General features: G+C 36.5%; 121 protein-coding genes and 1 tRNA gene (1 of these 122 only partly in view). 65 read left to right on the forward strand and 57 right to left on the reverse strand.

The genetic code is table 11. The annotated features are described in order from the left end of the window. Positions 1-451, reverse strand: partial view of an NAD(+) kinase gene (nadK, locus tag ACGH6R_RS07110; protein ID WP_411599268.1) — the 5' portion only. It extends 428 nt beyond the left edge of the window; 451 of the gene's 879 nt are visible here — the first part of the coding sequence; it begins with the start codon at positions 449-451; its stop codon lies off the left edge, out of view. Between the two features lie 157 nt (positions 452-608). Here nadK and grpE point away from each other — a divergent pair, with 157 nt between their 5' ends. Next, the gene (gene grpE / locus ACGH6R_RS07115; RefSeq protein ID WP_267350211.1) at positions 609-1,193 is read left to right on the forward strand and encodes a nucleotide exchange factor GrpE; all 585 of its coding nucleotides are present in this window, start codon (positions 609-611) and stop codon (positions 1,191-1,193) included. A 93-nt stretch (positions 1,194-1,286) separates the two neighbouring features. Here grpE and mobB read toward each other — a convergent pair whose 3' ends face one another. Further along, entirely contained in the window at positions 1,287-1,793 is a 507-nt protein-coding gene (mobB, locus tag ACGH6R_RS07120) for a molybdopterin-guanine dinucleotide biosynthesis protein B (protein WP_411599269.1), read from the reverse strand. A gap of 85 nt (positions 1,794-1,878) precedes the next feature. Between mobB and ACGH6R_RS07125 the strand changes: the two genes are divergently transcribed. Then, complete coding sequence (locus ACGH6R_RS07125) at positions 1,879-2,907, forward strand: threonine aldolase family protein (RefSeq protein WP_411599270.1); 1,029 nt, start codon at positions 1,879-1,881, stop codon at positions 2,905-2,907. A 24-nt stretch (positions 2,908-2,931) separates the two neighbouring features. Here ACGH6R_RS07125 and mobA read toward each other — a convergent pair whose 3' ends face one another. Further along, complete coding sequence (mobA, locus tag ACGH6R_RS07130; RefSeq protein ID WP_411599271.1) at positions 2,932-3,516, reverse strand: molybdenum cofactor guanylyltransferase MobA; 585 nt, start codon at positions 3,514-3,516, stop codon at positions 2,932-2,934. A 286-nt stretch (positions 3,517-3,802) separates the two neighbouring features. On the opposite strand from mobA, the gene ACGH6R_RS07135 reads away from it, so the two are divergent. Further along, positions 3,803-4,069, forward strand: a complete 267-nt coding sequence (locus ACGH6R_RS07135) for a YihD family protein (protein ID WP_065558498.1) — start codon at positions 3,803-3,805, stop codon at positions 4,067-4,069. Between the two features lie 16 nt (positions 4,070-4,085). After that, positions 4,086-4,787 (forward strand): DsbA family protein, encoded by a 702-nt coding sequence (locus tag ACGH6R_RS07140; RefSeq protein ID WP_267358981.1) that lies wholly within the window; start codon positions 4,086-4,088, stop codon positions 4,785-4,787. Positions 4,788-4,943: 156 nt separating this feature from the next. On the opposite strand, the gene ACGH6R_RS07145 is transcribed toward ACGH6R_RS07140, so the two are convergent. Both ACGH6R_RS07145 and ACGH6R_RS07150 read right to left on the reverse strand, forming a co-directional pair. After that, positions 4,944-6,914, reverse strand: a complete 1,971-nt coding sequence (locus tag ACGH6R_RS07145) for a MacB family efflux pump subunit (protein ID WP_411599272.1) — start codon at positions 6,912-6,914, stop codon at positions 4,944-4,946. A gap of 1 nt (position 6,915) precedes the next feature. Then, the gene (locus ACGH6R_RS07150; RefSeq protein ID WP_220216263.1) at positions 6,916-8,112 is read right to left on the reverse strand and encodes an efflux RND transporter periplasmic adaptor subunit; all 1,197 of its coding nucleotides are present in this window, start codon (positions 8,110-8,112) and stop codon (positions 6,916-6,918) included. Positions 8,113-8,377: 265 nt separating this feature from the next. Between ACGH6R_RS07150 and ACGH6R_RS07155 the strand changes: the two genes are divergently transcribed. Continuing rightward, positions 8,378-8,632, forward strand: a complete 255-nt coding sequence (locus ACGH6R_RS07155) for a YfhL family 4Fe-4S dicluster ferredoxin (protein WP_220216264.1) — start codon at positions 8,378-8,380, stop codon at positions 8,630-8,632. 4 nt (positions 8,633-8,636) lie between these two features. On the opposite strand, the gene ispH is transcribed toward ACGH6R_RS07155, so the two are convergent. The 6 genes from ispH to folE form a co-directional block, all read right to left on the reverse strand. After that, a complete protein-coding gene (gene ispH, locus ACGH6R_RS07160; protein ID WP_065558502.1) occupies positions 8,637-9,584 on the reverse strand; it encodes a 4-hydroxy-3-methylbut-2-enyl diphosphate reductase in 948 nt (315 codons plus the stop codon). Position 9,585: 1 nt separating this feature from the next. Next, on the reverse strand, positions 9,586-10,056 hold the full coding sequence (lspA, locus tag ACGH6R_RS07165; protein ID WP_411599273.1) for a signal peptidase II: 471 nt from the start codon (positions 10,054-10,056) through the stop codon (positions 9,586-9,588). A 105-nt stretch (positions 10,057-10,161) separates the two neighbouring features. Continuing rightward, the gene (gene ileS, locus ACGH6R_RS07170) at positions 10,162-12,969 is read right to left on the reverse strand and encodes an isoleucine--tRNA ligase (protein ID WP_411599274.1); all 2,808 of its coding nucleotides are present in this window, start codon (positions 12,967-12,969) and stop codon (positions 10,162-10,164) included. A 38-nt stretch (positions 12,970-13,007) separates the two neighbouring features. Beyond that, the gene (gene ribF / locus ACGH6R_RS07175; protein ID WP_267358970.1) at positions 13,008-13,946 is read right to left on the reverse strand and encodes a bifunctional riboflavin kinase/FAD synthetase; all 939 of its coding nucleotides are present in this window, start codon (positions 13,944-13,946) and stop codon (positions 13,008-13,010) included. Between the two features lie 199 nt (positions 13,947-14,145). Further along, the gene (locus tag ACGH6R_RS07180) at positions 14,146-14,658 is read right to left on the reverse strand and encodes a hypothetical protein (RefSeq protein WP_267350228.1); all 513 of its coding nucleotides are present in this window, start codon (positions 14,656-14,658) and stop codon (positions 14,146-14,148) included. 14 nt (positions 14,659-14,672) lie between these two features. Continuing rightward, positions 14,673-15,332, reverse strand: a complete 660-nt coding sequence (gene folE / locus ACGH6R_RS07185) for a GTP cyclohydrolase I FolE (RefSeq protein ID WP_220216270.1) — start codon at positions 15,330-15,332, stop codon at positions 14,673-14,675. A gap of 203 nt (positions 15,333-15,535) precedes the next feature. On the opposite strand from folE, the gene polA reads away from it, so the two are divergent. From polA to asnB, 6 genes are all read left to right on the forward strand, one after another. Beyond that, entirely contained in the window at positions 15,536-18,310 is a 2,775-nt protein-coding gene (polA, locus tag ACGH6R_RS07190) for a DNA polymerase I (protein ID WP_411599275.1), read from the forward strand. Between the two features lie 269 nt (positions 18,311-18,579). Continuing rightward, positions 18,580-20,010 (forward strand): glutamate--tRNA ligase, encoded by a 1,431-nt coding sequence (gltX, locus tag ACGH6R_RS07195; RefSeq protein WP_065558509.1) that lies wholly within the window; start codon positions 18,580-18,582, stop codon positions 20,008-20,010. 59 nt (positions 20,011-20,069) lie between these two features. Next, a complete protein-coding gene (locus ACGH6R_RS07200) occupies positions 20,070-21,680 on the forward strand; it encodes a YdbH domain-containing protein (RefSeq protein ID WP_411599276.1) in 1,611 nt (536 codons plus the stop codon). A gap of 14 nt (positions 21,681-21,694) precedes the next feature. After that, positions 21,695-21,880: a YnbE family lipoprotein gene (locus tag ACGH6R_RS07205; protein WP_065558684.1), complete on the forward strand. Its 186-nt coding sequence runs from the start codon at positions 21,695-21,697 to the stop codon at positions 21,878-21,880. Between the two features lie 112 nt (positions 21,881-21,992). After that, positions 21,993-22,337, forward strand: a complete 345-nt coding sequence (locus ACGH6R_RS07210) for a YdbL family protein (protein WP_411599277.1) — start codon at positions 21,993-21,995, stop codon at positions 22,335-22,337. Between the two features lie 232 nt (positions 22,338-22,569). Then, positions 22,570-24,243 carry an asparagine synthase B gene (gene asnB, locus ACGH6R_RS07215; RefSeq protein ID WP_411599278.1) on the forward strand — a complete coding sequence of 558 codons (1,674 nt, stop codon included), beginning with the start codon at positions 22,570-22,572 and terminating at the stop codon, positions 24,241-24,243. Between the two features lie 91 nt (positions 24,244-24,334). Here the strand turns inward: asnB and satP are convergent, their stop codons facing one another. Next, a complete protein-coding gene (satP, locus tag ACGH6R_RS07220) occupies positions 24,335-24,913 on the reverse strand; it encodes an acetate uptake transporter (protein ID WP_065558513.1) in 579 nt (192 codons plus the stop codon). A gap of 233 nt (positions 24,914-25,146) precedes the next feature. Here satP and dnaK point away from each other — a divergent pair, with 233 nt between their 5' ends. Both dnaK and dnaJ read left to right on the forward strand, forming a co-directional pair. Beyond that, positions 25,147-27,066, forward strand: coding sequence for a molecular chaperone DnaK (dnaK, locus tag ACGH6R_RS07225; RefSeq protein WP_065558514.1), 1,920 nt, complete (start codon positions 25,147-25,149; stop codon positions 27,064-27,066). 123 nt (positions 27,067-27,189) lie between these two features. Next, positions 27,190-28,326 (forward strand): molecular chaperone DnaJ, encoded by a 1,137-nt coding sequence (gene dnaJ, locus ACGH6R_RS07230; protein WP_220216276.1) that lies wholly within the window; start codon positions 27,190-27,192, stop codon positions 28,324-28,326. 512 nt (positions 28,327-28,838) lie between these two features. Here the strand turns inward: dnaJ and grcA are convergent. Next, entirely contained in the window at positions 28,839-29,222 is a 384-nt protein-coding gene (gene grcA / locus ACGH6R_RS07235; RefSeq protein WP_220216278.1) for an autonomous glycyl radical cofactor GrcA, read from the reverse strand. Between the two features lie 203 nt (positions 29,223-29,425). Here grcA and ung point away from each other — a divergent pair, with 203 nt between their 5' ends. After that, positions 29,426-30,103 (forward strand): uracil-DNA glycosylase, encoded by a 678-nt coding sequence (gene ung, locus ACGH6R_RS07240; protein WP_411599279.1) that lies wholly within the window; start codon positions 29,426-29,428, stop codon positions 30,101-30,103. A gap of 130 nt (positions 30,104-30,233) precedes the next feature. Here ung and ACGH6R_RS07245 read toward each other — a convergent pair whose 3' ends face one another. After that, positions 30,234-30,581, reverse strand: coding sequence for a DUF805 domain-containing protein (locus ACGH6R_RS07245; protein ID WP_411599280.1), 348 nt, complete (start codon positions 30,579-30,581; stop codon positions 30,234-30,236). A 260-nt stretch (positions 30,582-30,841) separates the two neighbouring features. Here ACGH6R_RS07245 and upp point away from each other — a divergent pair, with 260 nt between their 5' ends. After that, complete coding sequence (gene upp, locus ACGH6R_RS07250) at positions 30,842-31,468, forward strand: uracil phosphoribosyltransferase (RefSeq protein ID WP_065558519.1); 627 nt, start codon at positions 30,842-30,844, stop codon at positions 31,466-31,468. An 86-nt stretch (positions 31,469-31,554) separates the two neighbouring features. Beyond that, on the forward strand, positions 31,555-32,823 hold the full coding sequence (locus ACGH6R_RS07255) for a uracil-xanthine permease family protein (RefSeq protein ID WP_411599281.1): 1,269 nt from the start codon (positions 31,555-31,557) through the stop codon (positions 32,821-32,823). Between the two features lie 621 nt (positions 32,824-33,444). On the opposite strand, the gene lysS is transcribed toward ACGH6R_RS07255, so the two are convergent. The 21 genes from lysS to tyrA all read right to left on the reverse strand — a co-directional run bounded on the left by lysS (position 33,445) and on the right by tyrA (position 55,695). Next, positions 33,445-34,959 (reverse strand): lysine--tRNA ligase, encoded by a 1,515-nt coding sequence (lysS, locus tag ACGH6R_RS07260; RefSeq protein WP_411599282.1) that lies wholly within the window; start codon positions 34,957-34,959, stop codon positions 33,445-33,447. A 30-nt stretch (positions 34,960-34,989) separates the two neighbouring features. Next, positions 34,990-36,088 (reverse strand): peptide chain release factor 2 gene (gene prfB, locus ACGH6R_RS07265; RefSeq protein WP_324101002.1). Its coding sequence is split into 2 segments (ribosomal slippage): positions 34,990-36,012 and positions 36,014-36,088, totalling 1,098 coding nucleotides; the frame shifts between segments, so codons are not numbered across the junction. Positions 36,089-36,256: 168 nt separating this feature from the next. Continuing rightward, the gene (locus ACGH6R_RS07270) at positions 36,257-36,883 is read right to left on the reverse strand and encodes a Fe-Mn family superoxide dismutase (RefSeq protein WP_220216282.1); all 627 of its coding nucleotides are present in this window, start codon (positions 36,881-36,883) and stop codon (positions 36,257-36,259) included. A 354-nt stretch (positions 36,884-37,237) separates the two neighbouring features. Further along, positions 37,238-37,966 carry a type 1 glutamine amidotransferase gene (locus ACGH6R_RS07275; RefSeq protein ID WP_411599283.1) on the reverse strand — a complete coding sequence of 243 codons (729 nt, stop codon included), beginning with the start codon at positions 37,964-37,966 and terminating at the stop codon, positions 37,238-37,240. 209 nt (positions 37,967-38,175) lie between these two features. After that, positions 38,176-38,251 (reverse strand) — tRNA-Asn (locus ACGH6R_RS07280). Positions 38,252-38,346: 95 nt separating this feature from the next. Beyond that, on the reverse strand, positions 38,347-38,922 hold the full coding sequence (locus ACGH6R_RS07285) for a YiiX/YebB-like N1pC/P60 family cysteine hydrolase (protein WP_267379586.1): 576 nt from the start codon (positions 38,920-38,922) through the stop codon (positions 38,347-38,349). Further along, positions 38,906-39,493, reverse strand: a complete 588-nt coding sequence (locus tag ACGH6R_RS07290; RefSeq protein WP_267350247.1) for a biotin transporter BioY — start codon at positions 39,491-39,493, stop codon at positions 38,906-38,908. Before ACGH6R_RS07290 ends, ACGH6R_RS07285 begins: the two co-directional genes overlap by 17 nt. A 151-nt stretch (positions 39,494-39,644) precedes the next feature. Further along, positions 39,645-40,277 (reverse strand): MBL fold metallo-hydrolase, encoded by a 633-nt coding sequence (locus ACGH6R_RS07295; protein WP_411599284.1) that lies wholly within the window; start codon positions 40,275-40,277, stop codon positions 39,645-39,647. Positions 40,278-40,281: 4 nt separating this feature from the next. Next, a complete protein-coding gene (locus tag ACGH6R_RS07300) occupies positions 40,282-41,685 on the reverse strand; it encodes an MFS transporter (protein WP_065558527.1) in 1,404 nt (467 codons plus the stop codon). Between the two features lie 371 nt (positions 41,686-42,056). Then, a complete protein-coding gene (locus ACGH6R_RS07305) occupies positions 42,057-42,842 on the reverse strand; it encodes a TatD family hydrolase (RefSeq protein ID WP_267350252.1) in 786 nt (261 codons plus the stop codon). A gap of 8 nt (positions 42,843-42,850) precedes the next feature. Then, positions 42,851-46,075, reverse strand: a complete 3,225-nt coding sequence (recC, locus tag ACGH6R_RS07310) for an exodeoxyribonuclease V subunit gamma (protein ID WP_411599285.1) — start codon at positions 46,073-46,075, stop codon at positions 42,851-42,853. A 382-nt stretch (positions 46,076-46,457) separates the two neighbouring features. Next, complete coding sequence (locus tag ACGH6R_RS07315; RefSeq protein WP_220216301.1) at positions 46,458-46,883, reverse strand: F0F1 ATP synthase subunit epsilon; 426 nt, start codon at positions 46,881-46,883, stop codon at positions 46,458-46,460. A 26-nt stretch (positions 46,884-46,909) separates the two neighbouring features. Next, positions 46,910-48,292: a F0F1 ATP synthase subunit beta gene (gene atpD, locus ACGH6R_RS07320; RefSeq protein ID WP_065558531.1), complete on the reverse strand. Its 1,383-nt coding sequence runs from the start codon at positions 48,290-48,292 to the stop codon at positions 46,910-46,912. Between the two features lie 49 nt (positions 48,293-48,341). Continuing rightward, on the reverse strand, positions 48,342-49,211 hold the full coding sequence (gene atpG, locus ACGH6R_RS07325; RefSeq protein ID WP_065558532.1) for a F0F1 ATP synthase subunit gamma: 870 nt from the start codon (positions 49,209-49,211) through the stop codon (positions 48,342-48,344). A 14-nt stretch (positions 49,212-49,225) separates the two neighbouring features. Continuing rightward, positions 49,226-50,767 carry a F0F1 ATP synthase subunit alpha gene (gene atpA, locus ACGH6R_RS07330; RefSeq protein WP_220216303.1) on the reverse strand — a complete coding sequence of 514 codons (1,542 nt, stop codon included), beginning with the start codon at positions 50,765-50,767 and terminating at the stop codon, positions 49,226-49,228. A gap of 11 nt (positions 50,768-50,778) precedes the next feature. Next, positions 50,779-51,312: a F0F1 ATP synthase subunit delta gene (gene atpH, locus ACGH6R_RS07335; protein WP_267350255.1), complete on the reverse strand. Its 534-nt coding sequence runs from the start codon at positions 51,310-51,312 to the stop codon at positions 50,779-50,781. 13 nt (positions 51,313-51,325) lie between these two features. Further along, entirely contained in the window at positions 51,326-51,796 is a 471-nt protein-coding gene (gene atpF, locus ACGH6R_RS07340) for a F0F1 ATP synthase subunit B (RefSeq protein ID WP_065558535.1), read from the reverse strand. 24 nt (positions 51,797-51,820) lie between these two features. Then, on the reverse strand, positions 51,821-52,048 hold the full coding sequence (atpE, locus tag ACGH6R_RS07345; protein ID WP_370632135.1) for a F0F1 ATP synthase subunit C: 228 nt from the start codon (positions 52,046-52,048) through the stop codon (positions 51,821-51,823). 34 nt (positions 52,049-52,082) lie between these two features. Then, positions 52,083-52,865, reverse strand: coding sequence for a F0F1 ATP synthase subunit A (atpB, locus tag ACGH6R_RS07350; RefSeq protein WP_065558537.1), 783 nt, complete (start codon positions 52,863-52,865; stop codon positions 52,083-52,085). 258 nt (positions 52,866-53,123) lie between these two features. Beyond that, positions 53,124-54,455 (reverse strand): phosphoglucosamine mutase, encoded by a 1,332-nt coding sequence (glmM, locus tag ACGH6R_RS07355; protein WP_267358943.1) that lies wholly within the window; start codon positions 54,453-54,455, stop codon positions 53,124-53,126. Between the two features lie 118 nt (positions 54,456-54,573). Beyond that, positions 54,574-55,695 carry a bifunctional chorismate mutase/prephenate dehydrogenase gene (tyrA, locus tag ACGH6R_RS07360; protein WP_411599286.1) on the reverse strand — a complete coding sequence of 374 codons (1,122 nt, stop codon included), beginning with the start codon at positions 55,693-55,695 and terminating at the stop codon, positions 54,574-54,576. Between the two features lie 115 nt (positions 55,696-55,810). Between tyrA and xthA the strand changes: the two genes are divergently transcribed. From xthA to ACGH6R_RS07375, 3 genes are all read left to right on the forward strand, one after another. Then, positions 55,811-56,617 (forward strand): exodeoxyribonuclease III, encoded by an 807-nt coding sequence (xthA, locus tag ACGH6R_RS07365; protein WP_411599287.1) that lies wholly within the window; start codon positions 55,811-55,813, stop codon positions 56,615-56,617. Between the two features lie 30 nt (positions 56,618-56,647). After that, positions 56,648-57,979: an exodeoxyribonuclease VII large subunit gene (xseA, locus tag ACGH6R_RS07370; protein WP_411599288.1), complete on the forward strand. Its 1,332-nt coding sequence runs from the start codon at positions 56,648-56,650 to the stop codon at positions 57,977-57,979. A 176-nt stretch (positions 57,980-58,155) separates the two neighbouring features. After that, positions 58,156-59,826, forward strand: coding sequence for an Hsp70 family protein (locus tag ACGH6R_RS07375; RefSeq protein ID WP_411599289.1), 1,671 nt, complete (start codon positions 58,156-58,158; stop codon positions 59,824-59,826). A gap of 75 nt (positions 59,827-59,901) precedes the next feature. Here the strand turns inward: ACGH6R_RS07375 and ACGH6R_RS07380 are convergent, their stop codons facing one another. Both ACGH6R_RS07380 and ACGH6R_RS07385 read right to left on the reverse strand, forming a co-directional pair. Then, the gene (locus tag ACGH6R_RS07380; protein ID WP_411599290.1) at positions 59,902-62,577 is read right to left on the reverse strand and encodes a hypothetical protein; all 2,676 of its coding nucleotides are present in this window, start codon (positions 62,575-62,577) and stop codon (positions 59,902-59,904) included. Then, positions 62,574-63,272, reverse strand: coding sequence for a DUF1266 domain-containing protein (locus ACGH6R_RS07385; protein ID WP_411599291.1), 699 nt, complete (start codon positions 63,270-63,272; stop codon positions 62,574-62,576). The genes ACGH6R_RS07380 and ACGH6R_RS07385 overlap by 4 nt, the downstream gene beginning before the upstream one ends. Positions 63,273-63,501: 229 nt before the next feature. On the opposite strand from ACGH6R_RS07385, the gene dolP reads away from it, so the two are divergent. Next, positions 63,502-64,080: a division/outer membrane stress-associated lipid-binding lipoprotein gene (gene dolP, locus ACGH6R_RS07390; RefSeq protein WP_267358932.1), complete on the forward strand. Its 579-nt coding sequence runs from the start codon at positions 63,502-63,504 to the stop codon at positions 64,078-64,080. Positions 64,081-64,129: 49 nt separating this feature from the next. Here dolP and ACGH6R_RS07395 read toward each other — a convergent pair whose 3' ends face one another. The 5 genes from ACGH6R_RS07395 to ACGH6R_RS07415 all read right to left on the reverse strand — a co-directional run bounded on the left by ACGH6R_RS07395 (position 64,130) and on the right by ACGH6R_RS07415 (position 69,064). After that, positions 64,130-64,525, reverse strand: a complete 396-nt coding sequence (locus tag ACGH6R_RS07395) for a SufE family protein (protein WP_267350271.1) — start codon at positions 64,523-64,525, stop codon at positions 64,130-64,132. 69 nt (positions 64,526-64,594) lie between these two features. After that, positions 64,595-65,806, reverse strand: coding sequence for a cysteine desulfurase CsdA (csdA, locus tag ACGH6R_RS07400; protein WP_411599292.1), 1,212 nt, complete (start codon positions 65,804-65,806; stop codon positions 64,595-64,597). After that, positions 65,775-66,653: a U32 family peptidase gene (locus ACGH6R_RS07405; RefSeq protein WP_411596746.1), complete on the reverse strand. Its 879-nt coding sequence runs from the start codon at positions 66,651-66,653 to the stop codon at positions 65,775-65,777. Before ACGH6R_RS07405 ends, csdA begins: the two co-directional genes overlap by 32 nt. 158 nt (positions 66,654-66,811) lie before the next feature. Further along, positions 66,812-67,807 carry a peptidase U32 family protein gene (locus tag ACGH6R_RS07410; protein WP_255556881.1) on the reverse strand — a complete coding sequence of 332 codons (996 nt, stop codon included), beginning with the start codon at positions 67,805-67,807 and terminating at the stop codon, positions 66,812-66,814. A 306-nt stretch (positions 67,808-68,113) separates the two neighbouring features. Continuing rightward, positions 68,114-69,064, reverse strand: coding sequence for a tetratricopeptide repeat protein (locus ACGH6R_RS07415; RefSeq protein WP_411596745.1), 951 nt, complete (start codon positions 69,062-69,064; stop codon positions 68,114-68,116). A 425-nt stretch (positions 69,065-69,489) separates the two neighbouring features. Here ACGH6R_RS07415 and suhB point away from each other — a divergent pair, with 425 nt between their 5' ends. Then, positions 69,490-70,293: an inositol-1-monophosphatase gene (gene suhB, locus ACGH6R_RS07420; RefSeq protein ID WP_411599293.1), complete on the forward strand. Its 804-nt coding sequence runs from the start codon at positions 69,490-69,492 to the stop codon at positions 70,291-70,293. Positions 70,294-70,401: 108 nt separating this feature from the next. Here the strand turns inward: suhB and ACGH6R_RS07425 are convergent, their stop codons facing one another. Continuing rightward, positions 70,402-70,728 carry a winged helix-turn-helix transcriptional regulator gene (locus ACGH6R_RS07425; protein WP_081299091.1) on the reverse strand — a complete coding sequence of 109 codons (327 nt, stop codon included), beginning with the start codon at positions 70,726-70,728 and terminating at the stop codon, positions 70,402-70,404. Positions 70,729-70,968: 240 nt separating this feature from the next. Between ACGH6R_RS07425 and ACGH6R_RS07430 the strand changes: the two genes are divergently transcribed. After that, entirely contained in the window at positions 70,969-73,158 is a 2,190-nt protein-coding gene (locus tag ACGH6R_RS07430; RefSeq protein ID WP_411599294.1) for a heavy metal translocating P-type ATPase, read from the forward strand. Between the two features lie 91 nt (positions 73,159-73,249). Here the strand turns inward: ACGH6R_RS07430 and tilS are convergent, their stop codons facing one another. Then, positions 73,250-74,530, reverse strand: coding sequence for a tRNA lysidine(34) synthetase TilS (gene tilS / locus ACGH6R_RS07435; RefSeq protein ID WP_411599382.1), 1,281 nt, complete (start codon positions 74,528-74,530; stop codon positions 73,250-73,252). A 32-nt stretch (positions 74,531-74,562) separates the two neighbouring features. Further along, positions 74,563-75,780, reverse strand: coding sequence for a cystathionine beta-lyase (gene metC, locus ACGH6R_RS07440; protein WP_411599295.1), 1,218 nt, complete (start codon positions 75,778-75,780; stop codon positions 74,563-74,565). Between the two features lie 77 nt (positions 75,781-75,857). On the opposite strand from metC, the gene ACGH6R_RS07445 reads away from it, so the two are divergent. Continuing rightward, positions 75,858-76,496 (forward strand): 4'-phosphopantetheinyl transferase family protein, encoded by a 639-nt coding sequence (locus ACGH6R_RS07445; RefSeq protein ID WP_411599296.1) that lies wholly within the window; start codon positions 75,858-75,860, stop codon positions 76,494-76,496. A gap of 52 nt (positions 76,497-76,548) precedes the next feature. On the opposite strand, the gene ftnA is transcribed toward ACGH6R_RS07445, so the two are convergent. Further along, positions 76,549-77,067 (reverse strand): non-heme ferritin, encoded by a 519-nt coding sequence (gene ftnA / locus ACGH6R_RS07450; protein ID WP_267358913.1) that lies wholly within the window; start codon positions 77,065-77,067, stop codon positions 76,549-76,551. A gap of 107 nt (positions 77,068-77,174) precedes the next feature. Next, positions 77,175-77,948 carry a tyrosine-protein phosphatase gene (locus ACGH6R_RS07455; protein ID WP_411599297.1) on the reverse strand — a complete coding sequence of 258 codons (774 nt, stop codon included), beginning with the start codon at positions 77,946-77,948 and terminating at the stop codon, positions 77,175-77,177. A 94-nt stretch (positions 77,949-78,042) separates the two neighbouring features. Here ACGH6R_RS07455 and pepB point away from each other — a divergent pair, with 94 nt between their 5' ends. Next, on the forward strand, positions 78,043-79,335 hold the full coding sequence (pepB, locus tag ACGH6R_RS07460) for an aminopeptidase PepB (protein ID WP_411596787.1): 1,293 nt from the start codon (positions 78,043-78,045) through the stop codon (positions 79,333-79,335). Positions 79,336-79,488: 153 nt separating this feature from the next. Beyond that, a complete protein-coding gene (locus tag ACGH6R_RS07465) occupies positions 79,489-80,091 on the forward strand; it encodes a tetratricopeptide repeat protein (protein WP_411599298.1) in 603 nt (200 codons plus the stop codon). 100 nt (positions 80,092-80,191) lie between these two features. Here the strand turns inward: ACGH6R_RS07465 and ACGH6R_RS07470 are convergent, their stop codons facing one another. Further along, positions 80,192-80,755 carry a peptidylprolyl isomerase gene (locus ACGH6R_RS07470; protein ID WP_267379647.1) on the reverse strand — a complete coding sequence of 188 codons (564 nt, stop codon included), beginning with the start codon at positions 80,753-80,755 and terminating at the stop codon, positions 80,192-80,194. Between the two features lie 310 nt (positions 80,756-81,065). Between ACGH6R_RS07470 and ACGH6R_RS07475 the strand changes: the two genes are divergently transcribed. The 3 genes from ACGH6R_RS07475 to robA all read left to right on the forward strand — a co-directional run bounded on the left by ACGH6R_RS07475 (position 81,066) and on the right by robA (position 83,427). Further along, entirely contained in the window at positions 81,066-81,737 is a 672-nt protein-coding gene (locus tag ACGH6R_RS07475; protein WP_411599299.1) for a phosphoribosyltransferase family protein, read from the forward strand. A 105-nt stretch (positions 81,738-81,842) separates the two neighbouring features. Beyond that, positions 81,843-82,418, forward strand: a complete 576-nt coding sequence (gene nfuA, locus ACGH6R_RS07480) for a Fe-S biogenesis protein NfuA (RefSeq protein ID WP_065558691.1) — start codon at positions 81,843-81,845, stop codon at positions 82,416-82,418. A gap of 94 nt (positions 82,419-82,512) precedes the next feature. Then, a complete protein-coding gene (gene robA, locus ACGH6R_RS07485; RefSeq protein WP_267350297.1) occupies positions 82,513-83,427 on the forward strand; it encodes an MDR efflux pump AcrAB transcriptional activator RobA in 915 nt (304 codons plus the stop codon). A 61-nt stretch (positions 83,428-83,488) separates the two neighbouring features. Here robA and trpR read toward each other — a convergent pair whose 3' ends face one another. Beyond that, entirely contained in the window at positions 83,489-83,770 is a 282-nt protein-coding gene (gene trpR / locus ACGH6R_RS07490) for a trp operon repressor (RefSeq protein WP_218837341.1), read from the reverse strand. Positions 83,771-83,781: 11 nt separating this feature from the next. Next, entirely contained in the window at positions 83,782-85,719 is a 1,938-nt protein-coding gene (gene sltY / locus ACGH6R_RS07495; protein ID WP_411599300.1) for a murein transglycosylase, read from the reverse strand. A gap of 163 nt (positions 85,720-85,882) precedes the next feature. Here sltY and iscR point away from each other — a divergent pair, with 163 nt between their 5' ends. From iscR to rplQ, 35 genes are all read left to right on the forward strand, one after another. Continuing rightward, the gene (gene iscR, locus ACGH6R_RS07500; protein ID WP_065558570.1) at positions 85,883-86,332 is read left to right on the forward strand and encodes a Fe-S cluster assembly transcriptional regulator IscR; all 450 of its coding nucleotides are present in this window, start codon (positions 85,883-85,885) and stop codon (positions 86,330-86,332) included. Positions 86,333-86,374: 42 nt separating this feature from the next. Then, positions 86,375-87,589, forward strand: coding sequence for an IscS subfamily cysteine desulfurase (locus tag ACGH6R_RS07505; protein ID WP_065558571.1), 1,215 nt, complete (start codon positions 86,375-86,377; stop codon positions 87,587-87,589). 15 nt (positions 87,590-87,604) lie between these two features. Next, positions 87,605-87,991, forward strand: coding sequence for a Fe-S cluster assembly scaffold IscU (gene iscU / locus ACGH6R_RS07510; protein WP_065558572.1), 387 nt, complete (start codon positions 87,605-87,607; stop codon positions 87,989-87,991). Beyond that, positions 87,991-88,314, forward strand: coding sequence for an iron-sulfur cluster assembly protein IscA (iscA, locus tag ACGH6R_RS07515; RefSeq protein ID WP_267350302.1), 324 nt, complete (start codon positions 87,991-87,993; stop codon positions 88,312-88,314). Before iscU ends, iscA begins: the two co-directional genes overlap by 1 nt. Positions 88,315-88,328: 14 nt before the next feature. Further along, positions 88,329-88,847 carry a Fe-S protein assembly co-chaperone HscB gene (gene hscB / locus ACGH6R_RS07520; RefSeq protein ID WP_267350304.1) on the forward strand — a complete coding sequence of 173 codons (519 nt, stop codon included), beginning with the start codon at positions 88,329-88,331 and terminating at the stop codon, positions 88,845-88,847. 37 nt (positions 88,848-88,884) lie between these two features. Continuing rightward, positions 88,885-90,744: a Fe-S protein assembly chaperone HscA gene (gene hscA, locus ACGH6R_RS07525; RefSeq protein ID WP_267350306.1), complete on the forward strand. Its 1,860-nt coding sequence runs from the start codon at positions 88,885-88,887 to the stop codon at positions 90,742-90,744. Positions 90,745-90,758: 14 nt separating this feature from the next. Further along, positions 90,759-91,097: an ISC system 2Fe-2S type ferredoxin gene (gene fdx, locus ACGH6R_RS07530; RefSeq protein ID WP_065558576.1), complete on the forward strand. Its 339-nt coding sequence runs from the start codon at positions 90,759-90,761 to the stop codon at positions 91,095-91,097. Positions 91,098-91,480: 383 nt separating this feature from the next. Beyond that, a complete protein-coding gene (rpsJ, locus tag ACGH6R_RS07535) occupies positions 91,481-91,792 on the forward strand; it encodes a 30S ribosomal protein S10 (RefSeq protein WP_006120582.1) in 312 nt (103 codons plus the stop codon). A 31-nt stretch (positions 91,793-91,823) separates the two neighbouring features. Next, positions 91,824-92,450, forward strand: coding sequence for a 50S ribosomal protein L3 (gene rplC, locus ACGH6R_RS07540; RefSeq protein WP_065558577.1), 627 nt, complete (start codon positions 91,824-91,826; stop codon positions 92,448-92,450). A gap of 16 nt (positions 92,451-92,466) precedes the next feature. Further along, positions 92,467-93,069 (forward strand): 50S ribosomal protein L4, encoded by a 603-nt coding sequence (gene rplD / locus ACGH6R_RS07545; RefSeq protein WP_065558578.1) that lies wholly within the window; start codon positions 92,467-92,469, stop codon positions 93,067-93,069. Beyond that, positions 93,066-93,368, forward strand: a complete 303-nt coding sequence (gene rplW, locus ACGH6R_RS07550; RefSeq protein ID WP_065558579.1) for a 50S ribosomal protein L23 — start codon at positions 93,066-93,068, stop codon at positions 93,366-93,368. Before rplD ends, rplW begins: the two co-directional genes overlap by 4 nt. An 18-nt stretch (positions 93,369-93,386) precedes the next feature. Next, positions 93,387-94,211, forward strand: a complete 825-nt coding sequence (gene rplB / locus ACGH6R_RS07555) for a 50S ribosomal protein L2 (protein ID WP_065558580.1) — start codon at positions 93,387-93,389, stop codon at positions 94,209-94,211. A 19-nt stretch (positions 94,212-94,230) separates the two neighbouring features. Continuing rightward, positions 94,231-94,509 carry a 30S ribosomal protein S19 gene (gene rpsS / locus ACGH6R_RS07560; protein ID WP_065558581.1) on the forward strand — a complete coding sequence of 93 codons (279 nt, stop codon included), beginning with the start codon at positions 94,231-94,233 and terminating at the stop codon, positions 94,507-94,509. A 13-nt stretch (positions 94,510-94,522) separates the two neighbouring features. After that, the gene (gene rplV, locus ACGH6R_RS07565; protein WP_034884235.1) at positions 94,523-94,855 is read left to right on the forward strand and encodes a 50S ribosomal protein L22; all 333 of its coding nucleotides are present in this window, start codon (positions 94,523-94,525) and stop codon (positions 94,853-94,855) included. 14 nt (positions 94,856-94,869) lie between these two features. Further along, the gene (gene rpsC / locus ACGH6R_RS07570; RefSeq protein ID WP_411599301.1) at positions 94,870-95,607 is read left to right on the forward strand and encodes a 30S ribosomal protein S3; all 738 of its coding nucleotides are present in this window, start codon (positions 94,870-94,872) and stop codon (positions 95,605-95,607) included. A gap of 12 nt (positions 95,608-95,619) precedes the next feature. After that, the gene (rplP, locus tag ACGH6R_RS07575) at positions 95,620-96,030 is read left to right on the forward strand and encodes a 50S ribosomal protein L16 (protein ID WP_025314389.1); all 411 of its coding nucleotides are present in this window, start codon (positions 95,620-95,622) and stop codon (positions 96,028-96,030) included. Further along, positions 96,031-96,222, forward strand: coding sequence for a 50S ribosomal protein L29 (gene rpmC / locus ACGH6R_RS07580; RefSeq protein WP_411599302.1), 192 nt, complete (start codon positions 96,031-96,033; stop codon positions 96,220-96,222). It begins immediately after the preceding gene. A 1-nt stretch (position 96,223) separates the two neighbouring features. Continuing rightward, complete coding sequence (gene rpsQ / locus ACGH6R_RS07585) at positions 96,224-96,484, forward strand: 30S ribosomal protein S17 (protein WP_025314391.1); 261 nt, start codon at positions 96,224-96,226, stop codon at positions 96,482-96,484. A 196-nt stretch (positions 96,485-96,680) separates the two neighbouring features. Further along, positions 96,681-97,052: a 50S ribosomal protein L14 gene (rplN, locus tag ACGH6R_RS07590; RefSeq protein ID WP_025314392.1), complete on the forward strand. Its 372-nt coding sequence runs from the start codon at positions 96,681-96,683 to the stop codon at positions 97,050-97,052. 10 nt (positions 97,053-97,062) lie between these two features. After that, positions 97,063-97,377, forward strand: a complete 315-nt coding sequence (gene rplX, locus ACGH6R_RS07595) for a 50S ribosomal protein L24 (protein ID WP_411599303.1) — start codon at positions 97,063-97,065, stop codon at positions 97,375-97,377. A 13-nt stretch (positions 97,378-97,390) separates the two neighbouring features. Continuing rightward, positions 97,391-97,930, forward strand: a complete 540-nt coding sequence (rplE, locus tag ACGH6R_RS07600; RefSeq protein WP_065558584.1) for a 50S ribosomal protein L5 — start codon at positions 97,391-97,393, stop codon at positions 97,928-97,930. A gap of 11 nt (positions 97,931-97,941) precedes the next feature. After that, a complete protein-coding gene (gene rpsN / locus ACGH6R_RS07605; protein ID WP_025314395.1) occupies positions 97,942-98,247 on the forward strand; it encodes a 30S ribosomal protein S14 in 306 nt (101 codons plus the stop codon). 17 nt (positions 98,248-98,264) lie between these two features. Beyond that, positions 98,265-98,657: a 30S ribosomal protein S8 gene (gene rpsH, locus ACGH6R_RS07610; protein WP_065558585.1), complete on the forward strand. Its 393-nt coding sequence runs from the start codon at positions 98,265-98,267 to the stop codon at positions 98,655-98,657. An 11-nt stretch (positions 98,658-98,668) separates the two neighbouring features. Next, entirely contained in the window at positions 98,669-99,202 is a 534-nt protein-coding gene (gene rplF, locus ACGH6R_RS07615) for a 50S ribosomal protein L6 (RefSeq protein ID WP_065558586.1), read from the forward strand. 9 nt (positions 99,203-99,211) lie between these two features. Further along, positions 99,212-99,565 carry a 50S ribosomal protein L18 gene (rplR, locus tag ACGH6R_RS07620; RefSeq protein WP_025314398.1) on the forward strand — a complete coding sequence of 118 codons (354 nt, stop codon included), beginning with the start codon at positions 99,212-99,214 and terminating at the stop codon, positions 99,563-99,565. 14 nt (positions 99,566-99,579) lie between these two features. After that, complete coding sequence (gene rpsE, locus ACGH6R_RS07625; RefSeq protein WP_025314399.1) at positions 99,580-100,080, forward strand: 30S ribosomal protein S5; 501 nt, start codon at positions 99,580-99,582, stop codon at positions 100,078-100,080. Positions 100,081-100,086: 6 nt separating this feature from the next. Then, on the forward strand, positions 100,087-100,266 hold the full coding sequence (rpmD, locus tag ACGH6R_RS07630; protein WP_267350311.1) for a 50S ribosomal protein L30: 180 nt from the start codon (positions 100,087-100,089) through the stop codon (positions 100,264-100,266). Positions 100,267-100,271: 5 nt separating this feature from the next. Next, positions 100,272-100,706 carry a 50S ribosomal protein L15 gene (gene rplO / locus ACGH6R_RS07635; RefSeq protein ID WP_065558588.1) on the forward strand — a complete coding sequence of 145 codons (435 nt, stop codon included), beginning with the start codon at positions 100,272-100,274 and terminating at the stop codon, positions 100,704-100,706. Positions 100,707-100,714: 8 nt separating this feature from the next. Further along, on the forward strand, positions 100,715-102,055 hold the full coding sequence (gene secY / locus ACGH6R_RS07640) for a preprotein translocase subunit SecY (RefSeq protein ID WP_065558589.1): 1,341 nt from the start codon (positions 100,715-100,717) through the stop codon (positions 102,053-102,055). Positions 102,056-102,081: 26 nt separating this feature from the next. Further along, entirely contained in the window at positions 102,082-102,195 is a 114-nt protein-coding gene (rpmJ, locus tag ACGH6R_RS07645; protein ID WP_025314403.1) for a 50S ribosomal protein L36, read from the forward strand. Positions 102,196-102,365: 170 nt separating this feature from the next. Further along, positions 102,366-102,722, forward strand: coding sequence for a 30S ribosomal protein S13 (gene rpsM, locus ACGH6R_RS07650; protein ID WP_065558590.1), 357 nt, complete (start codon positions 102,366-102,368; stop codon positions 102,720-102,722). Positions 102,723-102,737: 15 nt separating this feature from the next. Beyond that, on the forward strand, positions 102,738-103,127 hold the full coding sequence (gene rpsK / locus ACGH6R_RS07655) for a 30S ribosomal protein S11 (RefSeq protein WP_034948028.1): 390 nt from the start codon (positions 102,738-102,740) through the stop codon (positions 103,125-103,127). Positions 103,128-103,170: 43 nt separating this feature from the next. Beyond that, the gene (rpsD, locus tag ACGH6R_RS07660; protein ID WP_065558591.1) at positions 103,171-103,791 is read left to right on the forward strand and encodes a 30S ribosomal protein S4; all 621 of its coding nucleotides are present in this window, start codon (positions 103,171-103,173) and stop codon (positions 103,789-103,791) included. Positions 103,792-103,816: 25 nt separating this feature from the next. Further along, the gene (locus ACGH6R_RS07665) at positions 103,817-104,806 is read left to right on the forward strand and encodes a DNA-directed RNA polymerase subunit alpha (RefSeq protein ID WP_065558592.1); all 990 of its coding nucleotides are present in this window, start codon (positions 103,817-103,819) and stop codon (positions 104,804-104,806) included. A gap of 29 nt (positions 104,807-104,835) precedes the next feature. Further along, positions 104,836-105,222 (forward strand): 50S ribosomal protein L17, encoded by a 387-nt coding sequence (rplQ, locus tag ACGH6R_RS07670; protein WP_065558593.1) that lies wholly within the window; start codon positions 104,836-104,838, stop codon positions 105,220-105,222. Between the two features lie 383 nt (positions 105,223-105,605). Here rplQ and ACGH6R_RS07675 read toward each other — a convergent pair whose 3' ends face one another. From ACGH6R_RS07675 to fabI, 4 genes are all read right to left on the reverse strand, one after another. Then, positions 105,606-105,809: a SlyX family protein gene (locus tag ACGH6R_RS07675; protein WP_267350314.1), complete on the reverse strand. Its 204-nt coding sequence runs from the start codon at positions 105,807-105,809 to the stop codon at positions 105,606-105,608. Positions 105,810-105,867: 58 nt separating this feature from the next. Next, on the reverse strand, positions 105,868-106,536 hold the full coding sequence (gene radC, locus ACGH6R_RS07680) for a RadC family protein (RefSeq protein WP_411599304.1): 669 nt from the start codon (positions 106,534-106,536) through the stop codon (positions 105,868-105,870). 165 nt (positions 106,537-106,701) lie between these two features. Next, complete coding sequence (gene slyD / locus ACGH6R_RS07685) at positions 106,702-107,271, reverse strand: peptidylprolyl isomerase (RefSeq protein WP_411589609.1); 570 nt, start codon at positions 107,269-107,271, stop codon at positions 106,702-106,704. Positions 107,272-107,621: 350 nt separating this feature from the next. Next, entirely contained in the window at positions 107,622-108,410 is a 789-nt protein-coding gene (gene fabI, locus ACGH6R_RS07690; RefSeq protein ID WP_065558597.1) for an enoyl-ACP reductase FabI, read from the reverse strand. A 194-nt stretch (positions 108,411-108,604) separates the two neighbouring features. Between fabI and tehB the strand changes: the two genes are divergently transcribed. Then, complete coding sequence (gene tehB, locus ACGH6R_RS07695) at positions 108,605-109,465, forward strand: SAM-dependent methyltransferase TehB (RefSeq protein WP_411599305.1); 861 nt, start codon at positions 108,605-108,607, stop codon at positions 109,463-109,465. Between the two features lie 43 nt (positions 109,466-109,508). On the opposite strand, the gene fmt is transcribed toward tehB, so the two are convergent. Next, positions 109,509-110,471, reverse strand: coding sequence for a methionyl-tRNA formyltransferase (fmt, locus tag ACGH6R_RS07700; RefSeq protein ID WP_411599306.1), 963 nt, complete (start codon positions 110,469-110,471; stop codon positions 109,509-109,511). Positions 110,472-110,586: 115 nt separating this feature from the next. Further along, a complete protein-coding gene (locus tag ACGH6R_RS07705; RefSeq protein ID WP_363317349.1) occupies positions 110,587-112,428 on the reverse strand; it encodes an SLC13 family permease in 1,842 nt (613 codons plus the stop codon). A 287-nt stretch (positions 112,429-112,715) separates the two neighbouring features. Between ACGH6R_RS07705 and ACGH6R_RS07710 the strand changes: the two genes are divergently transcribed. Then, positions 112,716-114,437, forward strand: coding sequence for a thiamine pyrophosphate-dependent enzyme (locus ACGH6R_RS07710; RefSeq protein ID WP_411599307.1), 1,722 nt, complete (start codon positions 112,716-112,718; stop codon positions 114,435-114,437). 94 nt (positions 114,438-114,531) lie between these two features. Here the strand turns inward: ACGH6R_RS07710 and ACGH6R_RS07715 are convergent, their stop codons facing one another. Then, on the reverse strand, positions 114,532-115,026 hold the full coding sequence (locus ACGH6R_RS07715) for a gluconokinase, GntK/IdnK-type (RefSeq protein WP_411599383.1): 495 nt from the start codon (positions 115,024-115,026) through the stop codon (positions 114,532-114,534). Between the last annotated feature and the right edge of the window lie 317 nt (positions 115,027-115,343).

The following is a 115,343-nucleotide window of genomic DNA, read 5'->3' on the forward strand; positions in this document are numbered from 1 at the left end:
CGACAATTTCATTAACAGCAAAACCGGAATTGATGAGATTGCCATTATTATAAATTGAAACTTCGAGTAAAAAGCGAGGGTCATCGTCATATTCTCCGGCAATGACTGGACTTAACTGTTCCACGACTTGCTCATGCGAAATGTCGGTTAAAAAGCCCAAATTACCCCGATTCACGCCGATTACTCTAATTTTATAGTGTGATAAATAGCGAGCCGAACGCAACATATTGCCATCGCCACCAACAACAATGGCCAGATCAGCTTGTTCTCCAATCGTATCCAAATTGGCATAGACATTGGCTGGAAATTTAATAAATTCCGCTAATCGGTCTTCAACTAAAACACGAATACCTAATTTGATTAACCAATCATAAAGCACTCTGTGGGTTTCGATAGCGTCTAATTTGCGTGGAATGCCAACTAAACCAATACATTTAAATGGTGCACCCATAAAATATCCTTGTCATTTTTTTATTTAAGTATCATTGATTTTTTTAATTAAAAATAAAAAAATATATATTAACCTATAGAGATAACCTTGCAATAACAAAAATCGTCCCCATAATAACCTTAATTCACTAAGTTTTCGACTATATTTGGAGTACCTTATGACAGAGCAAGACAAGAACATGTCAGAAAATGAACCTAACATTGATGTAGCGGTAGAAGAACCAAAAGAATCAGAAGCGCCAGCTGAACCGAATTACGAGGAGCAATTAAAAGCGAAAAATGCACGTATTGCTGAATTAGAACAGGCATTACAAATTGCGAAAAAAAATGAGAGTGAGGCGATGATTCGTGCCCGTGCTGAGATTGATAACGTTCGTAAACGTGTTGAACAAGACGTTGATAAAGCACGAAAATTTGCGTTAGAAAAATTTTCGAATGAACTGTTGCCAGTTATCGATAATTTAGAGCGAGCTCTAGAATCTACCGATAAAAATAATCCTGAACATCAAGCAACTGTTGAAGGATTAGAGCTTACCTTAAAATCATTTTTAGATACCGTCAAAAAGTTTGGGATTGAAGTGATTAACACAGTAGATTCACAATTAAATCCTGATGTTCACCAAGCGATTAGCATGGTTGAATCGCCAGATCATCAATCAGGTCAAATCGTCAATACCATTCAAAAAGGTTATACCTTAAATGGTCGTTTAATTCGTCCGGCAATGGTGATTGTTGCGAAATAAATAAGCGATTATGCTGAAATAAAAGGGAAATGAAGTATTTCCCTTTTTTGTTTCGGTTTGCTTAAAAAGATAGGTTAATACACCCTTTATTTTTTATTTATGCTGTTTTGGCAATGATAAATATCCTTTTATAAACTCAACGATTGGATCGGCTTGATTGATATCAAATACAGGTAGCTGACTCTCTAATGGCTCATCACTGGCGATGGCTAAGGTATATTCGTCAATATACAGCTGAGGTTGATTTGTATGCCGATGACAAATAATTTTAGGTATTTTCTCTTCTTTAAATCCTTCAACCAAAACGATATCGACATGGCTAAATTGGTTAATCAGTGTCGATAAATCGACAGGATTGTTTGGGGTCTCTTCAATAAATGCATAGCGGTTATCACAAGCAATAATGGTTTGTAAAGAACCGGCTTTTCGCAGTTCATAACTATCTTTTCCGGGAATATCTAGTTCAATATTATGATGCGCATGCTTTAACGAGCCAATGCGAAAACCCTGTTCGACCAATAAAGGAATTATTTTCTTGAGAAGGGTCGTTTTACCACTGCCACTATAGCCACTAATTCCAATCATTTTTGTATTGTTCATAGACTCTCTGCTTTATCGTGTTATATTGAAGATGCGATTAATATAACATCATATTAAAAAATGAAGGCGGAATAAAGGTAATGATATGTATGATTTTTTGAATGATTATAACCAAACAGTGCATCCAAGCTTGTTAAAAAGCTTTGTTGAAACGACCAATAAAAAGTTAAGTGGCTATGGTTTAGATGAGTGCTGTCATCAAGCTAAAGAAAATATCAAAAAGCGTCTAAAATCGCCGAATGCAGATATACATTTTATGCCAGGTGGAACTATCACGAATTTAACAGTTATTTCACATATTTTAAAACCTTATCAAGCGGTTATTGCGACCGAAAGTGGACATATTAATGTGCATGAAACAGGGGCGATTGAAGCAACAGGACATAAAGTATTAACGGTGAAAAGCCAAGATGGAAAATTGACGCCTGAATTGCTAAAACCCGTTTTGGCACATCATCATGATGAACATATGGTACAACCTAAATTAGTGTATATTTCAAACACCACCGAACTTGGTACTATTTATAGTAAGCAAGAGCTTAAAAAGCTATATCAATTTTGTCAAAATAATCAACTTTATCTGTATTTAGATGGTGCACGTCTGGCAATGGCATTAGCCGCAAAAGATAATGATCTAACCTTTCCGGATTTAGCTAAATATACCGATGTTTTTTATATAGGTGGCACGAAAGTGGGGGCATTTGCGGGTGAAGCGTTGGTGTTTAATAACCTGACGATTAACCAAGATTTTCGATTTAGTATGAAGCAAAAAGGCGCAATTTTAGCTAAAAGTTGGATTGTTGCCGTACAGATGAATGCGTTGATGCAAAACAACTTGTATATCAAACTGGGTAAGCATAGTAATTATATGGCAGATAAACTGCAAACACTGTTTGAAAATGCTGGATTTTCATTCTTAAGTAAACCACAAAGCAATCAATTATTTGTTAGTGTGCCAAAACGATTAGCCAAGAAAATCCTTGCACATTATTCGGTCGATAATCTTGGGGCAATTGATGAGGCGCATATCGGGTTACGTTTTTGTACTTCTTGGGCAACACAGGATGTTGAAATAGACGATTTTGCTAAATACTTAACAAAATGGAATAAATAGCAGTTTAATCTAAAAATAAGAGATTTATTTTTTAGATTGAGTGAGTTGCTCAAGTATCTCAGGGGTATTAATATTGGTAAAACATGATGGTTTATCACTAAAATCGACAGCATAAGCATTGATTTGTTGTAAAAATAACATCAATTTACGTTCACCTTGTGCCAAATAAGCTTTAAGTGGGGTAATTATGGTTTTATGAATCAATAAAATGGTTGGATGATGATACCGCCCGTCAAAGGGATAAATAGCGTAATGTGTCGTGGTGTGTTGGGTTAAACGAAAGATTAAATCGTCAGGTAAAAAAGGCGTATCACAACTGACAAATAAGTTCCAGTCGGTAGTGCTACGTAATAACCCACTGTAAATGCCGGAAAGGGGGCCATGATAACCCGCTAAATCATCAATAAAGGTAGGATAGCCTGCCTTTTGATATTGATTTAGATTGCGATTAGAGTTAATCATGATGAAATCTGTTTGTGATTCAATACGATCAATGACATGTTGATAAAGCGGTTTACCATTTAGCTGTAATAATCCTTTATCGTTACCATTCATTCGGGTACTTTTTCCGCCAGCTAAGATAATTGTTGTAATAGGTAGTTTGCCCATAAAATGTCTCTGTTTCACATTGCGAAAAATCTAAATAGCATTACTATATAGCAAAATTAATTTAAGTTATAAGGGAAAATAGACTTATCACAATTATTTCATAGACATTAAATGGTATTGAAAGATAAGTCGATACCTATGACTTTTAACGTGTCGTTTGTATTTAATAAAAAGAATCGCTACTATTGTTTATGTTTCTGTGACAGAATTTATAGCGTTAAATATTTAATATTAATTTTATCTCATCATCTTCAATTAATTTGAAGTATACAAAAAGGTATGAATTATGAAATGTCATCGTATTGATGAATTAATGGAGTTATTACAGGCAGCCTGGGAAAAAGACTCAGATCTGAATCTGTTACAATTTCTTGCACAATTAGGGCAAGAAGCAGGTTTTGAAGGCGACTTAAAAGAGTTAAGTGATGAGGTTCTGATTTATCATTTAAAAATGCGTGACGCTGATAAAAATGAAGCTATCCCCGGTCTGAAAAAAGATTATGAAGATGATTTTAAAAGTGCCTTGTTAAAAGCGCGTGGCATTATTAAATAATAAGGAGAATTGACTAATGAAAAAGACGTTTATTGCTTTGGGAGTATTACTTTTTTCGGTAAATAGTTTTGCAGAGCAAGCCCCCGCAAGTATTGACTCTAAAGAAGATCAAACACCGACTATTACGGCACCATTAGCACCGATTGAAAAAGGTGTTCAGTATGTTGTACTACCGACTAATCCATCACCAGACAAAGAAGTGATTGAGTTTTTTTCATTTAATTGTCCTAGTTGCTACCGATTTGAAACAAAATATCATGGTGCACAACTTATCAGCAAGGATTTACCAGAAGGGGTAAAATTTAAACGTTATCATTTAGAGGATTTTGGGCCACTTGCCAAGGAACTTGCTCAAGCATGGGCGATAGCTAATGTACTTGGTATTCAAGATAAAGCTTCAGACGCTTTTTATCAGGCAATACAAGAAGAGCGTAGCATAAAAACTGCTGACGACATCAAAGCGGTATTTTTAACGTTAGGTGTGGATAGTAAAACGTTTGATGAAACGAAAGACAATTTTTTAGTTAAAGCTTTTATGGCACAACAAACCGATGCCATTAAAGAATTGAAACCAAACTCAATACCTTCTGTTATCGTTAATCGCAAGTTTTATGTCAATTCCAAAGGACTTAATATATCTGATGAACAAGCATTTATTAATGATTATTTAAGAGTGACTTCGTTCTTAGTCGGCTTAGATCCTAAAACCAAAAATTAAGCGAGTGTCATTGATTAAAACATCTGTTTTGAGTGCGATAAATTGTCATAGTATTTGAATGTAACATGATGACAATTTTTAAGGTTGTTATTTTAAATCCCTTTGCAATATCATGATTGCAGAGGGATTTTAATTTTAGGTGAGGTTTTAAAAACATTATTCTCGTTCTAAAGCATAAATCGGATCAAGTTTGGCGGCTCGTTTAGCTGGAAAATAACCAAAAATTATGCCAATGACACTTGAACAACTAAAGGCAGCGATAATTGAAATGATGGAAAAACGCATCGCAAAGGATGTGACAACATAATTGAAAATCCCACCAACCACAAATGATAATAAGATGCCTAATGTACCACCGATAAGACATACTAATACCGCTTCGATTAAAAACTGTTGCAGTATATCACTTGAACGTGCACCCACTGCCATGCGTACGCCAATCTCTCGGGTTCTTTCTGTGACGGATACTAGCATGATATTCATAACACCAATCCCCCCCACTAACAGTGAGATAAATGCAATGGTTGAAATTAATAATGTTAATACCCAAGCTGAGGAGTTAACGGTGTCACGAATGCTATCTGAATTAAAAATAAAAAAGTCTTTAACACCATGACGTTGTATCATGATTTTATTAATCGCTTGTTCTGCAATCGATAAATCAACATTATCATTGACCCGAACCGTAATACTTCTTAACGAGGTTTGTCCCACCATGCGATTAATGACTGTGGTGTAAGGAAGCCAGATGTTAAGGCTTTCATTATTACCAAAACCTTGTTGTTGTTTTGTGGCAACGCCAATTATTCGTACCGGTAATTGACCCACCATCAGAATTTTGCCGATTGGATTTTCATTCTTAAATAGCTGTTTAACGGTATTTTCATCGATAACGGCATCTTGTGCTGACGAAGCAACACTGGCCTGATCAAACGCAATACCTTGGGTAATGTTATAGCCACGAACGGCAAAAAATTGCTCTCCCACACCATTTACAGTCCCCGTTACAGCCAAATTTTTAACCCGAAAATAGACTGATGTTGCCAGATTTGGGGTCGTGCTATGTACAAAACTTTGTTTTGCTAAAAAGTCGGCGTCGGATGAGCGTAAGGTGGTAATTTTATCTGCGTTGCGATCCCCAAATCCGCTTCCGGGATAAATTTCGAGTGTGCTTGTCCCTAACGAATTTATATTCGATAATATTTTTTGTTTTGTGCCTTCGCCTAAGGCAACCATTGAAACCACCGAGGCAATACCAATGATAATACCAAGCATGGTAAGAAAAGTTCGTAATCGTTGAGAAAGCATCGACAATATTGCCATATTAAAGGCATCTCGAAATCGATTATACTTAGCTTGAAAGTTGTCTTGGGTTTTAGTCGTTTCGATCTGTTTGACTTGGCGATGATCCTCTTCTTCTGCGTGATAGTTAGGATTGATTGAGTCAGAGATAATATTTCCGTCACTGATTTCAATAATCCGTTCTGCACTTTGGGCAATATTGCTATCATGTGTCACAATAATGACGGTATGCCCTTGTTTATGAAGTTCTCGCAAGATAGCCATGACTTCTAATCCGCTTTTACGGTCAAGTGCGCCCGTCGGTTCATCTGCTAAAATAACTTGTCCGCCGTTTATTAAGGCTCGAGCAATACTGACACGCTGTTGTTGACCGCCAGATAATTGACTGGGTTTATTATTAATCTTATCTTCAAGCCCTAAACGGGTTAATATTTCAATAGCTCGTTTTTTCCGTTGTTCATTGGTGATTCCGGCATAAATAGCAGGGATTTCAACATTACCTTGTGCCGTTAAGGCGTTTAGCAAATGATAACGTTGAAAGATAAAACCAAAGTGTTCACGACGTAATTCAGCTAATTCATCAGGTGATAATTGATTGGTGGTTCGTCCTCCAATGGTATAGACACCAGAGCTTGGTTTATCTAAACAACCTAAAATATTCATTAATGTTGATTTGCCCGAACCAGACGCACCAATAATGGCAACCATTTCGCCAGCATTAATCGTTAGATTGATGCTTTTAAGCACTTGTATGGTTGAATCGCCAGCTGGAAATTCACGAACAATGTTTTCAAGTTTGATCAGCGGATTATTAGTGTTTGTCATATCAGAATCTTATCCTCGGCGTGCGTCCATTAGGATTGAATAATGCGCCATTGTCACTACCAATAATGACGACTTCCCCTTCTTTAAGTCCGGATTTGATTTCCACATTAATATTATTATTGATACCTAAACTGACTTCTCGTTCTTCAGCATTATTTTGTTGATTAAGTACATAGACAATTGCTTTATTATCTGCCAAATTTTTTTGGATTGCTTGAGATGGGATTGCCAATACATCTTTTGCTTCAGATAAAACAATATAAACTTGGGCTGTCATCGAAATTCGTAAAATATGATCAGGATTATCAACATCGAATAATCCATTATAGTAAATTGCTGTTTTGGTGGTGGATGACGAAGAACTTAAACTTGATGAACTTTCCGTATTAATCGAATCTGGCGCAGGTTCAATGGCGCGTAATGTTAAACCGTCAAAACGTCTATTGGGCTCACCTAATATGGTGAAATAGACGGGCATTCCTTTTTTTACATTAATGACATCCGCTTCTGAAATTTGTGCTTCAACGGTCATCTTATCCAATTGTGCAACTTTCACAATGGTCGGTGCACTTTGCACAGAGTTAACGGTTTGACCTTGATCAACGGGTATAGCGACAATTACGCCATCAATAGGTGATCGTATTTTGGTATAACCAAGATTCACTTTGGCTGTATCAACAGCGACTTGTGCACTGATGATATTTGCATCTAAGGCAGCGATATCGGCTTTGATTGCATCGAGATCGGCTTTGGCTGAATCTAAATCGGATTGAACGCCGACCCCTTTATTGACGAGTTTTAATTGGCGATTATAAGTCAGTTGGTAATTAATTAAGTTGGCTTGTTTTGATTTACGTTGTGCTTCAAGGCTACTAAGCGAAGCTTCGGCTTGTTTCAAATCATTGCTTTGTTTTAAATCATCAATTTCAGCAATCATGTCTCCTTGTTTAACTTGATCACCTAATTCAACATATAACTTTTTGATCTGACCCGAAACCTGCGCCCCCACGCTGACTTGCTTGAAGGCGCTAATTGTTCCATCAGCCAGTACCGTTTTTTCAATATTAACTTTAGTCACAGGTGAGGTAATATAATTCACTGGCGATTGTGACGGAAAAACGATCAGCTTGATAATATAGAGAAGCACAAACAGAAAAATAGCAATCACTATATTTTTGAATTTAATTAACTTTAACAATATCTTTTCATCCTTTTATTCTATTCTTTAATCGTTTTAGCATTGTAGCGTAATAATATAAATGTTATTGATAACTATTCTTAATAAATTGTAATTATTATGAAAATAATACAGGCTAAATTATCTAATTTATATTGAAATATTTCAATAAATTCAAACTTATTTGGTCTATCACGAACATGATAGCTGTATTCTTTTTTAGAAATTAGGAAGGATTGCGCTATAATGGCGCAAATTTTTTGGAGATGATAAAGTTAATTGAGCAATGGCATTAAAAATAACCAGTAAATGTATTAATTGTGATATGTGTGAGCCTGAATGTCCTAACGAGGCTATCTCTATGGGGTTTGATACTTATGAAATCGATCCCAACAAATGTACTGAATGTGTCGGTTATTATGATCATTCAACTTGTCAGCGTGTTTGCCCCATTCAAAATGCTATTATTGCTGATCCTGAGCATATCGAGACCCATGATCAGCTATTGGCAAAATTTGAGCAACTAAAACACACAAATTAACCCGTTAGTTTGCTTTTACTTCAATACGCAATTCTTTAGGAATTTCAAAGGTAATATTTTCTAAAATTCCGTCTGTTTCGATCAGTGATGTGCAACCCAAACTTTTCAAATGTTCAATAACCTGTTGCACTAAAATATCGGGCGCAGATGCGCCTGCCGTTACGCCCACCGTGCGAGCATTAGTTAACCATTCTTGTTCAATATCGGTGGCATAATCGATCAAATAAGCATTTTTACTGTTGCGTCTGGCAAGTTCAGCTAATCGGTTGGAATTGGATGAATTTTTTGAACCGACGACAAGTATCACATCTGCTTGTGATGAAAGTTGTTTTACGGCTTGTTGTCGATTGGTTGTGGCATAACAAATATCATTTTTACGCGGGCTACGGATTTTAGGAAATCGTACTTTTAAGGCAGCAATGATTTCCGCCGTATCTTCCACTGATAAGGTTGTTTGGGTTGTAAAGCATAGGTGATCTTCGTTTTTGACTTGTAATGTTTGAACATCGTTTATCGATTCAATCAAATAAATACCACCATTAGGATTATTGTATTGACCTAATGTACCATCCACTTCAATATGCCCGGCATGACCGATTAAGACCACTTCTTCACCACGATAACTGGATCTTGCCACTTCCATATGAACTTTAGTCACTAATGGGCAAGTTGCATCAAAGATACGAAGTTTTCGTTTTTTTGCTTCTTCACGCACCGCTTTAGATACACCATGCGCAGAAAAGATAAGAATACTATCGTCAGGGACTTCGTCAATTTGTTCAATAAAAATTGCGCCTAGCTCTTTCAAGTTGTTAACCACATAGCGGTTATGCACCACTTCATGGCGAACATAAACGGGTGCACCAAAGAGTTCAAGTGCGCGTTCAACGATCGTGATAGCTCGATCAACACCAGCACAAAAACCTCGAGGGTTAGCTAAAATAATTTGCATGTTATTCGGTCTTTTGGGGTTTTTTATAACTACTTAGAATAAATAATCCAATACCGATACAAATCGCACAATCAGCAATATTAAAGGTTGGGTAGTGCCAGCTACCGAAATTTACATCTAGAAAATCAACCACAAATCCATGATAAAGGCGGTCAAATAGGTTGCCTAAAGCACCACCTAATATAAGTGATAGTGAAAAATTTTCTAATTTTTGCTGTCGTTTGTTACGATAAAGCATATACACAATGGCACCACTAATGAGTAAAGCAACGGCTGCAAGCATCCAACGTTGACCTTCAAAAATACTAAATGCAGCACCAATATTTTGTACATAAGTAATCGAGAAGAAAGGTAACACGTTGATTGATTCATAAAGGTTGAATTTAGTTAGGATCCAAAATTTACTAGCAATATCAACAAAGAACACAATTGTGCTAATAAGTAACCAGTAAAGTCCATTCTCTTTTTTCATAAAGTTCATGCTCATGATGATATTTCGCCGACTGTTGTCGGCGCTTAATGTAATAAGTGGCTATAAGCTATTGTCTTATAGCCGTGTTTATCTGTCATTCTATTGCTAGGCGAAATGTCTAACTTCACCCTTACCATGAATGTTTTCTTCACAGCGTTTACATAAATGTGTTGTTGGTTCATTATCAATGGTGTAATGCCAACAGCGAGGACACTTATCACCTTTCGCTTTAGTGAGCTCGATTTTAAGACCGGCTATATCACTTTGTACTGCCTGTTGTGTCGCACTGTCTAGTGGTTTCACGCTGGCTTGTGACGTGAGTAGTACAAAGCGTAATTCGTTCTCTAATTTAGCGAGTGCTGTGGCAATCTGATCGTCTGCATAAAGGGTAACAGCGGCTTCAAGAGAACCGCCAATCACTTTATCGTTACGACCTTGTTCTAGCACTTTGTTTACTTCGCTACGAATTGCTAGAATTTGCGCCCAATACTCACTATTTAATGTTTCATTATCGGATAAACTAAATAGTTCGTTATACCATTCATCTTCAAATACAAATTCTGATTTTTCGGCTGAAGGTAAATATTGCCAAATTTCATCAGCGGTAAAAGATAGTACCGGCGCTATCCAACGTACCATTGCTTGAGCAATATGATATAAGGCAGTTTGGCAACTATGACGAGCAACGCTATCACTTTTTGCAGTGTACTGACGATCTTTAATAATATCTAAATAGAATGATCCCATTTCAATTGAACAGAATTGCATAATACGTTGTACGACTTTATGGAAATCATAACTTTCGTAAGCTTGGATAATTTGATCTTGTGCCTCTTTTGCCATGCTGACCGCCCAGCGATCCAGTACCACCATATCTTCAGGTTTGACCATGTCTTTAGCTGGATCAAAGCCGTTTAAGTTAGCCAGTAAAAAGCGAGCTGTATTACGAATACGACGGTAACTATCCGCTGCACGTTTGATAATTTCGTCAGAATAGCTCATTTCACCCGAATAATCGGTCGAAGCAATCCATAGACGTAGAATATCTGCTCCGAGTTTACCCATAACTTCTTGTGGGGTAACGATATTGCCTAACGATTTAGACATTTTTCGACCTTGACCGTCAACCACAAAACCATGCGTTAACACTTGCTTATAAGGGGCTTTGTTATCAATCGCTGTTGATAGCATTAATGATGACATAAACCAACCACGATGTTGATCTGAACCTTCTAAATACATGTCAGCTTCGTGCCCTTCAAACTCAGGGCGTACACCGACTACCGAAAAGAAAGTTGATCCTGAATCAAACCAGACATCAAGGGTATCTGGCACTTTGCGATAATCGTCTGCATCGGGGCCAAGCAAATCTTTGATATCTGCATCCCACCAAGCTTGGATACCGTGTTGTTCAACTAATTTAGCGACTTTTTCAACCAGTGCTAGGGTATCGGGGTGTAGCTCTTCGGTCTCTTTGTGGACAAATAACGTCATCGGTACGCCCCATGTGCGTTGACGAGAGATACACCAGTCAGGGCGATTAGCAACCATTGTCTCAATTCGTGCTTGTCCCCAATCCGGAATCCAGCGAACTTGTTTAATTTCTTGTAATGATTGGGCACGTAAACCTTGTTTATCCATGCTAATAAACCATTGCGGTGTTGCACGATAAATAACCGGTGTTTTGTGACGCCAACAACATGGATAGCTATGTTCAATATTTTCAAAATGAAGTAGCGCATTGTGGTCTTTTAATATGTCGATCACAACTTTATTCGCTTTAAATACAAATAAGCCATCTAAACCTGCACCTGTGCCCGGTAAATAGCACCCATTGCCACCAACAGGGTTAGCAACTTCAAGCCCATATTTTTGACCAACTAAAAAGTCTTCCGCACCATGGCCGGGCGCAGTGTGCACCGCACCGGTACCAGCATCAACCGTAACGTGTTCACCAAGTACAATGGGTTCATCAAAATCAAGGAAAGGATGCTTAAAGCGTAATAGCTCAAGCGCATTACCTTTACAGCTGCCAAGAATTTTCCATTCTGAAATTTCGGCACGTTTCATGACGGATTCGACCAGATCAGTGGCTAAAATTAAGCATTCTTTATCGTTTATTTGTACCAGTTGATACTCAAACTCAGCATTTAAGGCAATACCTCGGCTAGCGGGTAATGTCCAAGGTGTTGTCGTCCAAATCACGGCATAAATAGTTAAATCGGTATGAACGCCAAATTTACTCGCAACAGCTTGGTTATCCACCGCTTTAAATTTTACATCTATAGCGGGTGAAGATTTATCATAATATTCTACTTCTGCTTCTGCTAACGAAGACATACAATCTGTACACCAGTAAACAGGTTTTGCCCCTTTGACTAAATGCCCGTTTTTGATGACTTTACCTAACGCTCGAATAATGTTCGCTTCCGTATCGTAATTCATTGTGCGGTAGGGATTTTGCCAATCACCCAATACACCCATACGTATAAAATCAGCTTTTTGTAGTTCAACTTGAGAAGCAGCATAGTCACGACAAATTTGACGAAACTCAGCCGGTGTCACTTTTACGCCTGGTTTGCCAACTTGTTCTTCAACTTTTTGTTCGATTGGCAGACCATGACAGTCCCACCCTGGAATATATGGGGAATCATAACCGCTTAAACCTTTTGATTTAATGATAATATCTTTGATAATTTTATTAACTGCATGACCAATATGAAGTTTGCCGTTTGCATAAGGAGGGCCATCATGCAAAATAAAGGCTTTTTTCCCTTTTTTTACTTGGCGGATTTTGCGATAAAGTTCTTTATCGTACCAGTTTTGCAACATCGCCGGTTCACGTTTGGCAAGATCACCTCGCATTGGGAAACCGGTTTCCGGTAAATTCAATGTATTTTTATAATCTGTCATGCTGATTTATTCCAGTTAATTTTGTTGATACTACTTTCTTAATTGGTTAATTGTGCACTGATCTTTTTCGCAGTGCAAACATCTTGTGTAATTTGTTCTTTCAACGCTGTTATAGAGTCAAATTTTTTCTCGTCTCGTAATTTTTCGAGGAAGGTTACGTCTAAATATTGTCCATAAATATCACCCGAAAAGTCAAATAGATTCACTTCTAAAATGGCTTTTTTTCCTTGAATAGTTGGTCTTATACCAATATTAGCAATGCCATAATAAGATTGTTGGCTACAACAATTTTTGACGTTAACTAAATAGACACCGTGTAAGGCTGGTTTTTTGCGGTGTAGTTGAATATTTGCCGTAGGAAAACCTAATTGCCTTGCTAATGCATTGCCATGAATAACACGTCCTTGAATGCTATACGGACGCCCTAATAGGCAACGTGCTAATTCAAAATCATTGTTGAGTAAAGCTTTACGCACCGCGGTACTACTAATTCGTAACTGATTCCAAACGTAGGTTGGCATGCTTTCGACAGTAAAATCATTTTTTTGTGCATAATGTTCAAGAAGATGAATATCCCCTTTACGTTCAAACCCAAACCGAAAATCATCACCAATAATAATATATTTGGCCCGTAACTGATTTATCAACCAAGCTTGAATAAAGTCATCAGCAGACATTTTGGCAAAGGTTTGAGTAAACGGAACAGCAATAATATAGTCGATACCGAGTTTTTCAATAAAAATCACTTTTTCTTGAAATGAGGTTAATCGGGAAGGGGCATTTTCCGAACAAAAAAACTCTAACGGTTGCGGTTCAAATAGCATAACCACGGTTGGTAGATTTAATTTTTTACCTTGGGTGATTAAATGGTTAATTAATTGCTGATGTCCTAAATGTATGCCATCAAAATTGCCCAATGTCAGTACGCACTGGGAAAATTGATTTTTTAAATTAGCAATACCGCGAATGATCTTCATGAAAATGTGTTATTTAACTGTGTAATTTAACTCAAGTAGCCGAGAATTATACCAATCTTTCTTGAAGATGCACGTAATATAAAGCTGATTTTCGGTTGTTTTGTATTTGAGTTTTAGGTTTTGATTATTGTTAAATATTCAATTCCCATACGATTGTTACAAAAATCCGCTGAATTTAGGTTTACGTCAATTTTGATTGTTACCAAAAAATCCGACAATAAGCCAGCTCATTTGCCCGTTTTTTATATTCAGCTTGTTGCGCTTTAGGAATAAAAAAACGGTTTTTTTCTATCTCTTCGCACTCTTTTACATCACGTTTAATTTGTTCTGCTTCTTCTTTTGAAATTCGAAAGAAAACTGTATTAAATATACCGATTTTTGAATAGTTATCACCATGAAAAGTCACTCTGTTTTCTAAACCAAAATTTCTTTCTGATGGATAAGCGAGTCCATCGAAATTGTCTTGGGGTTTTGTGACTTTTCGCATCGCAATGGTTTGATCATTACCATAAACATAGTTTTCATTGATAAAGTAATTATCCCCTTGTTTACTTATTTCAACAAGATTGGCATAGGTTGCAGTATATTTAAAATCGGGACCACCTTCTACCCAAAAACCAATAAATTTATCGTTATTATTAGAATTATTAGACTCCTGTTCAGAGCATGCTGTTATCAATAATACCATAAAAATGAGTGATAAAAATTTCATTGAATATCCTTATATTAATAGTGATGTAATGCTCTTAAAAATTCTTGTCTGGTACTTGGATTGGTTTTAAATCCGCCACCCAGTGCGGTCGTGGTTGTCATACTGCTTGAATCTTTAATGCCTCTGGCTTTCACACAATAGTGAGTCGCATCGATTGAGACCGCCACATTTACCGTGCCAAGTAAGGTTTGAAGGGCAACGAGTATTTGTTGAGTTAATCTTTCTTGTACTTGTGGTCGCTGTGAAAAAAATTCAACAATTCGATTAATTTTGGATAAGCCAATAACTTTATCTTTAGGGATATAAGAGACGGTGGCTTTGCCGTCAATGGTGACAAAATGATGTTCGCAGACACTGGTTAAGGTAATATCACGAACGGTGATCATCTCGTCGACTTGCATTTTATTTTCAATGAGCGTGATTTTGGGAAAATTTTCATAATAGAGCCCAGAAAAAATCTCATCAACATACATTTTAGAGACACGATGTGGTGTTTCGGCAAGACTGTCATCAGTAAGATCCAACTCCATTAATTTCATGATCTCACGAAAATGTTCTTCGATTTTTGCCTTGCGCTCACTATTATCCATTGCTAAACGACAAGAAGGGGTTTCAAGATTTTTAGCTGCCAGTGCATCTTTAACTTTTTGTGCAGCAAGACTTAACTGTGTCATTAATCGTATACTCAGGTTAAAAAAGATACAGTATTATATAATACTCATTTTGCAATATACAGTTTTTTAAGTTAAAACTTTCTATTAAAACATTGTGTAAATATGAAAGATTTTTACATTTTATTGTTGTAGATAATAAGAATATTGTTGTTAATTGGGGTATACTGTTAACCATTATAGCGAATAACCTTTGGGTAATACTAATGCCAAATAAAACACCAATTATCCTGATTGATGGATCTTCTTATCTCTATCGTGCTTTTTTTGCATGTCCGCCGTTAACCAATGCCAAAGGTGAGCCAACAGGGGCTATTTTTGGTGTCATCAATATGATCCGTAGTCTGATTAATCAGTACAATCCGACACATATTGCTGTTGTTTTCGATGCTAAAGGCGGCTCTTTCCGTAACGAAATCTACAGCGAGTATAAAGCCACACGTGAGGCAATGCCGGAAAATCTTCGTCCGCAAATTGAACCAATTCACACTATTTTAAAAGCTATGGGGCTGCCTTTACTCTGTATTGAAGGTGTGGAAGCGGATGATGTGATTGGTACACTAGCAAGGCAGGCTGAAAAGGAGAATCTGGACGTTTTAATCAGTACCGGTGATAAAGATATGGCACAGCTTGTCAGTGATAAAATTACCCTGATTAATACCATGAATAATACGGTGCTTGATCCGAAAGGCGTGATGGAAAAATTTGGTGTGCCACCCGAAAAGATTATTGATTATTTAGCATTAAGAGGCGATTCGTCTGACAATATCCCAGGGGTTCCGGGAGTAGGTGAAAAGACGGCCCAAAGTTTATTAACTGAATTTAACAGTGTTAAAGATATCTATCAACGTTTAGATGATATTGAAAAATTATCAATCCGTGGCGCAAAATCGTTAAAACAAAAATTGATTGATAATCAGAAAGAAGCCGAATTGTCTTATTTGCTGGCAACGATTAAAACCGATGTGCAATTAGATTTTACTAATGAACAGCTCATGTCGAGCGATATGGATGTTAATGCATTAAACGAATTATTTGCTTATTATGGCTTTCATCGTTGGCAAAAAGAGTTGATATCGGGCAGTTTTTTAAAAAATCAAAAAGCATCAGCGGTCAATGTGAACCAGAATATGCCGTTATTGGCGCAAGAACATTCATCTGCCAAAAATAAGCAGACTGATTATCAATGCATTTTGACTGATAAACAATTAGAACAGTGGGTAACCAAATTATCCCAAAGTCAACAATTTGCCTTCGATACTGAAACGGATAATGTGGATCATGTGCATGCTAAATTAGTCGGGATTTCGCTTAGTATCACGCCGCATGAAGCAGCTTATATTCCGCTTGCTCATCAATATCTTGGTGTTCCCGAGCAGTTACCGCTTGATAGCGTGCTGGCGAAATTAAAGCCAGTGCTAGAAAATCCGAAGATTAAAAAAATCGCGCAAAATGCTAAATTTGATTACAGCGTACTGGCTAACTATGGTATTAAAGTACAAGGTATTGCCTTTGATACCATGCTTGAATCGTATGTACTAAATAGTACAGAAAGACACGATATGGATAGCATGGCTAGTCGTTATTTGAATCATAAAACCATCACTTATAATGAGCTAACCAAGCAGGATAAAAAACAAGTAACTATTGATGCTATTGATGTTGAAAAAACGACACAATACGCAGCAGAAGATGCAGATATCACGTTACAATTACATGAAAAACTGTGGCCAGAGTTAGAAAAAGATTCAAAATTAACTAAACTGTTTACTGATATTGAAATGCCTTTAGCCATTGTGTTGGCTGAAATGGAAAGAACAGGGGTATTGGTTGATGCTAAACAGTTAAATGATTATTCCCATGAACTTGCCAAACAGTTAATGGCGACGGAAGCCGAACTTCAATCATTGGCTGGTGAAAAATTTAATCCTGCTTCGCCAAAGCAGATTCAAGCAATTTTATTTGATAAGCATCAATTGCCGGTGTTGAAAAAGACGCCAAAAGGCGATCCGTCAACCAGTGAAGATGTGTTGAGTGAATTGGCTAATGAGTACGAATTACCGCGTATGATTCTATTTTATCGAGGACTGGCCAAGCTTAAAAATACTTATACAGATAAATTACCTTTAATGATTAGTCCTATCGATCATCGTATTCATACGAATTACAATCAAATTGGGACAGTAACAGGACGTTTATCTTCCAATGATCCTAATTTACAAAATATTCCGGTACGCAATGAAGAAGGGCGTCGAATCCGCCAGGCATTTATAGCACCAGAAGGGTATAAGATTATTTCTGCTGACTATTCACAAATTGAATTACGCATCATGGCACATCTATCGCAAGATAAAAGTTTACTCAACGCCTTTGCCCATGACAAAGATATCCACCGAGTGACGGCGAGTGAAGTATTAAGTAAACCTGAATCAGATGTGACGTCGGAAGAACGTAGACGCGCTAAAGCGGTCAATTTTGGTTTGATTTATGGAATGAGTGCTTTTGGTTTATCAAAACAAATCAATATTCCTCGAAAAGAGGCGCAATTTTATATCGATCGCTATTTTGAACGTTATCCGGGGGTACAAACTTACATGGAAGAGACCCGTCAATTGGCAGCACAGCAAGGTTATGTCGAAACCTTATCTGGTCGACGTTTATATCTGCCTAAAATCACTTCGACTAACGGCATTGAAAAACGAGGAGCCGAACGAGCAGCAATTAATGCGCCAATGCAAGGTACTGCGGCGGATATTATTAAAACTGCGATGATAAAAATGAGTGATTGGATTACCAACCAACCGTCTGGCAATATTAGAATGGTGATGCAAGTACACGATGAATTAGTGTTTGAAGTCAAACAAGAATTGGTTGATAAGTACAGTGCGCAAATCAAATCCATTATGGAAAATTGTTATCAATTATCTGTGCCATTAAAAGTCGATGTTGGCGTCGGTGATAATTGGGATGAAGCACACTAATTTTTCATCAGCATTAGTAAATTATAAGATGTTTACGGTTTTAGATTTAAATGCAAGCTTAAGCTTAAACATCTTGAAAATTTGTGATCGATTTTAAGGCGTGAATAGGCTATTGCTCAAACCTTTTAGCGTGTTAGAATAAGTAACGAAACTGAATTTATATCAAAATGTTATTATTCTGGTTAGTTAGTTAACCGAATTGAATAAAAGAGCGCTGTTAACGCTTTTTACGTTTACGTGCTCTTTTTTATTATTATTAGGATTATTTCATGAAAATTAAAACCCGTTTTGCACCAAGCCCAACCGGTTATTTACATGTTGGAGGAGCACGTACTGCGCTCTATTCTTGGCTTTATACCCGTCATGCACAAGGTGCATTTGTCTTGCGTATTGAAGATACTGATCTAGAGCGTTCAACGCCAGAAGCCATTGAAGCGATCATGGAGGGAATGAATTGGTTAGAATTATCATGGGATGAAGGTCCTTATTTCCAAACTAAACGTTTTGATCGCTATAATCAAGTGATTGATGAAATGCTCGCTAAAGGAACAGCTTATCGTTGCTATTGCTCAAAAGAACGCTTAGAAAAACTGCGTGAAGAGCAGATGGCGAAAGGCGAAAAAGCCCGTTATGATGGTCATTGTCGTTGTGATGAAGTCCAAAAACAACATAACCATAGTGAACCGCATGTTGTCCGTTTTGCCAATCCGATTGACGGTGTTGTCGTATTTAACGATTTAATCCGTGGCCCTATTGAGATTGCCAATAAAGAGCTTGATGATTTAATTATTCGACGAACAGACGGTTCACCAACTTACAATTTTTGTGTTGTGGTGGATGATTGGGATATGGAAATTACGCATGTGATTCGTGGTGAAGATCATATCAATAATACACCTCGTCAGATTAATATTCTCAAAGCATTAGGCGCACCGCTTCCTGAATATGGTCATGTATCCATGATTTTAGGAGATGACGGGCAAAAATTATCTAAACGTCATGGTGCGGTGAGTGTTATGCAATACCGTGATGATGGCTACTTACCGGAAGCTTTACTCAATTATTTAGTACGCTTAGGCTGGTCACATGGTGATCAAGAGATATTCTCCGTGCCTGAAATGATTAGTTATTTTACATTAGATGCAGTAAGCAAATCAGCTAGTGCGTTTAATACTGAAAAATTATTGTGGTTAAATCATCATTATATTAATCATTTAGATGCTGATTATGTCGCTCAACATTTAGTTTGGCATATGAATCATCAAGGCTATGATTTAACACAAGGCCCGGATTTAATCACAATTATTAAATTGTTTGGTGAACGTTGTAAAACACTTAAAGAAATGGCGGAATCATGCCGTTATTGTTATCAAGATTTTGATGATTTTGATGCTGATGCCGCTAAAAAACATTTGCGCCCCGTAGCTAAAGAGCCGTTAGAACTCATCAAAGCTAAAATTGGTGCAATTGCTGATTTTGACTGGCAAATTGATAAAATTCATCATGCTATTGAAGCCACGGCGACTGAACTTGATGTTGGAATGGGTAAAGTGGGGATGCCATTGCGTGTTGCAGTAACAGGAATTGGGCAATCGCCATCCGTGGATGCAACGGTATTTGCCATTGGCAAAAAACGAACACTATCTAGAATTGATAAAGCATTAGCTTATATCGCACAGCGAGAACAGTCACCAGCGTAATATTATTGTATTGCCGAGCAACACTCGGCAATAAACCTTGCTAAGTAGAGAGTTTATTTATGGCTCGCTTGAAAAAACGCTATTGGTTTTCATTTATTTTTATGCTGATTATTTCATTGCTAGGTCTGTTTGGATGGCATTATTGGTTGTCTTTTAAGCAAAAAAATCAGTTAACCTTAGATTGGCATGGCTTCAATATTGGTTTTGATGGGGTATCATTTGATACTTTTACCGTTTCTCAGCAATCACAATTATCCTTAACGGCAAAAAATTTGCATGTTTCGTGGTCAAATCTATCAGCAGAAAATGTAGATATCTATTGGCAGCCCGTTAACGCTAAAGCAGAGAATATTAGCGATCACGGAGTTGATGGCGAGGCTGATCATCTTGATCGATCTGAATTTGATACCTCATCTTTTTCATCAATGTTGTATTGGTTACCTAAAGCTATTCATATTCATTCGTTGCGATTTTATCAAAACAAAGTGCCTTTGTTTGATATCAAGCTAGATATGAATAAACAGCCACAAGCTATACAGCTTGAGTTATCCACCAATACTCAATATGCTGCAAAGTTATCGACTGTTTTACAATTTAATGAAGCCGATTCCCGTATTGAGATTCAACATGGCATGTTAACGACCTCATTAGCTCAATTTGGCATACAAAATAGCGATTTATCCTTACCGTTTAAAGGATCGATAACTCAAAAACAGCTTACACTAACCAATTTGGATAATGCGTCATTTAGCTTAAAAAAAGCGAATGTTTCGGAAGATTTCATTGTTAATGATCTAAGAGGAAATATCCGCTTTCAAGTTCAGTCATCGCTTCCATTTCAATTGAATCAAACCTCAGCGACAGGTCAATTAACGATTAGTCAGTTCAATGGTCTTTATAAAAATAGTGAGATTAAATCGGCAACAGGTAATATTAATCTTTCGGTTAATAACAATAATTTTACGCTTTCCACATCTGATTTACATATCCAAGAAATCAATCTTGGCATCGGTTTTGAAAAAGTTAATGTTGCTGGCGCTTATTCATCAACTTTAACTGCTCCGACAAGAGGCATCATTACGTGGAAAAAATTACAAGCGAGGCTATTTTCTGGTCAACTGTTTGTTGATAAAGGAAAATTGAATTTAACTAGATTACCTCAACAAATTAATGTCAGACTAAAACAAATACAGTTAAAAGATGTGTTAGCCAAATATCCGGTTGAAGGGCTTGCCGGTAATGGGGCGATAGATGGCATCTTACCAATTACATTAAGCGAAGTTAAAAACAACAATGAGCTATCATATAAGTTGGTAATTAAAAATGGTCAACTAGTTTCAACTAATCAGGGTGAATTACAGTTTGAAAATTCAGCGCTAAAAGATTATGTAAAAAATAATCCAAATATGAAAATACTCACTGATATTCTTAAAAATTTTCATTATACTAAGCTATCGAGTAAAGTTGATTACGCTAATGATATTGCTAAGTTAGGTCTGACTATTCAAGGAAATAATTTAGAGGTGCAAAATGGTAAAGCGGTGAATTTAAATATCACGCTTGAAGAAAATATCGCTAAATTAATGACCAGTTTACTCTTATCAGACCAAATTAGTGAACCGATTCGTAAACGAATTGAAGCACGATTGAAAAAAAATCATGATAAATGAAAGAGGCTATTTTTATGATACGGAATGTGATTGCAGTCATGGTAGTGAGTAGCGTATTAATGGGATGCTCACCGACGGTTAGAGTTCAGGCTCCCAATGAACCAATAAACATAAATCTAAATGTTAAAATAGACCATGAAATCAACATAAAGGTTGATAAAGCGTTAGACAATGTAATTAATAAATCTGGTTTATATTAATTATTTATTGAAGATTCACGATTATATTTTGGTTGGCGTTGTCAAAAGTGAATTAAAAGTGTAAATCACTTTTGCGTTAATGAAATATAAAGTATTTATTAAAGGGGTTATTATGACTATTTATAAAAAGTTAACGATTGCATTATTAACAGCAGCTTTATCTTTACCCGTGTTTGCATTAAATTTAGATCAAGCGATTAACGCATTAAGTCAAGCAAAAGCGAGTGGTTTAGTGGGCGAACAAGAGGATGGTTATTTAGGTGTAGTTAAAAACGAAAACAATGCAAGTGAAATAGCGCAACTCATTAATCAAGCGCGTAAACAAGAATATCAAAAAGTTTCTGCTGAAAGTAACGTTCCTTTGAACGAAGTTGAAGTGAGAGCGGGAACAAAAGCTCAGGAAAAAACACCTGCTGGACAATTTATAAAACAACAAGGTCAATGGAAAAGAAAGTGATGATGTCATAAAGTCGCTAAGTTCTTTTTGCAACGATAGGAAAAGTATCACGACTTGGGACTTTAATTGTTTATAAATAGTGTGTATGCTGTCTACCTTTATTATTTGCGCTTTAAGCTGGATAAGAATAAAGGGCAAAGTAATTTAAAATAAAAAAAATTTTTTAAATTTTCATATAGTTATTTTTACGTACAAATAGTATCGCGTTTGCGATTTTAAGTGGAGAAAATCAATGTGTTCGATTTTAGGTATTCTTGATATTAAATCAGATCCGGAACAACTACGAACAAAAGCATTAGAACTATCAAGTCTACAGCGTCATCGTGGGCCGGATTGGTCTGGTATTTTTGCTTCTGATAAAGCAATTCTTGCTCATGAACGTTTATCAATTGTAGATGTTAATACAGGATCTCAACCGCTTTATAATAAAGATAAAACTCTCGTTTTAGCGGTGAATGGCGAAATTTATAATCATCAAGAACTCCGAAATCAGTACAAAGATCGCTATGAATTCCAAACAGGTTCTGACTGTGAAGTTATCTTAGCGCTCTATCAAGAAAAAGGAATTGATTGTCTTGATGAACTACAAGGTATGTTTGCCTTTATTCTCTATGATATTAATAAAGGTACTTACTTTATTGGTCGTGATCACATTGGTATTATCCCAATGTATATGGGACACGACGGAAATGGTACATTCTATGTCGCCTCTGAGATGAAAGCGTTAGTACCCGTTTGTAAAACGATTGAAGCTTTTCCTCCAGGATGCTATTTATCGAGCACTGAAGGTGAAATTAAAACCTACTATAAACGTGATTGGATGGATTACGAAAATGTCAAAGATAATAAAACAGACATTAATGCGCTTCGTATAGCATTGGAAGAGTCTGTTAAAAGCCATCTTATGTCAGATGTGCCTTATGGCGTTTTATTATCTGGTGGGCTTGATTCTTCCGTTATTTCGGCAATCACTAAAAAATTCTCAGCGCGTCGTGTTGAAGATCATGAAAAATCTGAAGCTTGGTGGCCACAATTGCATTCATTTGCAGTGGGTTTAAAAGGTGCGCCAGATCTTAAAGCAGCACAAGCGGTTGCCGATCATCTTGGTACCGTTCACCACGAAATTAACTTTACTATTCAAGAAGGTATTGATGCCATTCGTGATGTCATTTATTTTATTGAAACTTATGATGTCACAACTATCCGTGCTTCTACGCCAATGTATTTAATGGCAAGAAAAATTAAAGCAATGGGTATTAAAATGGTGTTATCTGGTGAAGGTGCAGACGAAGTATTTGGTGGTTACCTCTATTTCCATAAAGCGCCAAATGCTAAAGAGTTCCATGAAGAAACGGTGCGAAAATTAGCCGCGTTACACATGTATGATTGTGCACGTGCTAATAAAGCGATGGCGGCATGGGGCGTTGAAGCTCGTGTTCCATTCCTTGATAAGAAATTCTTAGATGTGGCAATGCGCCTTAATCCGAAAGATAAAATGTGTGGTAGTAACGGAAAAATGGAAAAACACATTGTTCGTGAAGCATTTGAATCTTATTTACCTGCGTCTGTGGTTTGGCGTCAAAAAGAGCAATTCTCTGATGGTGTTGGTTATAGTTGGATCGATACTTTAAAAGAGATTGCAGAAAGTAAAATCACGGATCAACAATTGGAAAATGCAAAATTCCGTTTCCCTTATAATACGCCAACGTCGAAAGAAGCTTACATGTACCGAGAAATTTTTGACGAGCTATTCCCGGTTGAAAGTGCAGCACATTGTGTGCCGGGTGGTCCAACTGTTGCTTGTTCTACGGCAAAAGCGATTGAATGGGATGAGTCATTCAAAAATCTTAATGATCCATCAGGCCGTGCGGCAGTAGGTGTACATAATGATGCTTATAAAAAATAAGCGTTAAATGTTGTTATTCATTGATATAAAAAAACGGGGAAATTACCCCGTTTTTTATTGCTCTCATCACTTGTTTAAATAACAGCGACAATTAGTGAGCAGCGCCTTTAGGTGCACCAATTGGTAAAATAGTGCGTCCGTATTGTTCGTTAAGTACTTCAGCCATTGCTAAATAAATCGCACTTGCACCACAAATAATCCCTTCAAAGCCTGCGATATGAATGATGCTGTGATTACCAGAAATATTACCAATTGCTAATAAAGCAAACAGGACAGTTAAACTAGCAAAAACAAATTGTAATACTCGATTACCTTTTAACGTACCGATAAACATGAATGCGGTGAAAATCCCCCATAATGCGAGGAAGATACCAACGAAGGTTGCATCGGTTGGTGCTGTTGCTGGCGAGGTTGGTAAATACCAAATGCCAACAAGCGCAATCCAAAAGAAACCATATGAAGTAAACGCTGTTGTCCCAAAAGTATTACCTTTGCGAAATTCTAAAATTCCAGCGATCACTTGTGCTAGTCCACCATAAAAAATACCCATAGATACGATTGCTGTCATCACAGGGAAAAATCCCGCATTATGAATATTCAATAAAATGGTTGTCATACCAAATCCCATTAGTCCTAGTGGACCTGGATTTGCAAGTTTAGTTTGTTCCATAAGGATCCTATAAAATGTGTCTTAATAAAAAAAGAGCGGCAATAATAAGTGTAGAAAACTTTATAATCAAGATTTATGCAAAAATAATTTTTCATTCCCCCCCTTGATATTAATAATAATGTTCCCATCTATGTGGAAACACTAACATTTCTTTGACTAAATTAAAGACTTGAAAATCACAATTTCAGTCTTATATATAAGAAATAAAATACAGGTTTTGAGGAGAAAAGATTATGGGTAAAATTATTGGTATCGATTTAGGTACAACAAATTCATGTGTTGCAGTAATGGATAATGGTCAAGCTAAAGTTTTAGAAAATGCTGAAGGCGACCGTACAACCCCGTCGATTATTGCTTACACACAAGATGGTGAAATTTTAGTTGGTCAACCAGCAAAACGTCAGGCAGTAACAAATCCACAAAATACATTATTTGCCATTAAACGTTTAATTGGTCGTCGTTATGAAGATGCTGAAGTACAACGTGATGTGGGTATTATGCCATATAAAATTGTTAAAGCTGATAACGGCGATGCATGGGTAGATGTAAAAGGTCAAAAAATTGCGCCACCACAAATTTCTGCTGAAGTACTAAAGAAAATGAAGAAAACTGCAGAAGATTATCTTGGTGAGCCAGTAACAGAAGCGGTTATTACCGTTCCAGCTTATTTTAATGATGCTCAACGTCAAGCAACTAAAGATGCGGGTCGTATTGCTGGTCTAGATGTTAAACGTATTATTAACGAACCAACAGCCGCTGCACTTGCTTATGGTTTAGATAAAGATGTGGGTAACCGCACAATTGCAGTCTATGACCTTGGTGGCGGTACATTTGACATTTCAATTATCGAAATTGATGATGTCGATGGCGAAAAAACTTTCGAAGTATTAGCAACTAATGGTGATACTCACTTAGGTGGTGAAGATTTTGACTCTCGATTAATTAACTATTTAGTTGATGAGTTTAAACGTGAACAAGGTTTCGATCTTAAAAATGATCCACTTGCAATGCAACGTTTAAAAGAAGCAGCAGAGAAAGCAAAAATCGAATTGTCATCAGCGCAACAAACGGATATCAACTTACCTTATATCACAGCTGATGCATCAGGCCCTAAACATTTAAATATCAAAGTGACACGCGCTAAACTTGAATCTTTAGTCGAAGATTTAGTTAAACGCTCTATGGAACCAGTGAAAACAGCATTAAAAGATGCAGGTCTTACTGTTTCTGATATTAAAGATGTGATTTTAGTTGGTGGTCAAACACGTATGCCAATGGTACAAAAAGCCGTTGCAGACTTCTTTGGCAAAGAACCTCGTAAAGACGTTAACCCTGACGAAGCAGTAGCAGTAGGTGCTGCGGTACAAGGTGGTGTATTAGGTGGTGATGTTAAAGATGTATTATTACTTGACGTAACCCCATTATCATTAGGTATTGAAACAATGGGTGGTGTAATGACTACCTTGATTGAGAAAAACACAACTATTCCAACTAAACATAGTCAAGTGTTCTCAACGGCTGAAGATAATCAATCTGCGGTAACAATTCATGTGTTACAAGGTGAGCGTAAACGTGCTGGTGATAATAAATCACTAGGTCAATTTAACCTTGATGGTATTCAAGCTGCACCACGTGGTATGCCACAAATTGAAGTGACCTTTGATATTGATGCCGATGGTATCTTACATGTATCAGCAAAAGATAAAAATACTGGTCGTGAACAAAACATTACCATTAAAGCTTCTTCAGGTTTAAGTGAAGAAGAAATCCAAAAAATGGTCAATGATGCGGAAGCGAATGCTGAAGCTGATCGTAAGTTTGAAGAGTTAGCACAAGTACGTAACCAAGCAGATCACCTTGTTCACTCAACTCGTAAACAAGTGACTGATGCAGGCGATCAATTATCTGCTGATGATAAAAAAGCGATTGAAGATGCGGTAACTGCATTAGAAAATGCTGCTCGTGGTGAAGATAAAGCTGAAATTGAAGCTAAAATCAATGCGTTAATGGAAGCATCAAAAAAATTACTTGAATTAGCTCAACAACAAGCTCAAGCAGATCAATCTGCAGGTCAAGCAAATAATGGTAGCGCTTCGGCACAAGATGATGTTGTTGATGCTGACTTCAAAGAAGTTGATGATGATAAAAAATAATCGTTAACTAAAATGTTTTTTAATGAGTTATTTCAACGAGTTTTAGACATGTAACACATTAAACGGGCGCGAGGTAACTCAAGCCCGTTTAGTTGTTTATGCAATAAAAAATAAAGGTTAATTATGGCGAAGAAAGATTATTATGAAACATTAGGCGTGAGTAAAAGTGCCAGTGAAGCTGAGATAAAAAAAGCCTATAAACGCCTAGCCATGAAATATCATCCTGACAAAAATCAGGATAATAAAGCTGAAGCAGAAGCGAAATTCAAAGAAGTTAAAGAAGCTTATGAAGTATTAACCGATTCACAGAAGAAAGCGGCTTATGATCAATATGGTCATGCAGCCTTTGAACAAGGGCATGGCGGCGCAGGCGGCGGTGGTTTTGGTGGCTTCGGTGGTTTTGGCGGAGGTTCTGCATTTGATGATATCTTTAGTGATTTCTTTGGTGGTGGTCGTGGACGTAGTCAAACTTCCTCACGCGGTGCGGATCTGCAATATAATATCTCGTTAACACTGGAAGAAGCTGCTGCAGGCGTCAGCAAAGAGATAAAAGTACCGACTTGGGTAACTTGTGACGTTTGTCATGGACAAGGAACTGAAAAAGCCTCAGATGTAATGACGTGTGAAACCTGTCATGGTGCAGGTGTTGTACAAATGCGACAAGGTTTCTTTGCTGTGCAGCAAGAGTGTCCAACCTGTCATGGTCGGGGTAAAGTAGTAAAAAATCCATGTAAAAAATGTCATGGTGAAGGACGAGTTCAGAAAACTAAAACGCTTTCTGTAACGATTCCTGCTGGAGTTGATACCGGTAGTCGTATTCGACTTTCTGGAGAAGGTGAAGCAGGTTTAAATGGCGCACCAGCTGGTGATTTATATGTTCAAATGCAAATTAAACCACATGCTATTTTTGAACGTGATGGTACTAACTTACATTGTGAAATTCCAATTAATATTGCTTTAGCATCGCTGGGTGGAGAAGTAGAAGTACCAACACTTAATGGTAAAGTAAGCTTGACTATCCCTGCTGAAACACAAACAGGTAAAGTGTTCCGCTTACGAGGTAAAGGCGTTAAATCGTTACGTGGAAGTTCAATTGGTGATCTTTATTGCCATGTGGTTGTTGAAACACCAGTTAATTTAACCAGTAAACAGAAGGAATTGCTTAAAGAGTTAGGTGAAAGTTTTAAAGCCGATAAAAGCTCTAAGCACAGTCCAAAAGAAAAAAGCTTTTTTGATAAAGTGAAGAAGTTTTTTGGTTAAAAAGACGGATTTATCTATAAACGAGATTAGTTTTGCTAATCTCGTTTTTTTAAGCTTTTATCTTTGATTTTATTAGATGCTATTACCATAATGTTTAAACATACTCTTTATTATCTACTTTTTGCTGTTTTAAGCGTTATATCTTCTCAAATTTAGTAGTACAGCTGTATAAATGCTATTAATAGGTATCCTTCAAGAAGGAAATCTATTGAGATATCGATCTGATTAATTAGAAGATGCAATTAATGCAACTTTAGAAACTAATAAAAACAGAATTCATTGCCAGAATATAGTTAACAGTTGTTAGAAGTAGGTTGTGGCTTGTTAAAGATGAGGAATTAGCCATTTATCTTGCTCAGTATATCGCAAGACAAAATAAGATGCTTTCTAGATATTTAATGTGGTTTCGTTCCAGCTTGATCACACGATTGAGGCTGGGTTGATTGAGCTGATGAATAACAGATAAAAATAAACCCAGTAAGTACTGGGTTTGTATAATGTGTTATCAAAAATTACATTTTAGTTGTAAATGTACGAGCGATAACGTCGCGTTGTTGTTCTGCTGTTAATGAGTTGAAACGTACCGCATAACCAGAAACACGAATAGTTAATTGTGGATATTTTTCTGGGTGTTGTACGGCATCTTCAAGTGTTTCACGACGAAGTACGTTAACATTTAAATGTTGTCCACCTTCAACTTTGATAGTTGGTGCAATATCTAAAGGAATTTCACGATATTCAAACTGACCAAGTTCAGCTGTTGGAATAACTTGATCTTCTTTATATACTGATTTAGCTGCGACACAACGCGCTTCATTAGTCGAGTCATCTAATAACCAAAAAGAATTAAGAAGTGCTGAGTTGTCAGCTTTAGTAATTTGGATACCTGTAATCATTTTAAAACCTCCTATGAGCGTTATTGCCCCTAAAATATTAGGGTTAATATAACACTTATATAATTTGATTAAAGTCAAAAAAAGCTATTAATACGATAAGCTGTACCTTTTATTTAACTTTTAGAGCACTATAGGTTATGATGAGTAAAAATGAGAATTTCTCAGCAAGATATATTCAGTAATTTTTACGGCGTGGACAAACTATGACAACACAATTAACATGGCATGATGTTATTGGTACTGAAAAAGACAAACCTTATTTTCAAAAAATCATGCAATTTGTTACCGCTGAGCGTAATAGCGGTAAAATCATTTATCCTCCTCAACACGATGTATTTAATGCATTTCGTTTTACTGCTTTTAATGACATCAAAGTTGTCATTTTAGGTCAAGATCCTTATCATGGACCGAATCAAGCACATGGACTTTCCTTTTCCGTGTTACCGGGAGTTAAACCTCCTCCTTCATTATTAAATATTTATAAAGAGTTATCTACCGATATTCCTGATTTTCAGATCCCTTCTCATGGTTATTTAGCATCTTGGGCGACTCAAGGGGTACTTTTGCTTAATACGGTATTAACGGTGGAAGCTGGTCAAGCTCATTCACATGCCAAAATAGGTTGGGAGACTTTTACCGATAATGTCATAGCAGCTATAGACAAACATCTTGAGGGAGTGGTGTTTCTGTTATGGGGATCACCTGCGCAAAAAAAAGGGCAATTTATTAATCGGCAAAAACATCATGTATTAACTTCTGTGCATCCTTCACCTTTATCAGCCCATCGTGGATTTTTGGGTTGTAAACATTTTTCCAAAGCTAATGATCTTATTGTGCAACAAGGTAAAGCAGCTATTGACTGGCAACCTAAATTACCTTGAAATTAAATATAATTATATAAATTATTGGGTTTTTTGAAAGCGATTTAGAAGTGAAGTTAAACTAAAAATAGTCAATACGATAATGTGTTGTTAATATTCTCATCAGGTTAGCTGATGAGAATAAAAAAACTTACTGAATCCCTTTAGGATTTTCGCCATATTGGTTGCTACCAGGTGTTGAATCTGTAGCTAAGTAAACTATATTCATAACAGGAACCAAAAGCCACCAACCTGGTTTGTCAGTATCGTGTAAACGGCGAACACCAACTGATATACATGGTAGTAATAACGCTAACTGAACAATGTATACAATATAGCCTAATGGAGCAAAGATAAAACTTAGCAATGCAGAAACTATTGAAACAGCTACTACTATGATGCAGTATATTAAAGCAAACATCCAATATTCTTGACGCCTTGCTCGACCATTAAAATTAAAATAATTTTCTTTTGTTAAACAATTAATAAACCAGTTCATCCTATTAATTTCCTTTAAAATTTTATAATTAACATTTAAAAACCACCTTACTAAGGCGGCTGGTTATTCTAATCAAAAAAATTACATAAAACAAATTTTTCATCAATTTTATACTTTTTACTTATTATTATCTTTTTTTGTTTTATAAAACTTAGCAATTTAATTTGAGTTTTCTCTCGCTTCTATCTATGTTAAAATCCCCTCTCAGTGGTTATTTAAAGTGACCAAAATCTTTCAGCAAAATAACACTGAGGCCCTCCATGAAAATAGTTGAAGTTAAACACCCTCTTGTACGTCATAAAATCGGTTTAATGCGCGAACATGATATTAGTACTAAAGACTTTCGTGCGCTTGCCAGCGAAGTTGGTAGTTTATTAACTTATGAAGCCACGGCTGACTTACCTACTGAAAAAGTGACCATTGAAGGTTGGTGTGGACCCGTTCAAATTGAGCAAATCAAAGGTAAAAAAATAACTGTAGTACCAATCCTTCGTGCCGGTTTAGGTATGATGGATGGTGTGCTTGAGCATGTGCCTAGTGCTCGTATTAGCGTCGTTGGGTTTTATCGTAATGAAGAGACCCTTGAGCCAGTGCCTTATTTCCAAAAATTAACGTCGGACATTGCGGAACGAATGGCTTTGGTTGTTGACCCTATGCTAGCAACGGGTGGTTCAATGGTGGCGACGATTGATTTATTAAAACAAGCAGGATGTAAAAACATTAAAGTATTAGTTTTAGTGGCTGCACCTGAAGGTATCAAAACATTAGAAAAAGCCCATCCAGATGTTGAACTCTATACTGCATCCATTGATGAACGGTTAAATGAACAAGGTTACATTTTACCAGGACTTGGCGATGCTGGAGATAAAATATTCGGCACTAAATAAAATTTCATTTTTTAAACCGGCTTAGCCGGTTTTTTTATGCTTAAAAAATGAGTTTAAAAGATTAAGTTGAAGTGGAGATGATCAACATGTCAAATAAAATAAATGATATACAAAAATCTAAAACATCACAGGAGAAACCTGCTTGGCAAGATATTTTTACTGGTGCACAAATGCTCTTTGTTGCTTTTGGTGCGTTAGTATTAGTGCCACTATTAACGGGTTTAAATCCTAATGTCGCATTGTTTACAGCGGGTATAGGCACATTATTGTTTCAACTCACCACGAAAGGCAAAGTACCGGTATTTTTAGCTTCCTCATTTGCCTTTATTGCACCGATCTCTTTTGGTGTAGCTCAATGGGGGATTCCTGCAACTTTGGGGGGATTGGTTGCAGCAGGATTTGTGTTTATGTTTTTTGCTTTATTAGTCAAACTAAATGGCAAACATGTTATCGATCGTATTTTACCGCCAGTGGTAACTGGCCCTATTATAATGGTCATTGGTTTATCTCTTGCGCCTGTCGCAGTGGGTATGGCAATGGGTAAAGATAGTGGTCTTCAGGTTAAGGATTATCAATTAATTATGATTTCAATGTCCTCATTATTGACTACGCTGATTGTGGCAATTTGGGCAAAAGGGTTTTTCAAACTTGTTCCAATTATTGCAGGTATTGTCGTTGGTTATGTGATGTCTTGGATAATGGGTATTGTCAACTTTCAACCGGTTATTGATGCACCATGGTTTAAGATACCGGATTTCACTTTTCCTGAATTTCATTGGCAAGCTATTTTATATATGATACCTATTGTTATTGCACCAACGATTGAGCACGTTGGTGATATCATGGCGATTAGTTCTGTTACTGGCAAAGATTATACTCGTGAACCGGGATTACAACGCACACTTTTGGGGGATGGGTTAGCAACTTCGACCGCAGGCTTTTTTGGTGGCCCGCCTTGTATTACCTATGCAGAAGTGATTGGGGCCGTCACCTTAACACGAAATTTCAAAACTCGTGTAATGACATGGGCAGCAATTTGGGCGATTTTAATGTCATTTATTGGTAAAATCGGCGCATTTTTGAGTACTATCCCAACTGTTGTTATGGGCGGAATTATGGTGCTTTTATTTGGTTCGATTGCATCCGTTGGCATTAATATATTAATCAAACATAAAGTTGATCTTTCCGTTTCGCGCAATATGTGTATTGTTTCATTAGTGTTGGTGTTTGGTATTGGTGGGATGATTTTTGATTTTGGTTCTTACGCATTGCAAGGGATAAGTTTATGTGGCATTTTAGCTATTTTATTAAATTTAATCTTACCTTATCCGAGCAAAACAGTAAAAACTGATTAAGATTAAGATATCACGGTTAACGAATCAATCGTTAACTGTGATAAATTAAACTAAAGAAAGGGCGCGATATTTTCATAAAATATATCATTTATTTATCAATAAAAAGTGAGTAGACACTCACTTTTTTTAGTCTCTGGTTAATGACTAATGACATGTTATTCGTCGTTTTTCTTAATGGATAAGAAACTTATCCTAATTTTACATTAAATAAAGTTTAATTTTTAGTCCTGATTTTTTCACGATGAATGACTATGTTGAGTCCCATTTCTGTGGTTGGTAAGTGATAACTTATTTAATTTTGTAGATTTTAAGAAAATATCATTATTTTTCTGTATTTTATTTATACTGATTCAATTTAAAAAATATTGAATTGTTGAAATACGCTTGATTAAGATGAACTCACATTTTTAGTTGCATGAAAAACATTATTCAGTTTGTATAGAAAAGTCAGTAATAGCTTACTTATTTAATAATCAATTGATAAATATAATATTGTATCTATTTTGGGAGTGGTGGTAAGTTAAATTAAAAAATATTATTTAGATATATAAGAGATATTTGCATTACAATAAAAAACTCACTTATTTGTTGAGATAAGTGAGTTTTCAATAGTAGAGTATCTTATTTTATTGGACGCATGGTTGGGAATAAAATGACATCACGAATAGTATGACTATTCGTAAATAACATCACCGTTCGGTCAATACCAATGCCTAATCCAGCTGTCGGCGGTAATCCATGTTCTAAAGCCGTAATATAATCTTCATCATAGAACATTGCTTCATCATCACCGGCATCTTTTTGTGACACTTGATCAGCAAAACGTTGAGCTTGGTCTTCCGCATCGTTAAGTTCTGAGAAGCCATTGCCAATTTCACGCCCACCAATAAAGAACTCGAATCGGTCTGTAACAAATGGATTTTCATCGTTTCGACGAGCCAGTGGTGATACTTCAGCAGGATATTCGGTAATAAATGTCGGTTGAATCAGATTAGCTTCAGCAACCTCTTCAAAAATTTCAGTCACAACTCGACCAAGTCCCCAACCTTTTTCAATTTTGATACCTACTGCATTAGCAATAGCACATGCTTTATCAAAATCATCCAAATCAGCATTATTGGTTTCTGGACGATAATGACAAATAGCTTCACGCATTGTCATTTTAATAAATGGTTTACCAAAATCGAAGGTATGTTCACCATATTGAACAACGGTATTACCCGTTACAGCGATTGCCAGACGGCGGAATAATGCTTCAGTTAGCACAATCAAATCTTTATAATCAGCATATGCCATATACATTTCCATCATGGTAAATTCTGGATTATGTCTTGGCGATACCCCTTCATTACGGAAGTTACGATTAATTTCAAAGACACGCTCAAAACCACCGACAACCAGACGTTTTAAGTAAAGTTCTGGTGCGATACGTAAGTACATATCTAAATCAAGGGCATTATGATGCGTAATAAAAGGTTTCGCTGACGCCCCACCAGGAATAACTTGCATCATCGGTGTTTCAACTTCCATAAAGTGATTTTCAAGCATGAAATTGCGAATTTCAGTTACCACTTTTGAACGAGCGATAAACGTATTTCTCGACTCTTCATTTGTGATGAGATCCAAGTAGCGTTGACGATAACGCATTTCTTGATCTGCAAGACCATGGAATTTATCCGGTAATGGACGAAGTGCTTTAGTTAATAAGCGAATTTCTTCACAGTGAATAGAAAGTTCGCCAGTTTTAGTTTTAAATAAATAACCTTTAGCACCGACAATATCCCCTAAATCCCATTTTTTAAATTGCTCGTTGTAGTAATTTTCGGGAAGATCATCACGCGTTACATAAAGTTGAATTTGCCCAGCAACGTCTTGTAAAGAGACAAAAGAAGCTTTACCCATTATACGGCGCATCATCATTCGACCGGCAACAGTGACAGTAATTTTATTCTCAATTAATTCTTCGTTGGTTTTATCGTCATACAATTTATGAAGATCACTTGAAATAGCATCACGACGAAAGTCATTTGGGAAAGCAATGCCTTGCTCGCGAATATTTGCTAGTTTTTCACGACGTATAGTTAGCTCGTTATTTAACTCTTCAATATGGTTTTGTTGCTCTTGCTGTGTTGACATAATTTTACCTTTTATTTATCACCAAGCAGTTTATAAACCTGCTTTTAAGCTTTCTTCAATAAATTGATCTAAATCACCGTCTAAAACGGCCTGAGTGTTGCGTGTTTCAACGCCGGTACGCAAATCTTTGATTCTTGAATCATCAAGCACATAAGAACGGATTTGACTACCCCAACCGATATCCGATTTGTTCTCTTCCATCTGTTGCTTTTCAGCATTTTTCTTCTGCATTTCAAGCTCATACAGTTTCGCTTTTAACTGTTTCATTGCTTGATCTTTATTACTATGCTGAGAACGATTATTTTGACACTGGGTAACAATTCCCGTTGGTATATGCGTAATTCGAACAGCAGATTCGGTTTTATTGACATGCTGTCCACCAGCACCTGATGCCCGATATACATCAATACGAAGATCGGCAGGATTGATATCGATATCAATATTATCATCAATTTCTGGATAGACAAAAACAGAAGCAAATGATGTATGACGGCGATTACCCGAATCAAAAGGACTTTTTCGTACTAAACGGTGGACGCCTGTTTCGGTACGTAACCAACCGTAAGCATAGTCGCCTGATACTTTAATGGTCGCCGATTTAATTCCTGCAACATCACCATCAGATACTTCCATGACTTCTGTTGTAAAGCCTTTAGATTCTGCCCAGCGTAAATACATTCGCAGTAACATTTCAGCCCAATCTTGTGCTTCAGTCCCCCCAGAACCTGACTGAATATCTAAATAACAATCTGCGCTATCGTAATCGCCTGAAAACATTCGACGAAACTCTAGCCCAGCCAGTTTTTTTTCTAACTGTTCAAGCTCTAGATTTGCTTCATCAAACGTATCTTGATCGTCGGCTTCAATGGCAAGTTCAAGCAAACCTTCAACATCGTCAAGACCTTGAGTTAAAGAATCAATTGTATTGATGATTTCATCAAGCGTTACCCGCTCTTTGCCTAACGCTTGTGCTTTTTCGGGATCTGCCCAGACTTCAGATTGTTCTAATTCGGCATTAACTTCTTCAAGTCGCTCTTTTTTTAAATCATAGTCAAAGATACCCCCGAATCACATCAGTGCGCTCGGTAAGTTCGGCTATTTTGGATTTTATCGGATTAATTTCAAACATGTATTATTTAGTTCGGTTTTGCGATTTTCAATTAATCGCCCATTGTAGCGGATTTAAGTATAATTTAGCAATTGCCAATTTGCAGATACGATGATTGGTAAATAATACCAATAAATAAAAATGACGCATTAAGCGTCATTGATAATTGAGTAACTATACTAAAAACAGTTATTTTTTTGCTTGAGCGTATAACTCAGCAACTTTATCCCAGTTAATTACATTCCAAAATGCACCAATATAATCAACACGACGATTTTGGTATTTTAAGTAATATGCGTGTTCCCAGACATCTAATGTTAAAATAGGCGTACCTGAAACACCTGAGAATTTTTCGCCCATGACAGGAGAATCTTGGTTTGCGGTTGAAACTACTTCAAGTTTACCATTTTGTAACACTAACCAAGCCCAACCAGAACCAAAACGAGTGGCTGCTGCGTTTGAAAATTTTTCTTTGAATGCGTCTACAGAACCGAAATCTTTTTCAATAGCTGCTTTAAGTTCACCTTTAAGCTCGGTACCAACTTTAAGTAATTCCCAAAATAGGGTGTGATTAACGTGACCACCCACATTGTTTTTGATACCTGTTAGTTTATCAGCTGGCACTTTATCTAAATTTTTAAGTAAAGTTTCAGGACATAATTCTTTAAGTTCTGCCGGTAAAGTCTCTAAGAGCGCATTTGCATTATTGACATAAGTTTGATGATGTTTGTCATGATGAAGATGCATCGTTTCCGAGTCAATATACGGTTCTAATGCGTCATAAGCATAAGGTAGAGGTGCAAGAGTGTAAGCCATGAAGATACTCCTTTCAAAAATTAGATATTCGTTATTGCTATATTTTACAGAGTATACGGTCAAATTGCTTATCTCACAATCTATTGTTTGAATAGTTCAGAACTATTTAATGATTGGATAATCAATAAATCAAATTGCCTAATTGACAAAGCCCTCCACCAATATCTTTCCCAATCTTACCATTATGCAAAGAAAGACCTTCTAAAAACTTACGATTTTCCATCAGTTAATTTTACGTTTTAAGATTAAATACTCTTTATCTAATTTTAATCTCAATTTACTTCGTTTTTCGGGGTTGTCTACTTTTAATATTTTGCATAATTTCGAACAACCAACCATGAACGATAATAGAATTTAATTTGTAGAAGCAGATAGATAGTATTGACTCAGCTTATCCAAAAAAACAAAGAGTTTATAATTCATTTTACTATAATCATGTAGACGTAATTTTTCCTCTGTATCAACAAAACGATATTTAGCCGCTTGACTAAGGTCATTTTGCGAATGGGCAATCAACTTTTCAACTACCTCATGGGTTAACTCCATATGACATTGGAAACCATAAACCAATTTGCTATAAGCAATAATTTGCCGAGGACAGCCTTCACTATAAGCAATGATTTGCGCATTTTGCGTTAAACCTGGCATATCATTGTGCCAGTGACCTACTGCTAGCGTATCGCCGAAATGAGAAAAAAGCGGATTTTTTTTGCCTACTTCCGTTAAGGTAATGGGGAATTTACCGATCTCTTTTTCAGGACTATGCTCGAAATGAGCACCTAGCGCTTCGCCAATTAATTGGGAACCAAGACAAACGCCAATCACGATTTTATTCGCTTTAATTGCTGATAAAATGAAGGTTTGTTCTGCTAATGAATCAAAATGTGCACACTCTTGTTTCGTTGTAGCAGGGGATTGTGGGCCGCCCATAATAATAAGAAAATCAATATTATCTATCCTTTCAGGAAGTGGCTCGCCCAGATAAACTCTTGAATAGGTAACTGTATGAAGATGTAACTTAGCCCATTGTTCATAAGCGCCTGGTGCTTCAAAATCTTCATGAAGAATAAAATGGATATGCATGGATAAAAATTTCCTTTCTTATTAATTTAACAATAACATTATAGATAAATTTTGAACATTTAAAGTGTTATCAAAAGTATTATGGGTAATAATTTTTTTAAAATATTATTAACCATTTTACTTTAAACACAATATTAAAATTTGAAAAGGAGTGTAATTGTCGGAAATAAAAAAACCTGCTATAAGCAGGTTTTAATAATTCGGTAAGTTGGCTCCTCCAACTGGACTTGAACCAGTGACATACGGATTAACAGTCCGCCGTTCTACCGACTGAACTATGGAGGAACCGAAATGTAGCGCGCATATTATAGATTAAATGGCGCTATGTCAATAGTTAAATTGTATTAAATGCTTTTTCGTTTTAATAACCTCCCTTTATTTTATTCAAGTGTTAGGATTGTCTTGAATAATTCCGTTTGCCTTAAGAGTTGTTGAGGATGAGATCCAAGCTGTTGTTCTGGGATCTTCTCTTTTAGCGAATGATAATAATCGATCCAATAAGGTAAAACTTGATGGGTCGTTAAATCTCTAAAATTCATCGGATATAAAGCAAAATAACTTTCATTGTGTTCATTTCGAAAAGCGTAGGTAATGAGTTCACTGCAATAAAGTCCAGCTGTATTTGGACGAAAGCTAGGGTTATAAGGTAGACCAATACATGATTTAGCTCGCTTAATGGCATTTTTAATCAACCCTAAATTATCAATTCGACCAATGATATTAAATTGCGCTGCATTGATAAAATGCGTCAGTGTTTGGTTAATGACCCCGTATTTTGGCGTTGCTTCAATAACGATATTATTTCCAATATATAATCCTACATGATTGATATTATTGGTTAACTCATCCACGTTACGTGTTGCACCAGAACAGGTGACCGCATCATTAAAGTCATTAACCTCGTTCAGACACTGGAAAATAATATCGCCTTTTTTTAAATCAGTGATTTTTAGCACGGTAACGCCATAAAAGGAACATGACTGAAGTTGCTATGATAAACTTAAGTGCATCAAATCCTGCAAAAGGGAGATATCCGAGTTTTATTGCTTCAATGAGGTTAATATGTAAATAACCAGCTAGATAAAAAACGCCAAATACAAAGATTAATAAATGTGCACAAGCGAATGCGATTAATCCTAAAATAAAATGGCGATCATAACCTTTTTCAGCGGCAAAGCCGGCTAAATAAGCACTAAATACCGCCCCATATAAATAACCGGCAGAAGGGGAATGTAAAGCTATCATGCCACTACTTCCGTTGGCAAACAATGGTAATCCTATTGCACCTAAAAAAAGATATTGAATTATCGCTAATGCACCTAATTTACGTCCTAAAAACGCACCAATAAGGAGTATTGCTAAAGACTGTAAAGTAAAAGGAACAGGATAAGTTGGAATGCTAATGTTAGCGGCTAGTCCTAATAATAATGCCGCACTTGTTGTTACAAAGAGTTTTCGTTGCCAAGAGGATAGCTTAAATAGCGTTGTAATAAAGGTTGGATAATATGGGGTAACTTGATGTTTCATAATAATTATACCTTGCTTTTATGTGTAAATATTTTGCTAATAATATAGCAAAGTTTTATTATGTAAACTTATTTTTTATAGAAAGGTTTACTTTTGAGAGGGTTATCACACTCTATGAAAAATGAATGTGATAACAACCGCAATATTTTGATTAAACTAAGAAAGGATTATTCATGCGCTCATGGCCAAAGCTAGACATAGGGCCATGTCCGGGAACAAAAATGAAATCATCACCAAGTGGTAATAATTTATGTTTAATTGAAGAAATCAAATCGGCGTGATTGCCTCTCGGAAAATCCGTTCTTCCTATACTACCGTTAAATAACACATCACCAACAAAAGCGATTTTATCAGGATGATTAATAAAAACGATATGACCGGGTGTATGACCTGGACAATAAAGTACATCGAGTGAAATATTGCCGACTTTGATTTTATCCCCTTCTTTTAACCAATAATCCGGTAAAAAGGGTTCAATATAAGGAAAACCAAATTGAATACATTGCTGAGGTAATCCACTAAATAAAAATTCATCTTCTTGATTTGAGCCGATGATTTTTACATCATAATGTTTTGCTAATTCTACAGCCGCGCCAACGTGATCCAAATGTCCATGCGTTAATAGGATTTGTTTAATATTCACGCTCAGTTTTTCCACGGCTTTTTTCAGTAATTCGGGTTCACCACCTGGATCGATAAAGGCTGCTTCCTTTGTTTCATCACACCAAATAATGCTACAATTTTCCTGAAAAGCAGTAACCGGAATGATTTGGTATTGAAACATATTGTTATCTCCTTGTTTCTTGATGATGAGCGGTTAAGTTTTGCCCATCTTGTTTTTTTAAAGCTGCAAACACAATGCTAGAAAGTATTGTGATAATTCCTAATATCATAAAAGTAATTTGAAAAGACTTAATGGTAGCGGTTTCCTCACCGACTAACCTAACAAGCACAGCACCTAAGGCGATACCGAAGCTAATAGCAAGTTGTTGGTTTACCGCCATTAAACTATTCCCACTACTGGTTGTTTCACCTTGTAAATCAGCTAAAGTGATACTGTTCATTGCCGTAAATTGTAATGAATTGGTACAACCAATGCAAAAAAGTAATAGACACATCAGGATGATCGGGGTGGATAAACTTAATTGTGACATTAATAAAATGAACGTTCCAGCCAATATAGTATTGCCAATCAAGACGTTTCGATACCCTAATTTAGCTAAAATTGTAGGAATAAACGATTTAATTGCCATTGAAGCTAACGCCATAGGAATTAATATCATTCCTGCTTCAATTGCTGAATAACCAAAGCCAACTTGTAATAGTAATGGAATTAAAAAAGGAACCCCTGAAATACCTAATCGACTTATCAAATTACCGATAATACCGATTTTAAAAGTGCGAATACTAAATAAAGATAATGGGAATAGAGGGGTAGTTGCTTTTTGAGCGTAGAATCGGTAACCAAACAGAAAGATTAAACTTATTATTGCCAAAAATAGTGAAATATAACTACTTTGTCCCTCACTTAGCAGCTCCAGACTTAACGTGGCACTAATAAATGTTATGGCAATAATAACAAAGCCCCAAAAATCAAAATAGATGCGTTCACCTTTAAGGTTTGGCATATATTTCCAAGCAATAATGATCCCAGCAATACCAACAGGGATATTAATTAAAAATACCCAATGCCAACTGATCATTTCAGCTAAATATCCGCCAAGAACAGGGCCAATTACAGGGCCTACCAGTCCTAAAATGGATGAGGTATTTAGCGCTGATAAAAATTCATTACGCCGATAAGATTTAATTAAGACTAATCTGGAAACAGGTACCATCATTGAACCGCCAATACCTTGTATAACCCTCGAAATATCCATAAAAATAAGGGTATTTGATAGGGCACAAGACAGCGATCCCGCTGTAAAAAGAAACACGGCAGTCACAAAAACATTTTTTGTTCCAAAGCGATCGGATAATAAACCACTAATCGGAATAAACAATGCTAAAGTTAATGCATAACAGATTACCGCAGATTGCATATTTAAGGGGGATTCATGGAGATCTTTAGCAATCGAGGGGAGTGCCGTATTTAAAATTGATGTATCGAGTGATTGCATTAAAAATGCGACTGCCGCAATCCACGGCAACATTCGATATACCATAGGGGATAATTGAATATCATTGCTCATTATAGTGATTACCTATTATTGTTGCGATGATAGTTTTAAGGCTATCAATAAGATGATAGAAGACAATTTATCTCATATTACCTCGAAACGACTTTGTCGTCGATGAAATAAACCAGAAAGCATAATTTATTTAAGTTTTCTTTACAGTGAGTTGGTGATGCTTGTCGGTTTGGATTTGATTGGTCTATCTTATCAATACTTGGCAAGTAATAGATAGCGATTACGCATTGTGTAATATTCATAATGAAATTAAGTGGGTAAGAGACACAATTGCAAAGTCTAAAAATCGATTTTAACCAGTCAAAAAAACTGCCTTGTATCGCTAATGTTTGACGGTGATAATGCACATATAATTATAAAGCTATTTATAATCAATGCTTCAATGCTTTTTGATTGATTCGACTAAATAGCGTTAAGGTATTAGATAAGATTGTACGAAGTATTTCTGGTTGGGGTTCTTTGCGTAACTGACTTAAAACATGAAATATTTCAATGAGATATTCTGGGCGATTGATTTGACCTTGTCGACCACTTAATGGCATATCGGGGGCGTCGGTTTCAAGTACAAGACTTTCTAAAGGCAGTTGGGCAATGGTTTGGCGAGTTTTATTAGCGCGTGCGTAACTTATTACTCCCCCGACACCAATATAATAACCGAGTTTCACAAATTGCATCGCTTGTTGATAACTGCCCGAAAATCCATGTATGACACCCCGACAAGGTAAATTTGCTTGATGAAGTTCGTGGTACATAATGTCATGCGTTTTACGTGAATGAATCAAAACGGGTAAATCATATTTTTTAGCCAAGGTAAGCTGTGAACGAAAATAAAATAGTTGTTGTTGCCAATCAACGGTAAGATTGTATTTATCCAGACCAATTTCGCCCATTGCTACTAATTTTTTTGGGTTTTTATTGATAATATCGGATAATTTTTCTAAATCTGATTCTGTGTGTTGATAAATGGGATGTAAACCAAGCGCTGCATAAACTTCATTATATTGTTCGGCAAGGTGTAATATTGTATGAAAATGATTCGCAGAGACAGCTGGCACAATGAGCGCATCAATTTTTGCTTGCTGTATTTTGTCGATAGAATCAGCGATATCTGCGGTAAAAATGGGAAAATCAAAATGACAATGTGTATCAATAAACATAATGCCTCCTATTTTACCTTTTCTTGATGTAATAAAATGGGTAATAAAAATTGTCGAGCCGAATAAATAATCTGCTCAATAAGTGGATTGGTTAATTCAGGATATAATCGGGCATAATAATTATCACATTCTGCTGAATTGAATCCCCCTCCTTGCCAAGTGTTTTTAAGTTGGTTGATAGCTTTTTGACTGATTTCAATCTCATTTGTTTTAGAATTATACGCGGATACTAACCAATTCCACGCACTTTGAATTGGGAAGAGTAACGGTTGATTAATACCTTGCAAATAGCCTTCGATTAAAGTTGTTAAAATAATTTGTGCTTGCTCAGGGTTTAAATATTCAAAACGCCATTCACTCTCTTCCCGACCATAGATGCGACTATAGCTATTCGTGTTTTCAGGATTGGAGATGCAATAAATAAGATGATCGATCCATAATGTCATGCCATCACGGATCGAAAGTTTCGATGGTCGCCATGTTAAAATCCCATCCTCTTGAACATGGGTTAACCAACCTTGCAGTATGTAATGTTGTCCATTAGCAAAAAGGGTTAAATTGACCTCTTCGGCAGTTTGTATCAGGCGTTCTTGGCAAATTTTATTCGCTAACGATTGCATGGATTCATTTTGTTCATCATAAATAATCTGACCAAAGGCGCCGTCTGGTAACTCGCCGGTTAATGCTAATCGATGATACAAATCTGATTCTTGGATAGTGTGATCAATCAATTGATTTAAAATTTTTACATTAAGCTGGTATCGTTCAAAATTATCCAGATTAAAATTTTCAGCATCCGGTAAAGTATCATCAAGATAATTAATATAGAAATTGAATCGTTTTTGTAAAAAAAATCGTATGGAGTGTTGATAGAATCGTTTTAATTCATCAAGACTAATGTTATCAATCGTCATCGCCGAAATATCACTAATGAAGGATTGACTTTCACCTTGCTGTTGTGCTGCCGGTAGCCATTCATTGGCATAGCTTTTAGGCGGATTTAAATAATTTTGAGGATTAAATGGTGTGCGCGTATGGATGACACGTAAATTATCGAAACCGTTTGTATTATCTTTGGTATTATCATAGTATTGAACGATATAATCCCATAACTCATCAATTAATACTGACGGATAACGTTCAGTATTATCTTTAATTTCTCGCCCAATATAACTCATGTAGAGTTGTTTTTGAGCCGATAAAATTGCTTCTAAAAACAGATACCGATCATCTGTGCGACGACTTCGATCCCCTCGTCTTGGGTACTGAGCAATCAAATCAAAATCAAGCGGTAGCGATGTTCTAGGGTAATCACCATCGTTCATGCCTAATAAACATACCACTTTAAAGGGAATTGAACGCATTGGCATCATAGTACAAAAATTGATTTTGCCCACTAAAAAGCGATGAGCTAAATGATTTTGTTCTAAACGTGATTGCATCGCATCATGTAAAATAGTCATCGATATGTTATCCGCAAAATTTGCTAACAATCCACTGTCAATCAGCTTTTGCCACTCATCTTGAATCATCAATAAAATAGATTCACGTTGTTCATTACTAATAAAAAAATCATTGAGTAATTCAAGGCAACAACTTTGCCATTCAACTAATGGTTTGGCTTGACTTAACAATGTTGACCATTTACGGACTATACTAATAAATTCAGCTAATTGACCAATAAGTTCAGCATCCAAACCAGTTGCACCATCATACGGGAGTATTTGCTGCCAGCTTCCTTGCTCACTGCTCATCGTATAACCAAGCAACAAACGTTCAAGTCCAAATAACCAACTATGGGCATTTTCAAGACCAAAACGAATACCCGATTCAATGATCCATGTCCTTAAAAGCGTTAATTGTGATTCATTGATCGAAAATTTTTCCGAAATTGCTGGAATCTCCAGTAAATTAAATAACTCTTCTGCCGTAAATCGACTTTGAGGAAAATTTAAAATCGCAAAAAATGCTTGCACAATGGGGTCAATATTTCGAGCTTTCTGATCGGAAATAGTGAAAGGTAGATAACGTTGACCTTCAGCATTACCAAAAACGGCACGAATATAAGGGATGTATTTATCAATATCTGAAACCATCACAATGCAATCACGTAACTCTATGGTTGGATCAGCATCAAAGACAGATAGTAAATAGTCATAGAGTACTTCGACCTCACGCTGTTCGCTATGGCATGCATGAAACGAAATTGATTTATCGGTTGAGTTAATGTGAAGTGCAGTTTTATCTGACGGATATAGCTCCAGTATATCTTGCTGAATAGCATGTAATAAACAAGTGCGATCGTGATCAGCAAACACATCAATATCTTGTTTGTTTTGGAATTCTTGTAATAAAAACAGACAATCCCGACCTAGTTTTCCCCATGACGTTAAGAGTGGATTTGGGATTTTATCGGGTGTATTTTGTATGTCAGTTAGCTGTTTTTCGACAATATCTCCCCAATACCATTTGCAAGGATTGTTAAACATTAAATGTACATCGATATGTTTTCCAAGTGCTGAGAGTAGCGAAAGATAAATGGGTGGAAGGGAAGTAATACCAAAAATAAAAATACGGTCGGGTAACGTATTTAACCGTTTTTTATCAAAATGGTCATCCAGTAGGATATCAAGCATTTGCTGGTAGATATTTGCACGGTGATACGGCTGACTAATGGCTATTAATTGTCTCCACAGCTCAGCTTGCCAAATTTCATCGGGATGATGATTTAATTCGACCACGGTTTTATTCGATTCCCATTTTGCTAGCCAGTCAGGGCGATAAACTAAGTACTGATCGTATAAACGAGCAATACGTGTTGCCAGTTGATATAACTTTCTTTCTGTTTTATCTATATTGAGATAATGTTTGAGTGCGCTAAATTCCTGCTTATCAATGAGTTGAGGCAGCAAATAAAATAGACGCCAAGTCATGGCTTCAGGATTAAAACTGTTTTCAATAGGCGAATCGGGTAATAAAGCTTGATAAACTTGCCAGATAAACTGGGTTGGATAAGGAAAAGCAATGTTTGCCACAATACCGAGTGCATCTGCAAGCTCGATCTGCAACCATTGCGCCATGCCTTGGCTTTGCACGATCACCATATCGGGCATGAACACATTTTCTAATGGTTGTCTTTGCATCAATTCACTCACCAATGATTTGAGCAGATCGACTTGATTTGAATGATAAATGGTAAACATAGTCGCTTTAAATTCGAAAAGATTATTCAAAATTATCGCTGATAGTGAGTAATAAATCTAGTAGCCTATCTTCATAGAAAACAGATTTTGGGGCTGTATAATTTTAAACGTAATGGGGATCATCAAAGAAAAACACACACAAAACGTTCATAATTTATCTTACTCAAAGTAAATTTTGCAGTTTGCTTAGCAGTATTCTCATTTTTAATTTTTTTTATTTACGACATAAAAATTTAACAATATAAAAAAAGATGAATTAATTATTCAATTCAATTATAAAAGTAATAAACGGTTTTACTTCACAGTGTGAATATGAAGACTTGTCGTTATTGGGGTACTGAACAGGACTATTGGAAAAGCAGAAAAGATTACAAAATTAATTTTTGTAATCTTTTTGATTTTAATAACGAAACTATTGTCCAATACGGCGTGTTAATTCGATAACACGCATTTTAGCTAAAGCTTTTGACAATTCAGCAGAGGCTTGTGCAAATGACATATCATCACTTGGGTGATTAATATGTTCTTGGGCACGTCTGACTGCTTCTTGTGCTCTTGCTTCATCTAAATCTTCGCCTCGAATAGCCGTATCAGCTAAGATTGTTACTATATTGGGTTGAACTTCTAATATACCACCCGATAGGTAGATAAATTCTTCTTCACCATTGGGTTTCACAATACCCACCATACCTGGTTTAATGGTAGTAAGCAGTGGCGTATGACCCGGGTAAATACCGAGTTCACCTTCAATACCTGTGACTCTGATTCGCTGAACATCACCCGAAAATAGGTGAGATTCAGCACTAACAACTTCTAATTGATAGGAAGTTAGTGCCATAATACTATCTCCGTTCAATGAATCTCTTACAGAGATTTCGCTTTTTCAATCGCTTCATCGATTGAACCAACCATATAGAATGCTTGTTCAGGAATGTGATCATAATCACCGTTCATGATACCTTTAAAAGCACTGATTGTATCTTTTAATGGCACATATTTACCCGGTGAACCAGTGAACACTTCGGCAACGAAGAATGGTTGAGATAAGAAGCGTTGAATTTTACGTGCACGAGCCACGGTCAATTTATCGTCCTCTGATAACTCATCCATACCAAGAATAGCGATAATATCTTTTAATTCTTGATAGCGTTGTAAAATTGATTGCACGCCTCGTGCACAATCATAGTGTTCTTGACCAACAACCAATGGATCTAATTGACGACTGGTTGAATCAAGTGGATCAACCGCAGGATAGATACCTAATGAAGCGATTTGACGACTTAATACGATTGTTGCATCTAAGTGAGCAAAGGTTGTTGCTGGTGATGGGTCTGTCAAGTCATCGGCTGGTACGTATACTGCTTGAATTGATGTAATTGAACCAGTTTTAGTCGATGTAATACGTTCTTGAAGTATACCCATTTCTTCGGCTAATGTTGGTTGATAACCTACTGCTGATGGCATACGACCCAATAGTGCCGATACTTCTGTTCCGGCTAAGGTATAACGATAAATATTATCGATAAATAAGAGTACGTCTTTACCTTCATCACGGAATTTTTCAGCCATTGTTAATCCTGTCAACGCTACGCGCAAACGGTTTCCTGGTGGCTCATTCATCTGACCATAAACAAGCGATACTTTATCAAGTACGTTTGATTCTTTCATTTCATGATAAAAGTCATTACCCTCACGAGTACGCTCACCAACACCTGTAAATACAGAGTATCCAGAATGTTCGATAGCGATGTTACGGATTAACTCCATCATGTTAACGGTTTTACCTACACCTGCACCACCGAAAAGACCGACTTTGCCCCCTTTTGCAAATGGACAAATTAAGTCGATAACTTTAATACCGGTTTCAAGTAACTCAGTTGAGTTAGCCAGTTCTTCATAGGTTGGCGCTGCACGGTGAATAGCCCAGCGCTCTTCTTCGCCAATTGGACCTGCTTTATCAACAGGATCACCAAGTACGTTCATAATACGACCTAGTGTTTTAGTACCTACCGGTACTTCAATGCCGTGCCCTGTGTTGACGACTTTAAGTCCACGTCTTAAACCATCAGATGATCCCATTGCGATACAACAAACAACGCCACCACCTAATTGTTGCTGAACTTCCAGAACTAATTTTTCGGCGCCAGTTTCCACTTCTAATGCATCATATACCTTTGGTACTGCATCTTCTGGGAATTCGACATCAACCACCGCACCGATGATCTGGACAATCTTTCCAGTAGCCATTTTTATTCCTCTACGTCTTTTTCTTAACTATAAGCCAATATATTTAGCATTAACCTGAAACAGCAGCTGCGCCCGATACAATATCAATCAATTCATTGGTAATCGCACCTTGACGTGCTTTGTTATACACAATCTGTAATTCATTGATTAAATTTGCACCATTATCGGTTGCTGCTTTCATGGCCACCATTCTTGCTGCTTGTTCACTCGCTAGATTTTCTACCACAGCTTGATAAACCTGTGATTCAATATAACGACGTAAAATCACATCTAAAAGCGATTTAGCATCAGGCTCATAAATATAATCCCATGTTGAAGCAGTGAGTTTTTTATCTTCTGAATGCGGTAATGGTAATAATTGCTGAATAGTCGGTTTTTGCGACATGGTATTAATAAATCTATTCGTTGCGATATATAATCTATCAATTTTCCCATTGTCATACGACTCAAGCATCGTTTTTACTGGACCTATCAAATCAGATAATTCTGGTTCATCACCTAAATTAGTCACTTGGGTTAAAATATTTGTTTTTACTGATGAGAAAAACGAAACCCCTCGTGAACCAATTAATGCGACATCTGCTTCTACACCTTTTTCCTGCCATGCTGACATATCAGCAACGACAGTTTTAAAAAGATTGATATTTAAACCACCACATAAACCACGATCGGTTGAAATAATAAGATAACCAACTCGTTTTACATCCCTTTCTTCTAAATAAGGATGTTTGGCACCTATTTGAGCTAACGCTAAATGTCCAATTACTTCACGAATCATTTCGGCATATGGACGAGAAGATGCCATTCTATCTTGCGTTTTACGCATTTTGGAATTGGCAACCATTTCCATTGCTTTTGTGATCTTTTGCGTACTTTGGATACTGGCAATTTTCGTTCTGATCTCTTTTGCATTAGCCATTTGTTACCTCACCCTTACCAAGTTTGAGTTGATTTAAAGCTATCAAGCATTGCTTTTAACTTACTTTCAATCTCATCATTGTAATTGCCTGTCTCGTCAATCTGTTTAACAAAATCGGCATATTGACTATGCGCATAAGCTAGTAGTGCTGCTTCAAATGGTAAAACCTTAGCGAGTTCAACATCTTCAAGATAACCACGCTCTGCTGCATAAAGAACAATTGATTGTTCAGCAACTGTCATTGGTGAGTATTGCTTTTGTTTCAATAATTCAGTTACTTTTTCACCATGACTTAATTGGTTTCTTGTTGCTTCATCTAAATCAGATGCAAACTGAGAAAACGCCGCTAATTCACGATATTGTGCAAGGGCTGTACGAATACCACCAGATAATTTTTTCATTATCTTAGTTTGTGCAGCACCACCTACACGAGAAACCGAAATACCCGGGTTAACCGCAGGACGGATACCAGAGTTAAACAAGCTGGTTTCTAAGAATATCTGACCATCAGTAATTGAAATTACGTTAGTTGGTACGAACGCTGAAACGTCACCAGCTTGGGTTTCAATAATCGGTAGAGCCGTTAATGAACCTGTTTTACCTTTCACTTCACCTTTGGTGAACTCTTCAACATACGCTTCGTTAACACGTGCTGCACGTTCAAGTAGGCGAGAATGTAAATAGAATACATCACCTGGATAAGCTTCACGTCCAGGTGGACGACGAAGTAACAATGAAATTTGACGGTAAGCAACCGCTTGTTTAGATAAATCATCATAAACAATTAATGCATCTTGACCACGATCACGGAAGTACTCGCCCATTGCACAACCTGCGTACGGCGCTAAGTATTGTAATGCCGCTGATTCAGAAGCGGATGCAACAACAACAATGGTATTTTTTAGTGCACCATGTTCTTCAAGTTTACGTACAACGTTGGCAATGGTTGATTGTTTTTGACCAATGGCAACATAGATACATTTAACACCTGAGTTACGTTGGTTAATAATTGCGTCGATTGCTAATGCGGTTTTACCGGTTTGTCGGTCACCGATGATAAGTTCACGTTGACCACGTCCAATAGGAATCATTGAGTCAACGGCTTTATAACCGGTTTGTAATGCTTGGTCAACCGATTGACGGTCGATAACACCAGGTGCGACGACTTCAACAGGAGAAAACCCATCATTTTGAATTGAACCTTTACCGTCGATTGGTTCACCAAGGGTATTAATAACCCGACCTAATAAACCATCGCCGACAGGTACTTCTAAAATACGACCAGTACATTGTACTTTCATCCCTTCGGATAGATCTTCGTATGGTCCCATAACGACTGCACCGACAGAATCTCTTTCAAGGTTTAACGCCATTGCGTAACGATTTCCTGGTAGTGAAATCATTTCACCTTGCATGACATCGGTTAATCCGTGGATTCGAAGGATACCATCACTTACCGATATGATCGTTCCTTCATTGTGAGCGTTACTCACAATATTGAACTGAGCAATACGCTCTTTAATTAGTTCACTTATTTCAGTTGAATTTAGCTGCATTATCAGTCCCCTTAAGACTGTAGAGCGTCATTTAATCTTGTTAAACGCCCTCTGATACTACTATCAATAACCATATCGCCCGTACGAATAATAAAACCAGAAATGAGCGATGGATCAATATGACATTTTAGTTTTACTTTTCGTGATAAACGTTTTTCGACAGCGATAGAAATCTTATCAAGTTGTTCGTTAGACAGTGCTTGTGCCGAAATGACATCGACATCTGCTTGCGCTTCTCTCTCTAAACAATATTGTTCAAACAGTGTAAGCACTTCGGGAAGAAGAGATAACCGTTTGTTTTCAGACATAATCTTAATAAAATTTGTACTAAACTCATCTAATACATCTTGACAGATATTGATGAGTAAGTTTGCAACCGAATCGGCTTTCATGTCAGATGTCAAAATACTACGTATTTGTTCGTTTTGACTAACTTGAGATGTTACCATTAGCATTTTATGCCATGATTCGATATTGTTTTTTTCTACCGCAAACTCGAAAGCAGCTTTAGCATAAGGGCGAGCAATTGTAATTAAGTCTGCCATTGCTCTAGTCTCCTTATAATTCAGCTACGAGTTTATCAATGATGTCGCTATTTGCGGCTTCATTAACAGAGCGTTCAATAATTTTTTCTGCACCAGCAATAGCAAGTGTAGCGACTTGTTGTTTAAGCTCTTCTTTAGCTCGTTTACGTTCAGCCTCTACTTCAGCAAATCCTTGCGCAACAATTCGTTCTTTTTCTCGAATTGCTTCTTGTTGTGCTTCTTCAAGAATAATTGCTTTGCGTTTATTGGCTTGCTCTATAATTGCATTAGCCTCAACCTTAGCCTGTTGCATTAAGTCAGATGTATTTGCTTTGGCTAGTTCCAAATCTTTTTTTGCTGTTTCTGCTGAAGCAAGACCATCAGCTATCTCTTTTTGACGTTTTTCAATCGCAGCGATAACAGGAGGCCAAACAAACTTCATACAGAACCAAACAAACAATACAAATGTAATTGCTTGGCCGAGGAGAGTTGCGTTCATATTCATGAGACGATTCCTCTTAGATTTTTATTAGCCGGCAACAGCAAAGATGATATAAAGCGCAATACCCACACAAATCATTGGGATCGCATCCACTAGCCCCATAACAATGAAAAATTGAGTTCGTAACATAGGGATTAATTCCGGTTGACGTGCTGCACCTTCTAAGAATTTACCACCTAGTATACCGATACCAATTGCGCCTCCTACAGCAGCTAATCCCATCATTATGCCTGCGGCTACATATAAAATTTCCATTATATACTCCAGTTTAATATAAAAAATATTGAAATTAATGTTCTTCCGTTGTCGATGCCATTGCTAAATAAACAATCGTCAACACCATAAAAATAAAAGCTTGTAACGTAATAATTAAAATATGGAAAATGGCCCACGGTAAAGATAATACCCATTGTGACCACCAAGGTATTAATGCCGCAATTAAGATGAAAATAAGTTCACCTGCATACATATTACCGAAAAGTCGTAGACCTAAAGATAGTGGTTTAGCTAATAGACCGACAAGTTCAAGTACTAAATTGATTGGTGCAAAAGCCCAGTGATTAAAAGGATGAAGGGTGTAATCTTTGATAAACCCTGAAATTCCTTTGTACTTGATAGAATAGAAAATAATTAAAATAAAGACGCCTAAAGCCATTGACATAGTAATGCTGACATCTGCTGTTGGCACTACTCTCAAATGAGATAAACCTAAATATTGTCCTGCGTAAGGGAGGAAATCAACCGGGATAAGATCCATGAGATTCATAAAAAAGACCCAAATAAATACCGTTAATGCTAACGGTGCAATGAGCTTGTTTTGACCAGTGAACATGTCTTTGACAGTATTATTAACAAATTCAAAGATCATCTCGACAGCACATTGTAATTTACCTGGTACCCCACTTGTTGCTTTTTTGGCAACACGATGAAAAATCCACAAGAAAATAACACCAAGAAAAATTGAAAAAAACAATGAATCAAGATTAAAGGTCCAAAAACCTGAACCTACTTGTAAGTTTTCAAGATGGTGCTTGATATAAGCCTGTGGCGAAGCCGGAGAGGAAACTGCCATATAACCTTCTTACTTATTCCTAAAAATAAAAAATATTACAATGTTTTATCTATATTAAAAGGTATAGACAATCGCTGTAATAACCCTAAGCTAGTATTTTAAACCCAATTACCTATATAAAGTCAACAAATTATTAACAAAATAAATAAATTCAACACTTTTTACTAAAAAATTGTAAATAAACAGAGCTTGCTTAATAAACTCATTAAACGTATTGACTTATTAAAAACTTATTATTACATATAAAAAATATTATTTTTAAGCTTTAACAGCTAGTGCAATACGTTCTGCCAATTTTTGTACTTCGGCTTCTTCACTGCCTTCAACCATTACTCTAATGAGAGGTTCTGTTCCAGATTTGCGAATTAATACCCGCCCGTTACCATCAAGTTCTTTTTCAACTTGCTCTATTGCTAGTTTTACTGCTGAATTTTTTAATGGATCACTTTTTTCGGTATAGTGAACATTAATTAATACTTGAGGTAACATTATCATGCCACTACATAAATCTGATAAAGACATATCGTTGCGAACCATAGCACTTAAAACTTGTAGACCAGCAATAATTCCATCGCCAGTTGTTGTTTTGTCTAATAACAAAACATGACCTGAGTTTTCAGCCCCTAAACGCCATTTCTTCTCAATAAGCTTTTCAAGAACATAACGGTCACCAACTTTAGCACGGGCAAAAGGTATGCCAAGGTTTTTAAGTGCTATTTCCAGTCCCATATTACTCATTAATGTACCGACAACGCCACCTTTTAGTTGACCTTGTCTGAGTGCTTCGCGAGCAATGATATAAATAATCTGATCGCCATCAATTTTTCGACCTTCATGGTCAACCATTATAATGCGATCACCATCCCCGTCTAATGCAAAACCTAAATCTGCTTGTTCATCAATAACTCGTTTTGACAATGCTCTAACATCAGTAGCACCACAATTTTCATTAATATTAACGCCGTCAGGTTCACAGCCAATTTTGATGACTTTTGCGCCGAGCTCACGCAATACTTTTGGCGCAATATGATAGGTTGCGCCATTCGCACAATCGACTACAATTTTCAGACCCGATAGACTTAGCTCATGATCAAAGGTGCTTTTACAAAATTCGATATAACGGCCTGCTGCATCAGTAATACGGCTAGCACGTCCTAATTGTTTGGATTCGACACAATCTATATCTTTTTCTAATTCTGCTTCAATTTCTAATTCAATCGAATCAGCAAGTTTTTTTCCTTCGGTAGAAAAAAATTTAATACCATTATCGTAAAAAGGATTATGTGAAGCAGAAATGACAATACCGGCATCAGCTCGAAAAGTACGAGTTAAATAAGCGATAGCAGGCGTTGGCATTGGTCCGGTAAAGGCAGTAGCAACACCGGCAGACGCAAAACCAGCTTCAAGTGCTGATTCAAGCATATAGCCTGATATACGCGTATCTTTTCCGATTAAGACTTTTTTCACACCATCTTTAGCTAATATGCGTCCAGCTGCCCAACCTAATTTAAGAGCAAAATCGGGAGTGATAGGATATTGTCCAACTTTACCTCGTATCCCATCAGTACCAAAATATTTTCGATTAGACATTTTATTTCCTCATACTAAATTTTATTTCTAATAATAATTTTATTGATAAATAATTACATAAGATTTTTGTGCTAATTATAATTAATGATGTCGGATGTTATATTTATGCATAATAAAATTATTCTCTATTATCATTAGCGAATTTTAATAAAACTTGGCTTTCTTTGATAAAACGTTGTGCATAGCTACCAAACCATTTTGTAACTTGATTAAAATTCTCAACAAATTTACCTTTGTCGCGTTGCTCAATCAAGTTGACCATTTGCCCAAAACAATGATAATAACGTTTAATCAATTCAATATTATCGTCTGATGCCATAATAATATCGGCATAAAGTTCAGGGTCTTGAGCAAATAGCCTTCCGACCATCATTAATTCAAGGCGATATATAGGTGAAGATAACGCAATTAATTGTTCTAAATCTGCTTGCTCGCGTTGTAAATTAACCCCATAGGAAAAAGAGGTGAAATGGCGTAATGCTTGGATAAATGACATGCATTTGTCATGCTCTTTGGCACTTATAGCACATAAGTTTGCCCCCCAAATTCGCATTTGATCGATAAACCATTGGTATTTTTCTGGCTCTCTTCCTTCACAATACACTATAATTTGTTTCGCTAAATTAGGCACATCAGGACCAAACATAGGGTGTAATCCAACGACAGGGCCTGGATGTTTTTCTAACATGGCTTGAAGCGGTTTTACTTTGATAGATGTAAAATCGGTTAATATACAATTTTTAGGTATAGTAGGTAATTGTTGAATGATTTGACAGGTTTTATTTATTGGTACGGTCACAATAACTGCAGCGGCATCGGCAACTATCTGCGAGGCTTGATGCATAGTTTTTGAGCCTAATGTTTTTACCTCATAACCTGAAAGCGTAAATAATCGAGCAAATAATCGCCCCATTTGTCCATTGCCACCGATAATAACAATTGACCCTCGTCCTTTATAAACTTTTTTAAAACCTTTGTCGTTTTCACTAGTATAAGACTCTCGCATTAGTCGCCGTAATATATCTTCGATTAGCGCTGGAGAAATACCTAAATTTTCTGCCTCTTGCCGTCTTTTTGCTAACATCTCAGCTTCACGCTTAGGATCATAAATTGGAATACCATATTTGCTTTTTACTTCGCCAACTTCTTCGACTAAGGCTAATCGCTGAGTAATAAGTGATAAGATTGATTTATCGACCTCATCAATATTATCGCGTAGTTTAAGTAATTCCGTTGTCATATTCGGTGATTCCTTTATCACAAATGGTAGCTTTTACTGTAATAGCTTAACAGTATATCGTATTTTTGATAGCATGGTTAAATCTAAACATCAAATCGAATATAATAAATTTATCATGAAAGTTATCTCATTTAATATTAATAGCCTGCGTGCACGCATTCATCAGTTAGCCGCAATTATTGATAAACATCAGCCCGACATTATTGGTTTACAAGAAACCAAAGTTCACAATGATCAATTTCCTGTCGAAGAGTTAGCACAATTTGGTTATCACTTACATTATCATGGTCAAAAAGGGCATTATGGTGTTGCGTTATTAACCAAACAAAAACCAATATCAGTGCAGTGTGGCTTTCCAACCGATAGTGATGATGCTCAGTGCCGTTTAATTATGGCAGAGTTACCGACCAACCAAGGAAATTTAACCGTGATAAATGGCTATTTTCCACAAGGTGAAAGTTTGCATCATGAAGTTAAATATCCTGCCAAACGTAAGTTTTATCATGATTTGATTGATTATTTACGCCAACATCAATTGAGTAATCAGTTATCCTTGATAATGGGAGATATGAATATTTGCCCAACCGATTTAGATATCGGTATTTCTGATGATAGTCGTAAACGTTGGTTACGAACTGGTAAATGTTCATTTTTACCCGAAGAGCGGGAGTGGATGAGTAATTTAATGTCATTAGGCTTTATCGATACTTATCGTCATGCACATCCAACCGAGCAAGACTATTCATGGTTTGATTATCGATCTAAAGGTTTTGATACCTATACTGGACTGCGCATCGATTTAATTTTAGCTAGTCAAAAATTGTTACCCTATTGTCAACAAACTGGCATTGATTATGATATTCGAGCCATGGACAAACCGTCTGATCATGCACCAATTTGGGCAGAATTCGATTTAACATAAATTTTTAGTATCATTAAGAAGGATGAGTACATGTTGAATAATTCGATTTTATCGGTAAAAGATCTTAATCAAATGGTCAAAGATCTACTTTCTGATGCGATTGGTCAAATTTGGTTAGTTGGCGAAATTTCGAATTTTTCTCGTCCATCTTCAGGGCATTGGTATTTTACGCTTAAAGATGATGCTGCCCAAGTGCGTTGTGCGATGTTTCGAAATAGTAATTTTCGAACGGGGTTTACACCACAAAATGGGCAACAAGTTTTAGTTCGAGCGATGGTGACATTGTACGAAGCTCGTGGAGAATATCAATTAGTCATTGATAAAATGCAACCGGCTGGTGCAGGATTACTGCAACAAAAATTTGAGCAATTAAAACAAAAACTATCTGATGAAGGACTCTTTGATCCTATCTATAAAAAAAGTTTACCAGAAAATATTCGTACTGTTGGTATTATTACCTCAGCAACTGGGGCGGCATTGCATGATATTTGTCAGATTTTAAAACGCCGGGATCCCAGTTTACAGCTAATCATTTATCCGACCCAAGTTCAAGGTACAGAAGCTGCTGGTCAAATAGCCAAGATGATCCAAATAGCAAATGCACGTCAAGAGTGTGATGTGTTGATTGTCGGGCGAGGCGGTGGATCGCTTGAAGATCTTTGGTCATTCAATGAAGAAGTGGTTGCAAGAGCGATATTTGCTAGTCAACTACCTATTGTAAGTGCAGTTGGACATGAAATTGACTTCACAATAGCTGATTTTGTTGCTGATGTGAGAGCAGCGACGCCTTCCGCTGCCGCAGAGCTTGTTAGTCATGACAATAAAGAACAGATTCGGCGAATTCAGATACAAGAACAACATTTATCGATGGCGATGGATTATTACTTAACAAGACAACGCGAAATATTGAATAAATGGTTTCATCGACTTCAGGCGGAACATCCCCAAGCAAAGCTATCTCAACAATTAAATCGACTCATTACTTATCGACACGCGTTATATGAAAATATTCAGCAACATTTGCTTAAACTTACTAATCAATATAATCGATTAGATAGAAAATTATTGAGTGTTTCGCCAGAATATCGCATCACGTTTTATGGTCAGACATTATATCAAAAGCAACAGCAACTGATTAATATGATTAAACAAAAATTAGCAATGTTGCAACATCAATTTGTTTTACAAACCTCACAACTTAATAATTTAAGTCCGCTGGCAACGTTGGAGCGGGGTTATTCAATTACTACTAACCAACATGATGTAGTAATTTGTAATAGTCAACAAATGAAAGTGGGTGAATGTATCACGACAAGGTTAAAAGAAGGGATTCTAGTCAGTCAAATTACTGAGGTGAAATAAAATAATTAATTATTATGATAAAAATCATAATACTAATCTTCAATTTTAAACAATAAAGTATACTGATTATTTTAATCAGACAAAATTGTCATTAAAATAGTAACGCAGTATATGATACTGCGTTAAAAATTTTTAATAACTAATAATATTTAAGCACATAAGAGAATAGACGATTTATGCATCCCCCAATAGGTATTGATTTAGGTACAACAAACAGCTTAATTTGTGTTTGGCAAGATAGTAAACCGACGCTGATTCCCAACGCAATTGGAGAAGTGGTAACACCATCAGCAATAAGTATTGATGAAGATGGCTCCATTTTAGTTGGTCGAGCAGCGTTATCACGATTAACAACTCATCCCAATCAGAGTGCATCAGCATTTAAACGTTTTTTAGGATCGAATAAAGTTTTTGAATTAGGCGATAAGAAGTTTACGCCAACAGAACTTTCTGCAATTGTCCTAAAATCTTTAAAAGCTGATGCTGAAGCTTTTCTAAAACAAAACATTCATGATGTGGTGATTTCTGTCCCTGCTTATTTTAATGATGAGCAGCGCAAACAAACCCGTTTTGCAGCTGAACTTGCTGGATTAAACGCGGTACGTTTAATTAATGAACCAACTGCAGCGTCCATGGCATATGGCTTGCATGATGAACAATCCGGTAATACATTAGTTTTTGATTTGGGTGGGGGGACATTTGATGTCACCGTACTTGAATACTCTATGCCAATTATCGAAGTCCATGCTTCGGCGGGCGATAATTATTTAGGGGGAGAAGATTTTACTCATGATATTGTTAAAGCTTGCTTAAGTGAATGGAATATTAAACAGCAAGATGTTTCAGCCGATGATTATGCCAGATTACTTGATTTAGCTGAACAGTTAAAATGCAAGTTAAACGGCGAACAGATGCAACATTTAACTTGGTTTTGGCAAGATAAAGAGTGGCAATTTGAGCTTAACGAAAATCGAGCTAAAATGATTTGGTTGCCATTATTAAATCGCCTTCGAGCACCGATCGAGCAAGCGTTAAGTGACGCTCGGTTGAAGCCGAATCAACTAGAACATATTGTGTTAGTGGGTGGTTCGTCTCAATTGGGCGTTGTGCGTGAACTGGTTACCAAATTATTTGGCAAATTACCTTATCGCCATATTAATCCGACCACTATTGTGGCACAAGGTGCTGCAGTACAAGCAGCTTGTCGATTGCGTAATAAAGATGTGGAAGAAGTTATTTTGACCGATGTTTGTCCCTACACATTAGGTATTGAAAGTGCGTCGGATAATGTTCATGGCTTATTTTCCCCCATTATTGAACGCAATACAATTGTACCAACTTCCAAAGTGAAGACTTTTTATACTAGTCGTCCACAACAAAAATTGATTTCTATAGCTGTTTATCAAGGCGAAAATCCACGTGTTGAAAACAATGTGTTAATTGATGAGTTTGAAGTTCCTTTGACGCCTATGGAAAAAAAACAAGGGATTGATATTCGTTTCAGTTATGATTTAAATGGATTATTAGAGGTCGATGTTGTGGTACTTGAAACAGGTAAGCAACACGGCAAGGTAATCGATCATAGCCCGATAGGGTTAACAGAACAACAAAAACAGGAAAGTCATGAACGTTTAAAATCACTGAAAATTCATCCCCGAGATCAAATGCAAAATCGTACATTATTAGCTAGATTGGAACGTGCATGGGCGCAATCACTTGGTGATGAACGTCATTTAATTGGATCTTATCTTGAAGCATTTCTTGATGTATTAAATCGTCAAAATCCAGATGAAATTAATGAGTTTCGTTGTGATATTGAGTCTGAACTTAAAGATCTTGATAGATAATTATTCAAAGTAGTATTTATAAACTTCTCCCCTTTTATTATTGATATAAAAGGGGAAGTTTATACACTAGTTTATCTATTCCTTCACAGGCGGTCCATATCGGTTATTTTTTTTATAACTAGGTTTCCAGAAAGGTATTAATATCAGTAAAAATAGGGTATAAATAATGAAGTAACTTGGTTCACCTAAATAACTATCATTTGCACGTCGTTTTAATGCGAAAACAATATTTATTCCCGAAATCATATAAGCAAATTTTGAAACTTCGTTATATATTGATGAGTCGGACAAATATCTATCAAGAAATAAGGCAGAAAAACCAATAATGAACAGACTATAAAAAATTTGTTTACAAAATCCTTTACGATTTGTTCGTCCATCTAAACGCCAAAATTGCCACCATTTATTTTCAGGTAGAGATAATGCATCAACTTGTTTTTGATTTTCACGATTTCTAGCTAAAAGTAAGGCGGCACATAAGCGTAATATCATATTATTGTCTGAATGATTTTTTAGCCCTTCTAACATCTCGATATCATCTTCTTCAATTAGACCACAGTAGTTGGCTAAACATTCTTTAAGATATATTATTCTAGCCGTTAGATCATTATGTTGATATTTATCTTTATTTACTGAAGATGGAAATAACCACTGTTTTTCGAGCGAATTTGCGATTTTTTGTAAATCACCATTATCACCTGCAATTTTATTTAACGCTTGTTGTAATTTCAGATTTTGTTCAGGTTTATATAACAAAATGGCATTTAATATCATTAAATAATAAGGGTTTTGATTGGCAAATTTGGTTTGCCACAATTGTTCGATTTTATTTTCGATATCTTTTAAATCAATTTTTTCAGGATAGTCTATATCAGATTCGATTGAATCTGGGTAATTGATTAAAATACTATTGATTAACCCACTATTATTATCCATTAAATTATAGAGCTCAGTTTTATTTTGCCAGTTTCCATATTTGAAAATATTAATCACTGGAAGCATTAGATCATCATCGGTTAATTTAAACGTAATATTTTCTTTTCGAAGATATTTTGCTGTTTCGTAGGGTTGATTAATTATAGCCATCGTTAAAATAAATTGACGATACCACTCCCAATAAACGTTTTTATCACACGATGAATCAGGTGGAGTTGGAAACTGGTAATAATGTTCAGATTCTAAGAAAATAAACCAGTCAAACATCTCTATATTTGCATAACGCGAAAAATTATCAAGATGTTTTTTGGCACGCTCCGGAATGGCATCGAATCTATCCAACCATAAACGACCATAGTATTGTTCGTACCCATTCAAGTTAGGATCAAATTTATCTGGAATGGGCGTATTTTCATCACTATCATACAGCCAAGCTTTAAATTCTTTGACGGGTGGAATTTGTTCAAGCCATGTTAAATGTTGCCGAGCTTGGCGTTGTAAATTTTGTAGAATAAAATACTCAAAGTCATCTTTACTCTGTTCATCAATAATTTGTTGTAATAAAGTTTGATTACCATGTCGTAACATAATGGCATGACGATATAAGCGATATAAACGATTAGTACCGTCATCAAGTAACAACAGTGCAAGAATTTGACGATAATTCCAACTCACATTTAACGACCATTTGATAAAACTTGCAATTTCAGGGGAATACTCATCAGGATCAATTTGTGCTAGTCGTGCAACCGTTGTTGCTGTTAACTGAGGAACTGCGTAAAGGTAAGTTTCTGATGTTTCTGCAGCGATACAATAAGAGTTATTCAATGCGATAATTAACAATGGAAAATAATCACTAGCATAATGTGAGCACCAGCCCGCTATCCAACTGGCTGCTTTTTCTTGATAATGACCTGAGTTATAAAGATCAAGCCAAGCCTGTAAAGACTCATGTTTTTTATCAAGCATAGTATATTGAATTGCTGCAATATATTTCCATTCGATATTGATATGTTCATCTTGATCATCTTGAGTGATGCATTTCAACGCATAATCTAATAAGGTTTGATTAGGTATTCTTGCAACGCAGTGCCAATTAGCAAATTGAAGCATTAAGCTTTTATCATTGGGTAAATAGATGACGGTATCTTGTGATAAAAAGTCATAAAGATCACTACTTCTACGTTCGTAAAATAACCATTTGGCATAATCGATATAATTTATCGTTGCATCTTGCAGGGCTCTGTTTGTGGTGGGTAACAGGGTATAGTCAAATAAATCTTCACTCTCAATATGATTTAAAAAGATATCATACCTTTCAGATTGATTGGGAGATTGTATTTTCAGTTGTTGGCGCCAACGCAAATTATCCGCTAACAGTTTGATACAAGCGTTTGATACATTGCTTGCTTCATAACTTATTTCTAATAGACGCCATTTTACCGAATCAATGATTGCCATTGGGTAATCGTAAAATGAACTAATAAATTTTTGCCATTCATCGGCGTTAAAACACCGTTGTGGATCGTTCAAAAGTGCTTGATAAGCAGTATAAATTTCATTTTCTTTGATTTGTTTTTCTGTAAGGGGGTGATTGACTGCTTGCTCTTGTGATTCTTGTTGTGATTGCCCATCCATTTGTTCGGTTGACTGTGCATACTGTATTGCAAACTCATAAGCTTCACGTAAAGCTTTAAATCCAATCGGGTCTGTTTCGGGATGATAAAAGGGTAACTTGGCTCGATAGGCTTGACGTATTGCGACAGTATCCGTCGTTTTTTCTATTTCGAGTAGTTGCCAAATATGTTCATTCATAACCAATCATACTCCCTTAATGATTCTGGCTTTTCAAATTTCTCAATATCAATAAACCATGGTAACCGGTTAAAGGGTGCTTGTTTGTCTTCATATAAATTTGCCATGGATGTTACTTTAGATGGACGGGATAATTCACAGCGTAATTTTTCTAAATCGTCTTTAATCTGTAAATTATTCCAATATTGTAAACCAATAAACCAACTAACAAGGTAGTGTTGCCAAGATTGATAAAAGTATGTTGAACGTAACCCAATTCTATGCAAAATCCATAAACATTCTTCTTCAGTGACATATTTATTCGTCGTGCCAAGTCGTAGAAGATAGGCCATCCGGGTATAATCCCAACTACGAATTCCTGCAATATTACAGATAGGAAATGTTTGCTCAACAAATTTAAGTATCACTTTATGATAATCAGTTTGACGTTCATAAAAGCTGAGCCAATCAAATTCAGACAATTGAGAATATTTAGAATAGAATTCAGATAATAATGGTGCATGTCCATCATCAATCATGGTGAAAACGCAATCAAGTAAAGTTTCCCGAGAATCTATTTCCCAACTCTCTTTCAAATCTATAAAATCATCGTTAGGATAAAAAAAAGGTGAGGTATAGCTTGCTCCATATCTTTTATTTAATATTACCATTGGCGCTGACAAACCATATAGCCAATCAATATAATCCTGTTCCATATTAGCCTATAAAATATCAATACATAGTTTAGTGTATAAAGATAACAGATTTTTTAAATAGACGTCAGTCTGTTTTACTGTTTTTCGTTTATTATTTTTAAAAAAATAAACAATAATTATTGTGAATAACAGTAAAATTGTTTTGCAAATTACTTTGTGCAAGGCATAATAAAATCAATTTATTTTGTCATCAGTTACACATTACTAAGCCATAAATGAAGGAGTTATAATGAGAAAAATTGCCTTAACGGTAATATTAATGTCTGGCTCATTGATGTTACAAGGCTGTGTTGCTGCGGTAATTGGAGCCGGTGCAACGGCTACAGCCAAAGTTGCTTCAGATCCGCGTACAACCGGGACTCAAGTTGATGATACAACGCTGAATTCACGAATGGGTATGAAATTAAAAGAAAATACATCAGCTTTTATTGGTTCACGTATTTCAACGAGTGCTTATGACGGTAATATTCTTTTAACCGGACAAGCAAATAATGAACAGAGTATGAAAGCCGAAAATCTTGCTCATGAAGTTGAAGGTGTCAAAAAAGTATTTAATCAAATTCGTATCGGTGAGTCTGTTGGTGCAGGAACCATTACCAATGACGCATGGATTACAACCAAAGTTAAATCACAATTAGTCTTAAATTCGGCAACAAAAGCCAGAAATATTAAAGTCGTTACCGAAAATGGCGAAGTTTTTTTAATTGGTATTGTCAAACCTGAAGAGGGTAAAGCTGCTGCAGTTGTTGCCAGTAAAGTAGCTGGTGTTAAAAAAGTTATCACACTTTTTACTTATTTAGATAAGTAAAAAGTGAAATCGATGAAAGGGCGGAAAGATATTTCGCCCTTTTATTATTCTAATTAACTGATTGAATTCGCTCTATTAATTTATCTAATCCTTTTAGGCGAGATTGACTAAGCTCGTCGGTAATTTTAAGTTTACTTAATTCAAACTGAAAATCGATAGCCTGAATTTGCTTCGCTGTTTTATGATTTGCAATGATAAGTAAAATTGCGAGTAACCCTTTAACAATTCGACCCTCACTATCACCTTGAAAAATAAAAGTATCATCAGCTTGTTTTTGAAAAGTAAGCCAAACTCGATTTTCACAACCATTGACTTGGTTACTATCTGTTTTTAAATCGGCTGGAAAGTCAGGCAATTGTTTTGATAACGCAATGATTTGCCGATAACGATCTTGCCAGTTTTGTTGTTTCAATAATAATTCCGTTAATGTTTGCTGCGATAGCATAATATAGACCTATTTGTCGTTTACATAATGATAAATATTTAAAGTTAACAAAAGCTGGTGATAATACAATTAATCCAAGATTTGTATAGCATGTTGTAATGCAATTATAAAACGGTCGATATCTTGTTTGTTATTATAAGGCATCAATGAAAGACGAATGACACCTTGGCAACCTAGCTTTTGCATTAATGGTTGAGCACAAAGTTCACCAGTGCGTATTGCAATGTTTTGTTCACTTAATAAGATAGCAATATCATTATGATGAATATTGTGGATATTAAATGTGATGATTGAACTATTATTTACACTGTAAAATTGAATATTGGTTAGTTTACTAAGTTGTGATTTTGCATAATCGGCTAATTGTTCGGTATATAATTGTGCTTGATTAAAATCCCAACGTTTTAGCCATTCAAACGTTGCATTAAAGCCTAGCATTCCGGCGATATTGGGTGTGCCTGCTTCAAATTTATACGGATGTTGCTCAGGTATAAAGTGATCGAAAGAGACACTTTTTAGCATTTTACCTCCACCATGCCAAACGGGCATAGTCTCAAGCAAAATTTGTTTACCATATAATACACCGAGTCCTGTTGGACCATATAATTTATGCGCTGAAAACACATAAAAATCAATATCAAGTTTATCAACATCAATGGGATGATGAACAATACCTTGAGCACCATCCACCACTAAAATGGCATTATATTGGTGAACGATTTGGCTAATCGCTGCTAAATCCGGACAAAATCCTGTCACATTGGACATTTGTGTAATGGCGACAATTTTTGTGCATTCTGATAGAAGTGAAGTCAGATCATCAATAACCGATGACCATTTAATTACTTTGGCTCCCGTTTGCTCTGCAACAATTAGCCATGGCAATAAATTGCTATGGTGCTCTAATTCACTGACAATAATCTCATCACCTGCTTTTAGCAAAGGTCGAGCATAGCTTTGTGCAATAAGATTAATGGATTCGGTCGTACCACTTGTCCAAATAATTTCACTGCTCGTTGAAGCGTTAATCCAATCAGCGACATTTTGCCGAGCTTGATTTATTATTTCAGTCACTTGTAAGGCATTAGGGTGCAAACTGCGTTTAACAGTTGCAGTATTGTGTGCATAATATTCCAGCGTCGCATCGATCATCGCTTGGGGCTTGAGTGATGTTGCGGCTGAATCAAGATACACGTTTTCATTGTTCAGAGCAGGAAATTCTGCTCTAAACTTTTGATGAGAAAACTTTTTACTGGTTAAGTTCAAGTCCTGCAATTCCATTCCAATACCCATTACAGTCTCGTTTATGCTCTATATGTAGCGGATTTAATCCTTCTTCGTTCGCTCTAAACTGTTTCACAATATCCAATGTTTCCAACCCAAGTGGTGAAATACGAACAATATCAACTAATCCTTTCATCTCTTTGAGTTGATTACCTAAATTATAGCAATAACCGCTTTGTGTTTGGATCCCATTTAGAACAAACACTTTTTGTTGTTCTTGTGAAAACACTTCACGCCCAACAGGGTATTTGATACAACATGTTTCGCATTTATCTTTTGGTTTATCTTCTGAACGTGCCGTAAAACAACGAGCTGAATAGGCTAACGGCAGGTAACCGTAACTGAAAACTTCAACGTCAAAATTTCGCTCGATATTGAGACTATCAAATTGATTTAGTACATTTGCTAACCAATCCCGAGAAAGTTCAACGGGCATACACCAACGTACCATACCTTGTTTTTGTAATAATTTTAACGTGTATGCGTTATAGCAATTAATTGCAGGGCCGGCAACAAAAGGTAATTTATTTTCCTGAGCGATATTAATTGCAGCTAAATCATTGGCTTCAATTAAAAAATCGCCATTATTAACGAGTAATCTTAATTCATTTAATTCAGATGGAGCTTCAAGCAAAGCCAACGTTGAAAGCACCACTTGTTTTCCTGATTTAGCGACTTCTTTAGCTAATTCAAGCCAGTTAGGGACTTTCATTTCACGGCGTTTAGTACAAACTGTTTCGCCCATATAAATAATATCGGCTTCACTTTCTTTTGCCGCATGATAAAAAGCTTCTGTTTCGGTTTTAGGCCAATAATAAAGCACTGGGCCTAATGCATATTTCATAGTTTTGCTCACTATATTGATTTATGTTAGATCATTTATCAAATCATTTAAAATGATATTTTATTAAATAAATTCAACAATATAAATTAAAGTAATGCCACTTTATTTTTAATAAGTGTCTTTTCCAATAATATGAATTTAAAGTCTAAAATATTCAATTATTGCCATTTACGGTGATAAGCACCCAATGTCGTTTGTGTTCCTTCCGACACAGAGCCTAATGTATCCATCCAATGTTGTTCAGCTTGAAATGATTGTGGGTTTGCTTTATAACGGTCAATTGCTTGTCGCCATACTTTGGTTACTTGCTCAACATAAGCTGGACTGCGTTGACGCCCTTCAATTTTGACCGATGCAATATTGGCAGCAAATAACTCGGGTAATAGCTCAATGGTATTTAAACTGGTTGGTTCTTCAATTGGATGATAAAGCTGTTCTCCAACAAAATAACGTCCTTTACATAGGGTTGGATAACCGGCATTTTCACCTTTTTTATGACAATCAATCAATACGTTATTCAAACGAGATTCAAGACCTTTGTCAGTCTCTTCCCATCGCACAAATTTAGCTGGAGAACATGCCCCAACCGTATTAGGTGATTCACCTGTTAAATAAGACGATAAATAGCAACGACCTTCAGCCATTATACATAAACTACCGAAGGCAAAAACTTCTAAAGGGACGGGAGAAACTTTTGATAACTGTTTAACTTGATGCATCGACAGAACACGAGGCAATACAATACGATGAACCTGAAAATTATTATAATAAAACTTGATTGACTCTTCATTGGTTGATGAGGCCTGAACGGAAACATGGCGTTCAAGATTAGGGTACTTTTCGGCAGCATAATCAAGCATAGCAAGATCAGCAATAATTAACGCATCAGCACCAATGTTAGCCGCGGTATCAACCGCATGTTGCCAACGCTGAAAATTTTCAGGATGTGCAAAAGTATTTATCGCAATATGCAATTTTTTACCACGTTTATGTACATAATCAGCGGCTTCAATTAATCGCTTCTCATTGAAATTTAAACCAGCAAAATGACGCGCATTGGTATCATCTTTTAAACCAATATAAACGGCATCAGCACCATTATCGATGGCTATTTTAAGTGATGGCAATGAACCTGCTGGACAAAGAAGTTCCATAATAATTCCTAAGTTAAGTTCGGTAATTTATACGTCGTGTATTATGCAATAATTCCCAATTTAAAGCGACTAGAAAGCCAAGTATGCGATGAAAAAAGTAACAATAGTGTGGATTAAATAGATTAACTAACTGTCAGGAAAATTGCCAGAATACTAACTCTATTGCTCACAAATTGCAGTTGGTCAATCATGATAAATATTCTTTTATTTTGTACTTAAAATAGGACAAAATCACCTTAATGATAACGACTGATGAAGAGAAAAATCAAGGTGATTTTATCGACTGAATAACAATACAACGTATGATTATTGTAATTGGCAGGCGTCTTCATCGCCAGTATTTTGGCAAGACAGCTTAAAATAATGTTTAGCTGTGTTAATGTCTTTTTCTCGTCCCAGTCCTTGTTGATAAATAAGTCCTAAATAGTATTGTGATTCACCATGATTTTGTTCAGCAGCCAGTTCAAACCATTTTTGGGCTTGCCGATAATCTTGTTTAACGCCGTTTCCGTTAAAATATAGCCAACCTAATTTGAATTGTGACTCAACGTAACCTTTTTTCGCTGCTTTTTCATCTAATTTTCTACCTTTTACGTAATCTTGTTTCAATCCACCTTTTCCAAGATAATAAAAGTTAGCCAAATTATTATTTGAAACAATGGCATTTCCTTTTACGGCTTGTTCATAATACTTTCTTGCTTTGACGTCATCTTGTTTGACACCTCTTCCAGCTTCATACAAAACACCAAGATTTCCGGCCGCAGCTGGTTCTCCATGCTTTAATGCTTTTTCATACCACTTTCTAGCCATGATATAATTTTGATTGATTGCGTCATTTTTTAAATTGGATTCGATTCCTTTTGCTTTTGGCTTTTGAGCAATTAAATCATAAAAAAGTCCCATATAAAACTCGCCACTACTGTTACCGTTCAATGCGCCTTTTTCAATCAGTTTTTTTGCTTTATCTAAATTTTGAGTGACGCCTAAACCATTCAAATATAAGGAACCTAAATAAACTGAGGCATTTTCATTATTTTGTTTTACGGCTTTTTCATACCATTGAGCTGCTTTGGTATAACTTTGCTCAACTTCAATGCCTTTTTCATACATATAACCTACATGAAATTGTGCTTCTGCATCATTTTGGATAGTGGCTTTTCTGTACTCATCCTTATAATTAAGTTCTTGATTTTCATCAGCAAAAATGGGGTTGTTTACTGAAAAAAATAAGCATAAAATTAATATTAATTTCTTCATCCATTTTTTCCTCTTTATAACAATTTATAGCAAATATATTGTATCAAATTACATCGATAATGGTTTATAAGTATCGTCTTTTAATAAAGTTTTATTAAATAAGTTTGTAATATGTGAAAATTATTTAGCAATGCATACGGTGAAAATCAAAAATAATGTTAGTGATAAGTGAATAATATGTTGATAGGAATTATTTATGTAGCAGCTAGTCTCTTTGATAAATTATTAACGTATCAAAACATTATTTAATGCGGTGAATTTGGGATGTTGCGTTATTTTTCTCAAAATCAATAATATCGCTGACATTCCCAACATAATCTGGCAATAAGCTTATAAAACCTTTATACTATGCCGTAAATTTTGGTATCACTTTTTAGGTTTGCCAAAACAACCCGTTCTTTAACATCATCAATTGGAAGAAAATTATGCATCCGATGCTTAATATTGCTATTCGTGCTGCTCGCAAAGCAGGTAATGTTGCCATTAAGGCTTATGAAAATCCTAGTTCAATCGAAATTGATACTAAAGGTGCTAACGATTTTGCAACCAATGCAGATCGTGCTGCTGAAGCTTTAATTATTGAAACAATTAAAAAAGCGTATCCAGATCATACTATTATCGCTGAAGAAAGTGGTCTTGCTAAAGGTAGCGATGCCGATACGCAGTGGATAATCGACCCAATTGATGGTACCACCAATTTTATTAAGAATATCCCACATTTTGCTGTGTCTATCGCTGCTCGAGTCAAAGGTAAAACCGAAGTGGCAGTGGTTTATAATCCAATGAGCAATGAATTGTATACTGCTGCACGTGGTAAAGGTGCTCAGCTAAATGGCTATCGTATTCGTGTCAGCAATGCTAAAGATTTAAATGGAAGTATACTGGCAACTGCATTTCCATTTAAAGCGAAACAATATAGCGATAGCTATTTTGCAGTTTTACAAAAATTATTTACTAAATGCGGTGATTTTCGTCGCACTGGTTCAGCAGCATTAGATTTGGCTTATGTGGCAGCAGGTCGTTTAGATGGATTTTTCGAAATCGGTTTAAAACCTTGGGATATTGCGGCAGGTGAACTCATCTTACGTGAAGCTGGTGGTGTCATTACCGATTTTGCCGGTGGTAATAATTATATGGTATCTGGTAATGTTGTGGCTGGTAATCCACGAGTAGTGAAAGATTTAATAGTGTCTACTCAAAACGATTGGCCAGAAAAATTACGTAATTAATTTCTATTATGAACAGCGTTGTAATAACGCTGTTTCCTCTTATTTATTGCTTGTCTTTTTGATCACTAAGAAAAAGTAATTGATGCAAAGCATCTTGTATTAAAGTGATTATTGTTTAGGTTGGTCAGCTATTGCTGCCATTGTACAATTGATATTCAGCCCTTGGCGATTTAAACAATGGCTTCCCCATTGATACATTGCTTCTAGTACAGGTTTAATACTTTTGCCAAAATCTGTTAAGGAATATTCTACTTTTGGTGGGACGACAGGAAACACTTTTCGGTTGATTAATTGATTGGATTCGAGTTCACGTAACTGCTGAGTTAACATTTTTGGTGTGGCGCAAGGAATTTCTTTTCGTAACTGAGAAAATCTTAATGTTTTGTTTGTCATCAGTTTCCATAAAATTAATGATTTATATTTACCTCCAATCATATTGATTGTTGTTTCAACCGGACAGTGAATAACAGATTCCAAGCTTTGCTCGTTGTTATAGGTTTTAACTAAATGATTTTTCACTTAATGCCTCAATAGTATCTTTTTGGATAGTATATATCAAAAAAGTGCATTCTTGTTATTCGAATAATTAGTATTAAAATATTTGTTAAGTAATCAAAAAAATTTGTTGAGAACGTTTTTTAATCTTAACAACCCTATCACCAAAGGATGCGTCAAATGAAAACAGTTGAATATAATTTTTATGTTGAAGATATGAGCTGCGCATCATGCGTTAGTCATGTTGAAAAGGCGATTAAAAAGGTTGATGGAGTAATTGATGTTAGCGTGAATCTAGCGACTGAAAAAGCAACCGTTAAAGCAAATTCAAATGTTAATTTAGCAACACTGATGTCAGCGGTAGACAAAGCAGGTTATCATGCGGTGAAAATGACGGATCAGCAAACACATGCAAAAGATACTGAAAAACAAGCATCACTTTGGCCGATTGTGGTGTCCATTTTATTCGCTATTCCTTTTGTTTTACCAATGTTATTAGAGCCATTTGGTTTCCATTTAATGATGCCTGCATGGTTACAATTTATTCTGGCTTCGATTGTTCAATTCGGTCTTGGTGCTAAATTTTACCGAAGTGGTTTTAGTGCTTTAAAAGCTTTCACTGGTAATATGGATTTATTAGTGGCTATAGGTACCAGTGCAGCTTATGGTTTATCGTTATATCAATTAATTACAGGGCATTATGATCATCTCTATTTCGAATCATCTGTTGTAATTATAACTTTAATCTTAGTGGGTAAATGGTTAGAGTCAAGAGCGAAACATCAAACCACACAAGCGATCGAAGCACTTTCAGCATTAAGACCTGAAGTCGCTTTAGTCAGACAAGGGGATCACGAAATTAGTTTACCGATTAGCCAAGTTAAAGTGAATGATATTGTCGTGATTAAACCCGGTGAACGTATTCCGGTTGACGGTATTATTATGGAAGGTGCATCCAGTAGTGATGAATCGATGTTAACAGGGGAAAGCTTTCCAGTTAATAAAACTGTTAATGATGTGGTCACGGGTGGTACCATTAATGGTGAAGGACTGATAATCGTCAAAACTACCGCTATCCAATCTGATTCAAAACTGTCTAAAATTATTGAAATGGTCGAATCTGCACAGGCTAAAAAAGCACCTATTCAGCGAATTGTCGATCGTATCAGCGCAATTTTTGTCCCAGTCATTTTGATCATTGCTTTGATTACCTTATTGGCTTGGGGAATTATTTATCATGATTGGCAACAAGCATTACTTCATGCCGTTGCTGTATTGGTGATTGCTTGCCCATGTGCTTTAGGATTGGCAACACCCACAGCGATTATGGTTGGCACGGGTGTGGCTGCACGTCAAGGTATTTTGATTAAAGATGCTGAAGCTTTAGAAACCTTGCATAATGTTAACACTGTCGCATTTGATAAAACAGGCACCTTAACAGAAGGTAAACCTGACTTGGTGGAAATCGATGTCGTTGGAACTGAAACACCCGATCAGATTTTGTCACTTGCTGCATCGATGCAAGCTGGTAGTGAACACCCATTAGCAAAAGCTATGTTATCTAAAGCTAAACAATATGATTATGCGAAAAATATTACATCAGTAACAGGATCGGGCGTCATGGCAACGATTGATAATACCGAATACTATTTAGGAAGTTTGCGTTGGATGAAATCGTTAAACGCCTATTTTGTAAACATGGATGATAAAATAGATGAGCTAACCAGTAAAGGGTACACTATTTCATTTTTGGCTAAACAACAAGCTGAAGATAGTGTCGTGATACTTGCTTTATTTGGCTTTGCTGATGTGATTAAACCTGAAGCGAGAAATGCAATTGATGCATTACATCAATTGCATGTTAATACTGTCATGCTAACTGGTGATAATCAACAAGCGGCAAATTATGTGGGTCAACAATTAAACTTAGATAAAGTGATAGCCGAAGTGTTACCCCAAGATAAAGCCAACTATATATATCAATTGCAAAAAGAGAGCCATACCAACACCAATAATCAAGTAGCAATGGTAGGGGATGGCATTAATGATGCGCCAGCGTTGGCTGCCGCTGATATCGGCATTGCCATGGGAACAGGTACTGATGTGGCAATGCATACAGCAAGTATTACCTTAATGCGAGGTAATTTATACCTTATCGCTGATGCTATTGATATTTCTCGTCGAACATATAATAAGATCAAACAAAACTTATTTTGGGCGTTTTTCTATAATTTAATTGGTATTCCATTAGCGGCATTTGGTTTTTTAAACCCAATGATTGCTGGCGCTGCTATGGCTTTAAGTAGTGTTAGTGTGGTGACTAATGCATTATTACTAAAACGCTGGAAGCCAAGAGCAGAAACAAAATAAAATTAGCTTGTTAACCTTTAACTTAAGGGGCAATGGATAATGTCCCTTAATGGTTTGATAGCTGATTGATAATGAGCAAGTGGCTTATGTGCTAAGTGACACGAAAATCAATTTGCGAACCTTTTCCTTGGTCAGTCACAAACACGCCGACAGCGCAAATAAGTTGTTCATCATAATATATCAAAGGGATGCGTGTTCGCATCCAAGGTGGAATATGGTTTTCTTGCCATAGTTTTTTGATTGCTCTTGAGCCTTGACGATTAACGATTTGAAGTTGTCCTTGAGCATGAAAGCGTACAGTAATATGTTCGTCTCTGTTCGGTAGACGACACGTTAAATCATTTTGATAAAGAGCATGTAACTCACCGATATGATCGGGTAAAACTAAAGGTGAAGTCAGATCCCAATTTATGACTTCTAGTTCAGTATCTTTATAGAGTGGCAATAGATAAAGTAAATTTTGATAACGGCGAATTTGCTTATGGTGTAAAACGAATTGCGGATTAGCATCGTTCTTTGCTTGAACAACGGTTTGCCAAATAAGTGCTAGTTGTTTTTGGCTAGGCATCATAACGTGTTGATGTCGTAGCCACATGCGTAAAATGGCATTGCGTTTATATTCTGAATAATCGCGTAATGGTGACAAGCGTAGCTGACCTTGCTGGGTTAATACTTGATGAAAATCGTTAAGTAACAGCTCGTTAATTAAAGCTTCTTGTTGTTGGCAAAGCGATGCACTTCGGGCAACCATTTGTGAAAACTGAGGCCAACGTTGATCAATAATTGGCAAAACATTTAATCTAAGAAAATTGCGATCATAATGGTCATCTTGATTACTTTCATCTTCTATCCAAGTTAATTGATGCCAATTGGCATACGCTTCTATTTGTTTACGTGAAATAGTGAGTAACGGTCGAAGATGTTGTTGGTTTTCAACGGGCATGGCTGATAACCCTGATGGACCGCTTCCTCTTTTTAAAGCTAACAAAAACGTTTCGCATTGGTCATCAAGATGTTGAGCTGTGCATAGCATTTCATCGCTTTTCAAATGATGATAAATCGCTTGATAACGAGCATGTCGAGCTTGTTCCTCAATATTGCCTGCCGAGGTATCAAGCTTAACCTTTTCAATAATAAAAGGGATTTCCCATTGTTGGCATTGTTGTTGGCAATGGCTTGCCCAATTATCTGCATTTTGACTTAAACCATGATGAATATAAATGGCTCGTACTGCTAAATCAGCTTGTTGTTTCAATTTGACTAGTGCATGTAGCAATACAGTGGAATCAACCCCACCACTATAAGCTACCAATAGCTTACGGTGTTTTTTTAAACATGTTGAAATGGTCTGTGTGATGGTTTGATCAATCATGAGTTGACTTTGGTTATCCATGTTTTTCCTGATTATACTAAGCTTTGTAGTGCATTTGCTTTATGATTATGTTGATTGATTCTTTCTAAACCAGCAGCAAGATCCGCAATTAAATCTTCAGGATCTTCAAGACCGATATGTAATCGGATGAGTGTGCCTGTAAAACTAATACCCGAAACAGGTCTAATTTTAGCTAGTTCTTCCGGTTGATTGGCTAAAATTAATGACTCAAATCCGCCCCATGAATAAGCCATAGAAAAATGGGTTAAATTATCCAGAAAATCGGAAAGTTGAACATCACTTAGGCGATCATGAAGTATAAAAGAAAATAGTCCACTTGCTCCCGTAAAATCACGCTTAAAAAATTCATGTCCTTTACAACTTTCTAATGCTGGGTGATTCACTGTTGCAACTTGCGGGTGATTAGCCAACCATTTTGCTATTTTTAATCCACTTTCATGATGTTGTTTTAATCTGATAGCTAAGGTGCGTAACCCTCGTGCTGCCATATAAGCTGTATCGGCATCGCACATTTGTCCCATTAAATAAGAACGTTCTCGTAGTCTATCCCAGCATCTTTCATTAGCAACCGCGGTACCTAACATTGCATCAGAATGACCAATTAAATATTTTGTGCCTGCCTGAATTGAGATATCAATATCATGCTCTAAGGCTTTAAACAATACACCAGCAGCCCAAGTCGTATCCATCATAATGATAATATCAGGATTTACATGGCGAATCGCTTTAACGATGGCCGGTACATCATGCACTTCCATGGTAATGGAGCTTGGCGATTCTAAAAATACGATTTTGGTATTCGGTTTAATATGGTTACTGATATAGCGACCAACTAAAGGTGAAAAGTAATCGGTTTCGACGCCAAGATCCTTTAAAATATGATTACAAAATTCTTGAGTTGGTTCGTAGCTGGCTTCGGATACAAGGATATGATCCCCGGTTTTTACAAAAGCTAAAATGGCATTAGCAATTGCAGCTGCACCACATGGATAAAGATAACATCCGGCTCCGCCTTCAATTTCAATCATGGCATCTTGAAGTGAAAAGTGGGTTAATGTGCCTCGGCGTCCATAGAATAGTGCCCCTTTGGCTCGATTTTCTGTTGCTTCTTTTTTTGCAGCGACAGTGTCGAAGACTAATGAAGAAGCACGCTGAATTACCGAATTTACAGCGCCTTGGGTATAGCGTTTTTTGCGACCAGCATTCACTAATTTGGTTTGTAATGACATGATGTATCCTTAGCTATCTGAGAAATTTTAATAACAGTTAGCATAGCATGCTGTTAAAATAGTAAAAAATAATTTTTATGAATACTGGTTTTTCAATTATGCTAATCGTCCAACTAGCCAATTTAAATACGGCGACAATTAATTATGCGTTGTTATCAGAGCAAATTATCAACGATGCCAATCAGATGAATGGGCAACGTAAAAAACAGTTTTTAATCTGTCGTTCGATATTAGCAGATTTGCTTAATCAGTATTGCCATTGCTCTACCTTGCCAACAATCGTAATCGGTGAAAATAGTCGCCCATGTTTTTTAGATCGAACTCTTCCTGATTTTAATATCAGCCATAGCCAAGATAGGGTAGCTGTCGCGATATCTTTAAACGGTAAAGTAGGTTTAGATATTGAACTTGCTCGCCAGCGTAAACACTATTTAAAAGTAGCAGAAAACTTTTTTGATGATGATGAATATCAATGGATGATAGCGCAAACCGATACATTATCGGCTTTTTGGCAATTATGGACGTTAAAAGAGTCTGCTTTAAAGCTGTATGCGAAAGGTGTTTGGCAAATGAAATCTGTGAAAATTGACCTTAATCACCAATTGATTCATGCTCCTTTTGCAAGTCATTTTTATTATCAATATCAGCAGATTGATGATGTCCATTTGGCGGTCAATAGTAGTGTGCCGATAACAAGGTTTATCTTACAACATTAAAGACGCTAATCTGCCACATCAAAAAATGAAGCAGATTAACATGTTGTATTAATTATTCGTTGGTCGTTAATAAACCTGATTCACTTAACGTTTTGTTAAAATCTTTATCCATAAAGAATAGGTCACGCTTATTTTCACCGACTAATTCTAGTTTATCGACAATGCTTTTGAAGAGTTTTTCTTCTTCATGTTGTTCAGAAACATACCATTGTAAAAAGTTAAATGTCGAAAAATCTTTCTGTGTTAACGCATAATCAACCAGCGCATTAATTGCTTTGGTAATTTTAAGTTCGTGCTGATAAGCCACTTTAAATAATTCAAGTAAAGAAGGATATTGTGATTCAGGGGCTTCAATTTTGCCAATTAAAGCTAAGGAGCCACAATCTAAAACATAATCAAATAAACGCTCCATATGTTGGCGTTCTTCACCCGCATGATCTCTTAAAAACTTTCCGAAAGATGGAAAATTTTGGTCATCACACCAAGCACTCATTTGTAGGTACAGATTTGAAGAGTAAAACTCTAAATTTAATTGCTCATTAAGCTTTTTGACCATTTGATCGGTTAACATTTTTATTTCCTCACATTGCTATTTTATGACTTCACATTTCAATCGATAACATCGTTGATGTGATTATTATTTATGTATAGATTAATTATCTATATCGTTAATATTGTCTAAATTAGATAAAGGTCTTGAAGTACCTTACTTTTGTTATTATCTAATTGATATTCCTGAGCTAACCAATTATCAATAGTCTGATAACGCTGTTTAATTGCCGTTATTGCGGCGGTTAGGTACGCTTCTTTAGCAGCAAAAATCACTTTTTGATTTTCAAGTTCGGTTGCCGTTAATTGGTTTTTATTCTGGTTAAGAATGGTGTCACGAAAATCTTTTAATAATTGTTCGGTAAGTAGATAGTCTTGCATGACAACGTCTTCACTCACGCCTAATGCAAACAGTGTTAAAGCGACACCAATGCCCGTTCTATCCTTGCCGACAGCACAATGCTGAACTAAGGGCTGCCCATTACCATTTAATAAAATGTCAGTGAGTTTTTGATAAGCAGGATTATTGAAAGGTAATAATTGATAAAGTTTGATCATAAAATCAAAGGGTGACGTTTTTTTAATGGTAAAAATATCATCTTCAATTTCTGAGGTTAAACTGGCTGTCACTTCATCACTTAATGGATTTGCCGGAACATTAATATAGTTGGCATTACGCCATAAATTGTCGGGATAGCGATTGATTTCGTTCGGATCTCGATAGTCTAAAATGTAGTGTAATTTTAATTCATTCGCTAAGAAGTCTTTTTCTTGTTCGCTAATACGTGAAAATTCACCTGCACGATATAATTTTCCTTTACGTATTTGACGTCCATCTTGTGCTTTAATTCCACCTAAATCACGAAAATTAATTCCATTTTTTATTGGTACAGCAGATGTCATAACGAATCCTTATTTATTCTTAACCTGCTTGCTATATTAGCATGTTTCTGATTAGAATTAAGCCATTGTTTTATTTTTATCAATAATTGGAGTTCTGCTTATGTCGATGTTATCTATTTTACTTTCTGAAAAACCTGCACCCTCGCAATGGGGTAAAGATGCACTACTGAGTTTTTCAGATGAATCAATTACCATTCATTATAAAACTGAGCATCGTTTAGGGGCAATTCAACGTGCAGGGCGTAAACTCGATAATCAAGGTATTAAATCGGTTAAACTTAGTGGTCAAGGATGGGATTTAGAAGCTTGTTGGCATTTTTGGTTGGGTTATCGTAATGCAAAAAACAACAATAAAGTCACTTGGGCAAAGCTGGATAGCAAAGATAAAGCAGAATTAACACATCGTCTGGCCATTATTGATTGGTGTCGAGATATTGTTAACCAGCAAGCGGAAACATTGAGCCCACTTGAATTAGCTACGCAAAGTGCCAAACTCATCAGTCAATATTCGACAGACGTAACATACAAAATTATTTCAGGCGAAGCATTAAAAGAGCATGATTATATGGGGATCTATACTGTTGGTAAAGGCTCAGATAGACCGGCAGCGCTACTTGAACTTGATTATAATCCGGGTAAAAATCCAACAACACCGATTACTGCTTGTTTAGTGGGTAAAGGGATCACATTTGATTCTGGTGGTTATAGTTTAAAACCAAGTAGTTTTATGGAGTCGATGCGCTCAGATATGGGCGGAGCAGCGCTAGTCGCTGGTGCATTAGCGCTTGCTATTGCACGAGGCATAAATCACCGTATTAAACTTTATCTATGTTGTGCAGATAACTTAGTGAGTGGTAGCGCTTTTAAACTAGGGGATATTATTTGTTATCGTAATGGTAAAACAGTTGAAATTGATAATACCGATGCTGAAGGGCGTTTAGTGTTAGCCGATGGGTTAATTTGTGCCGATAATGATAAACCACATTATATTATCGATTGTGCAACATTGACGGGGGCAGCTAAAATTGCGGTGGGTAATGATTATCAATCACTACTTTCATTTGATGATAAATTTGCTCAATTGTTATTGGCAAGTAGTGATATTGAACATGAAGCATTTTGGCGTTTACCGTTAGCTGAATTTCATCGTTCTCAATTCCCTTCATCATTTGCCGACATGTCCAATTCTGGATTGCCAAATACAGCAGGGGCAAGTACTGCTGCGGCATTTTTATCACATTTTATTAAAAATTATCAACAAAACTGGTTACATATCGACTGCTCAGCCACTTTCCGTAAAAGTGCAACTGCATTATGGGCAACGGGAGCAACAGGAGTTGGGGTCAGAACTATTGCTCACTTATTGAGTAAATTAAAAAAAGCATGATTCATTGTTAAGGGATGTAATATCTATTTATTAAAACCGATTAGTTTAATAATTCTTAATAATTTTTGTTATTGCTAATTTAAATTTTTTTCCTACAATAGGCAGAGTTTAAAATTTGTCAAATATTTATAATTTAGAGATATAAGGAAAGTTATGAAAAAAGTATTTTTTATTTTGTTAACAGTATTGTTTTCAAGTACAACCTACGCTGGCGAGTGTGAAAAATATTGGAATGCAAAAGAGTATGATAAAGCTTTTGATGCTTGCCAAAAAGAAGCCGAACAAGGTGATAAGAAAGCTCAATTTTATTTGGCTCAAGCTTATGAGGAAGGTTTGGGCGTTGAGGAAGATTTCGATAAGGTATTACATTGGGTAACTAAATCAGCAGAACAAGGATATGATCAGGCACAATATTATTTAGCACTAATGTATGATGAAGGTGAAGGTGTTGAAGAAGATGATCAAAAGGCTGTTTATTGGTATACAAAAGCTGCCGAACAAGGTTTAGTTGATGCTCAATATAATTTAGCGATTATGTATGATGAAGGGGAAGGTGTCGAAAAAAATAAAGAAACAGCAGTGTTTTGGTATAAGAAAGCAGTGGAGCAAGATTCGCCAGAAGCGTTAAATAATTTAGGTGTCATGTATTACAATGGTGAAGGAGTAGAAAAAAATAGACTGTTAGCCATTAAGTACTTTAAGAAAGCCTGTAGTCTTGGCATAGATGAAGCTTGTGATAATAAAAGCTTGCGATAATATAAAACAAATAGAACTAATTAAAATATGTTAAAACTGAACTGTCTTAAATCATTAAGACAGTTCTTTTGAATAAATGAAGTAGAATAAATAAAATCATTTATTCTGTTATGATAATTGCTTTTTTAATATAAATTGGCTCAATCGGTACATTTTGATGTGGGCCCATCCGTTTAGTTGGCACATTGACAATTTTATCAACAACATCCATTCCTTTTATCACTTTTCCAAATACTGCGTAACCATAATCTTTGGATGGATCGTGGTTGAGAAAATGATTATCGACAACATTAATAAAAAATTGGCTCGTTGCACTATCGATGACACCGGTTCTGGCCATTGCAATCGTACCACGCACATTTTTTAATCCATTATCTGCTTCGTTTTTAATTGGGGCATTTGTTTCTTTAAATTTTAATTCACCGTCTGCTCCACCACCTTGAATCATAAAATTAGGGATCACACGATGAAAAGTGGTGTTTTCATAGAAACCACTTTTAACATAATCAAGAAAGTTTTTGGTCGTAATTGGTGCATGCTCATTGTCTAATTCAATTTCAATATCCCCCATACTGGTTTGCAACAATACTTTTGTATCTGCTAATGCAATGGGTGAAAGTAAAATTAAGCACAATGTGATGATTAATGATCTGATTTTATTCATTATATTTGTTCCTTAGTCCATTTGTTTGTTGATTATACCGAATATAAAATTTATTTAAATAACAATTGTGCAAAATACAAAAAAATTTTGTGAAATAGTTCGAGTTATTGTTTATTTAATATTTTTCAATATGTTAAATAAGATATTATAAGTAAGTTTTTACATTTGAGTACTATTTTTATGGCTGAAAAAAGTATTTTTTGAACGATATGCGATGGTCTGAAAACAAACTCTTAGTATTGACGTTTTATCCTTTATTAAATGATTGTTTTAAATTTTTGGATGACATTATTTTTAAAGTTGGAGAATTATGCGTTGCTTCTTATGCAATATGCCATTATATTTGGCACATCATGGAATTTGCTATCAATGTTTAAAAAACATACCGAAATTAAACAAGGTATGTCCGCAATGTTGTTTACCGCATTCTTTATTCACTCAGATTTGTTATCGTTGTCTTGAAAATAAACCCTATTGGGATACATTAATTGCGACTAGCGAATACATTAATCCGTTAAAAAAATTAATTCAGCAATTAAAGTTTTATCATAAAACGGAACTGACATTGGCACTGGCAAGATTAATGTTTTTAACATGGTATAAAAAACGACTTGCAAATGAAATCATAAAACCGGATTTAGTCACTTGCGTTCCATTACATCATATACGTTATTGGTCAAGAGGATTTAATCAAGCAGAATTGTTGGCAAAAGTGATAGCGAAATGGTTAAATTGTGATTTTTATCCTCATTTACTCTATCGACATCAACGAGCAATAGATCAGAAAAAGCTTTCATTAAAAGAACGTAAACAAAATGTAGAAACACTTTATGAATGTCGAAAAAATCTTTCTCAAAAATCGGTAATGCTTATTGATGATATTGTCACTACGGGAAACACAATAAATGCTGTTAGTCAGCAACTAAAAAAATGCGGGGCAATGAATATTCAAGTGATTTGTTTATGTCGCACAGTATTGTAAAATTGTAAACAGTCCCTATAATAACCAACATAGTTAGTCAACTATTACAACAAATCAATTAGCTAGTTTATTACCTAATTGCATCAAAAGTGAGGGGTTATGTCTATTATTACCATTTCTGAATCAGCTCAGCAACATTTCAAAAAACTACTAGCCAATCAACCACAAGATACACAAATTCGTGTCTTTGTCATGAATCCTGGTACGCCAAGTGCAGAGTGTGGTGTTTCTTATTGTCCTGCTGATACTGTAGAAGATAGTGATATAGAAGAAAAGTTTGCAGATTTTTCGGTATACATTGATGAAATGAGTGCACCATTTTTAGAAGAAACCGTTATCGATTATGTTACTGATGAATTGGGTTCGCAATTGACGTTAAAAGCGCCAAATTCCAAAATGAGAAAAGTCAGCGATGATGCACCTTTAATTGAACGCGTCAATTATACGATTCAAACTCAAATTAACCCTCAACTTGCTAGTCATGGCGGTATGGTAAGTTTAATTGAATTAACAGAAGACAATTATGTTGTCCTTCAATTTGGGGGGGGCTGTAACGGTTGTTCAATGGTTGATTATACGTTGAAAGAAGGAATTGAAAAACAATTATTAATGGAATTTCCTGAACTTGCAGGCGTAAAAGATGTGACTGAGCATCAAGCAGGAACACACTCTTTTTGTTAAGAAAAACTAAATAATTTGGATTTAAATCTTGCTTATTGCTAAGATTAAGTCATAATCGCATGATGTCTGCCAGTTCACTTTATGATGGGGTTTTATGAATCAAGTCAGCATTATTTCAGATCTTATCGTTTGGATTGAAAAAAATCTGGAGCAGCCTTTGTCTATTGATCATGTTGCTCAAAAATCAGGTTATTCAAAGTGGCATTTACAACGTATGTTTAAAGAAGTAACCGGTCAGGTACTTGGTACTTACATTCGTCATCGTAGGTTAACTTATGCTGCACTTTCTTTACGAATGACGAGTAAGCCGATTTTAGATATTGCCATGCAATATCGTTTTGATTCTCAGCAAACATTTACCCGTTCTTTTAAAAAACAGTTCAATGAAACCCCAGCAAGTTATCGACGCGCTGAATTTTGGGATCCGACAGGATTAACGCCAGCAATTGAACTTAATAAAACTCAGCTTACATTACCCGAACCCAAATTCGTTAATATGCCAAAACAGACATTTTGGGGTATTACTTATAAAAATAACTGTAATTTAAGTAAATTATTAGAGGAAGAAAATAAGTTGCGAGGGCAATTTTTTCACAATTATCTTTCTCGTTATACCCATAAAAATGAAATTCTGCCGGATAAAATTTATGCTTTTAACCGTATCTTGAAAAGTAAAGAAAATGCTAATGAACAAGAGTTACTTTATACTATAGCGTTAGAACACAATAATCATCTTGAGTATATTGAACAGTTTGTTAGCGAAGGTGGTCTGTATCTTTGTTTTAAATATATTGGCACACCAGAAAACTTTAAAGATTTTATTTCTCAGGTGCATTTAGCTGCGATGCCAGCTTTAAAAGTTCATTTACGTGCCGGATGTTTAATTGAAATCCATCATAATCGAGATAAAAATACGGTTGAAACGGCAAAAGATATCCAACGTATGGAATGCGATTATTGTGTGCCAGTTGCAACAGAAAATGAAGTTCTTCTAAAGAAAAATTCGTAGTAATTCTAAGTTGTTATCTGTAATCAATCTTGTGACTAATTGTAATAACCTAGCATTATAATCAATTTAACAATGTTTTTTCTAACCATTGTCTAAATTCTGGTGATGCTTCTTTCAAACTGTTTGATCCACGTGTGACAGTGGCAATACCAATACCTAATTGTTCTTTAAGCTGTCTTTGATTTATTGAACCATCAAGTAAAGAGTGAATTATTTTCACTCGGGTAATTAAAGCATCACGTTCATCTGCGGTTAGCAGCAGTTTAAATATATCCAGTGAATAACCATCATTAAATGCTTGGTGTAGTATTTCAACTGTTTGTTTCCATTCTTGAGTTTTCATAATGCCCACCATTAATAGGTTCTGTTAAATTCGTTTGCGGTAAAAATATTATGCCTTTTTTGACCTAACAAATTTTGATAAATATAATCATAAACTAAAACATTTTTAACATAATTACGTGTTTCAGTAAAAGGAATACTTTCAATAAAAGCTACTGCATCAAGTTTACCATCACTATTATTTAACCATCGTTTAACTCGACTTGGTCCAGCATTATAGGCTGCTGACGCCAAAATACGATTTTTAGCATTTTGTTGATAAACATTATTGAGAAAATATGTCCCTAATTCTATATTTGTCATTGGATCAGAAAGCTGAGATGTTGATGTGTAACTAATTGAGCTAACTTTTTTTGCTGTTTCTTTTGCTGTCCCAGGCATTAATTGCATTAAACCTTTTGCCCCAGCAGGTGATTGTATCGTGGCATCAAAAGCGCTCTCTTGACGCGATATAGCCAGCGCATAAGAAAGAGATATCTCTTTACCTTTTAATGCCTGTTTATATATATCTTCATACATAATAGGTAAGCGCTCTGTCCAATTATTCCAAAGTTTTCCAGATATTGTTGCTTGGATACTAAGATCTCCCCAACCTTTATGATAAGCATATTGAGCTAAATCTAAATATTCATTATTTTCAACGTGATTATTCAACATAAAGCGCCATTCGCGTGTTGATTCTGTTAACTTCTTCCAGAAACGTAATTCTTTAATTCGTTTTATAACAGTTTGATTATCATACTTAGATTTTAAATTTGCTATCTCGGCTTGCGTAATTTTTCTGGATTGGTTGTTAAGAGAATATTTTTGCTTAAGCAATTGAGCGCTGACCATGCCATAAAATCCACGATTAGCCGATAATTTTTTCAAAATGGTATTGGCTTCATTTTTTTTGTTTTGGTCTAAATAGACGCGAGCTTGCCAATATTGCCATTCTTCTTTTAATTTATCTTCGGGTGTTAATTGTGATAACCAATAAGCAATATCTTTATAATTATTTTCATCAATCGCAACACGAATGCGTTTTTCAACTAACGTTGTATCATGATACTTGGAAATGTAATCATCACGCCATTTAATTTGCTCATTTGTCGCAGAATCACTGAAAAATCTGTTTGCTAAATTTTTTTGTAATGCAATGAGTTCGGTTTCGCTTAGATGTTGCTGCTGTACCAGTTTTGGCAATAGTATTTGCGCAAAATTCATATCCGCTTTAACTACTCGAGGAAAAGAAGCCAATACAATTTTTTTAGTAAAATTGCTGGTTTTAATATTTTTAGAGAAATCCTCTAATTTTTTCGGATTATCTAATAAAGCATATAAATTACTTTTGGTTGTTTTATAGTCATTATCTAATAAGTTGATTAAATATCGTGCTAATTTTAAATTATTCGCTTCTATGGCAAGTTCAATTCGTAACAAAATGATATTGTTTGTTTGTTTTCCAGCATCTTTCCATGCATTAAGAAGAGGATCACAGGCAGAAGGTAATTCTTTTCCTGTTAGCCACAATGATTCTACTGTCTCTATAACAGATTGATTACCCTGTTGTAACAAAGCGTATTGATAACGGCAGTTAGATTGAATTGAGTTATCTTTAGGAAAGTCAACAACAGCAGCCCAATCTTGACGATTGGTCAATTCTGATAAGAAAGATTGATTTAATGATGCTGTTAACGGAAATTTACTATACTGAGTGACAAAATTGCTCACCATATCTGGGGAAACCGTTTTGATATTTGTTTGAAAATATTGTACTGCAGCATAAGGATACAGTGGGTAATCTTTTAGCTCTTTTAAAAGAGCGGTTTGTTCATTAAGATTGAGTGATTGATATGAGTTAAGCCATTTTTTGTAATTAGCTCGTAAATCTTGCTGCGTATTAACCGCGATTGCACTTTTAGTAAAGAGTAATCCTATTATTAAAATACACTTTAATAGTGATTTCATTGCTCAACTCCTATATCAAATTAGTTTACTAGATTAGCATATTTCACTATTGTTCGTCGATGAAAGAACTTAAGGTTTAATTCCCACTAAAATAGTCAACTAAATACTTGACTAACATTGAAGGATATATAAAATACCTTCCATATATAAAGGGGAATAAATAATGAAATTGACATCAAAAGGGAGATATGCAGTAACTGCAATGTTGGATATTGCATTACATTCTGGTTTAGGGCCCGTATCACTTGCAGATATCTCAGAACGTCAACAAATCTCACTTTCCTATCTTGAACAACTATTTGCCCGTTTACGTAAACATGGTTTGGTCTCTAGTGTTCGGGGGCCGGGTGGTGGCTATGTGCTTAGTCGAAGCATGGATCAAATTGCGATTAGTTCAATTGTTAAAGCCGTCGATGAAACGGTTCACGCAACAAAATGTTATGGTCATGATGGATGTCAAGGTGGCGTGAGATGTTTAACTCACACGTTGTGGAATGACCTAAGTGAACGTATCGATGAGTTTTTAACAAGTATCACTTTAAGCGAATTAGTCAATAATAAAGAAGTTAAAGAAGTGGCTAGTCGACAAAGCAATCTAATATCAATAAATTAAGCAATAAAATTTGTACACAGATTTTGTCATTGGGAGTATTTAATGAAACTACCTATTTATATGGATTATGCAGCAACAACGCCTGTCGATCCTAGAGTTGCTGAAAAAATGATGCAGTATCTAACCTTGGATGGTATTTTCGGTAACCCCGCCTCTCGTTCTCATAAATTTGGTTGGCAAGCTGAAGAAGCGGTTGATATTGCACGAAATCAAATAGCCGATCTTATTGGTGCCGATTCACGAGAAATCGTTTTTACTTCTGGCGCGACTGAAGCGGACAATTTAGCCATTAAAGGTGCAGCACACTTTAATCAAGCTAAAGGTAAACACATTATTACGTGTAAAACTGAACATAAAGCCGTGCTTGATACTTGTCGCCAACTTGAGCGTGAAGGTTACGAAGTAACGTATTTAGCACCTGAATCTGATGGAATATTAGATTTAAACAAACTCGCAGCGGCAATGCGTAGTGATACGACAGTGGTATCAATCATGCACGTTAATAATGAAACAGGCGTCATACAAGATATCGAAAAAATTGGTGAAATGTGTCGTGAAAGAGGCATTGTTTTTCACGTGGATGCAACCCAAGCTGTTGGTAAATTACCGATTGATGTAACCAAATTGAAAGTAGACTTGATGTCTTTTTCAGGTCATAAAATTTATGGTCCAAAAGGTATCGGTGGGCTATATGTAAGACGTAAACCTCGTGTTCGTATCGAAGCCCAAATGCATGGTGGTGGTCATGAACGAGGTATGCGCTCTGGAACGCTACCTGTGCACCAAATTGTTGGTATGGGTGAAGCATATCGGATAGCAAAAGAAGAAATGGCTACTGAAATGCCACGTCTATTGGCACTCAAAAATCGGTTATGGAACGGTTTAAAAGATATAGAAGAAGTTTATCTAAATGGATCTTTAGAACACAGTGCACCAAATATTTTAAATGTCAGTTTTGCTTATATTGAAGGTGAATCGTTAATGATGGCATTAAAAGATTTGGCTGTATCTTCTGGCTCAGCCTGTACGTCAGCGAGTTTAGAACCTTCTTATGTATTGCGGGCACTAGGTCTTAATGATGAATTAGCACATAGCTCAATCCGTTTTTCACTAGGTCGATTTAGTACTGAAGAAGAAGTGGATTATGTTATTGAGTTAATCAAAAACTCTATTGATAAATTAAGAAACTTATCTCCGCTTTGGGAAATGTTTAAAGATGGTGTTGATTTATCGAAAATTAAATGGTCAGCCCATTAAAATTAGGAGTAAATTATGGCATACAGTGAAAAAGTAGTCGATCATTACGAAAACCCTCGCAATGTCGGATCGTTCGATCAAAACGATCCGAATGTTGGTAGTGGTATGGTTGGTGCACCAGCCTGTGGCGATGTCATGCGACTTCAAATTAAAGTGAATGATGATGGCATTATTGAAGATGCGAAATTTAAAACTTATGGCTGTGGTAGCGCAATTGCTTCAAGTTCGTTAGTTACCGAATGGATTAAAGGTAAATCTTTAGATGAAGCACAAGCAATAAAAAATACGGATATTGCTAAAGAACTCGCTTTACCGCCAGTTAAAATTCACTGTTCAATTTTAGCTGAAGATGCAATCAAAGCGGCAATTGATGACTATAAGACTAAAAAAGGGCAAAGTTAATGGCTATTACATTAACCACTAGTGCAGCTGATCGTGTTCAAGCTTTTTTAACTAATCGTGGAAAAGGCATCGGTCTAAGATTAGGCGTTAAAACATCTGGTTGTTCGGGTATGGCTTATGTTTTAGAGTTTGCTGATACGATTAATGACGATGACAGTGTATTTGTAGACAAAAATGTTAAAGTTATCGTGGATAAAAAAAGCTTAGTCTATATTGATGGCACTGAACTTGATTTTGTTAAAGAAGGATTAAATGAAGGTTTTAAATTCAATAATCCTAATGCGCATAATGAGTGTGGTTGTGGCGAAAGCTTTAATGTTTAACTGAGGCATCAAGCGTGAATAATTATTTTGAGTTATTTCATCTACCTATTCAATTACCTGTCGATACGCAGCAGTTAACATTACAATATCAACAATTACAAAGACAGTATCACCCTGATAATTTTGCAACGGCATCGGATAGTGAAAAAATGGCGATTATTCAAAAATCAGCCATGATTAATGATGCTTATCAAGTATTAAAAAATCCTATAAAAGCAGCTGAATATTTCCTATCTTTGCAAGGCTTTAATGTGGCAACGGAACAACATATTATTCATGATGCAGATTTTTTAATGGAGCAATTTGTTTTGCGTGAAAAGCTAGATGATATTGAAAGTCAGTCAAACTTTGAACTATTAGATAGCTTTGAGTCTGAAATATCAGGGCGTAAAAAAGATATTTATAATCAATTGTTGAATAATATATCGCAACAAGATTGGCAATCCGCCCTAAATCAAATCTACAAGATTCGTTATCTTACTCGATTAATAGAACAGATCGAAAAGTTACAAGAAAAGCAATATGCTTTATAATTTAAGATAAATAACACATCAAGTAGAGATAAGTTAAATGGCATTATTACAAATTAGTGAACCAGGTCAAACACCAGAACCACATCAGCGTCGGATTGCGGTTGGCATTGATTTGGGTACGACCAACTCACTAGTTGCAACCGTTCGAAGCGGTAAATCTGAAGTCCTGCCAGATTTAGAAGGCGATTTTTTATTGCCTTCAGTTGTACATTATGGTGTTGATCATGATGATAATACTATTATCACAATTGGTAAAAATGCTAAAAACAGTGCTACTTCTGATCCAAAAAATACAGTAAGTTCAGTTAAGCGATTAATGGGAAGACGTCTTTCTGATATAGACACATCTCATTTCCCTTATCCATTATCCATGACAGAAAATGGTGTGCCATTACTAAATTTACCGAATCAGCAAGTTAATCCTATACAAGTCTCTGCTGAAATCTTGATTGCTCTAGCAGATCGGGCTAAAGCGAGTTTAAATGGTGAAATCGATGGTGTCGTCATCACCGTTCCCGCCTATTTTGATGATGCTCAACGACAGGCAACAAAAGATGCTGCTAAATTAGCTGGTTTACACGTTTTACGTTTGTTGAATGAACCTACTGCTGCAGCTATCGCTTATGGCCTTGATTCTGGAAAAGAAGGCATCATTGCTGTATATGATTTAGGTGGTGGAACTTTTGATATCTCTATCCTGCGTTTACATAAAGGCGTTTTTGAAGTCCTATCAACAGGGGGAGATTCTGCTCTTGGTGGTGATGACTTCGATCGTTTACTTGCGGAGTATATTAAAAACGAATTAGGGTTGATTAATCATCATGATGCACAGTTGAATCAGAGAATGATTCATCAAGCGGTTGATATTAAAATTGCTCTCAGCCATCAAGATGCTGTCACGATCACATTTGATAATCAGGTCTTAACTATAACCCGACATCAATTTGAACAACTCATTGAACCGCTAGTTAAACGAACCTTAGCTGTTTGTCGGCGTGCATTAAAAGATGCTGATATTGATATCGATGAAATTGTTGAAGTGGTCATGGTGGGGGGATCTACCCGAATTCCGTTTGTGCGTGAATCGGTCGGTAACTATTTCAAAACAAAACCTTTAACTTCTATCGATCCAGATAGAGTAGTCGCTATTGGGGCTGCCATTCAAGCGGATATTTTAGTGGGTAATAAACCCGATTCCGATATGTTGTTGCTTGATGTAATTCCCTTATCTTTAGGCATCGAAACAATGGGCGAATTGGTTGAAAAAATCATTCCTCGTAATAGTACGATCCCTTGTGCAAGGGCGCAAGAATTTACAACGTTTAAAGATGGTCAGACCGCTATGATGATTCATGTTTTACAAGGTGAACGTGAAAATGTAGCCGATTGTCGATCGTTGGCGCAATTTATCTTACGTGGCATTCCGCCAATGCCTGCTGGTGGCGCACATATTCGTGTCACTTTCCAAGTGGATGCTGATGGATTGCTGAGCGTAACGGCAATGGAAAAATCAACAGGCGTTGAAGCTGCAATACAAGTTAAGCCATCTTATGGGCTAACTGATAAAGAAATTGCAACTATGATTCAAGATTCCATCAATTACGCTCAACAAGATAAGCAAACTAGAATGCTTGCTGAACAAAAAGTTGAAGCAGCAAGAGTCCTTGAGAGTTTACAAAATGCATTAGATAAAGATGCTGACTTATTGAATGAGCATCAGCTTAATCAAATTTTAAATGCTAAACATCGTTTACAAGCGGTAAGCGAATCTGATGATATATACGAAATTGAAAAGCAAATTAAAATTGTTGATAACGTGACGCAGGATTTTGCGGCTAAGCGTATGGATAGATCCATTCGTCAAGCTTTAACCGGTCATAAAGTTGATGATATTTAACTAACGAGATTATTATGCCAAAAATTACTTTTTTACCAAATGCTGAACTTTGCCCTGAAGGGAAAACAGTTGAAGCGCAAGAAGGTGAATCTATTTTAGAAGTCGCTTTACGTAACGATATTGAAATTGAGCATGCTTGTGAAATGTCATGTGCTTGTTCAACTTGCCATTGTATTGTCCGTAAAGGTTTTGACTCACTTGAAGAGAGTGATGAACAAGAAGATGATATGTTAGATAAAGCGTGGGGCGTTGAACCACATAGTCGACTAAGTTGTCAGGCTCGTGTTGCCGATGAAGATCTTGAAGTTGAAATTCCAAGATATAGTCTTAATCATGCCAAAGAAGATCATTAGCCTTGTCGCCATCACTTCATGGCGACAGATTCCTCATTATCATCATTTTCTTAAGTAATCACTACAACTTGTTTGATTAGCTTGAAATTTAATCAATGAAAATGGTTTATCATTATTTTTAAGCTGATCAATAAAGCATCTATTATTAATTATTTCTTGCATTAGTTAATAATTTACGTATAATCATCGCCACTTTGTTTGTTGAATTTTTGATAAGCAAATGCGTATGAAGATATAATCCTTATTTAATAATATTGAATTATATCAACAATACTCCCGATCTGGGGGTTACGAAAAGAACGGATTACACTCTCCTGTCAATCGAAACAGGGTAAGAGGAGTAGTCTTTTGTTATAACTTTTAAATAGTGGAGCTCTGGTCTCATGTCGAACCAAAGAATCCGTATCCGGTTAAAAGCGTTTGATCATCGTTTGATTGATCAATCAACTGCTGAAATTGTAGAAACTGCGAAGCGCACTGGTGCGCAAGTTCGTGGTCCTATTCCATTACCGACACGCAAAGAGCGTTTCACCGTATTGATTTCTCCGCACGTTAATAAAGACGCGCGTGATCAATATGAGATTCGTACTCATAAACGTCTAGTTGATATTGTTGAGCCAACTGAAAAAACAGTTGATGCTTTAATGCGCCTAGATCTTGCTGCCGGTGTTGATGTGCAGATCAGTTTAGGTTAATCCTAAGCTGAATGATTGAGAGGTCTAAACAATGATTGGTTTAATCGGTCGTAAAGTAGGAATGACACGAATCTTCACCGAAGAAGGTGTTTCTATTCCTGTCACCGTAGTTGAAGTTCAAAGCAACCGCGTTACTCAAGTTAAAACTTTAGAGAACGATGGTTATCAAGCTATTCAGGTTACTACTGGCAGCAAAAAAGCAAGCCGTGTAAATAAACCTGAAGCAGGTCATTTTGCTAAGGCTGGCGTTGAAGCTGGTCGTGGTCTATGGGAATTCCGTTTTGAAGAAGGCGAATTTACTGTAGGGCAAAGTATTAACGTTGATATTTTCACAGACGTTAAAAAAGTTGATGTTACTGGAACATCTAAAGGTAAAGGTTTTGCTGGCGTAACTAAACGTTGGAACTTCCGTACTCAAGATGCAACTCATGGTAACTCTTTGGCACACCGTGGTCATGGCTCTATCGGTCAAAACCAAACTCCAGGTAAAGTGTTCAAAGGTCGTAAAATGGCAGGTCACCTAGGTAATGAACGTGTAACTGTTCAAAACTTAGATATTGTACGTGTTGATGCTGAACGTAACCTTTTATTAATTAAAGGTGCAGTTCCAGGCGCAATCAATAGTGACGTAATTGTTAAACCGGCAATCAAGGCTTAACGTCGAGGAGATAGAGATGGAATTAGTAGTAAAAGACGCGAAAGCGCTTTCTGTTTCCGAAACTACCTTCGGACGTGAGTTTAATGAAGCGTTAGTTCACCAAGTAGTTGTTGCTTATGCATCTGCTGCTCGTCAAGGCTCACGCGCACAAAAAACTCGTGCAGAAATCGCTGGTTCAGGCAAAAAACCATGGCGTCAAAAAGGCACAGGTCGTGCTCGTTCAGGTTCTATTAAGAGCCCAATCTGGCGTAGTGGTGGTGTAACATTTGCAGCAAAACCACAAGATCATAGCCAAAAAGTTAACCGTAAAATGTATCGTGGTGCATTAAAGAGTATTTTCTCTGAATTAGTGCGTCAAGAGCGTTTAGTTGTGGTTGAAACATTTACTGTTGAAGCACCTAAGACTAAATTATTAACTCAGAAATTAAATGATATGAATCTTAACGATGTCCTTATCATTACAACTGAAGTTGATGAGAATCTTTTCTTAGCAGCACGTAACTTGCATAAAGTTGATGTGCGTGATGTGGCAGGTATTGATCCAGTTAGTTTGATTGCATTTGACAAAGTGGTTATCACTGTTGATGCCGTTAAACAAGTAGAGGAGATGTTAGCATGATTCGTGAAGAGCGTCTGCTTAAAGTCCTGCGAGCACCACATGTTTCTGAAAAAGCATCTATTTCAATGGAAAAAACAAATACATTAGTATTGAAAGTTGCTAAAGATGCTACTAAGAGAGAGATTAAAGCCGCAGTTGAACAACTATTTGAAGTTAAAGTAGATGACGTTAATACACTTGTTGTTAAAGGCAAAGTAAAACGTCGTGGTCAACAACTTGGTCGCCGTAGCGACTGGAAAAAAGCTTACGTAACTTTAGCAGAAGGTCAAAACTTAGACCTTGCTGGCGTCGCTGAGTAATTCGGAGGAGTAAGAACAATGGCAGTTGTTAAGTGTAAACCTACATCTCCGGGTCGTCGCCACGTTGTTAAAGTGGTTAACCCAGAGTTGCATAAAGGTAAGCCTTATGCACCGTTGCTTGATTCAAAAAGCAAAACTGGTGGTCGCAATAATAATGGTCGTATCACTACCCGTCATATCGGTGGTGGTCATAAACAACATTATCGTATTGTTGACTTTAAGCGTAACAAAGATGGTATTCCAGCAGTTGTTGAACGTTTGGAATATGATCCAAACCGTAGTGCAAATATTGCATTGGTTTTATATAAAGACGGTGAACGTCGTTATATTTTAGCGCCTAAAGGCTTAAAAGCAGGTGATCAGATCCAATCTGGTGTTGATGCATCGATTAAAACAGGTAACTGTTTACCAATGCGCAATATTCCAGTCGGTTCTACCGTGCATAACATTGAAATGAAACCAGGTAAAGGCGGACAACTTGCTCGCTCAGCTGGTAGCTATGTTCAAATCGTTGCGCGTGATGGTGCATATGTAACATTACGTCTACGTTCAGGTGAAATGCGTAAAGTATTATCTGATTGTCGTGCCACTATTGGTGAAGTCGGTAATTCAGAACATATGCTTCGCGTACTAGGTAAAGCGGGTGCAACGCGTTGGCGTGGTGTTCGTCCTACTGTTCGTGGTACAGCAATGAACCCGGTAGACCATCCACATGGTGGTGGTGAAGGTCGTAACTTTGGTAAACATCCTGTGTCTCCATGGGGTCAAAAAGCCAAAGGATTGAAAACGCGTAGCAACAAACGTACTGATAAGTATATTGTTCGCCGTCGCAATAAGAAATAATTAATATAGAGGATTAGCTATGCCACGTTCTCTCAAGAAGGGTCCTTTTATTGACCTACACTTGCTGAAGAAGGTAGAGAAAGCGGTGGAAAGCGGGGACAAGAAACCAATTCGTACTTGGTCCCGTCGTTCAACGATCTTTCCTAACATGATCGGTTTGACCATCGCTGTCCATAATGGTCGTCAGCACGTTCCAGTTTATGTTACCGACGAAATGGTTGGTCATAAATTGGGTGAATTCGCGCCGACTCGTACTTATCGCGGTCACGCTGCGGATAAGAAAGCTAAGAAGAAATAAGTAGGAGAAAGAGATGGAAACAATTGCAAAGTACCGCCACGCTCGTTCTTCTGCACAAAAAGTTCGCTTAGTTGCAGATCTTGTTCGCGGTAAAAAAGTGTCTCAGGCACTTGATATTTTAACGTACACCAATAAAAAAGCGGCTGTACTTGTTAAAAAAGTATTAGAGTCTGCTATTGCTAATGCAGAGCATAACGATGGTGCTGATATTGATGATCTAAAAGTTGCGAAAATTTTCGTAGACGAAGGCCCAACCATGAAGCGTATTATGCCTCGTGCGAAAGGTCGTGCAGATCGAATTTTGAAGCGTACGAGTCACATCACCGTGATCGTCTCAGATCGCTAGGCTGGAGAATAGCAATGGGTCAAAAAGTAAATCCAAATGGTATCCGATTAGGCATTGTCAAGCCTTGGACATCTACATGGTATTCGGGTACAAAGACATTCGCTGATAATTTAGAAAGTGATTTTAGAGTGCGTGAATTCTTAAACAAAGAATTAGCACAAGCGTCAATCTCTAAAATTGTAATCGACCGTTCAGCAGAAACTAACGTTCGCATTACTATTCACACTGCTCGTCCAGGTATCGTGATTGGTAAAAAAGGTGAGGACGTTGAAAAATTACGTAATGCCGTAGCTTCTATTGTCAATAAGTATAAAGACAAAAGAGAAAAACGTGATGTTGTAGTCCAAATTAATATTGCTGAAGTTCGTAAACCTGAACTTGATGCAAAATTAGTTGCTGATAGCATTACTTCTCAGTTAGAACGCCGTGTTATGTTCCGTCGTGCAATGAAACGTGCGGTACAAAACGCAATGAAAGCGGGTGCTAAAGGTATCAAAGTTGAAGTAAGTGGTCGTTTAGGCGGCGCTGAAATTGCTCGCTCAGAGTGGTATCGTGAAGGTCGTGTACCTCTACATACACTACGAGCTGACATCGACTACGGAGTGTCTGAAGCATTAACTACCTATGGTATTATTGGTGTTAAAGTGTGGATCTTCAAAGGTGAGATCCTTGGTGGTATGGCTGCCGTTGAACAAGCAGAAAAACAACCTGCTGCTCAACCGAAAAAGCAGCGCAAAGGCCGAAAACAATAAGGAGCGTCGCTGATGTTACAACCAAAGCGTACAAAATTCCGTAAAGTGCACAAGGGCCGCAATCGTGGTCTAGCTGTGAGTACTGACGTAAGTTTCGGTACATTCGGTCTTAAGGCTGTGGGTCGTGGTCGTTTGACTGCGCGCCAGATCGAAGCAGCACGTCGTGCAATGACTCGTGCAGTTAAGCGTCAAGGTAAAATCTGGATTCGAGTTTTCCCTGATAAACCAATTACTGAAAAACCACTTGAAGTGCGTATGGGTAAAGGTAAGGGTAACGTTGAATACTGGGTTGCTCAGATTCAACCAGGTAAAGTCCTTTATGAAATGGACGGAGTACCGGAAGAAGTTGCTCGTGAAGCATTTGCGTTGGCAGCTGCAAAACTGCCAATTAAAACCACCTTTGTGATTAAGACGGTGATGTAAATGAAAGCAAAAGAGCTACGCGGAAAAAGCGTTGAAGAGTTAAATACTGAACTTCTTAATTTATTACGTGAGCAATTTAACTTACGTATGCAATTAGCTGGAGGTCAGTTGACACAGACTCATATGTTAAAACAAGTGCGTCGTAATATTGCACGAGTTAAAACGTTATTAACTGAAAAGGCGGGTGCGTAATATGACTACTGAAGTAAAAATTCGTACTCAGCAAGGTCGTGTTATTAGCGACAAAATGGATAAATCTATTACTGTAGCTATAGAACGTAAAGTGAAGCATCCGTTATATGGTAAGTTCATTAAACGTACGACTAAATTGCATGTACATGATGAAAACAACGAGTGTGGTATTGGTGATACTGTAGAAATTAAAGAGTGTCGTCCATTATCAAAAACCAAATCTTGGACTCTTGTTCGAATCGTAGAAAAAGCAGTTAGTTAATCTAATCGATTAAAAACTGTACATAATATAATAAACGGCTAAATGCAGCCGTTTATTTTATGCTATCCATTTTATTTGAGTGGTGTTATACTATGCGCCCTCACATATGTGGGTTTTTGGTTGTCTATTCTTATCCATGGTAGTTGAGGTGGATGAAGGTAGATTAGACAATAATTTATTTATACGGAGCATTAAAATGATCCAAGAACAGACTAGGCTAGATGTTGCCGATAACTCTGGCGCACGTAGTGTAATGTGTATCAAGGTTCTCGGTGGATCGCACCGTCGTTATGCAGCGGTTGGTGATATCATCAAGGTTACCATTAAAGAAGCAATTCCACGTGGTAAAGTAAAAAAAGGTGATGTACTTAAAGCTGTTGTCGTGCGCACTAGAAAAGGTGTTCGTCGTCCTGATGGATCTGTCATTCGTTTCGATCGCAATGCTTGTGTTATTTTAAACAATAACAGTGAGCAACCGATTGGTACGCGTATTTTTGGACCGGTCACTCGTGAACTTCGTTCTGAGAAGTTTATGAAGATCATTTCATTAGCACCAGAAGTACTGTAAGGAGCGGGTAATGGCAGCGAAAATCCGTCGAGAAGATGAAGTTATCGTGTTAACCGGTAAAGATAAAGGTAAACGCGGTAAAGTAAAAAGTGTTTTGTCTACAGGCAAAGTGATTGTTGAAGGTATTAATTTGGTGAAAAAACATCAAAAACCAGTACCTGCATTAAATCAAGAAGGTGGAATTGTTGAAAAAGAAGCAGCTATTAATGTTTCTAATGTAGCAATTTTTAACCCAGCTACAGGCAAAGCAGATCGCGTAGGCTTTAGAATTGAAAATGGTAAAAAAGTCCGTTTTTATAAGTCTACTAATGAATTAATTAAGTAATTTGGAGTGTACGATGGCGAAACTGCATGATTACTACAAAGCACAGGTAGTAAATAAACTGCAAGAACAGTTTGGCTACAAATCTGTCATGCAAGTCCCTCGGATCGAAAAGATCACCTTGAATATGGGTGTGGGTGAAGCAATTACTGATAAGAAATTATTAGATAATGCGGTTGCAGATTTAGCAGCAATCAGTGGTCAAAAACCACTTGTCACAAAAGCACGCAAATCAGTTGCTGGTTTTAAAATCCGTCAAGGGTATCCTATTGGTTGTAAAGTCACTTTACGTGGCGAACGTATGTGGGAATTTTTTGAACGTCTAGTTTATATTGCGCTTCCTCGTACTCGAGATTTCCGCGGTTTAAGCGCAAAATCTTTCGATGGTCGTGGTAACTATAGCATGGGTGTTCGTGAACAAATCGTTTTCCCTGAAATCGATTATGATAAAGTTGATCGTGTTCGTGGTTTAGATATTACTATCACAACAAGTGCACAATCAGATGAAGAAGGCCGAGCTTTATTATCTGCCTTTAACTTCCCATTTCGTAAGTAAGGTAGGGCATAATGGCTAAACAATCAATGATTGAACGCGATAAGAAACGCGTAAAGCTAGCAGAAAAATATTTTGCAAAGCGTCAAGAATTAAAAGCGATTATCTCTGATCTTAATGCATCAGATGAAGATCGTTGGAATGCAGTGCTTAAATTGCAAACGCTTCCTCGTGATTCTAGTCCATCACGTCAACGTCGTCGTTGTCGTCAAACAGGTCGTCCTCATGGCGTCCTTCGTAAGTTTGGTTTAAGCCGTATTAAGGTTCGTGAATCAGCCATGCGTGGTGAGATTCCTGGTCTTAAAAAGGCAAGTTGGTAATCAGGGGAGTGTTATAGATGAGCATGCAAGATCCTATAGCAGATATGTTGACCCGTATTCGTAACGGTCAAGCTGCGAATAAAGTTGCAGTCACCATGCCTTCCTCTAAGCTAAAAGTGGCAATTGCCAATGTGCTAAAAGAAGAAGGTTACATCGGAGACTATAAAGTTGTTGGTGACACTAAGCCAGAATTGGAAATTTCATTAAAATATTTCCAAGGTAAGGCTGTAGTAGAAAGTATTAAACGTGTTAGCCGTCCAGGTTTACGTATTTATAAACGTAAAGACGAATTGCCAAAAGTTATGGCTGGATTAGGTATCGCAGTTGTTTCTACTTCTAAAGGTGTTATGACTGATCGAGCAGCACGCCAAGCAGGTCTTGGTGGTGAAATTATCTGCTACGTAGCGTAAGGGAGAAAAAAATGTCTCGTGTTGCAAAAGCACCTGTCGTTGTTCCTGCTGGCGTAGAGGTAAAACTCAATGGTCAGGTAATTACGATTAAAGGTAAAAATGGCGAGTTAACTCGTACAATTAATAATGCTGTTGTTATTAATCAAGAAGAAGGTCAAATTAAATTTGCTCCTCGTGACGGCTTTGCGAATGCTTGGGCTCAAGCTGGTACTGCACGTGCGTTGATTAATGCAATGGTTATTGGTGTTACTGAAGGTTTTACTAAAAAACTTCAGCTAGTTGGTGTCGGTTATCGTGCACAAGTTAAAGGTAATGCTATTGGTCTATCTCTTGGATATTCACATCCAATTGAGCATCAATTACCTGCTGGTGTGACCGCAGAATGTCCATCACAAACTGAAATCATACTGAAAAGTGCTGATAAACAGTTAATTGGACAAGTGGCAGCAGATATCCGTGCTTATCGTCGTCCTGAGCCTTATAAAGGTAAAGGTGTTCGTTACGCAGATGAAGTTGTGCGTACTAAAGAAGCTAAGAAAAAGTAAGGTAACACTATGGATAAGAAATCAGCTCGTATCCGTCGTGCAACTAAAGCGCGTCGCAAGATGCATGAACTACTTGCAACTCGCTTAGTGGTTCACCGTACTCCGCGTCATATTTATGCGCAGATTATCGCACCAAACGGATCAGAAGTACTGGCAGCTGCTTCTACATTAGAAAAAGCTATCAGTGAAAGTTTAAAATACACCGGAAACAAAGATGCAGCAGCTGCAGTTGGTAAAGCAATCGCAGAGCGAGCATTAGCGAAAGATATCAAAGAAGTTTCTTTTGATCGTTCGGGTTTCCAATATCATGGTCGAGTTCAGGCGCTAGCAGATGCTGCTCGCGAAGCTGGCCTACAGTTCTAAGGTAGGAGTTAAAGATGTCAAACATCGAAAAACAAGCTGGTGAACTGCAGGAAAAACTAATCGCAGTTAACCGAGTTTCTAAAACCGTAAAAGGTGGTCGTATTTTTAGTTTTTCTGCACTAACAGTTGTTGGTGACGGTAATGGCCGCGTAGGTTTTGGATATGGTAAAGCACGTGAAGTGCCAGCAGCAATCCAAAAAGCAATGGAAAAAGCACGTCGTAATATGATTAATGTTGCTTTAAATAACGATACTTTACAGCATCCTGTTAAAGGTGCTCATACAGGTTCTCGTGTTTATATGCAACCAGCATCAGAAGGTACTGGTATTATCGCCGGTGGTGCAATGCGTGCTGTATTAGAAGTTGCTGGTGTTCGTAACGTTCTAGCTAAAGCATATGGTTCAACAAACCCAATTAATGTGGTTCGTGCAACGATTGATGGCTTAGAAAATATGAAATCACCAGAAATGGTTGCTGCTAAGCGTGGTAAAACCGTCGAAGAAATTTTGGGGTAATTAACCATGGCAAAGACAATTAAAATTACACAAACTCGTAGTTCTATTGGACGCATACCGAAGCATAAAGCAACGTTAGTCGGACTTGGATTACGTCATATTGGTCATACTGTTGAGCGCGAGGATACTCCTGCTATTCGTGGTATGGTAAACCAAGTTTATTACATGGTCAAAGTTGAGGAGTAATAGTAATGCGTTTAAATACTTTATCTCCTGCTGAAGGTTCAAAGCATGCACCAAAACGTCTAGGTCGAGGTATCGGTTCTGGATTAGGTAAAACAGGTACCCGTGGTATCAAAGGTCAAAAATCACGTTCAGGTGGCGGCGTTCGTCGTGGCTTTGAAGGTGGTCAAATGCCTTTATATCGTCGATTACCAAAATTTGGTTTTACTTCTCGTAAAGCTCTAGTTACAGCACAAGTTCGCCTTTCAGATTTAATGAAAGTTGAAGGTGATGTTGTTGACCTAAATAGCTTAAAAGTTGCAAATGTGATTAATTCACAAATCGAATACGCAAAAATCATGTTATCTGGTGAAGTTACAAAACCAGTAACAGTTCGTGGTATTCGTGTAACGAAAGGTGCTAAAGCTGCAATTGAAGCTGCTGGCGGAAAAATTGAGGAATAATTAGAAAGATGGCAAAGCAACCAGGATTAGATTTTCAAAGTGCCCGTGGTGGTGGGGGTGAACTTAAGAAGCGTTTACTATTTGTGCTTTTAGCACTGATTGTTTTTCGTTTAGGTTCTTATATTCCAGTTCCTGGCATTGATACTAAAGCGTTATCGGACATACTTTCACAAGCATCATCTAATGGTATTGTGGATATGTTCAATATGTTCTCTGGTGGTGCTTTAAGCCGTGCTTCAATTTTTGCATTAGGGATAATGCCTTATATTTCTGCATCGATTATTGTGCAGTTATTAACGGCCATTAACCCTAAATTGGCAGAATTGAAGAAAGAAGGTGAATCAGGTCGTAAGAAAATTAGCCAGTACACTCGTTATGGCACATTGGCTTTAGCTATTGTACAAGCAGTTGGTATTGCGACTGGTTTACCAAATATTCCTGGTTATGAGCGTGTTGTGACTAATCCAGGATTTTCTTTCTATTTTATTGCATCGGTTAGTTTAGTTACTGGCACTATGTTTCTTATGTGGCTTGGTGAGCAGATCACGGAACGTGGAGTAGGTAATGGTATTTCAATCATTATTTTCTCTGGAATTGTGGCGGGTCTTCCTCATGCAATATATGAAACAATTGAACAAGCTCGTTCTGGTGAATTGAATCCGATTCTATTATTAGTTGTCGCAGCTTTAGTGATAGGTGTGACTTATTTTGTTGTTTTTGTTGAGCGTGGTCAACGTCGAATCGTAGTTAACTATGCCCAACGTCAACAAGGGCGTCGCGTTTATGCAGCGCAAACATCACATTTACCATTAAAAATTAATATGGCTGGCGTTATTCCAGCGATATTTGCCTCAACAATTATTATGTTACCATCTATGATGGCATCTTGGTTTCAAGGAAATGGGGAAGGCTGGAGATATGTATTTGTACTTATTGGTCAATATTTCTCTCATGACCAACCGTTATACATAATCTTTTTTGCGGCAGCGATAATCTTCTTTTGTTTCTTCTATACAGCGTTGGTTTTCAACCCTAGAGAGACAGCAGATCAGCTTAAAAAATCTGGTGCATTTATTCCAGGTATCCGCCCAGGTGAGCAAACATCTAAATATATTGACAAAGTAATGACACGTTTAACATTAATAGGCGCAATCTACATTACTTTTGTATGTTTGGTACCAATGTTTATGACAAGTGCAATGAAGGTTCCAGTTCAATTTGGTGGAACATCTTTATTAATTGTGGTTGTTGTAATCATGGATTTTATGGCACAAGTACAGACTTTAATGATGCCAAATCGTTATGAGTCAGTGTTAAAGAAAGCGAACCTTAAAGGCTACGGCCGATAAGTTAGCCAGAAGTTACGGAGAAAAAAATGAAAGTTCGTGCTTCAGTCAAGAAATTATGCAGAAATTGTAAAATCATTAAACGCAATGGCATCGTTCGTGTTATTTGTGTTGAAGGTAAACATAAGCAACGTCAAGGTTAATTTATTTAGCCTAAAAGTTGAACTTTTGCATATTTTACTTGCCAAAGTATAGTAAAGCTGGCTAGAATAGCCAGCCTAAATTTTATTTGCAGACTTACTGTTTGAGTATCCTGAAAACGGGCTTTTCAGTATGGTGAGTTTGTTAAACATTAACAATAAAGGAGTGCATAGTGGCCCGTATAGCAGGCATTAACATTCCTGATCAGCAACATGCTGTAATTGCGTTACAAGCAATTTATGGTATCGGTAATACTCGCGCTAAGACAATTTGTGCTGAAGCAGGTATTCCTGAACATGTTAAGATCAGAGAACTATCTGAAGATCAGATTGAGAAGTTACGTGAACAAGTCGCTAAATTTACTGTTGAAGGTGATTTACGTCGTGAAGTAACTATGAGTATCAAGCGTTTATTAGACCTTGGTTGTTATCGTGGCATCCGTCATCGTCGTGGACTTCCAGTTCGTGGTCAACGCACTAAGACTAACGCTCGTACCCGCAAGGGACCGCGTAAGCCAATCAAGAAATAATTGAGGTGATAATAAATGGCAAAGACACCTGTTCGTACACGTAAACGTGTAAAAAAACAAGTTTCTGATGGTGTAGCTCATATTCATGCATCATTTAACAATACAATCGTAACTATTACCGATCGTCAAGGTAATGCGTTGGGTTGGGCAACCGCTGGTGGTTCTGGTTTCCGTGGCTCTCGTAAGTCCACTCCGTTTGCAGCTCAAGTTGCAGCAGAACGTTGTGCAGAAGCCGTAAAAGATTACGGAATTAAGAATCTGGAAGTTATGGTAAAAGGACCTGGTCCTGGTCGTGAGTCAACAATTCGTGCATTAAATGCAGCGGGTTATCGCATCACTAATATTACTGATGTTACTCCGATTCCTCATAACGGTTGTCGTCCACCAAAGAAACGTCGTGTTTAATGTTTATTAAACATTGAATGTTTAGGATTATTGGAGAAATAAAATGGCAAGATATTTGGGACCAAAGCTCAAATTAAGTCGTCGTGAAGGTACTGATTTATTCCTTAAATCTGGTGTTCGAGCGGTTGACAGTAAATGTAAGTTAGAACAAGCTCCTGGACAACATGGTGCGCGTAAACCGCGTTTATCAGATTATGGTGTTCAGTTACGCGAAAAACAAAAAGTTAGACGTATTTATGGAATTTTAGAACGTCAATTCCGTAATTACTACAAAAATGCAGCACGTATTAAAGGTAATACAGGTGAAAACCTATTAGGTCTTTTAGAACGTCGCTTAGATAACGTTGTTTATCGTATGGGATTTGGTGCAACTCGCGCTGAAGCTCGTCAATTAGTTAGTCATAAAGCTGTTCTTGTTAATGGTCATGTTGTGAACATTGCATCTTATCAAGTTTCGCCTGAAGATGTGATCAGCGTTCGCGAAAAATCAAAAAAACAAGCACGTATTAAAGCTGCTTTAGAGTTAGCTGAGCAACGTGAAAAACCTACATGGTTAGAAGTTGATGCTAGCAAAATGGAAGGTGTATTTAAACGCTTACCAGAACGTTCAGATTTATCTGCTGACATCAACGAACATTTGATCGTCGAACTTTACTCTAAGTAAAGTTTAGCACTTAAGAGAGGACATAATGCAGGGTTCTGTAACAGAGTTTTTAAAACCTCACCTAGTTGATGTTGTTCAATACACTCAAACTCATGCGAAAGTGACTTTAGAGCCACTTGAGCGTGGTTTTGGTCATACTTTAGGTAATGCACTACGCCGCATTTTATTATCATCAATGCCTGGATATGCAGTAACCGAAGTTGAAATTGACGGTGTTCTGCATGAGTACAGTACTAAAGAAGGCGTTCAAGAAGATGTACTTGATATTTTGCTTAATTTGAAAAAATTAGCAGTACGTGTACATACCAAAGATGATGTTATGCTGACTTTAAACAAATCAGGCATTGGTGCGGTAACTGCATCTGATATCACTCATGATGGTGATGTTGAAATTGTTAATCCTGATTTAGTGATTTGTCATCTTACTGATGCAAATGCTTCAATTAGTATGCGTATTCGTGTACAACGAGGACGTGGTTATGTCCCTGCTTCTGCTCGCGTTAAGTCAGAAGATGAAGAGCGACCAATTGGTCGTTTATTAGTTGATGCATGTTATAGTCCTGTCGAGCGTATCGCTTATTCTGTCGATGCAGCTCGTGTGGAACAACGCACCGATTTAGATAAACTGGTTATTGATATGGAAACTAATGGTACTATCGATCCAGAAGAAGCTATTCGTCGTGCGTCAACTATTTTGGCTGAACAACTTGAAGCTTTCGTTGATTTACGTGATGTACGTCAACCTGAAGTTAAAGAAGATAAACCGGAATTTGATCCGATTCTTCTACGTCCAGTAGATGATCTCGAATTAACTGTTCGGTCTGCTAATTGCTTAAAAGCAGAAGCAGTTCATTATATTGGTGATTTAGTACAACGTACAGAAGTTGAGCTACTTAAAACCCCTAATCTTGGTAAGAAATCACTTACTGAAATTAAGGATGTGCTCGCATCTCGTGGTTTGTCTTTAGGCATGCGTCTTGAGAACTGGCCACCAGCAAGTATTGTTGAAGACTAAAATAAAATTTATATAAGAAGGATAAAGTTATGCGCCATCGTAAAAGTGGTCGTCAACTGAACCGAAATAGCAGCCATCGTCAAGCAATGTTTCGTAACATGACTAGTTCACTTGTTGAACATGAAATCATCAAAACTACATTGCCTAAAGCAAAAGAGTTGCGTCGTGTTGTTGAACCGTTAATTACGCTAGCCAAAAGCGATAGCGTAGCTAATCGCCGTTTGGCTTTTGCTCGTATCCGTGATAAAGATACAGTGAAAAAATTATTTTCAGATCTAGGTCCACGTTTTGCTACCCGTCCAGGTGGTTATGTACGTATTTTGAAATGTGGTTTCCGTGACGGAGATAATGCTCCAATGGCTTATATTGAATTAGTTGATCGCCCTGCAGTAGAAGCAGAAGCAACAGCTGAATAAGATTTTAAATCATTGTATACAAAAGCCGGCTATACGCCGGTTTTTTATTGATGATATCTATCACAGATCCTTTAACTTTGGTTTCCTTATCCTTAAGTTCATCGTATCTAAATCTACTATATTTCTATTCTTTTAATTGATTAAAAATTAAGCTTATGTTGTTTTTAATAAACATATGGCATGAAAATCTATTGAGAGGGATTAGTTTAATTGAAATTTCAATGTTAATTTATTTTTAAGTAGATTTAGATATCGATGTTTTTATAACTCTTCTGGATATTTCTAATGTTAATTTAAGAGCATCTAATAAATAAGTATTAATAGTTTTTTAAAAATAGGCTACATTATTATTTCATCATTGAGATATCTGACTATAAACATAATTAATAGTGTGGTGGTGGGGTTTCCTCAGATAAATTAGCAATATTCGATGTTTGAGTGGCTTGTAGTTTTTGTGATAATAACATTAATTGCTCTTTTAGTTTACTAACATCGGCTTGAAGGTTAGTTACTGCTTGGTTTAATTCTTCAATGGTGATTTCTTGAAACGCAACTTTGGTTTCTAATAATTCAATTTGTTGTCTCATATTATTTTCACAATTAGACTTTTTAAATATTGACCTCTATTGTAAGTAAAAATAACAATTAAATCCATCCACGTTCAGCAAATGAGACATATTCACCTTTACCAATTACAATATGATCAATAATACGGATATCGATTAATTCACAAACTTGATCCAACTTGCGCGTTAAATTCCGATCTGCTTGGCTTGGTTCTGCTAAACCAGAAGGGTGATTGTGAGCTAAAATTAAAGAGGCAGCATTATATTGTAATGCTTTTCTGGCTACTTCTCTGGGATGAACTTCTACACAGTTATAAGTACCAATAAACATTTCTTCAGATGTAATGACGTGATTTTGATTGTCCAGAAAAATAACCATGAAGATTTCACGATCTTTGTTAGCTAAGCGACTAGCTAAATAATGGTGAGTTAACGAAGGTGAAGTGAGATAATTTTCATTTGTCATTTTTACTTTCAAATATCGGTGCGATAATTCAACGACAGCTTTGAGCTGAGTATATTTAACGGTACCTAATCCATGTTTTTTACAAAACTGCTCATGAGTAGCGTTCATTAAATGATAAAATGAGCCAAATTCATTTAATAAATTTTGAGCTAGTTCTAAAACAGGTAATTTTCGTGTACCTGTCCGTAAAAATAGCGCAAGCAGTTCTGCATCACTTAGCATTTCAACACCAAATTGTAAAAGTTTTTCTCTCGGCATCAGTTTTGGACATGGAGGATGCATAGTATTTGTATTCCACTCATAAAAAAACTAATTATTCTTAGAAAATTGGCTTAAAAGAATTGAAAATTGAGAAAACTGTGAACTGTTTCTCAAAAAAATGAATAATATTTCACATGATGACAAAAAAGCGCTATCAAGCGCTTTTTTGTAAATTAATATGATGACTTAATGGCAACCGCAGCTTCCATGACCGCCACCACAACAACCACTATCTTCTTCATCTTCATGATCGTGTCCGCCACAGCCACAACCACCATGCCCATGTTCGTGACCATGTTCACCATGGATATGTCCATGCGCAATTTCTTCTTCTGTTGCTTCACGAATAGCTAATACTTCAACATTAAATTTTAAATCTTGTCCCGCTAACATGTGATTTCCGTCAATTGTCACAGTATCCCCATCAATTGCGGTAATTTCAACGGGTAAAGCGCCATGGTCGGTATCTGCAAAAAAGCGCATGCCAACTTCAAGTTCATCAACCCCGACAAATACATCACGTGGCACATTTTGCACCAGTGCATCATTAAAATCACCGTAAGCATTGATAAGTTCAACATCAAATTTATCACCAACTTGATGGCCTTCTAGTGCATTTTCAAGCTCTTGTAATAAATTACCAGCGCCTTGTAAATATTCTAGAGGTGCAACAGTTGTTGCTTCGTCAACCAAAACCCCGTCTTTAGTGCGAACTTGATATGCCAAACTGACTACTGTATTTTTTGCTATTTTCATTTTTTCTCCAACAAACTTGTATTGAGCAAACATCTTAAGATTTTAACGGAAAATGAAGGATAAGTATTCATAATTTTTATTTTTGACTAAAACTGACCAATGAAATGATAAAAGATCATGAAATGAATAATGATTAACATCGTGTTAGTGTTAACACGATAAAAACAGTCGATAAAGAATTCTTACAAGAAAAGTGTGGAACTTACGATATATCTGAATAGATTCAAAAATCAAAGGATGAAATCAAATGAATGTATGGACTTCCCTTTTTAATCCTAAAAAATTAGAAAATAGACGAATAAAAAAGGCATCAATATTGATGCCTTTTTTTTATTTTTAAATGATACCTATTATTTAAGTTCTAACTCGTTCATTGCAGCAATGCTAAATCCACCGTCAACATGCACAACTTCACCCGTAATACCCGATGCTAAGTTTGAACATAAAAATGCCGCAGAATTACCCACGTCTTCAATTGTAACTGTACGACGAATTGGCGTAACCGATTCACAATGTGATAGCATTTTTTTGAAATCTTTAATGCCTGATGCAGCAAGAGTACGAATTGGACCAGCAGAGATAGCATTCACACGAATTCCTTCTGGCCCCATAGCATTTGCCATATAACGCACGTTTGCTTCTAGAGACGCTTTAGCAAGACCCATTACATTATAGTTAGGGATCGCTCTTTCAGCACCAAGATAAGAAAGGGTCACTAACGCTGAATTTGGATTCAACATCGAACGACATGCTTTAGCCATTGCAACAAAGCTATAAGAACTAATGTCGTGAGCGATAGCAAAACCTTCACGAGTGACGGCATTAACATAGTCACCGTCTAATTGATCGCCAGGCGCAAAAGCAATAGCATGGACAAAACCGTCAAATTTATCCCATGTTTTTGCCAGTTCTGTAAATAGATTAGTAATACTATCATCGTGAGCAACATCACAAGGCAACACGATTTTAGAACCAAAGTCAGCCGCAAATTCTTCAACGCGTGCTTTTAATTTATCACTTTGATAAGTGAATGCTAATTCTGCACCCTCACGATGCATTGCTTGTGCAATACCATAAGCAATAGAACGATTACTTGCAACACCGGTAACGAGTATGCGTTTACCTGTTAAAAATCCCATAAAGTTTTCCTCTATTATTTTACTATACAGTCTAGGATGGTGAAGATTATATGTTGATAAAGTCAACTTCGCTACTATAAATTTACTTTTAATGATTTTGTTTTGGTTGCTGAATTACCAACAAAACGTTGTTTATCTCATCAATAATTGACTATAATAGTCAACTATTAATTTAGTTAACTCGTGATAAAATTTTGAAAAACCTAATTTGTTATAAAACATTACCTGTTTGGAATGCTAAATCATTACCTCAATCATTTTGTGAAAAACATAATACGCAAGTTGGCACTTGGGCTAAGCTCAATATCCTAGTGGGCAGTATCGATTTTGAGATATTAACTGAACAAGGGGAAATTCAATCGCAACATCATTATGATGTTTCTCACCAGCCACCCTTTATTTTGCCTCAGCAATGGCATCGTATCGCTCAGGTATCTGAAAATTTACAATGCCAACTATCATTTTACTGTTTACCAGAAGACTATACTTTTAAAAAGTATCAAATGACCAAAACACATTCTGAAGTGCTAGCGGCAAGCAAAATTATCCCGTTAGGAAAGGTATTGGATTTAGGCTGTGGTTCGGGACGTAATTCGCTCTATTTACAGCTACTTGGTTTTGATGTGAATGCAGTTGATAAATCCGAATTAAGTATTGGTAATTTAAATCAAATCATCAAAGATGAAAACCTAAAGCACATTAATGCAAAGGTATATGATATCAATCAAGCAAATTTAGAAGGTGAGTATGATTTTGTTCTTTCAACGGTTGTCATGATGTTTTTACAACCTGAAAAAATCCCTGAAATTATTGATAATATGCAAAAATTGACTAAATCGGGTGGTTATAATCTTATTGTAAGCGCTATGTCTACTTCTGATTATCCTTGTTCTGTGGGGTTTTCATTTACGTTTAAAGAAAATGAATTGCGGGAATATTATCAGGATTGGGAAATACTGAAATATAACGAAAATGTTGGAGAATTACATAAAACCGATAGTCATGGTAATCGAATTAAATTGAGATTTGCGACTTTGCTGGCTAAAAAAAGGTAATCATTACAGGATGATTCATCCTGTAATTTTTTACATTGATTAATTAGTTGGTACTTAGTTTTTCGCCAACAACAAACCAAGCTTTGCGAGAGTTTAATAAATCTTGAGCTGACATCGGTTTTTTTCCGGCAGGTTGTAACAGTGTCATATTTAATGCACCATCGCTTGTTGCAATGCATATCCCTTTTTTGTCTGCTTGTAAAATAGTACCGACTGGTTGATTGTGGTGAGTGGATACCACTTCTGCTTGCCATACTTTCACTGGTTCACCATTAACTTCAAAATAACTAACAGGCCAAGGATTAAAGGCGCGAACACAACGTTCAAGTTGCTGTGCCGATAAATTCCAATCAAGTTTAGCTTCTTGTTTAGATAATTTTTCAGCGTAAGTGACCTGTGATGGATCCTGTTTTTCAGGTTGGATTTTCCCTTCAATAATGAGTTTTAAAGTATCAAGTAGTCCTTGTGGACCTAATTGCGCCAGTTTGTTATATAACGTTGCACTTGTATCAGAAGGTTCAATTGGACAGGTAAGTTTATATAACATATCACCCGTATCAAGCCCAGCATTCATTTGCATAATTGTGATACCGGTTAAAGTATCTCCAGCCCAACAAGCGCGTTGAATAGGAGCTGCGCCTCGCCATCTTGGTAGTAATGAACCATGCACATTTAAACAACCTAGTTTAGGCATATCAAGCACAGCTTGCGGTAAAATAAGACCATATGCCACCACAATCATAATGTCGGCATTTAGCTCCGCAATGATTTTTTGGTTTTCTTCTGTTTTGAGCGTTGCCGGTTGATAAACAGGGAGATGATTTTCAATCGCTAATTGTTTAACCGGACTTGCGGTTAATTTATTACCACGTCCGGCAGGGCGATCGGGCTGAGTAAAAACTGCAATAACATTATGTTTAGCATCAATTAATGCTTTTAAATGGGTTGCTGCAAAGTCAGGAGTACCAGCAAAAATAATATTTAATGGCTTGGCTGTTTGTGGCATATGTCTATAATCCATCATCAAAAAACTCGGATAATTATAACTTAATTTTCATTAAGAATCTTTAATCAAAAAGAATCGATATGTTGGTTTTATCAAACTGATGATGAATTAATAGTTAAAAAGGGAAAAATATTGGTACTAATGCAATATTCACCGCCATAACGAGAAACGTTAAAGGTACACCGACTTTTACAAAGTCACTAAAGCTGTAACCACCTGGCGCAACGACCATGGTTTTTACCGGCGAAGAGACCGGCGTGATAAAGGAAGCAGAGGTCGCTATAGCCACAGTCATTGCAAACGGATAAGGTGAATAACCAAATTTTATTGCCAGATCAATTGCAATAGGGGCAATGAGTATTGCTGTAGCCGTATTAGAAATAAAGAGACCAACAGTTGAACATAATAAGAAAATGAAGGTCAGCACCATATACGGACTGAAAGAACGTAAATGAATTTCTAACCATGCCGATATGAGCGAAATGCCGCCGGTTTTATTCAGTGCTAAAGCAAACGGCATCATACCGATGATCAAAATGAGTGTTGGCCAGTGTATCGATTTATAAGCACTATTCATGTCGATGCAGCGTGTTGCTCCCATTAAAAGACAAGCTATTAGGGCAGCTACGACATTAGGAACAAGCCCCGTTACCATCAATATAATCATAATAGCTAAATTAATTAATGCTGCAAATGCTTGAGAACTTGCAGGTGCAACATCATCAATATCCGACGGATAATCCAAAACAACAAAATCATTGGTACGAGTTTGTAATTTTTGAATCGATCCCCAATCCCCACATACTAGTAAGGTATCACTCATTTCTAAACGTTCTTGGAATAAGTTATTGGTATCAACAGGGGCATGATTACGCCAAATTCCAATTACGGTTAAAAAGTATTTTTCTCTAAAATCGATTTCATTGAGTGTTTTGCCACAAAGTGACGATTCAGGTAATAGCGCCACTTCTGCCATGCCAACTTCTTTCACTTGTTCCGAAAAATATTCACCCCGTAAAACTTTAGGTTCAAGATTATTGGTCGATAAAAATGTTCGATAATCGGCTTCGGAGTGGGACATATCTAATAATAAAATATCGTTTTCCCGAAATTCTGTTGCCCCGTTAACGGGGATTAACACTTTTTGAAATTTGCGCCAACGTTCAATACCAATAACATTAACACCGTGTTCACTTCGTAAATGTAGACCATCAATCGTACGACCAACAAAAGGCGAGCCTGGTAATATTTGTGCACGATGTGCCCGACCAATTAATTTATAGTCTCTGATTAAATCTGTGATTTTTCTTCTTTGTGGCTGGGTATTTGTCGGAGAAACTTGTTGAGCTGTTAATAACCAATTGCGCGTTAATATACAATAAATGACGCCAACAACAAGCACGCCTAACCCAATAGGGGTGATAGAGAAAAAACCGAATTCGGTTAAATTTGCTCGATTTAACTCACTATTAACCACCAGATTAGGTGCGGTTGCAACCAATGTCATCATGCCACTAATTAAAGCGGCAATACACAGTGGCATCATTAATTTTTTAACATGAATACCCGTATGATTGGCAATACTGATGGCAACAGGAATAAAGATAGCGACAACGCCTGTGGAACTCATTATTGAACCCAGTAACGCCACACCGAGCATAATACAGGTAATAATTCGAACATCATTTTTTCCGGATACCTTAAGAATATATTCGCTCATTTTGAACGAAATGCCAGTACGGACTAAACTTTCACCAATGATAAACAATAATGCAATTAAAATGATATTAGGATCGCTAAAACCCGAAAAAGCTTCAGCAGGCGTTAAAATACCCGTGACTGAAATAGCTGTAATGGTTAGCAATGCAATAATATCCATTCTTAATTTGCTGAATGAAAACATTAAAATTGCAATCAATAGCAATAAACAAACAGTAATAAGCGGATAATATTCGATAAAGTAATGAGGCAAAAATGCAGTTAAAGAGGTTAATAAATTTTGCCCGGATGACAAATTTTCCACAAAAAGTCACTCTATGAGAACGATTGGATTTTAACCATAATACCTTGATTTATTGTAATAGGGAATATTTTCCAAAAAAGTTTATTCTCAAAAAAATTAACGAATATTACATTTTTAACATTTTTTGCTTTTTTTTTCATAACCTATTCGCTTTATTAAAACTTAGGTGTAATTTAGTTAACTTAGATTATTTAATCTGTTAATTGTGTCTAGGAGACAGTATGTCATTAAAAAAATCAGTTGCACAAATTATTATCGAAGTCTTAGAGGAAGCTGGTGTTAAACACTGTTATGGTATTGTGGGTGATACACTCAATTATATTACCAGTGCCATTAAAAAAAGTGACATTGAGTGGGTGCATGTTCGACACGAAGAAGTCGGAGCTTTTGCAGCAGGAGCCGAGGCTTATCTGACTAATCAGCTAACTGCATGTGCTGGTTCTTGTGGGCCGGGAAGCTTACATTTTATCAATGGTATCTATGAAGCTCAGCGCAATAAAGCACCTGTTATTCTCTTAGCCAGTCAACTGGTCACCTCACAACAGGGAACAGATTTTCCGCAAGAAGTTGATTTTGAGTCTGTTTATAAAAATTGTTCTGTCTTTTGTCGTCAAATTAACGATCCTACTCAAGCAAGACAGATTACGACGGCTGCCGTTCAAGCCGCAATAAATCAACGTGGCGTTGCTGTTCTGGTTATCCCTTATAATATTAGTTTAGAAAAAGTGGAAGATAAAAGTGGGCATAAAATTTATCATCCTAATCCGATCATTCGCCCATCAGATACAGAGCTTATCCAAATTGCAGAAATCTTAAATAAAAATCAAAAAGTGGCTATTTTTGCCGGACAAGGTGCAAATGGCGCTCATGATGAATTAATTGCACTTGCCGAAAAATTGAAATCGCCCATTGTGCATACATCAAGAGGTAAGGATTTTGTTGAATACAATAACCCTTACAATGTCGGTATGACGGGCATGTTTGGCGTTGAATCAGGATTAACCGCCATTAAAGAGTGTGATGTGCTGCTAATGTTAGGCGCTGATTTTGCATGGTCTCAATTTTACCCAAATGATGCCACCATTATTCAAGTTGATATCGATGCAACTCACCTTGGTCGACGTCATCCAGTGAGTGTAGGTGTTGTCGGCAGTAGTCAACCTACTTTGGCGGCTTTAATCCCTTTAGTTGAAGAAAAACAAGATGCTGCATTTTTAGAAAAATGTCGCCAATTATATATGAAAGCAATGGATAAATTGAACAAAAAAGCCATGCCTTCAAAATCAACGATTCATCCGCAATATTTAACGGAATTAGTTGATAAATATGCTAATGATGATGCTGTTCTTTGTGCTGATGTGGGTTCAGCAATGGTTTGGGCTTGTCGACACTTTAATACTAATGGAAAAAGACGCACGGTCATCAGTTTAAAACATGGCACCATGGCTAATGCTATGCCACAAGCTTTAGGCGTACAAAAAGCATTTCCTAACCGACAAGTGATAACGCTATCGGGTGATGGTGGCATTAGTATGCTATTAGGGGATTTACTGACGACTATTCAAGAGCAGTTACCGATAAAAATTATTGTATTAAATAACAGCTCTCTCAACTTTGTCGAATTAGAGCAAAAAGTAGAAGGAATTGTGGATCATTATACCGATTTACACAATCCAGACTTTGCTAAAGTGGCTAGTGCAATGGGACTGTTTTCGATCAGAGTAGAAGATTCAGATTTACTTGAAGCAGCGATGCAATCATTTTTAGCACATTCTGGACCTGCCTTATTAGATGTCAAAACAAGTGCTAATGAGCTGGTTATGCCACCGGAAATTCAAGCGTCTCAAGTGATGGGAATGGCGCTATATAGCGTCAAAGCATCATTGAGTGGCAAAATGGGGGATGTTGTAAATTTATTAGTGGATAATTTTATTAAAAAATAATGTTAAATTATCTCGATTATTCTGCCGATACCATCGGCAGAATAGTTGATGATACATTACCAACTGATTAACAATAATTGCAGAAAGTGATTGTTTAGCTGTTACAGATTTTCTGTATGATACATTCGGTATCATTGACTACATCGGCTAAAGGTTGTTCGATATTAACGGTATAAACATCGTTTTCATCTTGTGATGGTTCTTCTAAGGTATCAAATTGGGATTGTAACATTCCCGTTTTTTGATAATGACCTTGACGTTCAGCTAAACGGTTTGCAATGACCTCAAACCTACCTTTTAAATAAATAAAATGAATATTTTTATTTTCGCCTCGAATAATATCTCGGTATTGTTTTTTTAACGCTGAGCAGATAATAATTGAAATAGGATTAACATTGCTCATGGCAAATACTGCATCACTAATTAAACGAAGCCACGGCATTCTATCTTCATCATCTAGAGGCATACCACTGCGCATTTTTAAAATATTGGCTTTAGGATGTAAAAAATCACCATCTAAAAAAGCGGCATCAAGATCATAAGCCACATGTTTGGCAACAGCTGATTTACCGCTTCCTGATACCCCCATTAATACAAACACCTGTTGAGTTTTTTGTGACACAAAGACCTCTTATCTTTCCGTTTTTTATCAATAATATTCTGAGTATTTTAATGATATTTTCAATATCGAGAACGCGCTTTTGTGATGAAGATCATGAACTATATTATGCCCAATCATAAATTTATCACAATCAATTTCAAATTTTACTTAAAAAATAGATTTCGATCACAAAAATAATAATTGCCATTTGCTTTTAAATTCGAAAGAAAATAATCTTTCATTATAGCTTTTGATTTCGAAAGCATTATTAAAAAAATGAAGAAAGGCAATAAGGGTGATCAAAG

It is taken from the genome of Gilliamella sp. CG13, assembly GCF_046635805.1.
GTDB lineage: Bacteria > Pseudomonadota > Gammaproteobacteria > Enterobacterales > Orbaceae > Gilliamella > Gilliamella apicola_I.

Coding starts and splice junctions, on each gene's coding strand:
- grpE (WP_267350211.1), top strand. CDS start 609: ATGACAGAGCAAGACAAGAACATGTCAGAAAATGAACCTAACATTGAT.
- mobB (WP_411599269.1), bottom strand. CDS start 1,793: ATGAACAATACAAAAATGATTGGAATTAGTGGCTATAGTGGCAGTGGT.
- ACGH6R_RS07125 (WP_411599270.1), top strand. CDS start 1,879: ATGTATGATTTTTTGAATGATTATAACCAAACAGTGCATCCAAGCTTG.
- mobA (WP_411599271.1), bottom strand. CDS start 3,516: ATGGGCAAACTACCTATTACAACAATTATCTTAGCTGGCGGAAAAAGT.
- ACGH6R_RS07135 (WP_065558498.1), top strand. CDS start 3,803: ATGAAATGTCATCGTATTGATGAATTAATGGAGTTATTACAGGCAGCC.
- ACGH6R_RS07140 (WP_267358981.1), top strand. CDS start 4,086: ATGAAAAAGACGTTTATTGCTTTGGGAGTATTACTTTTTTCGGTAAAT.
- ACGH6R_RS07145 (WP_411599272.1), bottom strand. CDS start 6,914: ATGACAAACACTAATAATCCGCTGATCAAACTTGAAAACATTGTTCGT.
- ACGH6R_RS07155 (WP_220216264.1), top strand. CDS start 8,378: ATGGCATTAAAAATAACCAGTAAATGTATTAATTGTGATATGTGTGAG.
- ispH (WP_065558502.1), bottom strand. CDS start 9,584: ATGCAAATTATTTTAGCTAACCCTCGAGGTTTTTGTGCTGGTGTTGAT.
- lspA (WP_411599273.1), bottom strand. CDS start 10,056: ATGAAAAAAGAGAATGGACTTTACTGGTTACTTATTAGCACAATTGTG.
- ileS (WP_411599274.1), bottom strand. CDS start 12,969: ATGACAGATTATAAAAATACATTGAATTTACCGGAAACCGGTTTCCCA.
- ribF (WP_267358970.1), bottom strand. CDS start 13,946: ATGAAGATCATTCGCGGTATTGCTAATTTAAAAAATCAATTTTCCCAG.
- ACGH6R_RS07180 (WP_267350228.1), bottom strand. CDS start 14,658: ATGAAATTTTTATCACTCATTTTTATGGTATTATTGATAACAGCATGC.
- folE (WP_220216270.1), bottom strand. CDS start 15,332: ATGACACAGTTAAGTCTTGCTGCACAAAAAGTTAAAGATGCACTGGCA.
- polA (WP_411599275.1), top strand. CDS start 15,536: ATGCCAAATAAAACACCAATTATCCTGATTGATGGATCTTCTTATCTC.
- gltX (WP_065558509.1), top strand. CDS start 18,580: ATGAAAATTAAAACCCGTTTTGCACCAAGCCCAACCGGTTATTTACAT.
- ACGH6R_RS07200 (WP_411599276.1), top strand. CDS start 20,070: ATGGCTCGCTTGAAAAAACGCTATTGGTTTTCATTTATTTTTATGCTG.
- ACGH6R_RS07205 (WP_065558684.1), top strand. CDS start 21,695: ATGATACGGAATGTGATTGCAGTCATGGTAGTGAGTAGCGTATTAATG.
- ACGH6R_RS07210 (WP_411599277.1), top strand. CDS start 21,993: ATGACTATTTATAAAAAGTTAACGATTGCATTATTAACAGCAGCTTTA.
- asnB (WP_411599278.1), top strand. CDS start 22,570: ATGTGTTCGATTTTAGGTATTCTTGATATTAAATCAGATCCGGAACAA.
- satP (WP_065558513.1), bottom strand. CDS start 24,913: ATGGAACAAACTAAACTTGCAAATCCAGGTCCACTAGGACTAATGGGA.
- dnaK (WP_065558514.1), top strand. CDS start 25,147: ATGGGTAAAATTATTGGTATCGATTTAGGTACAACAAATTCATGTGTT.
- dnaJ (WP_220216276.1), top strand. CDS start 27,190: ATGGCGAAGAAAGATTATTATGAAACATTAGGCGTGAGTAAAAGTGCC.
- grcA (WP_220216278.1), bottom strand. CDS start 29,222: ATGATTACAGGTATCCAAATTACTAAAGCTGACAACTCAGCACTTCTT.
- ung (WP_411599279.1), top strand. CDS start 29,426: ATGACAACACAATTAACATGGCATGATGTTATTGGTACTGAAAAAGAC.
- ACGH6R_RS07245 (WP_411599280.1), bottom strand. CDS start 30,581: ATGAACTGGTTTATTAATTGTTTAACAAAAGAAAATTATTTTAATTTT.
- upp (WP_065558519.1), top strand. CDS start 30,842: ATGAAAATAGTTGAAGTTAAACACCCTCTTGTACGTCATAAAATCGGT.
- ACGH6R_RS07255 (WP_411599281.1), top strand. CDS start 31,555: ATGTCAAATAAAATAAATGATATACAAAAATCTAAAACATCACAGGAG.
- lysS (WP_411599282.1), bottom strand. CDS start 34,959: ATGTCAACACAGCAAGAGCAACAAAACCATATTGAAGAGTTAAATAAC.
- ACGH6R_RS07270 (WP_220216282.1), bottom strand. CDS start 36,883: ATGGCTTACACTCTTGCACCTCTACCTTATGCTTATGACGCATTAGAA.
- ACGH6R_RS07275 (WP_411599283.1), bottom strand. CDS start 37,966: ATGCATATCCATTTTATTCTTCATGAAGATTTTGAAGCACCAGGCGCT.
- ACGH6R_RS07290 (WP_267350247.1), bottom strand. CDS start 39,493: ATGAAACATCAAGTTACCCCATATTATCCAACCTTTATTACAACGCTA.
- ACGH6R_RS07295 (WP_411599284.1), bottom strand. CDS start 40,277: ATGTTTCAATACCAAATCATTCCGGTTACTGCTTTTCAGGAAAATTGT.
- ACGH6R_RS07300 (WP_065558527.1), bottom strand. CDS start 41,685: ATGAGCAATGATATTCAATTATCCCCTATGGTATATCGAATGTTGCCG.
- ACGH6R_RS07305 (WP_267350252.1), bottom strand. CDS start 42,842: ATGTTTATTGATACACATTGTCATTTTGATTTTCCCATTTTTACCGCA.
- ACGH6R_RS07315 (WP_220216301.1), bottom strand. CDS start 46,883: ATGGCACTAACTTCCTATCAATTAGAAGTTGTTAGTGCTGAATCTCAC.
- atpD (WP_065558531.1), bottom strand. CDS start 48,292: ATGGCTACTGGAAAGATTGTCCAGATCATCGGTGCGGTGGTTGATGTC.
- atpG (WP_065558532.1), bottom strand. CDS start 49,211: ATGGCTAATGCAAAAGAGATCAGAACGAAAATTGCCAGTATCCAAAGT.
- atpA (WP_220216303.1), bottom strand. CDS start 50,767: ATGCAGCTAAATTCAACTGAAATAAGTGAACTAATTAAAGAGCGTATT.
- atpH (WP_267350255.1), bottom strand. CDS start 51,312: ATGGCAGACTTAATTACAATTGCTCGCCCTTATGCTAAAGCTGCTTTC.
- atpF (WP_065558535.1), bottom strand. CDS start 51,796: ATGAATATGAACGCAACTCTCCTCGGCCAAGCAATTACATTTGTATTG.
- atpE (WP_370632135.1), bottom strand. CDS start 52,048: ATGGAAATTTTATATGTAGCCGCAGGCATAATGATGGGATTAGCTGCT.
- atpB (WP_065558537.1), bottom strand. CDS start 52,865: ATGGCAGTTTCCTCTCCGGCTTCGCCACAGGCTTATATCAAGCACCAT.
- glmM (WP_267358943.1), bottom strand. CDS start 54,455: ATGTCTAATCGAAAATATTTTGGTACTGATGGGATACGAGGTAAAGTT.
- tyrA (WP_411599286.1), bottom strand. CDS start 55,695: ATGACAACGGAATTACTTAAACTACGCGATAATATTGATGAGGTCGAT.
- xthA (WP_411599287.1), top strand. CDS start 55,811: ATGAAAGTTATCTCATTTAATATTAATAGCCTGCGTGCACGCATTCAT.
- xseA (WP_411599288.1), top strand. CDS start 56,648: ATGTTGAATAATTCGATTTTATCGGTAAAAGATCTTAATCAAATGGTC.
- ACGH6R_RS07375 (WP_411599289.1), top strand. CDS start 58,156: ATGCATCCCCCAATAGGTATTGATTTAGGTACAACAAACAGCTTAATT.
- ACGH6R_RS07380 (WP_411599290.1), bottom strand. CDS start 62,577: ATGAATGAACATATTTGGCAACTACTCGAAATAGAAAAAACGACGGAT.
- ACGH6R_RS07385 (WP_411599291.1), bottom strand. CDS start 63,272: ATGGAACAGGATTATATTGATTGGCTATATGGTTTGTCAGCGCCAATG.
- dolP (WP_267358932.1), top strand. CDS start 63,502: ATGAGAAAAATTGCCTTAACGGTAATATTAATGTCTGGCTCATTGATG.
- ACGH6R_RS07395 (WP_267350271.1), bottom strand. CDS start 64,525: ATGCTATCGCAGCAAACATTAACGGAATTATTATTGAAACAACAAAAC.
- csdA (WP_411599292.1), bottom strand. CDS start 65,806: ATGGAATTGCAGGACTTGAACTTAACCAGTAAAAAGTTTTCTCATCAA.
- ACGH6R_RS07405 (WP_411596746.1), bottom strand. CDS start 66,653: ATGAAATATGCATTAGGCCCAGTGCTTTATTATTGGCCTAAAACCGAA.
- ACGH6R_RS07410 (WP_255556881.1), bottom strand. CDS start 67,807: ATGGAACTTCTTTGTCCAGCAGGTTCATTGCCATCACTTAAAATAGCC.
- ACGH6R_RS07415 (WP_411596745.1), bottom strand. CDS start 69,064: ATGAAGAAATTAATATTAATTTTATGCTTATTTTTTTCAGTAAACAAC.
- suhB (WP_411599293.1), top strand. CDS start 69,490: ATGCATCCGATGCTTAATATTGCTATTCGTGCTGCTCGCAAAGCAGGT.
- ACGH6R_RS07425 (WP_081299091.1), bottom strand. CDS start 70,728: ATGATTGGAGGTAAATATAAATCATTAATTTTATGGAAACTGATGACA.
- ACGH6R_RS07430 (WP_411599294.1), top strand. CDS start 70,969: ATGAAAACAGTTGAATATAATTTTTATGTTGAAGATATGAGCTGCGCA.
- tilS (WP_411599382.1), bottom strand. CDS start 74,530: ATGATTGATCAAACCATCACACAGACCATTTCAACATGTTTAAAAAAA.
- metC (WP_411599295.1), bottom strand. CDS start 75,780: ATGTCATTACAAACCAAATTAGTGAATGCTGGTCGCAAAAAACGCTAT.
- ACGH6R_RS07445 (WP_411599296.1), top strand. CDS start 75,858: ATGAATACTGGTTTTTCAATTATGCTAATCGTCCAACTAGCCAATTTA.
- ftnA (WP_267358913.1), bottom strand. CDS start 77,067: ATGTTAACCGATCAAATGGTCAAAAAGCTTAATGAGCAATTAAATTTA.
- ACGH6R_RS07455 (WP_411599297.1), bottom strand. CDS start 77,948: ATGACATCTGCTGTACCAATAAAAAATGGAATTAATTTTCGTGATTTA.
- ACGH6R_RS07465 (WP_411599298.1), top strand. CDS start 79,489: ATGAAAAAAGTATTTTTTATTTTGTTAACAGTATTGTTTTCAAGTACA.
- ACGH6R_RS07470 (WP_267379647.1), bottom strand. CDS start 80,755: ATGAATAAAATCAGATCATTAATCATCACATTGTGCTTAATTTTACTT.
- ACGH6R_RS07475 (WP_411599299.1), top strand. CDS start 81,066: ATGCGTTGCTTCTTATGCAATATGCCATTATATTTGGCACATCATGGA.
- robA (WP_267350297.1), top strand. CDS start 82,513: ATGAATCAAGTCAGCATTATTTCAGATCTTATCGTTTGGATTGAAAAA.
- trpR (WP_218837341.1), bottom strand. CDS start 83,770: ATGAAAACTCAAGAATGGAAACAAACAGTTGAAATACTACACCAAGCA.
- sltY (WP_411599300.1), bottom strand. CDS start 85,719: ATGAAATCACTATTAAAGTGTATTTTAATAATAGGATTACTCTTTACT.
- iscR (WP_065558570.1), top strand. CDS start 85,883: ATGAAATTGACATCAAAAGGGAGATATGCAGTAACTGCAATGTTGGAT.
- ACGH6R_RS07505 (WP_065558571.1), top strand. CDS start 86,375: ATGAAACTACCTATTTATATGGATTATGCAGCAACAACGCCTGTCGAT.
- iscU (WP_065558572.1), top strand. CDS start 87,605: ATGGCATACAGTGAAAAAGTAGTCGATCATTACGAAAACCCTCGCAAT.
- iscA (WP_267350302.1), top strand. CDS start 87,991: ATGGCTATTACATTAACCACTAGTGCAGCTGATCGTGTTCAAGCTTTT.
- hscA (WP_267350306.1), top strand. CDS start 88,885: ATGGCATTATTACAAATTAGTGAACCAGGTCAAACACCAGAACCACAT.
- fdx (WP_065558576.1), top strand. CDS start 90,759: ATGCCAAAAATTACTTTTTTACCAAATGCTGAACTTTGCCCTGAAGGG.
- rpsJ (WP_006120582.1), top strand. CDS start 91,481: ATGTCGAACCAAAGAATCCGTATCCGGTTAAAAGCGTTTGATCATCGT.
- rplC (WP_065558577.1), top strand. CDS start 91,824: ATGATTGGTTTAATCGGTCGTAAAGTAGGAATGACACGAATCTTCACC.
- rplD (WP_065558578.1), top strand. CDS start 92,467: ATGGAATTAGTAGTAAAAGACGCGAAAGCGCTTTCTGTTTCCGAAACT.
- rplW (WP_065558579.1), top strand. CDS start 93,066: ATGATTCGTGAAGAGCGTCTGCTTAAAGTCCTGCGAGCACCACATGTT.
- rplB (WP_065558580.1), top strand. CDS start 93,387: ATGGCAGTTGTTAAGTGTAAACCTACATCTCCGGGTCGTCGCCACGTT.
- rpsS (WP_065558581.1), top strand. CDS start 94,231: ATGCCACGTTCTCTCAAGAAGGGTCCTTTTATTGACCTACACTTGCTG.
- rplV (WP_034884235.1), top strand. CDS start 94,523: ATGGAAACAATTGCAAAGTACCGCCACGCTCGTTCTTCTGCACAAAAA.
- rpsC (WP_411599301.1), top strand. CDS start 94,870: ATGGGTCAAAAAGTAAATCCAAATGGTATCCGATTAGGCATTGTCAAG.
- rplP (WP_025314389.1), top strand. CDS start 95,620: ATGTTACAACCAAAGCGTACAAAATTCCGTAAAGTGCACAAGGGCCGC.
- rpmC (WP_411599302.1), top strand. CDS start 96,031: ATGAAAGCAAAAGAGCTACGCGGAAAAAGCGTTGAAGAGTTAAATACT.
- rpsQ (WP_025314391.1), top strand. CDS start 96,224: ATGACTACTGAAGTAAAAATTCGTACTCAGCAAGGTCGTGTTATTAGC.
- rplN (WP_025314392.1), top strand. CDS start 96,681: ATGATCCAAGAACAGACTAGGCTAGATGTTGCCGATAACTCTGGCGCA.
- rplX (WP_411599303.1), top strand. CDS start 97,063: ATGGCAGCGAAAATCCGTCGAGAAGATGAAGTTATCGTGTTAACCGGT.
- rplE (WP_065558584.1), top strand. CDS start 97,391: ATGGCGAAACTGCATGATTACTACAAAGCACAGGTAGTAAATAAACTG.
- rpsN (WP_025314395.1), top strand. CDS start 97,942: ATGGCTAAACAATCAATGATTGAACGCGATAAGAAACGCGTAAAGCTA.
- rpsH (WP_065558585.1), top strand. CDS start 98,265: ATGAGCATGCAAGATCCTATAGCAGATATGTTGACCCGTATTCGTAAC.
- rplF (WP_065558586.1), top strand. CDS start 98,669: ATGTCTCGTGTTGCAAAAGCACCTGTCGTTGTTCCTGCTGGCGTAGAG.
- rplR (WP_025314398.1), top strand. CDS start 99,212: ATGGATAAGAAATCAGCTCGTATCCGTCGTGCAACTAAAGCGCGTCGC.
- rpsE (WP_025314399.1), top strand. CDS start 99,580: ATGTCAAACATCGAAAAACAAGCTGGTGAACTGCAGGAAAAACTAATC.
- rpmD (WP_267350311.1), top strand. CDS start 100,087: ATGGCAAAGACAATTAAAATTACACAAACTCGTAGTTCTATTGGACGC.
- rplO (WP_065558588.1), top strand. CDS start 100,272: ATGCGTTTAAATACTTTATCTCCTGCTGAAGGTTCAAAGCATGCACCA.
- secY (WP_065558589.1), top strand. CDS start 100,715: ATGGCAAAGCAACCAGGATTAGATTTTCAAAGTGCCCGTGGTGGTGGG.
- rpmJ (WP_025314403.1), top strand. CDS start 102,082: ATGAAAGTTCGTGCTTCAGTCAAGAAATTATGCAGAAATTGTAAAATC.
- rpsK (WP_034948028.1), top strand. CDS start 102,738: ATGGCAAAGACACCTGTTCGTACACGTAAACGTGTAAAAAAACAAGTT.
- rpsD (WP_065558591.1), top strand. CDS start 103,171: ATGGCAAGATATTTGGGACCAAAGCTCAAATTAAGTCGTCGTGAAGGT.
- ACGH6R_RS07665 (WP_065558592.1), top strand. CDS start 103,817: ATGCAGGGTTCTGTAACAGAGTTTTTAAAACCTCACCTAGTTGATGTT.
- rplQ (WP_065558593.1), top strand. CDS start 104,836: ATGCGCCATCGTAAAAGTGGTCGTCAACTGAACCGAAATAGCAGCCAT.
- ACGH6R_RS07675 (WP_267350314.1), bottom strand. CDS start 105,809: ATGAGACAACAAATTGAATTATTAGAAACCAAAGTTGCGTTTCAAGAA.
- radC (WP_411599304.1), bottom strand. CDS start 106,536: ATGCATCCTCCATGTCCAAAACTGATGCCGAGAGAAAAACTTTTACAA.
- slyD (WP_411589609.1), bottom strand. CDS start 107,271: ATGAAAATAGCAAAAAATACAGTAGTCAGTTTGGCATATCAAGTTCGC.
- fabI (WP_065558597.1), bottom strand. CDS start 108,410: ATGGGATTTTTAACAGGTAAACGCATACTCGTTACCGGTGTTGCAAGT.
- fmt (WP_411599306.1), bottom strand. CDS start 110,471: ATGCCACAAACAGCCAAGCCATTAAATATTATTTTTGCTGGTACTCCT.
- ACGH6R_RS07710 (WP_411599307.1), top strand. CDS start 112,716: ATGTCATTAAAAAAATCAGTTGCACAAATTATTATCGAAGTCTTAGAG.
- ACGH6R_RS07715 (WP_411599383.1), bottom strand. CDS start 115,026: ATGGGGGTATCAGGAAGCGGTAAATCAGCTGTTGCCAAACATGTGGCT.